At 68.9% G+C, this 115343-nt stretch carries 107 protein-coding genes, 1 tRNA gene and 2 pseudogenes (2 of these 110 only partly in view); 48 read left to right on the forward strand and 62 right to left on the reverse strand.

From position 1 onward, the window contains the following. A protein-coding gene (locus tag BS329_RS04645) for a carboxylesterase/lipase family protein (protein ID WP_076155952.1) crosses the window boundary here: on the forward strand, positions 1-650 show its end. It extends 880 nt beyond the left edge of the window; 650 of the gene's 1530 nt are visible here — the last part of the coding sequence; its start codon lies beyond the left edge, outside the window; it ends in the stop codon at positions 648-650. Between the two features lie 69 nt (positions 651-719). Here BS329_RS04645 and topA read toward each other — a convergent pair whose 3' ends face one another. Then, a complete protein-coding gene (gene topA / locus BS329_RS04650; RefSeq protein WP_208619147.1) occupies positions 720-3614 on the reverse strand; it encodes a type I DNA topoisomerase in 2895 nt (964 codons plus the stop codon). A 268-nt stretch (positions 3615-3882) separates the two neighbouring features. Between topA and BS329_RS04655 the strand changes: the two genes are divergently transcribed. Beyond that, a complete protein-coding gene (locus tag BS329_RS04655; RefSeq protein ID WP_076155953.1) occupies positions 3883-4695 on the forward strand; it encodes a S1 family peptidase in 813 nt (270 codons plus the stop codon). 84 nt (positions 4696-4779) lie between these two features. On the opposite strand, the gene BS329_RS04660 is transcribed toward BS329_RS04655, so the two are convergent. From BS329_RS04660 to BS329_RS04675, 4 genes are all read right to left on the reverse strand, one after another. Beyond that, complete coding sequence (locus BS329_RS04660) at positions 4780-5391, reverse strand: hypothetical protein (RefSeq protein WP_076155954.1); 612 nt, start codon at positions 5389-5391, stop codon at positions 4780-4782. Positions 5392-5425: 34 nt separating this feature from the next. Further along, positions 5426-6010 carry a hypothetical protein gene (locus BS329_RS04665; RefSeq protein WP_076155956.1) on the reverse strand — a complete coding sequence of 195 codons (585 nt, stop codon included), beginning with the start codon at positions 6008-6010 and terminating at the stop codon, positions 5426-5428. Positions 6011-6099: 89 nt separating this feature from the next. Next, on the reverse strand, positions 6100-6648 hold the full coding sequence (locus BS329_RS04670) for a hypothetical protein (RefSeq protein ID WP_244197034.1): 549 nt from the start codon (positions 6646-6648) through the stop codon (positions 6100-6102). 118 nt (positions 6649-6766) lie between these two features. Further along, complete coding sequence (locus BS329_RS04675; RefSeq protein WP_076155957.1) at positions 6767-9028, reverse strand: sodium-translocating pyrophosphatase; 2262 nt, start codon at positions 9026-9028, stop codon at positions 6767-6769. Between the two features lie 320 nt (positions 9029-9348). Here BS329_RS04675 and BS329_RS04680 point away from each other — a divergent pair, with 320 nt between their 5' ends. After that, positions 9349-11838 (forward strand): DEAD/DEAH box helicase, encoded by a 2490-nt coding sequence (locus BS329_RS04680; RefSeq protein WP_076155959.1) that lies wholly within the window; start codon positions 9349-9351, stop codon positions 11836-11838. Between the two features lie 23 nt (positions 11839-11861). Here BS329_RS04680 and BS329_RS04685 read toward each other — a convergent pair whose 3' ends face one another. The 8 genes from BS329_RS04685 to ssd form a co-directional block, all read right to left on the reverse strand. Beyond that, positions 11862-12488: a bifunctional DNA primase/polymerase gene (locus BS329_RS04685; RefSeq protein ID WP_076155961.1), complete on the reverse strand. Its 627-nt coding sequence runs from the start codon at positions 12486-12488 to the stop codon at positions 11862-11864. A 406-nt stretch (positions 12489-12894) separates the two neighbouring features. Continuing rightward, positions 12895-13251 carry an Rv3654c family TadE-like protein gene (locus tag BS329_RS04690; protein ID WP_076155962.1) on the reverse strand — a complete coding sequence of 119 codons (357 nt, stop codon included), beginning with the start codon at positions 13249-13251 and terminating at the stop codon, positions 12895-12897. Continuing rightward, positions 13248-13592: a TadE family type IV pilus minor pilin gene (locus BS329_RS04695; protein WP_076155964.1), complete on the reverse strand. Its 345-nt coding sequence runs from the start codon at positions 13590-13592 to the stop codon at positions 13248-13250. Before BS329_RS04695 ends, BS329_RS04690 begins: the two co-directional genes overlap by 4 nt. Next, a complete protein-coding gene (locus BS329_RS04700; protein ID WP_076155965.1) occupies positions 13592-13765 on the reverse strand; it encodes a DUF4244 domain-containing protein in 174 nt (57 codons plus the stop codon). Before BS329_RS04700 ends, BS329_RS04695 begins: the two co-directional genes overlap by 1 nt. A 15-nt stretch (positions 13766-13780) precedes the next feature. Further along, positions 13781-14407 (reverse strand): type II secretion system F family protein, encoded by a 627-nt coding sequence (locus BS329_RS04705; protein ID WP_244197035.1) that lies wholly within the window; start codon positions 14405-14407, stop codon positions 13781-13783. Further along, positions 14371-15111 carry a type II secretion system F family protein gene (locus BS329_RS04710; RefSeq protein ID WP_076155967.1) on the reverse strand — a complete coding sequence of 247 codons (741 nt, stop codon included), beginning with the start codon at positions 15109-15111 and terminating at the stop codon, positions 14371-14373. Before BS329_RS04710 ends, BS329_RS04705 begins: the two co-directional genes overlap by 37 nt. Further along, entirely contained in the window at positions 15108-16250 is a 1143-nt protein-coding gene (locus BS329_RS04715; protein WP_076155968.1) for a TadA family conjugal transfer-associated ATPase, read from the reverse strand. Before BS329_RS04715 ends, BS329_RS04710 begins: the two co-directional genes overlap by 4 nt. Continuing rightward, positions 16247-17320, reverse strand: coding sequence for a septum site-determining protein Ssd (ssd, locus tag BS329_RS04720; RefSeq protein ID WP_076155969.1), 1074 nt, complete (start codon positions 17318-17320; stop codon positions 16247-16249). Before ssd ends, BS329_RS04715 begins: the two co-directional genes overlap by 4 nt. A gap of 594 nt (positions 17321-17914) precedes the next feature. On the opposite strand from ssd, the gene BS329_RS04725 reads away from it, so the two are divergent. The 7 genes and pseudogenes from BS329_RS04725 to BS329_RS44380 form a co-directional block, all read left to right on the forward strand. After that, complete coding sequence (locus BS329_RS04725) at positions 17915-18712, forward strand: HAD family hydrolase (RefSeq protein ID WP_076155971.1); 798 nt, start codon at positions 17915-17917, stop codon at positions 18710-18712. Between the two features lie 575 nt (positions 18713-19287). Continuing rightward, positions 19288-21093: a glycoside hydrolase family 3 protein gene (locus BS329_RS04730; protein WP_076155972.1), complete on the forward strand. Its 1806-nt coding sequence runs from the start codon at positions 19288-19290 to the stop codon at positions 21091-21093. Further along, the gene (locus BS329_RS04735; protein WP_076155974.1) at positions 21090-22358 is read left to right on the forward strand and encodes an exo-beta-N-acetylmuramidase NamZ family protein; all 1269 of its coding nucleotides are present in this window, start codon (positions 21090-21092) and stop codon (positions 22356-22358) included. Before BS329_RS04730 ends, BS329_RS04735 begins: the two co-directional genes overlap by 4 nt. Positions 22359-22369: 11 nt before the next feature. Beyond that, entirely contained in the window at positions 22370-24145 is a 1776-nt protein-coding gene (locus BS329_RS04740; RefSeq protein ID WP_143252852.1) for a serine hydrolase domain-containing protein, read from the forward strand. Between the two features lie 237 nt (positions 24146-24382). Continuing rightward, positions 24383-25354 carry a MurR/RpiR family transcriptional regulator gene (locus BS329_RS04745; protein WP_244197036.1) on the forward strand — a complete coding sequence of 324 codons (972 nt, stop codon included), beginning with the start codon at positions 24383-24385 and terminating at the stop codon, positions 25352-25354. A gap of 17 nt (positions 25355-25371) precedes the next feature. Then, positions 25372-26301, forward strand: a complete 930-nt coding sequence (locus BS329_RS04750) for an N-acetylmuramic acid 6-phosphate etherase (RefSeq protein WP_076155975.1) — start codon at positions 25372-25374, stop codon at positions 26299-26301. A gap of 244 nt (positions 26302-26545) precedes the next feature. Then, positions 26546-26827, forward strand: a pseudogene (locus BS329_RS44380) (HoxN/HupN/NixA family nickel/cobalt transporter); the annotation flags it as partial. A 97-nt stretch (positions 26828-26924) separates the two neighbouring features. Here BS329_RS44380 and BS329_RS04760 read toward each other — a convergent pair. Then, the gene (locus tag BS329_RS04760; RefSeq protein WP_076155977.1) at positions 26925-28094 is read right to left on the reverse strand and encodes an MFS transporter; all 1170 of its coding nucleotides are present in this window, start codon (positions 28092-28094) and stop codon (positions 26925-26927) included. A 51-nt stretch (positions 28095-28145) separates the two neighbouring features. On the opposite strand from BS329_RS04760, the gene BS329_RS04765 reads away from it, so the two are divergent. Continuing rightward, complete coding sequence (locus BS329_RS04765; RefSeq protein ID WP_076155978.1) at positions 28146-28451, forward strand: ArsR/SmtB family transcription factor; 306 nt, start codon at positions 28146-28148, stop codon at positions 28449-28451. On the opposite strand, the pseudogene BS329_RS04770 reads toward BS329_RS04765, so the two are convergent. Further along, positions 28428-29282, reverse strand: a pseudogene (locus BS329_RS04770) (extracellular catalytic domain type 1 short-chain-length polyhydroxyalkanoate depolymerase). The gene BS329_RS04765 and the pseudogene BS329_RS04770 overlap by 24 nt on opposite strands. A gap of 118 nt (positions 29283-29400) precedes the next feature. Here BS329_RS04770 and BS329_RS04775 point away from each other — a divergent pair. Together BS329_RS04775 and BS329_RS04780 are read left to right on the forward strand one after the other, a co-directional pair. After that, positions 29401-30675 carry an alpha/beta hydrolase family protein gene (locus BS329_RS04775; protein WP_208619148.1) on the forward strand — a complete coding sequence of 425 codons (1275 nt, stop codon included), beginning with the start codon at positions 29401-29403 and terminating at the stop codon, positions 30673-30675. Positions 30676-30679: 4 nt separating this feature from the next. Then, on the forward strand, positions 30680-31264 hold the full coding sequence (locus tag BS329_RS04780; RefSeq protein WP_076155979.1) for a nitroreductase family protein: 585 nt from the start codon (positions 30680-30682) through the stop codon (positions 31262-31264). On the opposite strand, the gene BS329_RS04785 is transcribed toward BS329_RS04780, so the two are convergent. From BS329_RS04785 to BS329_RS04805, 5 genes are all read right to left on the reverse strand, one after another. After that, the gene (locus BS329_RS04785) at positions 31242-33077 is read right to left on the reverse strand and encodes a helix-turn-helix domain-containing protein (protein ID WP_076155980.1); all 1836 of its coding nucleotides are present in this window, start codon (positions 33075-33077) and stop codon (positions 31242-31244) included. The genes BS329_RS04780 and BS329_RS04785 overlap by 23 nt on opposite strands. Continuing rightward, complete coding sequence (locus BS329_RS04790; protein WP_076155982.1) at positions 33074-34390, reverse strand: MFS transporter; 1317 nt, start codon at positions 34388-34390, stop codon at positions 33074-33076. Before BS329_RS04790 ends, BS329_RS04785 begins: the two co-directional genes overlap by 4 nt. A gap of 23 nt (positions 34391-34413) precedes the next feature. Then, positions 34414-35172, reverse strand: a complete 759-nt coding sequence (locus BS329_RS04795) for a 3-hydroxybutyrate dehydrogenase (RefSeq protein ID WP_076155984.1) — start codon at positions 35170-35172, stop codon at positions 34414-34416. Positions 35173-35339: 167 nt separating this feature from the next. Next, complete coding sequence (locus BS329_RS04800) at positions 35340-36071, reverse strand: Fic family protein (RefSeq protein ID WP_076155986.1); 732 nt, start codon at positions 36069-36071, stop codon at positions 35340-35342. Beyond that, entirely contained in the window at positions 36068-36565 is a 498-nt protein-coding gene (locus BS329_RS04805) for a phosphoribosyltransferase (RefSeq protein ID WP_076155988.1), read from the reverse strand. The genes BS329_RS04800 and BS329_RS04805 overlap by 4 nt, the downstream gene beginning before the upstream one ends. Before the next feature lie 115 nt (positions 36566-36680). On the opposite strand from BS329_RS04805, the gene BS329_RS04810 reads away from it, so the two are divergent. Next, on the forward strand, positions 36681-37259 hold the full coding sequence (locus tag BS329_RS04810; RefSeq protein WP_076155989.1) for a GNAT family N-acetyltransferase: 579 nt from the start codon (positions 36681-36683) through the stop codon (positions 37257-37259). A 100-nt stretch (positions 37260-37359) separates the two neighbouring features. Beyond that, a complete protein-coding gene (acs, locus tag BS329_RS04815; protein ID WP_076155991.1) occupies positions 37360-39330 on the forward strand; it encodes an acetate--CoA ligase in 1971 nt (656 codons plus the stop codon). A 64-nt stretch (positions 39331-39394) separates the two neighbouring features. On the opposite strand, the gene BS329_RS04820 is transcribed toward acs, so the two are convergent. After that, complete coding sequence (locus BS329_RS04820; RefSeq protein WP_076155993.1) at positions 39395-40249, reverse strand: AraC family transcriptional regulator; 855 nt, start codon at positions 40247-40249, stop codon at positions 39395-39397. Positions 40250-40422: 173 nt separating this feature from the next. Between BS329_RS04820 and BS329_RS04825 the strand changes: the two genes are divergently transcribed. Next, complete coding sequence (locus tag BS329_RS04825; RefSeq protein ID WP_076155994.1) at positions 40423-40923, forward strand: DUF6319 family protein; 501 nt, start codon at positions 40423-40425, stop codon at positions 40921-40923. 56 nt (positions 40924-40979) lie between these two features. Here the strand turns inward: BS329_RS04825 and BS329_RS04830 are convergent, their stop codons facing one another. Together BS329_RS04830 and BS329_RS04835 are read right to left on the reverse strand one after the other, a co-directional pair. After that, positions 40980-41315 carry a cupin domain-containing protein gene (locus tag BS329_RS04830; protein WP_076155996.1) on the reverse strand — a complete coding sequence of 112 codons (336 nt, stop codon included), beginning with the start codon at positions 41313-41315 and terminating at the stop codon, positions 40980-40982. Further along, on the reverse strand, positions 41312-42616 hold the full coding sequence (locus BS329_RS04835; RefSeq protein ID WP_076156841.1) for an MFS transporter: 1305 nt from the start codon (positions 42614-42616) through the stop codon (positions 41312-41314). Before BS329_RS04835 ends, BS329_RS04830 begins: the two co-directional genes overlap by 4 nt. Before the next feature lie 108 nt (positions 42617-42724). On the opposite strand from BS329_RS04835, the gene BS329_RS04840 reads away from it, so the two are divergent. Next, complete coding sequence (locus BS329_RS04840; protein ID WP_076155997.1) at positions 42725-43405, forward strand: DUF2848 domain-containing protein; 681 nt, start codon at positions 42725-42727, stop codon at positions 43403-43405. An 80-nt stretch (positions 43406-43485) separates the two neighbouring features. Here the strand turns inward: BS329_RS04840 and BS329_RS04845 are convergent, their stop codons facing one another. The 9 genes from BS329_RS04845 to BS329_RS04885 all read right to left on the reverse strand — a co-directional run bounded on the left by BS329_RS04845 (position 43486) and on the right by BS329_RS04885 (position 56600). Continuing rightward, positions 43486-44943 carry a peptide MFS transporter gene (locus BS329_RS04845; protein WP_076155999.1) on the reverse strand — a complete coding sequence of 486 codons (1458 nt, stop codon included), beginning with the start codon at positions 44941-44943 and terminating at the stop codon, positions 43486-43488. A gap of 101 nt (positions 44944-45044) precedes the next feature. Beyond that, entirely contained in the window at positions 45045-46286 is a 1242-nt protein-coding gene (locus BS329_RS04850) for an MFS transporter (protein WP_076156000.1), read from the reverse strand. Positions 46287-46348: 62 nt separating this feature from the next. Next, positions 46349-47668, reverse strand: coding sequence for a preATP grasp domain-containing protein (locus tag BS329_RS04855; protein WP_076156002.1), 1320 nt, complete (start codon positions 47666-47668; stop codon positions 46349-46351). 45 nt (positions 47669-47713) lie between these two features. Then, positions 47714-48934, reverse strand: a complete 1221-nt coding sequence (locus BS329_RS04860) for a 3-deoxy-7-phosphoheptulonate synthase (protein WP_084749432.1) — start codon at positions 48932-48934, stop codon at positions 47714-47716. Between the two features lie 3 nt (positions 48935-48937). Beyond that, positions 48938-50836, reverse strand: a complete 1899-nt coding sequence (locus tag BS329_RS04865) for an anthranilate synthase family protein (protein ID WP_076156003.1) — start codon at positions 50834-50836, stop codon at positions 48938-48940. Then, on the reverse strand, positions 50824-51570 hold the full coding sequence (locus tag BS329_RS04870; RefSeq protein WP_076156005.1) for an alpha/beta fold hydrolase: 747 nt from the start codon (positions 51568-51570) through the stop codon (positions 50824-50826). Before BS329_RS04870 ends, BS329_RS04865 begins: the two co-directional genes overlap by 13 nt. Continuing rightward, positions 51567-54668 (reverse strand): non-ribosomal peptide synthetase, encoded by a 3102-nt coding sequence (locus tag BS329_RS04875; protein WP_076156006.1) that lies wholly within the window; start codon positions 54666-54668, stop codon positions 51567-51569. The genes BS329_RS04870 and BS329_RS04875 overlap by 4 nt, the downstream gene beginning before the upstream one ends. Positions 54669-54693: 25 nt before the next feature. Further along, complete coding sequence (locus BS329_RS04880; RefSeq protein WP_076156008.1) at positions 54694-56316, reverse strand: HAD-IIIC family phosphatase; 1623 nt, start codon at positions 56314-56316, stop codon at positions 54694-54696. Further along, positions 56313-56600 carry an acyl carrier protein gene (locus BS329_RS04885; protein ID WP_076156010.1) on the reverse strand — a complete coding sequence of 96 codons (288 nt, stop codon included), beginning with the start codon at positions 56598-56600 and terminating at the stop codon, positions 56313-56315. The genes BS329_RS04880 and BS329_RS04885 overlap by 4 nt, the downstream gene beginning before the upstream one ends. Positions 56601-56844: 244 nt before the next feature. On the opposite strand from BS329_RS04885, the gene BS329_RS04890 reads away from it, so the two are divergent. Together BS329_RS04890 and BS329_RS44385 are read left to right on the forward strand one after the other, a co-directional pair. Then, positions 56845-58323 carry an SDR family NAD(P)-dependent oxidoreductase gene (locus BS329_RS04890; protein WP_076156011.1) on the forward strand — a complete coding sequence of 493 codons (1479 nt, stop codon included), beginning with the start codon at positions 56845-56847 and terminating at the stop codon, positions 58321-58323. A gap of 390 nt (positions 58324-58713) precedes the next feature. Next, positions 58714-59787 (forward strand): helix-turn-helix domain-containing protein, encoded by a 1074-nt coding sequence (locus tag BS329_RS44385; protein WP_143252854.1) that lies wholly within the window; start codon positions 58714-58716, stop codon positions 59785-59787. Here BS329_RS44385 and BS329_RS04900 read toward each other — a convergent pair. After that, entirely contained in the window at positions 59765-60433 is a 669-nt protein-coding gene (locus BS329_RS04900; protein ID WP_076156014.1) for an isochorismatase family protein, read from the reverse strand. The genes BS329_RS44385 and BS329_RS04900 overlap by 23 nt on opposite strands. A 166-nt stretch (positions 60434-60599) precedes the next feature. Here BS329_RS04900 and BS329_RS04905 point away from each other — a divergent pair, with 166 nt between their 5' ends. From BS329_RS04905 to BS329_RS04940, 8 genes are all read left to right on the forward strand, one after another. After that, on the forward strand, positions 60600-61214 hold the full coding sequence (locus BS329_RS04905; RefSeq protein WP_084749436.1) for an LmbU family transcriptional regulator: 615 nt from the start codon (positions 60600-60602) through the stop codon (positions 61212-61214). 55 nt (positions 61215-61269) lie between these two features. Next, positions 61270-62610, forward strand: a complete 1341-nt coding sequence (locus BS329_RS04910; RefSeq protein WP_076156015.1) for a preATP grasp domain-containing protein — start codon at positions 61270-61272, stop codon at positions 62608-62610. Further along, positions 62607-63476 (forward strand): LLM class F420-dependent oxidoreductase, encoded by an 870-nt coding sequence (locus BS329_RS04915; protein WP_076156016.1) that lies wholly within the window; start codon positions 62607-62609, stop codon positions 63474-63476. Before BS329_RS04910 ends, BS329_RS04915 begins: the two co-directional genes overlap by 4 nt. A gap of 28 nt (positions 63477-63504) precedes the next feature. After that, entirely contained in the window at positions 63505-64278 is a 774-nt protein-coding gene (locus BS329_RS04920; RefSeq protein WP_076156017.1) for a class I SAM-dependent methyltransferase, read from the forward strand. Positions 64279-64410: 132 nt separating this feature from the next. Next, positions 64411-65607, forward strand: coding sequence for a Na+/H+ antiporter NhaA (gene nhaA / locus BS329_RS04925; RefSeq protein WP_076156018.1), 1197 nt, complete (start codon positions 64411-64413; stop codon positions 65605-65607). Positions 65608-65658: 51 nt separating this feature from the next. Continuing rightward, positions 65659-66144 carry a phage holin family protein gene (locus tag BS329_RS04930; RefSeq protein ID WP_143252855.1) on the forward strand — a complete coding sequence of 162 codons (486 nt, stop codon included), beginning with the start codon at positions 65659-65661 and terminating at the stop codon, positions 66142-66144. An 11-nt stretch (positions 66145-66155) separates the two neighbouring features. Next, positions 66156-67079 (forward strand): alpha/beta fold hydrolase, encoded by a 924-nt coding sequence (locus BS329_RS04935; RefSeq protein ID WP_076156019.1) that lies wholly within the window; start codon positions 66156-66158, stop codon positions 67077-67079. Next, entirely contained in the window at positions 67076-67492 is a 417-nt protein-coding gene (locus BS329_RS04940; RefSeq protein WP_076156020.1) for a DnaJ family domain-containing protein, read from the forward strand. Before BS329_RS04935 ends, BS329_RS04940 begins: the two co-directional genes overlap by 4 nt. Positions 67493-67579: 87 nt before the next feature. Here the strand turns inward: BS329_RS04940 and BS329_RS04945 are convergent, their stop codons facing one another. Genes BS329_RS04945 through nth form a run of 4 tightly spaced genes read right to left on the reverse strand, consistent with a single transcriptional unit; the run spans position 67580 to position 70751 of the window. Beyond that, positions 67580-68764, reverse strand: coding sequence for a MarP family serine protease (locus tag BS329_RS04945; RefSeq protein WP_076156021.1), 1185 nt, complete (start codon positions 68762-68764; stop codon positions 67580-67582). A 6-nt stretch (positions 68765-68770) separates the two neighbouring features. Beyond that, positions 68771-69478: an NUDIX hydrolase gene (locus tag BS329_RS04950; RefSeq protein WP_076156022.1), complete on the reverse strand. Its 708-nt coding sequence runs from the start codon at positions 69476-69478 to the stop codon at positions 68771-68773. Continuing rightward, on the reverse strand, positions 69475-70071 hold the full coding sequence (locus BS329_RS04955; RefSeq protein ID WP_076156023.1) for a TlpA family protein disulfide reductase: 597 nt from the start codon (positions 70069-70071) through the stop codon (positions 69475-69477). Before BS329_RS04955 ends, BS329_RS04950 begins: the two co-directional genes overlap by 4 nt. Next, positions 70068-70751 carry an endonuclease III gene (gene nth / locus BS329_RS04960; protein ID WP_076156024.1) on the reverse strand — a complete coding sequence of 228 codons (684 nt, stop codon included), beginning with the start codon at positions 70749-70751 and terminating at the stop codon, positions 70068-70070. The genes BS329_RS04955 and nth overlap by 4 nt, the downstream gene beginning before the upstream one ends. Before the next feature lie 238 nt (positions 70752-70989). Between nth and BS329_RS04965 the strand changes: the two genes are divergently transcribed. From BS329_RS04965 to dnaN, 4 genes are all read left to right on the forward strand, one after another. Continuing rightward, the gene (locus BS329_RS04965) at positions 70990-71241 is read left to right on the forward strand and encodes a hypothetical protein (protein WP_005166943.1); all 252 of its coding nucleotides are present in this window, start codon (positions 70990-70992) and stop codon (positions 71239-71241) included. A gap of 158 nt (positions 71242-71399) precedes the next feature. Beyond that, positions 71400-72074 (forward strand): Crp/Fnr family transcriptional regulator, encoded by a 675-nt coding sequence (locus tag BS329_RS04970; protein WP_003081747.1) that lies wholly within the window; start codon positions 71400-71402, stop codon positions 72072-72074. Positions 72075-72545: 471 nt separating this feature from the next. After that, complete coding sequence (locus tag BS329_RS04975; protein ID WP_076156026.1) at positions 72546-73808, forward strand: MFS transporter; 1263 nt, start codon at positions 72546-72548, stop codon at positions 73806-73808. 9 nt (positions 73809-73817) lie between these two features. Continuing rightward, complete coding sequence (gene dnaN / locus BS329_RS04980) at positions 73818-74882, forward strand: DNA polymerase III subunit beta (protein ID WP_076156028.1); 1065 nt, start codon at positions 73818-73820, stop codon at positions 74880-74882. 70 nt (positions 74883-74952) lie between these two features. Here the strand turns inward: dnaN and BS329_RS04985 are convergent, their stop codons facing one another. The 7 genes from BS329_RS04985 to sp36 all read right to left on the reverse strand — a co-directional run bounded on the left by BS329_RS04985 (position 74953) and on the right by sp36 (position 79332). Beyond that, positions 74953-75204 (reverse strand): glutaredoxin family protein, encoded by a 252-nt coding sequence (locus BS329_RS04985; protein ID WP_034314716.1) that lies wholly within the window; start codon positions 75202-75204, stop codon positions 74953-74955. Next, the gene (locus tag BS329_RS04990; protein ID WP_076156029.1) at positions 75201-75971 is read right to left on the reverse strand and encodes an MBL fold metallo-hydrolase; all 771 of its coding nucleotides are present in this window, start codon (positions 75969-75971) and stop codon (positions 75201-75203) included. The genes BS329_RS04985 and BS329_RS04990 overlap by 4 nt, the downstream gene beginning before the upstream one ends. Continuing rightward, the gene (locus BS329_RS04995) at positions 75968-76780 is read right to left on the reverse strand and encodes an NUDIX hydrolase (RefSeq protein ID WP_076156031.1); all 813 of its coding nucleotides are present in this window, start codon (positions 76778-76780) and stop codon (positions 75968-75970) included. Before BS329_RS04995 ends, BS329_RS04990 begins: the two co-directional genes overlap by 4 nt. Positions 76781-76889: 109 nt before the next feature. Then, positions 76890-78035: a hypothetical protein gene (locus BS329_RS05000; protein WP_076156033.1), complete on the reverse strand. Its 1146-nt coding sequence runs from the start codon at positions 78033-78035 to the stop codon at positions 76890-76892. A 38-nt stretch (positions 78036-78073) separates the two neighbouring features. Then, entirely contained in the window at positions 78074-78703 is a 630-nt protein-coding gene (locus BS329_RS05005) for a hypothetical protein (RefSeq protein ID WP_076156034.1), read from the reverse strand. Further along, a complete protein-coding gene (locus BS329_RS05010) occupies positions 78703-79158 on the reverse strand; it encodes a RidA family protein (protein ID WP_076156035.1) in 456 nt (151 codons plus the stop codon). Before BS329_RS05010 ends, BS329_RS05005 begins: the two co-directional genes overlap by 1 nt. Positions 79159-79170: 12 nt before the next feature. After that, entirely contained in the window at positions 79171-79332 is a 162-nt protein-coding gene (sp36, locus tag BS329_RS42360) for a Sp36 family protein (RefSeq protein ID WP_005166970.1), read from the reverse strand. Positions 79333-79560: 228 nt separating this feature from the next. Between sp36 and BS329_RS05015 the strand changes: the two genes are divergently transcribed. Genes BS329_RS05015 through bagB form a run of 4 tightly spaced genes read left to right on the forward strand, consistent with a single transcriptional unit; the run spans position 79561 to position 82866 of the window. Further along, on the forward strand, positions 79561-80406 hold the full coding sequence (locus BS329_RS05015) for an esterase/lipase family protein (RefSeq protein WP_244197037.1): 846 nt from the start codon (positions 79561-79563) through the stop codon (positions 80404-80406). A gap of 54 nt (positions 80407-80460) precedes the next feature. Beyond that, entirely contained in the window at positions 80461-80709 is a 249-nt protein-coding gene (locus tag BS329_RS05020; RefSeq protein ID WP_076156036.1) for a hypothetical protein, read from the forward strand. Between the two features lie 22 nt (positions 80710-80731). Next, positions 80732-81736, forward strand: coding sequence for an ATPase BagA (gene bagA / locus BS329_RS05025; protein WP_076156037.1), 1005 nt, complete (start codon positions 80732-80734; stop codon positions 81734-81736). Continuing rightward, on the forward strand, positions 81736-82866 hold the full coding sequence (bagB, locus tag BS329_RS05030; protein WP_076156038.1) for an ATPase BagB: 1131 nt from the start codon (positions 81736-81738) through the stop codon (positions 82864-82866). The genes bagA and bagB overlap by 1 nt, the downstream gene beginning before the upstream one ends. A gap of 63 nt (positions 82867-82929) precedes the next feature. Here the strand turns inward: bagB and BS329_RS05035 are convergent, their stop codons facing one another. Continuing rightward, on the reverse strand, positions 82930-83247 hold the full coding sequence (locus BS329_RS05035; RefSeq protein ID WP_020632155.1) for a WhiB family transcriptional regulator: 318 nt from the start codon (positions 83245-83247) through the stop codon (positions 82930-82932). A 348-nt stretch (positions 83248-83595) separates the two neighbouring features. Between BS329_RS05035 and BS329_RS05040 the strand changes: the two genes are divergently transcribed. From BS329_RS05040 to BS329_RS05050, 3 genes are all read left to right on the forward strand, one after another. Further along, the gene (locus BS329_RS05040; RefSeq protein WP_143252857.1) at positions 83596-85764 is read left to right on the forward strand and encodes a transglycosylase domain-containing protein; all 2169 of its coding nucleotides are present in this window, start codon (positions 83596-83598) and stop codon (positions 85762-85764) included. A gap of 285 nt (positions 85765-86049) precedes the next feature. Beyond that, positions 86050-86976 carry a metallophosphoesterase gene (locus tag BS329_RS05045; RefSeq protein WP_208619162.1) on the forward strand — a complete coding sequence of 309 codons (927 nt, stop codon included), beginning with the start codon at positions 86050-86052 and terminating at the stop codon, positions 86974-86976. 28 nt (positions 86977-87004) lie between these two features. After that, positions 87005-87078, forward strand: a tRNA-Pro gene (locus tag BS329_RS05050). Between the two features lie 440 nt (positions 87079-87518). On the opposite strand, the gene BS329_RS05055 is transcribed toward BS329_RS05050, so the two are convergent. Continuing rightward, positions 87519-88211, reverse strand: a complete 693-nt coding sequence (locus BS329_RS05055) for a methyltransferase domain-containing protein (RefSeq protein WP_076156041.1) — start codon at positions 88209-88211, stop codon at positions 87519-87521. Positions 88212-88250: 39 nt separating this feature from the next. Between BS329_RS05055 and BS329_RS05060 the strand changes: the two genes are divergently transcribed. Then, complete coding sequence (locus BS329_RS05060; protein ID WP_076156043.1) at positions 88251-90095, forward strand: prolyl oligopeptidase family serine peptidase; 1845 nt, start codon at positions 88251-88253, stop codon at positions 90093-90095. 69 nt (positions 90096-90164) lie between these two features. On the opposite strand, the gene BS329_RS05065 is transcribed toward BS329_RS05060, so the two are convergent. The 6 genes from BS329_RS05065 to BS329_RS05090 form a co-directional block, all read right to left on the reverse strand. After that, positions 90165-90350: a 2-hydroxymuconate tautomerase gene (locus BS329_RS05065; RefSeq protein ID WP_076156045.1), complete on the reverse strand. Its 186-nt coding sequence runs from the start codon at positions 90348-90350 to the stop codon at positions 90165-90167. 9 nt (positions 90351-90359) lie between these two features. Then, positions 90360-90986, reverse strand: a complete 627-nt coding sequence (locus BS329_RS05070; protein WP_076156046.1) for a TIGR03085 family metal-binding protein — start codon at positions 90984-90986, stop codon at positions 90360-90362. Positions 90987-91048: 62 nt separating this feature from the next. Then, on the reverse strand, positions 91049-92422 hold the full coding sequence (gad, locus tag BS329_RS05075) for a glutamate decarboxylase (RefSeq protein ID WP_076156855.1): 1374 nt from the start codon (positions 92420-92422) through the stop codon (positions 91049-91051). Positions 92423-92557: 135 nt separating this feature from the next. Continuing rightward, positions 92558-93034: a DNA starvation/stationary phase protection protein Dps gene (gene dps, locus BS329_RS05080; RefSeq protein ID WP_076156048.1), complete on the reverse strand. Its 477-nt coding sequence runs from the start codon at positions 93032-93034 to the stop codon at positions 92558-92560. Between the two features lie 58 nt (positions 93035-93092). Then, on the reverse strand, positions 93093-93515 hold the full coding sequence (locus tag BS329_RS05085; protein ID WP_076156049.1) for an organic hydroperoxide resistance protein: 423 nt from the start codon (positions 93513-93515) through the stop codon (positions 93093-93095). 137 nt (positions 93516-93652) lie between these two features. Further along, entirely contained in the window at positions 93653-94228 is a 576-nt protein-coding gene (locus BS329_RS05090; RefSeq protein ID WP_076156051.1) for an NADPH-dependent FMN reductase, read from the reverse strand. Between the two features lie 147 nt (positions 94229-94375). Between BS329_RS05090 and BS329_RS05095 the strand changes: the two genes are divergently transcribed. Continuing rightward, on the forward strand, positions 94376-95422 hold the full coding sequence (locus tag BS329_RS05095; protein WP_076156053.1) for an alpha/beta hydrolase: 1047 nt from the start codon (positions 94376-94378) through the stop codon (positions 95420-95422). 303 nt (positions 95423-95725) lie between these two features. Here the strand turns inward: BS329_RS05095 and BS329_RS05100 are convergent, their stop codons facing one another. Further along, a complete protein-coding gene (locus BS329_RS05100) occupies positions 95726-97168 on the reverse strand; it encodes a catalase (protein WP_076156054.1) in 1443 nt (480 codons plus the stop codon). Positions 97169-97393: 225 nt separating this feature from the next. On the opposite strand from BS329_RS05100, the gene BS329_RS05105 reads away from it, so the two are divergent. After that, positions 97394-98539, forward strand: a complete 1146-nt coding sequence (locus BS329_RS05105) for an MFS transporter (protein ID WP_076156056.1) — start codon at positions 97394-97396, stop codon at positions 98537-98539. Between the two features lie 71 nt (positions 98540-98610). Here BS329_RS05105 and BS329_RS05110 read toward each other — a convergent pair whose 3' ends face one another. After that, positions 98611-98982, reverse strand: a complete 372-nt coding sequence (locus tag BS329_RS05110) for a hypothetical protein (RefSeq protein ID WP_076156058.1) — start codon at positions 98980-98982, stop codon at positions 98611-98613. Positions 98983-99054: 72 nt separating this feature from the next. Beyond that, entirely contained in the window at positions 99055-100242 is a 1188-nt protein-coding gene (locus BS329_RS05115) for an RtcB family protein (protein ID WP_076156059.1), read from the reverse strand. 239 nt (positions 100243-100481) lie between these two features. On the opposite strand from BS329_RS05115, the gene BS329_RS05120 reads away from it, so the two are divergent. Next, positions 100482-101981, forward strand: coding sequence for a M48 family metallopeptidase (locus tag BS329_RS05120; RefSeq protein ID WP_076156061.1), 1500 nt, complete (start codon positions 100482-100484; stop codon positions 101979-101981). A 9-nt stretch (positions 101982-101990) separates the two neighbouring features. Beyond that, a complete protein-coding gene (locus tag BS329_RS05125; protein ID WP_076156062.1) occupies positions 101991-103097 on the forward strand; it encodes a DUF4034 domain-containing protein in 1107 nt (368 codons plus the stop codon). A gap of 193 nt (positions 103098-103290) precedes the next feature. On the opposite strand, the gene BS329_RS05130 is transcribed toward BS329_RS05125, so the two are convergent. Continuing rightward, positions 103291-104328 (reverse strand): aspartate-semialdehyde dehydrogenase, encoded by a 1038-nt coding sequence (locus BS329_RS05130; RefSeq protein ID WP_076156063.1) that lies wholly within the window; start codon positions 104326-104328, stop codon positions 103291-103293. Next, positions 104328-105593, reverse strand: coding sequence for an aspartate kinase (locus BS329_RS05135; protein ID WP_076156065.1), 1266 nt, complete (start codon positions 105591-105593; stop codon positions 104328-104330). The genes BS329_RS05130 and BS329_RS05135 overlap by 1 nt, the downstream gene beginning before the upstream one ends. A gap of 228 nt (positions 105594-105821) precedes the next feature. Here BS329_RS05135 and BS329_RS05140 point away from each other — a divergent pair, with 228 nt between their 5' ends. Then, on the forward strand, positions 105822-106418 hold the full coding sequence (locus tag BS329_RS05140) for a nitroreductase family protein (RefSeq protein ID WP_076156066.1): 597 nt from the start codon (positions 105822-105824) through the stop codon (positions 106416-106418). Here BS329_RS05140 and BS329_RS05145 read toward each other — a convergent pair. Beyond that, entirely contained in the window at positions 106379-107848 is a 1470-nt protein-coding gene (locus BS329_RS05145; protein ID WP_076156068.1) for an MFS transporter, read from the reverse strand. The genes BS329_RS05140 and BS329_RS05145 overlap by 40 nt on opposite strands. A 103-nt stretch (positions 107849-107951) precedes the next feature. Between BS329_RS05145 and BS329_RS05150 the strand changes: the two genes are divergently transcribed. Together BS329_RS05150 and BS329_RS05155 are read left to right on the forward strand one after the other, a co-directional pair. Continuing rightward, positions 107952-108791 carry a helix-turn-helix transcriptional regulator gene (locus BS329_RS05150; protein ID WP_076156858.1) on the forward strand — a complete coding sequence of 280 codons (840 nt, stop codon included), beginning with the start codon at positions 107952-107954 and terminating at the stop codon, positions 108789-108791. Between the two features lie 51 nt (positions 108792-108842). Then, on the forward strand, positions 108843-109394 hold the full coding sequence (locus tag BS329_RS05155) for a hypothetical protein (protein ID WP_076156069.1): 552 nt from the start codon (positions 108843-108845) through the stop codon (positions 109392-109394). Here the strand turns inward: BS329_RS05155 and BS329_RS05160 are convergent. Beyond that, positions 109387-110280 (reverse strand): ANTAR domain-containing protein, encoded by an 894-nt coding sequence (locus BS329_RS05160; protein WP_076156071.1) that lies wholly within the window; start codon positions 110278-110280, stop codon positions 109387-109389. The two genes, BS329_RS05155 and BS329_RS05160, sit on opposite strands and share 8 nt — an antisense overlap. 141 nt (positions 110281-110421) lie before the next feature. On the opposite strand from BS329_RS05160, the gene BS329_RS05165 reads away from it, so the two are divergent. Next, positions 110422-111183, forward strand: coding sequence for an ANTAR domain-containing protein (locus BS329_RS05165; protein ID WP_076156072.1), 762 nt, complete (start codon positions 110422-110424; stop codon positions 111181-111183). 1 nt (position 111184) lies between these two features. Here the strand turns inward: BS329_RS05165 and BS329_RS05170 are convergent, their stop codons facing one another. Genes BS329_RS05170 through BS329_RS05180 form a run of 3 tightly spaced genes read right to left on the reverse strand, consistent with a single transcriptional unit; the run spans position 111185 to position 114026 of the window. After that, the gene (locus tag BS329_RS05170; protein WP_076156074.1) at positions 111185-113035 is read right to left on the reverse strand and encodes a CheR family methyltransferase; all 1851 of its coding nucleotides are present in this window, start codon (positions 113033-113035) and stop codon (positions 111185-111187) included. After that, positions 113032-113637 carry a chemotaxis protein CheB gene (locus tag BS329_RS05175; protein WP_076156076.1) on the reverse strand — a complete coding sequence of 202 codons (606 nt, stop codon included), beginning with the start codon at positions 113635-113637 and terminating at the stop codon, positions 113032-113034. The genes BS329_RS05170 and BS329_RS05175 overlap by 4 nt, the downstream gene beginning before the upstream one ends. 23 nt (positions 113638-113660) lie before the next feature. Continuing rightward, a complete protein-coding gene (locus BS329_RS05180) occupies positions 113661-114026 on the reverse strand; it encodes a hypothetical protein (RefSeq protein WP_076156077.1) in 366 nt (121 codons plus the stop codon). 244 nt (positions 114027-114270) lie between these two features. On the opposite strand from BS329_RS05180, the gene leuA reads away from it, so the two are divergent. Further along, positions 114271-115343: the 5' portion of a 2-isopropylmalate synthase gene (gene leuA, locus BS329_RS05185; protein WP_076156079.1), read on the forward strand. The gene runs 685 nt beyond the window's last position; the window shows 1073 of its 1758 coding nt (coding positions 1-1073); its start codon is at positions 114271-114273; its stop codon lies beyond the right edge, outside the window.

The following is a 115343-nucleotide window of genomic DNA, read 5'->3' on the forward strand; positions in this document are numbered from 1 at the left end:
TGCTGCCGTCCGATCCCGCGAAAGCGTTGCGGCGAGGCACTTTCCACCGGGTCCCGATCATCTCCGGCGGCACCCGCGACGAGATGCGGGCGTTCATCGCGGGCGTCCACCTGGTCAAACCGATCACCGAAGAGCGCTACCAGGAATTCCTTCGCGCGTCCTTCGGCTCGCGCGCCGCCGAAGTCGCCGCGAAGTATCCGTCGCGGGACTACGAATCACCTGCCATGGCGTGGGCGACGGTCACCACCGACCGCTCCTGGGCGTGCCCGACGGCCGAGGGGAACCGGCTGCTTTCACGGCGGACTCCGGTGCACGCCTACGAGTTCGACGACAAGAACGCGCCCAACGTCAACGTCATCGAGGCGCCGGGCCTGCCGCATGGCGCGGCGCACGCGCTCGAACTCGGCTACCTCTTCGAACTCCACGGCAAGGAACTGCCGCTACAGCCGGAGCAGAAACGCCTGTCGGAGCAGATGATCGCGTACTGGACCGCCTTCATCCGCACGGGTGATCCGAACGCGGCCGGTTCGCCTCGGTGGGACTCTTTCGCTCACGGAGGTCCGGTGCTCTCACTGGCGCCGGACGCGATCCGGCCGATCGACCACGTCGCCGATCACCGGTGCGACTTCTGGGCGGGCCTTCGCCCCTGACTGCAATGAAGGGGCCTTTCATAGCGAATTCGCCATGAAAGGCCCCTTCATTGCGCTTGAGACAGTGCGCTACTTCGTCTTCGTGGCCGTCGAGCGCGAAGCGGGCTTCTTGGCCGCAGTCGTCTTCGCGGCTGCCGACTTGGTCGCGGTGGTCTTCTTGGCCGCGGTCGTCTTGGCGGCCGCGGGCTTCCGCGCCGGAGCCTTGCGCTTGGGCGCGGGGCCCTTCGCGCGCTTCTCCGCCAGCAGTTCGGCACCGCGCTCGGCGGTCAGCTCCTCGATGCTGTCCGACTTCCGCAGCGTCGCGTTGTACTCGCCATCGGTCACGTACGGACCGAAGCGGCCGTCCTTGACCACCATCGGCTTACCCGACACCGGGTCGTCGCCGAGTTCCTTGAGCGGCGGCTTCGCGGTCGCGGACCGGCCACGCTGCTTCGGCTCCGAATAAATCTTCAGCGCCTCTTCGAGCGTGATCGAGAAAAGCTGGTCCTCGGTCGTGAGCGAACGCGAGTCCGTGCCCTTCTTCAGGTACGGCCCGTAGCGCCCGTTCTGCGCGGTGATCTCGTCGCCGGATTCCGGGTCCTTGCCGACCACACGCGGCAGCGAAAGCAGCTTCAGCGCGTCTTCGAGGTTCATCGTCTCGATCGACATGGACTTGAACAGCGAACCCGTACGCGGCTTCGGCTGCTTCGCCTTCGCGGCCTTCTTCTGCGCGGCTGTCGCGCCTTCGGGCAGCGGCTCCGGCTCCGGCAAAAGCTCGGTGACGTACGGGCCGAAGCGGCCTTCCTTCGCCACGATCTCGTGCCCGCTGACCGGGTCCTTGCCGAGTACGCGGCCTTCCTGCGGCGTCGCGAACAGCTTCTCCGCGATCTCCTGGGTCAGCTCGTCCGGCGGGAGGTCCTCGGGCAGGTTCGCCCGCTGCGACGTCCCGTCGACCTCACGCTCGAGGTATGGGCCGTAGCGGCCGACGCGCACGACGACGGTGTGGCCGTCGGCGTCGCTGAACAGCGGGATCGAGTTGATCTCGCGGGCGTCGATGTCCTCGACACCCGAGCCGACCAATTTCTTCAAACCACCCAGCCGGCCGACGGAGCCGTCGACGCCCATGTCGCCACCGAAGTAGAACTTCGACAGCCACTGCGTCCGGTGCTCGTCACCGGCGGCGATGCGGTCGAGCTCGTCCTCCATACCGGCGGTGAAGTCGTAGTCGACCAGCCGCTCGAAGTGCCGCTCCATCAGGCCGATCACGGCGAACGCGACCCAGGAGGGCACCAGCGCGGAACCCTTCTTCCACACGTAGCCGCGGTCCTGGATGGTCTTGATGATCGACGCGTACGTCGACGGGCGGCCGATGCCCAGCTCTTCGAGCTTGCTGACCAGGCTCGGCTCCGAGTAGCGCGCCGGGGGCGACGTGGTGTGCCCGTCCGGGCTCAGGTCGGTCGCGGTCAGCGCCTGGTCCTTGACCAGCTGAGGCAGACGGCTCTGCTTGTCGTCCGCCTCGCCACCGCTCTCGGTGTCGACGGCCTCGACGTACGCCTTGAGGAACCCGGCGAAGGTGATCGTGCGGCCCGAGGAGGCGAAGGTGACCTCTTCGCCGCTGGTGGCGGTGCCGACGATGCGCACCGACATCGTGGTGCCCTTCGCGTCCGCCATCTGCGACGCGATCGTGCGCTGCCAGATCATCTCGTACAGGCGGTACTCGTCGGTGTCCAGATCCTTCGCGACCTGGCCCGGCGTGCGGAAGACCTCGCCGGAGGGACGGATCGCCTCGTGGGCTTCCTGCGCGTTCTTCACCTTGCGGGTGTACTGGCGCGGCGACGGCGAGACGTATTCCTTGCCGTACAGCTGCGTGGCCTGGCTGCGCGCCGCCGAGATCGCCGACTCCGACAGTGTCGTGGAGTCGGTACGCATATAAGTGATGTAACCGTTTTCGTACAGCTTCTGCGCGATCCGCATGGTGCGCTCGGAGGTGAACCGCAGCTTGCGGCCCGCCTCCTGCTGAAGGGTCGAGGTCATGAAGGGCGCGTACGGCTTCCGCGTGTACGGCTTCTCTTCGACGCTCGCGACCTTGAAATCACGGTTCTTCAGCGCCTCGGCCAGCCGGACCGCGTCGGCCTCGGCCAGCACGCGGATCTCGTGGTTCGAGGCCTTCAGCTGCCCGTCCGAGCCGAAGTCACGGCCGGTGGCCAGCCGTGCTCCGTCGACGGCGATCATCCTGGCCGGGAAGTTCCGCGGCTCGCCGTTCTCGGCGCCGGCGGCTGTGTTCTCCATCGTCGCCGAGATGTCCCAGTACGACGCCGAGGTGAAGCGCATGCGCTCGCGCTCCCGCTCGACCACGATCCGGGTCGCCACGGACTGTACGCGGCCCGCCGAAAGCTTCGGCATGACCTTCTTCCACAGCACGGGTGAGACCTCGTAGCCGTAGAGCCGGTCGAGGATGCGGCGGGTCTCCTGCGCGTCGACCAGGTCGCCGTCGAGTTCACGGGTGCTGTCGGCCGCGGCGCGGATCGCCTGCTCGGTGACCTCGTGGAAGACCATCCGGCGGACCGGGATCTTCGGCTTGAGGGTTTCCAGCAGATGCCACGCGATGGCCTCGCCTTCGCGGTCGGGGTCCGTCGCGAGGTAGAGCTCGTCGACGTCCTTCAGCAGGCTCTTCAGCTCGGTGACCTTGGACTTCTTGTCCGGCGTGACGACGTACAGCGCCTTGAAGTCGTTGTCGACGTCGACACCCAGCCGCGCCCACGACTCGCCCTTGTACTGGGCCGGCACGTCGGCCGCGCCACGGGGAAGGTCGCGGATGTGTCCGACGGAGGACTCCACGACGTAGTTGACGCCGAGGTACGGGGCGATCTTGCGGGCCTTGGTCGGCGACTCGACGATCACCAGCCGACGACGGCCCGCGCCGTCGTCCGACGCCGCGGTCTTCTTCGTCCGTGCTCCTGCCACGCTGTCCTGCTCTCCGCTCATCTTCGGCGCCTTCGCGCCGCCTCTCGACCCGTCAGTGTGCACGCTCGCACCACCCGGACCACGTCTAGGTGGTGCAACACGCCGCCGATCGTGTGTCCAGCGCATCGCCGCTGACCTCGCCGATGTTTCCTTTCAAGACCTAGCACGTGATGTCGGACACGTCCCCCCGGGGTACCGCGTGACGAGGTGAACACCCTCCGTTCGACGGTGGTGGCTCCCTTCCGCCAACGCTTCACTTGATATCCACGCCGAACCGAAAGGACTCCACGTGACCCGACGACTCCTCGGCACACTTTTCGCCATGCTGACCGCATCCGCCCTGGTCGGAGCCGCCCCGGCGGAAGCGGCGACGACCACTTTCGCCGGAACCGTGGCGCTGTCGAATTGCTCCGGGTCGGTGGTCAAGCCACCAGAGGCGAGCCTCGACGACCCCGCCCTCGTCCTTTCCAACGGCCATTGCCTCCAAGAAGGTTTCCCTGACCCTGGAGAAGTAATCGTCAATCAGCCTTCGTCACGGACCTTCAGCCTCCTGTCCAAGGACGGCCGTTCGTCGCTGGGCACGCTCAAGGCGAAGAAGCTGCTCTACGCGACGATGACCGACACGGACGTCTCGCTCTACCAGCTCAACACCAGCTACGCCAAGATCAAGGCGACCTACGGCATCGCCCCGCTGACGCTCTCGCCGACCCGTCCGTCGGCGGGCGTCGCGATGGACGTGGTCTCCGGCTACTGGAAGAAGATCTACTCCTGCAACATCGACGGCTTCGTCCACGAGCTGCACGAGGCGGACTGGGTCTGGAAGGACTCGATCAGGTACACCCCGGCGTGCAAGACGATCGGCGGGACCTCGGGGTCGCCGATCATCGAAACCTCGACCGGCAAGGTCGTCGGCGTCAACAACACCGGCAACGAAAGCGGTCAACGGTGCACGATGAACAACCCGTGCGAGGTCGACGCGGCCGGGAAGGTGACCGTGCGGAAGGGCATCAACTACGGGGAGCAGACCTATCAGCTGACCTCCTGCCTTTCGCGTAGTGAGCTGGACCTGGCGAACCCGAACTGCAAGGCGCCGAAGCCCTGACCGTCCGCCCCTCCCGGATGTTATGAACGGACCTTTCATAACAAATTTTGTTATGAAAGGTCCGTTCATAACACACTCGAAGCTTCACCCGGCGCGGACGACGGGCACCAGGCTCGGCCAGGCGGGTTCCGCCCCGGCGGGCGCGTCCCCGATCAGCTCCAGCACGTGCGCCAGCCGCCGGCGGCCGGTGACGCGCAGTAAGGACTCTTCACCTTTCAGTACTTTCGCCGGCACACCGAGCTGCGCCAGTGCCGCGATCAGCCGCTCATGGGTCTCCGGCGCCTCCGGATCGAGCGCGAGCAGGTAGCCGTTGCCCTGGGGGCTCCCACCTGCCAGCGCCCACATCCTCAGCATCGCCCCGTCGAGCCGGAACCCGTCCGGCAGGACCTTTTCTTCACCCTGACTCCAGCGCCGCTCCAGCGGCAGCAAATCGACCCGGAACGGCGTTCTCACGAGCGGCCGCCCGCATTCGGCGGCCGAAACCTGCGCCTCGGCACCACGCCGACGGCATTCACGGGCGAGGGCGCGGGCCCGCCACGGCTCGTCGACCAGGGCTGACAGCCGCGCGGCCGTCCGCCCGAAGCCCGTCATCCGCCCGGGCCCGCACAGCACACCGGCGAGGTCGGCGAGCCCCGGCCCGCTCGCCTCCGCCGAGAAGAGCGAGATCGTCCCGTCCACCCCGACACAATAGAACACAAGTTCGACTCATGGCCAGTGACAGTCCGGTGACTCAGCGCGGTTGCTTGACCAATTCCTGGCAGATTTGGATCCGGCTGCTCGCGGAAGCGAGCTGAGGCACGTCATTAAGGCCCCTGAGAAGGTCGAGACGGTCGAGTTCGTCGAGCGACGTCCTCGCGTCGCGAAGGGCCGTCTTCGTCGCTTCGGCGTCGGTTGAGGAGTCAAGGCGGTGGCGGACGTCGTCGGCGCGGACGCGGATGTCATCGAGTTGGGCGACGGCGGCCGCTCGCGAGGCGTCGCCGCCCGCGACCGGAGACGGACCGAGGTTCTTGAGCGCGGCCGAGGTGCGGTTCAGTCCTTCGACCACCGAGCCCATCAGTTCACCGGAGGTCCGGGATGCCTGCTGGGGCGTGCTCGGATCGACACTGGGCAGCGTCGCCAGCGTCCGTACGAGCCCGCCGGCCGCGCCGCAGTACCCCTCCGCCCAGGCGGAGGCGGGGTCGGCCTGCGACGCGCTGACCGTCGCGAGACCTTCTTGTCTGGCATGGGAAGTCACCGCGGGCTGCTGCCCGCACCCGGCGAGGCCGAGTCCGATACCTGTTGCTAGCGCGGCAAGGACGGTGAACCGCGGCCGCACGAATACACCTCCCGACCTGACGACTTCCCAGCTGGCCCTCGACGGTACCGATACCGCGGGGCATTGCAAATCAACGTGGCGGAAAGAAGTCAAGAGGGCAGCTTCTCGCAGTTGGGCGCCTGCCCGGCCAGCGCCTTCAGCGACGCGTTCGTTTCCAGCTGCTGGAACGGGTCGGGCATGTCGTTGATGTCCGACCCGATCTGGCGGAACGCGAGCCCGGCCTCCGCCGTTGCCGCTTTGTCGTTCTTCGGGGCGGCGTCCAGTTTGGTCTTCGCGGCGATGACCTTGTCGCGGATCGGCGTCAGCGCATCGACGATGCTCTTGCGCGCGGCCTCGGCTTCCGCGCTCGGCGCCTGGCCGAGTCCGTTCAGTCCGGTCACGGCGTTGTCGAAACCCGGGGCGAACACACCGAAGGCCGCGTCCATCGCGTTCCGGGCGTTCGCGGGGTCGTCCTGTTCGAAGTCGGGCATCCTGAATTCGCCGATCTTGGCGAAGTCGATCAGCGAACCGCAGAAGCCGTCCATCCACGAGCCTCCGGCGGCGGGGGTGGGAGAAGGCGGCGCGGCGGCCGTCGGCTCGGTGCCGCCGCAACCCGCCAGCAGGAAAGCGGCGGCGAACAAGGCCAGCGAACGCCTCATGGCAGGGACTCCCCGGATCGGGATTCAGTGTGACGCGCAGAGATTAGCCTGCCCCGGACGGCCGCCGGGCCCGCCACGGAAAATCCGTGACGGGCCCGGCGGGCGGTACTTTCCGGCGTTACGCCTTCGCTTCCGCGGGAGTGTCGGAGAGAACCGACTCGCGGCGCTTGGAGACGACGATCGCGGCCACGATGATCGCGACGGCGACCAGCGAGATCCCGATCCGGACGCCGACGTTGGCGTCCGGGCCGATCGAGAACTGCACGACCGCCGGGGCGATCAGCACCGACACCAGGTTCATCACCTTGATCAGCGGGTTGATCGCCGGGCCGGCGGTGTCCTTGAACGGGTCACCCACGGTGTCACCGATGATGGTGGCCTCGTGCGCGTCCGAACCCTTGCCGCCGTGGCTTCCGTCCTCCACGAGCTTCTTCGCGTTGTCCCAGGCGCCACCGGAGTTGGCGAGGAAGATCGCCATCAGGGTCCCGGTCGCGATCGCACCACCCAGGTATCCGGCGAGCGCGCCGGTGCCGAGGCCGAAGCCGACCGCGATCGGGGCGAAGACCGCGAGCAGACCGGGCGTGGTCAGCTCCCGCAGCGAGTCACGCGTGACGATGTCGACGACCCGTCCGTACTCGGGACGGGTGGTGCCCTCCATGATCCCCGGGATGTCACGGAACTGGCGGCGCACTTCGTAGACGACCGCGCCGGCGGCCCGGGACACCGCGTTGACCGCGAGACCGGAGAACAGGAACACGACCGCCGCACCGATGATCACACCGACGAGCGTCTCCGGGCCGACGATGTTCGCGATGAACTCCTTGCCATCGCCGACCGCCTTGGTGATCGCGTCCTGATAGGACCCGAACAGCGCCGTCGCCGCGAGGACCGCCGTGGCGATGGCGATGCCCTTGGTGATGGCCTTGGTGGTGTTGCCGACCGCGTCGAGCTCGGTGAGGATCTGCGCCGCGTCCTCGTCGACGTCACCCGACATCTCCGCGATACCCTGCGCGTTGTCCGAAATCGGGCCGAAGGTGTCCATCGCGACGATGACGCCGACGGTGGTCAGCAGCCCGGTACCGGCCAGCGCCACGGCGAACAGCGCGACGCCGCCACCGACCAGGAAAGCGCCGAATACGGCCGCGGCGATGACCAGCGCGGTGTACACAGCGGACTCGAACCCGACCGAAATACCGGCCAGGATCACCGTCGCCGCACCGGTTTCCGAGGACTTGCCGACCTCCTTGACCGGCTTGTACTCGGTGCCGGTGTAGTAGCCGGTGACCTTGAGGATGATCGCGGCGAGCACGATGCCGATGATCACCGAAAGGGTCGCGATCAGCGCCGGGTTACCCGACTTGCCGGCGAAGGCCTCGCCGAACTCGGAGAACGAACCGGGCAGGTAGACGAACGCCGCGATCGTCGACAGCACCGCGGAAATGGCCGCGGAGATGTAGAACGAGCGGTTGATCGTGACCAGACCGCCTTCGCCCGCCTTGGCCTTGGTGATGTAGACACCGATGACCGCGGTGATCACGCCGATGGCGGGGACGATGAGCGGGAAGATCAGGCCGTGCACGCCGAAGGCGGTGCTACCCAGGATCAGCGCCGCCACGAGCATGACCGCGTACGACTCGAAGAGGTCGGCGGCCATCCCGGCGCAGTCGCCCACGTTGTCACCGACGTTGTCGGCGATGGTGGCCGCGTTGCGCGGATCGTCCTCGGGGATGCCCTGCTCGACCTTGCCGACCAGGTCGGCGCCGACGTCGGCGGCCTTCGTGAAGATACCGCCGCCGACACGCATGAACATCGCGATCAGCGCGGCACCGAAACCGAAGCCCTCCAACACCTTCGGGGCCTGTCCGGTGTAGACGAGGACGACCACCGCGGCACCGAAGAGGCCGAGGCCGACGGTGATCATGCCGACGACGCCACCGGTGCGGAACGCCAGGCGCATCGCCTTCTCGCGACCGCCGGGCTCCCGCGACGCGGCCGCGACGCGCAGGTTCGCCTGCGTCGCCAGCCACATGCCGAGGTAGCCGATCGCGAAGGAGAATCCCGCGCCGACCAGGAAGAAGATCGACCTGCCGATCTTCTCGTTCCAGTCGTCGGCCGGCAAAGCGAAGAGCAGCACGAATACGATTCCCCCGAAGATCACGAGGGTGTTGCGCTGCCGTTTGAGATAGGCAGCCGCGCCTTCCTGCACTGCCTTCGCGATGTCCTGCATCTTGGAGGTGCCCTGGCCCGCGGCCAAGACCTCCTTGAGCAGAACGTAGCCGATGACCAGTGCGGCAAGGGCGACCACGGCGATTACACCGACAATGGTGTAACCACCTCCGGTGAGCGTGAGATCGCCCGCCGCGAGGAACTGCCGGGACATTCGTCCTCCTGGAGACGTCGCCGTTGGCCAGCGAGCGACCCGCCGATGGGACCGGCGGCTCCCGCGCTGGCATGGGGATCTGAACCGAATGTCACGCTAGTCGCACTGCAAGGTACGTCTCACATGACGCTCGCCACAGACGGTGTGGATTGCGGGAGTGTATTGGTAGTGGGATGGAGGACGGCAAGGCGTCCCCGCCACCACACGTTCCGTTACCTTGTGAGGCTGATCACTGTATCGATCATCCCGCGCCCTTTCCGGCGGCCGGCCCGTCCGGCGACGGCCGATTTCTGTCGGGGTGCTGTGCGAAGCTTCCGAAGGTGGACGGCACAGCGGAATCCGGTAAGGGGCGGCGGCTTCTCGACCGCGCGACGGCGGGAATCCCGGCTTCGCTGTACCCGGTCACCCATGTGGCCGAACTGCCCGCACGTTCGGCGGATTCGGTGGACTGGCCGGAGTGGGCGGCGGCTCCGGTCGTCGAGGCGCTGACGGCGAGCGGCGTCAGGACGCCTTGGCGGCATCAGGCCGAAGCCGCGTCCCTGGTCCACGACGGCAAGCACGTGGTGATCTCCACCGGCACCGCGTCCGGCAAGTCGCTCGCGTACCAGTTGCCCGTGCTCTCGGCGCTGGTCGAGGACGAGCGGGCCTCGGCGCTGTACCTCTCACCGACCAAAGCGCTCGGCGCCGACCAGTTACGCGCCGTGTCCTCTTTGAACATCAAGAAGGCGCGTGCCGCGTCGTTCGACGGTGACACCCCGCTGGAGGAGCGGGACTGGGTCCGCGCGCACGCGAATTGGGTGTTCACGAACCCGGACATGCTGCACCGCGGGATCCTCTCTTCGCACGCGCGCTGGTCGCGGTTCTTCCGGCGGCTCTCGTTCGTCGTCGTCGACGAATGCCACAGCTATCGTGGCGTCTTCGGTTCCCATGTGGCGCTGCTGCTACGCAGGCTGCGGCGGGTCGCGGCGTACTACGGCGCTTCGCCGGTCTTCGTTCTCGCGTCCGCGACGACGGCCGACCCGGCGGCGTTCGCCGCGAAACTGTCCGGGCAGGACTGCGTCCCGGTCACCGAGGACGGCTCGCCACGTGGCGCCCGCACGGTCGCGTTGTGGGAACCCCCGCTGCTGTCGGAGAACTCCGGCGAGAACGGGGCACCGGTACGGCGCTCGGCGGGCGCGGAGGCTTCGCGGATCCTCGCCGAGCTGGTCATCGAGGGCGCCCGCTCGCTGGCGTTCGTCCGGTCGCGGCGAGGCGCGGAACTGACGGCGCTCGGCGCACGGCGGATCCTGTCCGAAGTGGACGGTTCCTTGGCGGAGTCCGTTGCCGCGTACCGGTCCGGGTACCTGCCCGAGGAGCGGCGCGCCCTCGAAGCGGCGTTGCTCTCCGGGCGGTTGCTCGGCGTGGCGACGACGAACGCGCTCGAACTCGGCGTCGACATCGCCGGGCTGGACGCGGTGGTGCTGGCCGGTTATCCGGGCACGCTCGCGTCGTTCTGGCAGCAGGCGGGCAGGGCTGGGCGCGCGGGCGACGCGGCACTGGTCGTCTTCGTGGCCCGTGACGATCCGCTGGACACCTATCTCGTGCACCATCCGGCCGCGATCCTGGACCGGCCGGTGGAGGCCGCCGTCCTCGACCCGTCGAACCCGTATGTGCTGGCGCCGCAACTGGCCTGCGCCATCGCCGAACTCCCGCTGACCGAACCGGAGGTCGCGGCCTTCGGCGGCGACGCGGCGCGTGCCGTGCTCGCCGACCTGGTCGCGGAGAAGATCATCCGGCGCCGCACGAGCGGGTGGTACTGGACTTCACGCGACCGGCCACACGCCGACGTCGGCATCCGCGGTTCCGGCGGCGAGCAGATCGCCGTGGTGGAAGCCGATTCCGGGCGGATGCTCGGCACGGTCGATCCGGGTTCCGCCTGCTACGCGGTGCATCCCGGCGCGGTGTACCTGCACCAGGGTTCGTCCTATGTGGTCGACGAACTGGATCTGGAGACCGGGCTCGCCATGGTGCACGCGGAGGATCCGGACTGGACGACCTCACCGCGCGAGATCGTCGACATCAGCGTGCTGCGCACCGAGGAAACCCGGGTGCACGGCGGGATCACGGTGAACCTCGGCGAAGTGTCGGTGAGCTCGCAAGTGGTCGGCTACTTGCGACGACGACTGTCGGGTGAGGTGCTGGACCAGACTCCGCTGGACCTGCCGGAGCAGAGCCTGCACACCCGCGCCGTCTGGTACACGATCTCGGCGGAGCTGCTCGTCGGTTCCGATGGAACCGGCGTTGCCGATGGCGTGGCGGGGACCGGGGGCCATCGGCCGGGGGCCGGGGTTCTGGAGCCGGTGGGGACCGGAGGCTCCAAGGTGGGGACCGAGGAACTTGGCGGGACACCGGGGACGGGCGCCGTGTTGGATCCGGCGCGCGTCCCCGGTGCCCTGCATGCCGCCGAGCACGCGGCGATCGGCCTGCTACCGCTGTTCGCCACTTGCGACCGCTGGGACATTGGCGGGGTGTCTACCGCGTGGCACGAGGACACCGGGGAGGCGACGGTGTTCGTGCACGATGGCCATCCCGGGGGTGCGGGATTCGCCGATCGCGGGTTCGCCGCAATTGTCCCTTGGCTGGCAGCGACGCGGGAGGCGATCGTTTCCTGCGAGTGCCCGGCCGGCTGCCCGTCCTGCGTCCAGTCGCCGAAGTGCGGGAACGGCAACGATCCGCTGGACAAGGCGGGGGCAGTGGCCGTTCTGGACACCGTGCTCGGGGCGTTGCGTCAGCACGGGCCGCAGTCTGGCCACTTGGTGGTTCGAAAATGATGTGGCTTGAAATCGTGGGTTGATCAGGCGGCGGTGGTCAGGGTCACCACGGGGGTGGCGGCCTTGTCACCGGTCAGCGCGCGAACGAGCACGTCATGCACGTCTGCGGCCTCGGGCAACTGCCAGCCCCAGACCTCGGGCTTGACCCGCCAGTGCACGACACCGTGCTGGAACGGCGACGGGGGCAGCGGGATGTAGTCGTCCGCCCCGTGCCACTGGATCGACGCGTGGTCGGCCAGCTCCCTCGGGATGCTCGCGGCGACGGTGGTGAGGAACAGCCAGCGGCCGTTCGGCATCGCGACGATCGGGGCCGGGTGGCCGGTGGCACGCAGCAGGCGGGCGGCCGCTTTGCCGAGTTCGTCGTCGACCTCGATGGCATCCAGCACGGTGCCGGTGGCCACGAGGAGGCTGTGCGTGTCGTCGCCGAACCAGGTGGCGACCTCGTGCGGGTGGGTCGCGATCAGTTCACGCCAGTTGTCCTGTGCCGGGACGGGACGCCGCCAGGTGAGGTCGCCGCCGTCCGCGGTGATCGCGGCGGGCTCGGCACCCGGGAGCACCGGCCAGCCACGCCATGCGAGGCCGATCGCCTCCGCCCGCATCTCGATGCGGAAGGCGCCCCGCCAGCTGTCCGGCCAATTCGCGTCCAACATTACTGTCCCTGCCTCAGGTCAACTCTGTCCTGTGTGGCCACCCGGCGACCTTCTCGAAGTGGCGTACGTCTCAATAAACGGCAAGTTGCACATCGGGAGAAGACCTCACGCGACAACCGGCGGTTACTTAGCGATGAACGCGCGGTAGTCCGACTCGACGGACCGAACGCCGCACGTCCGGTTAACGGGCCGCGACGACCGGTACGACGCCGTTCGTCGCGGCTGAGCAGGGCATCCCGCCCCGGTGGCCCCGCATCCGGCGAGCGGTGCGGGACCGTTCGGCGGACCGCTGATCATGGCTTCGACCGCTCGCCGCACGCCAACGACCGCTGCTCGCGCCCAGCGGTTACTCGCACGTACTACCGGCCGGTCACCGACGAGACGACCGCTCACCGTGCGTCGCCCCTCACGGTGGCCGGTCGACCGGCCCCGCCCTGGCCCGTGCCTCCGCCCGGCCGACGGCCGCGAGGTGCCCGGACTCCGCTGACCGGACCTCGACCAGGGCGTCACCTCGCTCCCATCGGCAGGTCAGCAGCGTGACCGACATCCGGACGGCGACCTGTCGTGCCCGCTCGCAGGCGGCACCGGGACCGTCCGTCGCGTGTGAGGCCGCGGCGAGCGCCGCCAGATCGGCCGCGGCCTCGGTGTGGTGCCGGGTGGTGACGGCGGCGCCGATCCAGAAGGTGAACGCCGCCGCGCAGACCAGGACGGCGACGATCGAGGCGGTCCATACGGTCGCGACGCCGCGATCGTCCCCGCTCACGGCCCTCCTCCCGGCTCGGCGATCGCGAAGGCGCGAGAACGCAGGCGGATGCCCGGCAGCAGTCCGGCCACCGGTTCGGCCTCGACGCCGGCGGTGATGGCGTCGCCTTCGCGGACGACGTCCAGCCGGGCGCCGGACGGCGCGATCTCCCGCACCGCCTGTTCGGCGCGGGCGGGCTGGCCGCGGGCGAGGAGCCGGGCGGCCTCGCGGGCCGCGTCGGTGCAGCGGAGCTGATCGGCGGCGACCCCGATCCCGGCGAGCAGCAAGGCCGAGACGAAGGTCAGCGCGACGATGCCGAGCGCGGCCTCCACCGTGACGGATCCGCGGTCACCGCCGGGCATCAGAACTTCACCGACAAGGCCCGCTCGATGAGCGCGGTGAGCCCGGCGACGACGTCCTCGCTGGTGACGACCAGGTAGAGGACGGCTGCCAGCGCGGCGGCGGCCAAGGTGGCGATGGCGTACTCGACCGTCGCCATTCCGTCGTCGCCGCGGAAGGAGGGGAACTTGCTCATGGGATCGCCTTTCGATCAGAGGACGCCGTCGAGCCGGCCGGCAAGGCCGAGCACGACGGGCAGGACGCCGAGGCAGAGGAACGCGGGGAGGAAGCAGAGGCCGATCGGCGCGGCCAGCAGCACTCCGGCCCGTTCGGCACGTTCCTCGGCTTCGGCGGAGAGCGACTCACGCAGCCGTCGCGCGAGATCCTTCGCGTGAGCCGCGAGTGTGGTGCCCGCCCTCGCCGTGCGGACGGCGGCGACGGACAGTTCGGTCAGACCGGGCCGCTCGCGGACCGGTGCCCAGGCTTCGGCGGGCTCGACGCCCAGTGCGAGATGTGACGCCACCGAACGCAGAGCCTCCGCGGTCTTCGGTGACGCGGACGGCACGACGGCCTCGAGTGCGACGGGCACCGGCAGCCCGCTGGCCAGACACGCGGCGAGGAGGTCGAGAGTGGCCGCGGACCGGAGGAGTTCGGAGACACCGGAGACACTGGAGACACTGCTGTCCCGGGCCGCCCGTTCTCGAAGCCACGTGAGGAGTCGTCCCGGCCGCGCGGCGACCCCGGGACCGACGCGTGGCCAGCAGAAGACGGCACCGCCCAGCAGGATGAGCGCCGCTCCGGTCAGCACGGCGCCACCCGCCCGGTGAGTGCCCGGCACCAGGCCGTTCCCGCCCAGATCAGCCCGCTGCCCACGACGAGAAGCGACTGACCGGCGCCCGTCCCGGTGAGGACACCGAGCGGGCCCGCCCCCATCACCTCGCCGAGCAGCAGGCACACCAGCGGGAGGGCGGCGAGTACGGCGGCACTCGCCCGGGGGCCGGCCATCTTGGCGTTGAGACGACGCCGGAAGCCGATCTCCGCCTCGGCGTCCCGTCGCGCGGCGTCGAGCACGTCGGCCATCGGCAGTCCGAACCTGCTCGCGAGCGCCCAAGCGTTCACGAGTGCCGGTGGCGCGTCCGGATCGGCCGGCGTACTACCGAGCCGGGCGGCCGCGATCAGCCCCCGCAGCCGTCCGGACGCCGCGGGCAACGCGTCCGCCGCGGCTTCGGCCGCCGCGACAGGATGGGCGCCCGCCCGGAGTTCGCCGATCATCGTCCGCAGGACGGACACGGTGAGTTCTGCTTCGGCCAAGGCCGCTTTCGCCCGTGCCCGCCGCCGGTGCTCCTGGCGGACGGTCAAGGTGAGCACCAGCGTCGCCAGTCCCCACCCGATCCCGAGGACCGGCACGACGAGCAACGCGGGCAGCGGCCACCAACCCGCGCGAGCGGCCCGAGGAAGGCGCCAGATGTATGGAGTGCCCGTCACCGATCTCGGCCAGCAGGCCAGCCCGGCACCGCAGGAGAGGAGGATCCAAGGGCTCATGCCGCCAGCTCCTCGAACGGTGTCCCGTCGCCGATCCAGTGGCCCTTGCTCCAGACCGGGACGACTTCGGCCTCGCCGCGCAGTGACCGCAGCACGCCGACCTCGTCCAGCCGCCGGATCCCGCTCGGCAGGCGGCGCATGTGCAGGACCACCCGCACCGCCGCCGTCAGCTGGCTGTGCAACGCGTCCCGTTTCAGTCCGCCGAGCGCGGCCAGCGCCTCCATCCGCGCCGGGACCTCGGACGGCGAATTGGCGTGCAGGGTGCAGGCTCCGCCCTCGTGCCCGGTGTTCATCGCGTTGAGCAACGCGCACACCTCGGCTCCGCGCACTTCGCCGACGACCAGGCGGTCCGGACGCATGCGCAACGCCTGTCGCACCAAGTCGCCGAGCCCGATCTCACCCGCGCCCTCGACATTGGCCGGGCGGGCGATCAGGCTGACGAACTGGGGATGGTCCGGTTGCAGCTCGCCCGCGTCCTCGACGCAGACGATGCGTTCGGCCGGGGGCACCGCGCCGAGCAGCGCGGAAAGCAGGGTCGTCTTACCCGCTCCGGTCCCACCGGACACCAGGAACGCGAGCCGTCGCCTGATGACCGAATCGAGCAGGTCCGCGCCGCTGGCGCCGAACGCCCCGCGCAAACGCAACGCGGCGAGGTCGTGGGTGGCGGGCCTCAGCACGCGGAGCGAAAGGGAGGTCCCGGCGGGCGCGATCGGCGGGAGGACCGCGTGCAGCCGGATCCGGCCGTGCGGCCCCACGCCGGGAAGCCAGCAGTCGGCGAACGGCTGCGAGTCGTCCAGCCGCCGTCCGCCCGCGAGGGCGAGCCGCTGGGCCAGCCTGCGGACGGCCTCCTCGTCCGCGAAACGGACGTCTGTCTTTTCGAGGCCTTCGCCGGTGTCGGTCCAGACCTTGTCCGGAGCGGTGACGAGAACGTCGGTGACGCCGGGCTTCTCGAGCAGCCTCGCGAGCGGACCGGCACCGACGAACTCGTCGCGGGCCAGCCGGACCGCGCCGAGGACGGCGTCCTGACCGAGCGCGCCGCCCGCTTCGGCGCGGACGGCCCGCGCCACGCTCACCGGATCCGCCGGGACCGCCGATCCGGCCAGCCGCCGCCGGACCCGCTCGACCAGCTCGTCGGTCATCGCGAGGCACCGGCCAGATTCCCGCGCGCGGCCGCGAGGACCTCGGCGGCGGCCGTGGCCAGATGCCCACGATGTTTCAGGACGAACTCGCCGCGGTCGAGAGCCGCCGACAGGGACCGCTCGCGACCCATCGACGTGATGAGCGGGGCGCCGACGGCGTCGGCGATCTCCTGCGGGATCAGCCCGGCGGGCGACGGCCCCCGGACGGCGACGCCGATCCGGGTCGTGTGGGGTTCGAGCCTGGAGAGGACCTGTTTGGCCGCCGAGCAAGCACGAAGTTCCGCCGGAACGACGACCACGACCAGATCGGCCAGTCCGACGACTGCGGACGTTTCGGCGCCGAAATACCTCGGCAGATCACAGACGACCGTCCGCCCCGCCCGCCGCCCGGCGCCCAGCACGCCCTCGATCGCGTCCGGCCCGGGGCCACGCCCTTCCCTGCCGTAGGACACAAAGGACAGTGAGCCGGTGGCGCACCGTTTCCGTGGCAGGGCTTCGCTCAACGCCGTCATCGACACCCGGCCGCCGAGGTCGAGTTCCGGCCAGCGCGGTCCGCGATCGCGTTCGGCGGCGAGGAGGACGTCGACGCCGCCGCCGAGTGGATCGCAGTCGACGAGCAGGCCACCGCTCCCGGACTTCTCCGCCTGGTACGCGACGGCGGCCGCCAGCACGGAGGCCCCGGCGCCGCCCCGCCCGCCGATGATCCCGATGACGACACCGTCGTCACGCGCCGGCCCGTCCACGACGTCGGCGAAGGCGCCGATGAGGTCACCTTCCTCGTCCGGCAGCGAAAGGACCTTTTCCGAACCGGTGTTGAAAGCGCGTTCCCACGTCACCGGCGACGGCGCGCCCTTGCAGACGAGGAGGACCTTGTTCCGCCGCAGCAAACGGTTCGGCGCGCTCGCGGCCTCTTCGTCGAGCACCACGAGCGGCGCGCGAGCCCATCTCCCGCGAGCGGCGTCCAGATCGGGCGCGCGTTCGACCTCGCAGCCCGCGGCCGCGGCCACGCGCAGGATCTCATCGAGCAGGATGTCGTCTCCGGCGACGACGAGAGGGTGTTCCTCGGTCATGTCTCCCCCAGTGATTCGGTCGGACTCGGGTCTGTGACTCCACGGTCGCGCCGGATCCCGTCCGCGCACAACGCCATTCCGTCCCGCCTGTGGACAACCGGGGTGTTGTGGACAACTCCGCCGCCGGGAACCGGTTTCCCGCCGTTTCCGTCGGACCCCTCTGGCACACTTCCCGGCTTTCCCCAAACGAAAGAACCCTCTCCGTTCCGGCCGATCCTGGAACGAAAAGGGCTGAGAAACAAGAAAATTCGCCAATACCGGCCGGATCGGCGTTGTCCTGTCGAAGTTTCCGCAGCCGACAAGGTCTGAACCATTGGCGGGACGGGAAGTTTGAGGGCGGCCCCCGCCAGGGGGGAGGGACGGGGACCGCCTGGGGTTCAGCCCCGGGGGGTCGGACTGAACCTGGCCCGGTGCGACACCGGGCAATCTCACTGTAACTCCGATACCGGCCCGGCGCGGTCGGCGCCGGTACCCACAATTCGATAACGGCATGACGCGCCGAAACCGGTGTGCGGTCGTGAATTTTCCACCGTCGTATCCCGATCGTGGTCGACCAACGGGCGAGCCGCCGTCCGGCTCTCCTATCCTTGGCGGGTGGCCCAACCCAGCACGACACCGAGCCCGGTCGCGGCGTTCTTCGATCTCGACAAGACGATCATCGCGTCCTCGAGCGCGCTGGCCTTCAGCAAGCCTCTTTTGCGCGAAGGCCTCATTAATCGCCGAGCCGCGCTTCGCAGCGCGTACGCCCAGCTCGTCTTCTCACTCGCGGGTGCGGACGCGGCGAAAACGGAGCGGATGCGGGCCGAGGTTTCCGCACTGTGCACCGGATGGGACGTCGCACAGGTGTCCGCGATCGTCCGCGAAACGCTGCACGACGTGGTCGACCCACTCGTCTACGCGGAGGCCGCGGAACTGATCTCCGCGCACCGCGCGGACGGTCACGACGTCGTGGTGCTGTCGGCGACCGGCGAGGAAGTCGTCGCCCCGGTCGCCGAAATGCTCGGCGCGACGCGCAGCGTGGCCACGCGGATGCAGATCGTGGAAGGCCGGTACTCCGGCGAAGTCGATTTCTATTGCTACGGCGAGAACAAGGCCGTCGCCGCGAAGCAACTCGCGGCCACGTACGGCTACGACCTCACCCAGTGCCACGCCTACACCGACTCGAGCACCGACATCCCGCTCCTCGAGGTCGTCGGAAGGCCGCACGCGGTCAACCCCGACCGCGTCCTGCGCAAGCACGCGACCGAACAGGGCTGGGAGATCCTCACCTTCGAGCACCCGATGTCCCTGCGGACCCGGATCCCGACGAGGTCGGCCGGGCTGGTCGCGCTCAGCGCTGTCGCGGCGGGGGCGACCTGGTACGGCTACAGCCGACGCAAACGCACCCGCTGAGTACGCACCCGCACGGCGGTACCGAACCGGTTTTCGCAGGCAGGGTGGCGAATTGTCCGTCGCGGAGGGTGCCCGTGTCACTAGATCGAGCCTCTGTACCGGTGCACCCGTCTGCGTACTTGAAGTGACCCGGCTCACGGCGTAGAAAGTAGGTGCGGACGTTCGGTCGGCCAGGGAACAGGTAGAAGAGAAGCCTGTTCCACCCCGGCGAATCTCCGTGTGCGGACACCGGGTACCCACGCGCAGCGCGCCGCGGGAGGCTCGTCGTCTAGGGACTGCGTACCGGGACGCCGGACGCCGAGTCCATGAAGGTACGACCAGAGTTGCACGCTTGGTCGCCCGAGTCGCCCGCACCGACTGGCGGCGCCCGCCGGCTTCGGCCGACGGGCGCCGCCAGTGTTTTACCCTCTTTTTCCGGCGTGACCGGCCCGTTCGCGTCCCTTTGTGTATGAACGGACCGTTCGCGGGGGTGGCCGATGGACAAGCAAAGTGCTCGTGGGTAGCTTCCGGATATCAGTGCTTCCAGGTGGACTTCTTTCCACCTGAGAGTCAGGCACGAATCTGGGAGGCTTGAGGTGACGACCCGAACCGCGCACGCCCGTCATCGGAGGATCCATGCGCTCGCCCTGCCCCTCGCGGGCCTGCTCACCCTCGCCGTCACGGGCGTTCCGGCCGCAGCGCAGCCGGTGACCGCGGACGCTGAGGCACAGAAGGCGCTGCGTGGACTGAGCCTGGAGGAGAAGGTCGGTCAGCTGTTCGTCACGTGGGTGAACGGCAAGTCCGCCGACGAGGTCAACGTCAAGAACAAGGCCGACTTCGGAGTGGACACTCCCGCGCAGGTGATCGAGAAGTACCACCTGGGCGGCGTCATCTACTTCAACAACGACAGCCGCGACAACTTCGACGACCCGGTGCAGGTCGCCAAGCTGTCGAACGGGCTCCAGCGGGCGGCCGTCCGCAGCGGGGCCCGCATCCCGTTGCAGATCGCGACCGATCAGGAGGGCGGCACGGTCACCCGCATGGGTTCCCCCGCCACCGAACTGCCGAACGCGATGGCGATCTCGGCGGGCCGCGACACGAAGGCCGCGCGGGAGGCCGCCCGGATCCTGGGGCACGAACTGCGCGCCGTCGGCATCAACCAGGACTTCGCCCCCGACGCCGACGTGAACTCCAACCCGGCGAACCCGGTGATCGGCGTCCGGTCCTTCTCCGGCCGCCCGGATCTGGCGAGCCAGTTCGTCGAGGCCCAGGTCAAGGGCTTCCAGGACTCCGGAAGGCGTTCCGAGACGGTGTCCGCCGCCGCGAAGCACTTCCCCGGTCACGGCGACGCGGCCACCGACAGTCACCACGAACTGCCCAGGATCGACCGGAGCGAAGCCAGCTGGCGTGAGACCGACGTGCCGCCGTTCAAGGCCGCCATCAAGGCGGGTATCGACTCGATCATGAGCGCGCACATCCAGTTCCCCAGCCTCGACCCGTCGGGCGAGCCCGCGACGCTGTCCAAGCCGATCCTCACCGGCAAGCTGCGCGACGAACTGGGTTACCGGGGTGTCGTCGTCACCGACTCGCTTTCGATGGACGCCGTGCGCGAGCTGCACACCGACGCGGAGATCCCGGTACTGGCGCTCAAGGCGGGCATCGACCAGCTGCTCATGCCGGTGAACCTCGACCTCGCGATCAAGTCGGTGCTCGACGCGGTCCGCAAGGGCGAACTGACCGAGCGGCGCATCGACGAGAGTGTCCTGCGCGTGCTCAAGCTGAAGCTGAACCGGGGCATCCTGACCTCGCCGTTCGTCGACCCGGCCAAGGTCGCTTCGAAGGTCGGCACCCCGGCCAACCTCGCCACCGCGCAGGGCATCGCCGACCGGTCGGTCACCGCGATCCGCAACGACGACGGTCTCCTGCCGCTCAAGCAGCAGCCCGCGAAGACCCTCGTGACCGGCTGGGGCGTGAGCACGACGACGTCACTGGCCGCGAAGCTCACCGCGCACGGCACGCAGGCGACCGCGCTTCAGACCGGCCAGACCCCGACCGACGCGCAGATCGCGCAGGCCGTCGCGGCGGCGAAGAACGTCGACCTCGTCGTGGTGCTGACCAACAACGTCGGCACATATCCGTTGCAGGGCAAGCTGTTGCAGGCGCTGTCGGACACCGGGAAGCCCGTCGTCGCGGTCGCCGCGCAGATCCCCTACGACGCCGGATACGAAAACCCGGTCAAGACCTGGCTCGCGACCTACGGTTACATCACGCCGTCGGTCGAGGCGCTGGCGAAGGTGATCCTCGGCAAGGTGAAGCCGCAGGGCAAGCTGCCGGTGGACGTCCCCGCGGGCAAGGACGTGGGCACGGTGAAGTACCCCTTCGGCCACGGGCTGACCTGGTGAGCCTCAACCGCCGCCACTTCCTCGCCGCCGGCGCGCTCGCGGTCCCCGCGCTGACGGCCGGATCCTCGGTCGCGGGGGCGCAGCCGGAAAGCGAGAGCAAAGGTCCCTTGCTCACCCGCACCGGAGCGGACGTGCTCGCCGCCCGCGGCTGGGCGCCGTTGTCCGGGCGCAAACTCGGCGTGCTGTCGAATCCGACCGGTGTCGTGGCGAACGGCGACCACGTCGTCGATTCGATGGTCGCCGCCGGAGTCCGCCCGCTCGCCGTTTTCGGCCCGGAACACGGCTTCCGCGGCAGCGCGCAGGCCGGGGGCTCCGAAGGCGACTACACCGATCCGCGCACCGGCGTACCGGTGTACGACGCGTACGGCGCCGACGCGGCGAAGCTCGCGGGGATGTTCACGAAGGCGGGCGTCGACACGATCGTCTTCGACATCGCCGACGTGGGCGCGCGCTTCTACACTTACATCTGGTCGCTGTACACGGCGATGGTCGCGGCGGCGAAGGTCGGCGCGGCGGTGGTCGTGCTGGACCGGCCGAACCCGCTGGGCGGCAAGGCGGCCGGGCCGATGTTGAACCCGGCGTACGCGTCGGGTGTCGGCCGGAAGCCGATCGTGCAGCAGCACGGCATGACCGTCGGGGAACTCGCGCGGTACTTCGCCGCCGAGTTCCTGCCCGCCGAAGGGGTCACTCCTGGCAGGCTCGAGATCATCGAGGTCCGTGACTGGCGGCGTGACCAGATCTTCGACCGCACCGGGCTGACCTGGGTGCCGCCGAGCCCGAACATGCCGACGCCGGACACCGCGCTCGTCTATCCCGGCACCGGGATGTTCGAGGGCACCGTGTTTTCCGAAGGCCGTGGCACGACAAGGCCGTTCGAGATCATCGGCGCGCCGGGCCTCGACTGGCGCTGGCGCGAGAAGCTCGGCGAACTGCGGCTTCCCGGGGTGAAGTTCCGTGAGGCGTACTTCGTGCCGACGTTCGGCAAATTCGTCAACGAGCCTTGCGGCGGCGTGCAGGTGACGATCACGGACCCACGGGCGTTCGACGCCATCCGCACCGCGGTCACCATGTTCGTCACCGCGAAACAGGTGAATCCGGACGAGTTCCGGTGGCGGCCCGACAACTTCCTCGACAAACTCTCGGGTTCCGACAGGCTGCGCACGATGATCGACAAGGGCGCCGGACCGGACGAGATCGTCGGGTCCTGGCAGGCCGAACTGGCCGAGTTCGACCGGAAACGCCGTCGCCATCTCATCTATCGCTGAGGGGAACGACCTTGCGTGTTAGGAAGATCCTGATCGCGGCTGTTTCCGTCCTGGTCGCGGCGACCACGCTGTCGACGGCGGGAGCACAGGCGATTCCGGGTACCGAAAACCAGCGAGATCGCGCGGCCGGCCGGTTCGACAAGCCGCGGGAAGGCTTCGCGCCCGCGTCCACCGTCCTGCGAGACGGAACGCCCGCCGACGTCGGTCTCGACCCGGCGCCGATCAAGGCGGCCGAGCGGTTCATCGAGAGCTGGACGAAACCGGACGCCACCGGGCATCCGCACTTCTCCGGAGCGGTCGGCCTGCTGGCGCACGACGGGGTGGTCGTCGAGCGCCAGGCCGTCGGCGGCGCCGTCCGGTACGCCGACGCGAAGGGCACCGAACTGCCGCCGGAGCAGCAGGTGCCGATGCGCGCGGACACGATCTTCGACATGGCCTCGATCTCGAAGCTGTTCACCTCCATCGCGGTGATGCAACTGGCCGAGGCCGGGAAGCTGGACATCTCGGCGCCGGTGGCGCGGTACCTGCCGGAGTTCGGGGTGAACGGCAAGGAGGCCGTCACCGTCCAGCAACTGCTCACGCACGTCTCGGGTTTCGCCGCGACGCCGCTCCCGTCGCTGTGGGAGGGCTACCCGGACATCCCGTCGCGCCGGAAGGCAATCCTCGACAGCCCGCTGAAAAACCCGCCGGGCAGTACGTACCTCTACTCCGACATCAACCTGTTGACGCTCGGCTTCCTGGTCGAGAAGCTGGCCGGGGCCCCGCTGGACAAGGTGGTCCAGGACCGCATCGCGGCTCCGCTGGGCCTGGCCGACACCGGATACAACCCGCCGGTGTCGAAGCTCGCCAGGGTCGCGGCGACCGAATACGCCGCGAAGCCGCCGCGAGGGCTCGTCCGCGGGGAGGTCCACGACGAGAACGCGTGGTCGCTGGGCGGCGTCGCCGGGCACGCTGGCGTGTTCTCCACGACCCCCGACATGGCCGTGCTGGCGCAGACGATCCTCAACGGCGGCGCGTACCGCGGTCAGCGGATCCTGCGGCCGGAGACCGTGCGGGCGATGCTGACGAACTACAACCACAAGTTCCCCGACAACTCCCACGGACTCGGCTTCGAACTCGACCAGCCCTGGTACATGGGCGCGCTGTCGGCGCCCTCGACCGCCGGGCACACCGGGTTCACCGGGACCTCGCTGGTGATCGACCCGCTGTCGAGGTCGTTCGCGATCCTGCTCACCAACCGCGTGCACCCGACGCGGAGCTGGGGCTCGATCAACCTCGCCAGGGAGACGTGGGCGCGCTCGCTCGCGAAGGCGATGGCCGTCCGCCCGGCGCACGGCCGTGAAGCGTGGTTCAGCGGCGCCGGGGACGTCTCCACGGCGACGCTCACGACTCCGCCGTTACAGCCGCGCGGTGGGCCGCTGAAGGTCTCTTTCGACACCTTCGTGGACACCGAAGGCCCCTCGGATTCGCTGTTCCTGGAAATAAGTACCGACGGCGGAACAACGTGGAAAACGATTACTGTGCGTGCAAAAGGACCAGGCGCTCCCGCCGGGGACCACCCCGGTCTCAGCGGGCACGGCCATCGGGCTTGGTGGCGGGTCGCCGCCGAGGTGTCACAAAGCTCACAAATCGCCCTTCGCTGGCGTTACACGACCGATGCCCGCTACACGGGGCGCGGAATTTTCTTGGACGGTGTGAAAGTCACTGAACGCGGCCGCACACTGCTGGACAGTGAGCATAATCCCCCTACTTTCGTCGCTACCGGCTGGAAGTTGAGCACTAGGTAACCGGCCGGTTCCGATGCGCTGACCATACTGCCCCGTTGACCGGGACACAGCCGCTTGCGGCGCGACACTAAGTTGCCAAGTCGTTAGCTCGACCTCGTTAACGGCCTCGACCTGGTTAGCGACTTTCTGGTCAACGATTAATCGCAAATCGAATCCGCAGACACGGATAGGTTGCGATCTTCCCGAAGGGTGTGGGTAGCCTTGTCGCAGATGCCAACGGTTAGTAACTTTCCCACGGTGAGCGATGCCGAATCCGTGATCGCGGTCGCACCGTCCGAGGCCGTGCCGGCGCAGCCGACACGGGACGCTGACGCGAGCCCGCTGGTCCGGATCCGCTCACTGCTGCCCGGGCTCGCCCGGGCCGAACAGCGAGTCGCGAAGGTCGTCCTCGACGACCCCGCGACGGTCGCACGGCGCAGCATCACCGAGGTCGCGCTCGCGGCGAACACCAGCGAAACCACCGTCACGCGGTTCTGCAAGGCGGTCGGTGTCGGCGGATATCCGCAGCTCAGGATCGCTTTGGCGGCCGACACCGCCCGGTCCGAGGCGCGGTCGAGCCGCAATCTCGGCGGCGAGATCGGGCCGGAGGACGACCTGGCCGCGGTCATCGGCAAGGTCAGCTTCGCGGACGCTCGTGCCGTGGAGGAGACCGCCGACCAGCTCGACGTCCCGTCGCTACAGCGCGTGATCGATGTCCTGGCAGGCGCGGGCCGCGTGGACGTCTACGGCGTGGGCGCGAGCGCGTTCGTGGCCGCGGACCTGCAGCAGAAACTGCACCGCATCGGGCGAGTCAGCTTCGCCTGGTCCGACACGCACATCATGCTGACGTCGGCGGCCGTGCTGAGCCCTGGCGACGTCGCCATCGGCATCTCCCACACGGGCGCGACCACGGACACCGTGGAGGCGTTGCGGGTGGCCCGTGAGCACGGCGCGATCACCGTCGCCGTGACGAACTTCCCGCGTTCGCCGATCACCGAGGTCTCCGACCACGTGCTGACCACGGCGGCACGGGAGACGACGTTCCGCTCCGGTGCGACGGCGAGCCGCATCGCGCAGCTGACCGTCATCGACTGCCTGTTCATCGGTGTCGCCCAGCGGCACATGGACGCGTCGGTCAACGCACTCGACGCGACCAGGGACGCGGTTGGTTCGCACCGGCTGGGCGTACGGCCCGATGGCAGGCGACGGCCGCGGGAAACCGGCAAATGAGCGAAAAAGTGAGGCGCATGATGACCGTCCCACGCCAGGTGGTGCACGTCGATTCGCCAACCGAACAGCGCAATCCACGGACGACCGACATCGATCTGATGTCGACCATGGGCATCCTCGGCGCCATCAACGCCGAGGACCGCCGGGTCCCCGAAGCCGTCGCCGCGGTCCTGCCGCAGGTGGCGCGGGCGGTCGACTTCGCCGTGGAAGCGCTGCGGTCGGGGCACCGCGTGCACTATTTCGGGGCCGGTACGTCCGGCAGGCTGGCGACGTTGGACGCGGCGGAGCTCGTGCCGACGTTCAACGTGCCCTCCGACTGGTTCATCGCGCATCACGCGGGCGGCGCGCGCGCTCTGCGCCAAGCCGTCGAAGACGCCGAGGACGACGCGAAGGCCGGAGCCGCCGAAGTGGCCGAGGCCGTCGCACCCGGCGACTTCGTGCTCGGACTGACGGCTTCCGGCCGGACGCCCTACGTTCTCGGCGCGCTGGCCGCGGCGAGCCGTCGCGGTGCCCGGACCGCTTTGGTCTCGGGCAATCCGGCCACGGTGACGCCGTCAGGAGTCGATGTCCTCATCGCGGTGGACACCGGCCCCGAGGCGATCGCCGGGTCGACGCGGATGAAGGCGGGGACGGCGCAGAAGATCATCCTCACCGCGTTCTCCACGGCGACGATGATCAAACTGGGCCGGACGTACTCGAACCTGATGGTCAGCATGCGCGCGACCAACGCGAAGCTGCGCGGGCGGACCATCAGGATCCTGCGCGAGGCCACCGGGATGAGCATGGCGGACTGTTCCGACGCGCTCACCGAGGCCGAAGGCGACCTCAAGGTCGCGCTGGTCCATCTGCTGTCCGGAGAAGACGTCGCGAACGCGGCGAAGGCGCTGGCGGCCAGTGACGGCCACGTCCGCAAGGCTCTCGACTCCCTGCGGGTGCGCGCGAGCTGAATAGCATCGATTGCCCATCACCTGCTCATCTGCTGAGGCTCTCAGGTATTCGCGACTAAGAGTTCGGGTGGCCATGAGCACCGGCGGACAGCCCCGTTCATCCCGACGCCTCGCCCTCACGCGACGCGAACGGGCGTCCGTCGCCGGGATGGCGGGATGCTGCTCAACGTCGTGGGCTGGGTGGTCCTGACGCTTTTCGTGGCGCCGCGGCACTATGAGCTCGGCGCCACGGGCGTTTTCGGGTTTCGACTCCGCCGACGGCCGCTTCATGAACTACGCGTACGGCTGGGCCTTCGCGAAGCCGGTGCGGAAGATCTACCACAACCTCACCGTGACGGCGCTTTCCGTCGCGGTCGCGCTGCTCATCGGGACGATCGAGATCATGACCGCGATCGGGAAGCTGAGCCTGGACTACGTCGGCTACGCGGTCGTAGCGCTCTTCGTGCTTACGTGGGCTCTCGCGCTTCTCGTATGGCGCTTCGCGCGCATCGAGGAGCGCTGGTCGGCCCGGATCCCGATCGAGTAACCCTCTGACCTGCGGAAAGAGAGCAAGGGACCTTTGCTGTCACTTACTTAGCGTACCCACGCTAACGATAGCAAGGGTCCCTTGCTCTCACTTTTGATCAGGCAGGCTGGGGCACCGGAGTGCGCGAAGGCACCGAAAGCGCGAAGGCGAGCAGAGCGACGAAGGCGGCAACGGGACCGATCCACCAGACTCCCGCCGACGACAGGACGATGCCACCCAGCGCGGCACCGAGGGCACCACCGCCGTAGATCGCCGAACCGTTGAGTCCCAAAGCGACCGTCGGCGCGTCGGGCGCCAGCGAGAACAGCCGGTGCTGTTGCGGCACCATCAGCATCCCGCCGAATGCCCCCGAAACCAGCGCGAGGACCAGGGCACCGGGCAGGCTCAGCACGGCGACGTCCAGCAGTGCCAGCGTCGCGACCGTGCCGATGAGCGAGATCGAGCGGACACGTGTGGAGCCGAGGGTGTCGGTGGCCCTGCCCGCGAAGGCGTTGCCCGCGATCTGCCCGATCCCGAAACCGACGAGCAGCCAGGAAATCATCGCGCCCGCGGCGACCGGAGCGACCAGAACGGGCAGGTACACGAACGCCGCGAAGCCCGCCGCGGTACCGAGAACGCTCACGCCCAGCACGCGCGCGATCGGCGGCCGCACGACGATGGCGAGCCTGTCGCGCAAGGTCGCCGTCGGCATCCGGACCGCGGGCAGCAGCGGCACGAGCAACGCCACGATCACCGCCACCGCACCGATCCCCCACATCACCGCGCGCCAACCGAACCAGTTCCCGGCGAGCACGCCGATCGGCACGCCGAGCACCATCGACACGCTCATCCCGGCGGAGACCGTGGCCAGCGCCCGGCCGCGCCGTTCGTCCGACGCCAGGGCGCCGGCGAGGACGTAGGCGTTGGACTGGAACGCGGCGGCGCCCAGCGCGGCCAGCACGCGCGCGACGGCGACCACGGCGAAGGACTCGCCGATCGCCTGACCGGCCATGCCGATCGTGAAGAGCACCATCCCCGCGCCGAGCACCCAGCGGCGGTCGAGCCGTCCGGTGAAAGCCGCGATGAGTGGCGACGAGACCGCGTAGGTCACCGCGAAAACGGTGGTCAGCTGGCCCGCGACGGCCTCGGAAACGCGCAGGTCGGCGGCGATGGTGGGCAGCAGCCCGTTCAGGACGAACGCGTCGGTGCCGACGGTGAACGTCCCGACGGCGAGTACCAGCAGAGCCCCCAGAGCGAGCCGATCATTAGATGATCGTCGAATCGTCATGGGAGGTATAGTGGCCGGACTATTCGATGACTGTCAAACAGTTGGAGCGAAGTGAGCACCACGCTGCCGCAACCGGCGACCGGTGAAATCGAGATCGTGCCGGTGCTCCAGGCGCTCGCGGACCCCGTACGCCTGGAGCTGATTCGCGCCCTGCGAAGCAACCCTTCACCGCGAAGCTGCGCCGTAACCGAGTACGACGTCGAGATCAGCGCGCCGACGCTCTCCCACCACTGGAAGGTCCTGCGCGAAGCCGGCCTGACGACGACGTTCGTCGAAGGCCGGACCCGCTGGGTCGAGCTACGGACCGAGGACATCCACGAGCGGTTCCCGGGGCTACTGGACGCCGTGCTCGCCTAGCCGCCACTTCGCCGCGAGTTCCGCCGCGGCGCAGACGCCGACGTCGAGCAGGTACGGCCCGGCCTGACCGCAACCAGCACCCGGCGCTATCGGCTGGCCATGCCCCATCCCGGTGACGGCATGCGTGTCGACGGCGGCGCCGACGTCGGTCCACTGCTCGGAAAGCTCACGCGTGTTCATCGAAGCGACCGTGTGATCCGCGGTCCCGTGCCAGACGCTGACCGGCGAACGCGGACCGGTACTCGCGGCCCGGACCTTGTCACCCCACTGCTTCGGGGTCAGGTCCTTGCCGGGATTCATGCACGAGTACGCGTCGACCATCGAGGCCGCGCACCCGTAGGGAAGGCCCGCCACGACGCCGCCGCCCGCGAACAGGTCCGGATAGGCCGCCAGCATCACCGAGGTCATCGCCCCACCGGCCGACAGACCGGTCACGTAGGTCCGGCTTCCGGCCGCGTGGCGTGCCATCTGCGCGATCGATTCCGCTTCCCCCGCCCCGCGCTTGATGTCGCCCGCCTGGAACCAAGTGAAGCATTTGCTGAAGTTGTTCGCCGGAACCTGTTGTGGCAGAACGAGTTTGAACTTCAGCTAGTCCGCGAGCCCGATCCAGCCGGAGCCACGCGCGTATCCGGCGGCGTCTTGGGTGCAGCCGTGCAGCACGACGACCGCCGGACGTCCGGACGGTAGCCCGTCGGGAACGTATTCGAACATCTGCAGCGCACCGGGATTGCTCCCGAATCCGGCCACCGGGCGGATCGCCGCCGCCTGCGCCGGAGCCGGAGAGAGAAGGACCATTGCCGAAACCACCGCGCCGATGAGGAGTTTTCGCATCACCTCAGGCTAGAACCGCCGCGACCGGGTTCCCACGTGGACGACCACCACAGCGGACACGCGTTTTGTGTGGTCACCCCGGATACCGATCCTCGCCGGAGGCGCTTACCGTCGGCCGATGCGGCTCACTCTGGTCCTCGCGATGATGCTGGCCCTGATCACACCCGCCGAAGCGGCGGCGAGCGGATGCGCGAATGTGCGCGTGCCCGGGGCCGCGAAGCAACAACTGTCCTGTTTGGACGACCTGACCACCACCGGCACCCTCGCCACCGGGCACACCGTCCAGGCCGACTGGGCCGGGCTGACCTCGTCCGGTTTCCCTGTCACCGATGGCGTTCCCGGCATCCAGATCGACGGCTGTTTCCCGGACACGTCGACGGCCAACACCACGCACGGCTGGAATCACGACGCGCAGTTCGTGCTGCGGCTGCCCGATCGCTGGAACGGCGGCCTCGTGGTCGCGGGATCGCCCGGTGTGCGGCGCCAGTACGCGAACGACCGAGCCATCGGCGACCAGGTCCTCGCCGAGGGCTACGCGTTCGCCGCGACCGACAAGGGCAACACCGGTGCCGGCTTCCACACCGACGGACGGCGCCCCGGCGACGCGCTCGCGGAGTGGAATTCGCGGGTCACGCAGCTGACCATCGCCGCGAAAATCGCCGTGGCCCACCGTTACGGTCGCCTGCCGAGCCGCACGCTCGCGGCCGGGATGTCGAACGGCGGGTACCTCGTCCGCTGGCAACTCGAGAACCGGCCGTGGCTCTACGACGGCGGAATCGACTGGGAAGGCACGCTCTGGCGCGAGGACGGCCCGAACCTGTTCACCTTCCTACCGCCGGCGATCCGCGAATACCCCGCCTATGTCGCCGGTTCCGCACAAGCACATCAGCGGATTCTCGACGCGGGTTTCGCGCCGGGCTCGGAGTTCCTGTGGCCGTACCACAACAACGTCTACTGGGGGCTGACCCAGCGCATCCACCAGGCCGAGTTCGACCCGGCGTTCCCCGGGACCGACTATGACTACGCCACTCGGCCCCGGGCCGTGCACCGCGCGGTCGAACGGATCTCGCTGACCGGCCGGATCGGCAAACCGCTGATCACCCTGCACGGAACCCTCGACACACTCCTGCCGATCAGCCACGATTCCGACGTCTACCAGCGGATGATCGCCGAGCGCGGCCGCGCCGGGCTCCAGCGCTACTACCGGATCGTGGACGGCAACCACGTCGACGGGCTGTACGACGTCCATCCGGACGAACTGCGGCCCATCGGGCCTTGTTTCCGTACTGCCTTCACCGCACTCGAAGGCTGGCTGGACGGCGTCTCCCCTCCCGTGTCGGCGACGATTCCCCGCGCGAACGGCGACCTCGCGACCACTTGCGCACTAAGCTGATCGTATGGAATTCCAGGACGTCGTACGACGCCGTCGCATGGTCCGGAAGTTCACCGACGAGCCCGTCGCCGACGAGAGCCTGCGGCGCGTCCTGCGCAACGCGCTGCGCGGGCCGTCAGCCGGTTTCTCGCAGGGGCAAGGATTCCTTGTCCTCACCGGTGAAGAACTCGAGCGATTCTGGGAGTTCGGGGCCAGCTGGGCACCCGCGTCGGTGACGACGGCACCGGTCGCGATCGTGCCGCTGTCGGTCAAGAACGCCTATCTCGACCGGTATGCCAAGCCGGACAAGGGTTTCGCCGCGGGTGACGACTCGTGGTGGCGGGTTCCCTACTGGGACGTCGACACCGGGATGGCGGCGATGCTGATCCTCCAGACCGCGGTGGACGAAGGACTCGGCGCGGTCTTCTTCGGTCTGGCACCGGAAAGCGTGGAGCGCGTCCACAGCGAGTTCGGGGTACCGGAGGATCATGACCCGATTGGCGTGATCGCGCTCGGCCACGGTGACGAACCCGGCCCGACACCCGGCTCGTCGGCGACGACGATCCGGCGCCGCGACTTCTCCGAGGTCATCCGCTTCGGTCACTGGTGAGACGGTGCAGCCTGAGCGCGAGCTGGAGTTCCAGCGCGCGCTCGGGTGCCTGCCACTCCTCGCCCAGCAGCGACGCGATGCGGTCCAGCCGCTGCACGACGGTGTTGACGTGTACGTGCAGCAGGTCCTTGGCCCGCGTCAAGTTGCCGCCACAGGCGAAATACGCCCGAAGGGTGCCGATCAGATCCGTGCCACGCCGTTCATCGTAATCGAGTACCGGGCCGATCGTGGCCGTCACGTACGCGTCGAGATCGGCGTGTTCGCCGAGGAGCAGCCCGACGAATCCGAGGTCGGCCATGCTCGCGCCTTCGCCTGCCCGGCCGAGGGCCAGCAAAGACGCGACACATCGCGCCGCTTCGGCGTGTGCCTCGGCCAGCGCCCACGGGGAAGTCGCCGGTCCTGCCGCGCCCACCGTCACCGGACAGTCCATTGTGGACGTCAGCTCGGCGGCCACGGACCTGGCCAGCGCCCCGGGATCCTCGCCCGGGACCAGCAGGACGACCTCGTCGGCGTGGACTCCGACCAGAGCCGCGTGCCGAGCGGCGGCCATCGCCAGCCGCCGCCGGGAGACGTCGTCGGAATGCGCGATCAGCACCGCGTGCGATATCGACAAATCGACTCCCAGGCGCCGACCTCGTGCCAGCAACGCGGCGGGATTGCGGCCGGGCGCGGTGAGCAGGTCCGACAGCAGCTCACCGCGCACCTCGTCCTCGGCCCGCGCGACGGAACGCCGTTGCATCAGCAGCACCGCGGTGACCACTCCCGCCCGCTCGAACAGCCGCCGGTCGGCCTCACCGAGCGAACGCCCGCCGCCGAGCACCAGGCTGCCGAGGAACTCTTGCCCCGCTTGGACGGCGCACACCCAACCGTCCTCAGTGGACACAGCTCGCCCGCTGACCCGCGACGCCGAAACCGCGGACCGTGAGAGACGCAGTTCTCCGGCTGTCGAGGCCAGCGCCGCGCCGTCGGCGTCGAAAACGGCGATCCCGCCGCCCAGCACGCCCGCGACCGCGGCGGCGACCTCGGCCAGATCACCGCCGCGCAGCACGAGATCCATCAGCCGGTCGTGCGCTTCCTCGGCGCGGCGCATCGCGTCGTTGTGCGCGCTGATCGTCGCGTTGGCGGCGTTCAGTTCGGCGACCGCGCGGCGCGTCTCGTCAAGCAGATGCGCGTTGTCCAGCGCGATCGCCGCGTGGTCCGCCAGCGACGACAGCAGGGCGACCTCTTCCGGGCTGAACTCCCGCGTCGTCCGGTCCGAGGCGAACAGCACCCCGATCACCTTGCTGCCGATCGCCAGCGGCACACCGAGGATCGCGGTCAGTCCCTCGTCGAGCACCCCGGTGTCGATCGACGAAGTGTGGCGGAACCGCTTGTCGTCGAAGTAATCCGCCGTCGCGTACGGCCGCGCGGTCTGTGCGACCAGCCCGCCGAGCCCCTCACCCATCCCCAGCACGATGTCCTGGAACAACGCGGAAACCGAGCCGTCGGTCACGCGGACGTAAGTCTTGCCTTCGGGTTCGTCGTTGAGGCTGAGATAGGAGACGTCCACACCGAGCAACGCCCGCGCCCGCCGCACGATCGACCGCAGGACGGCGTCCGGATCGTCCAGCCGCGCGAGGTCGCTGGCCGTGTCGAACAGCGCGGCCAGCTCCGCCTCGCGCCGCCGGTGCTCGGCGACGGTGTCCCGGATCCGCAGCGCCAGCTCGGTGGCCTTCGGATCGACCGGGACGTGCGCCAGCTGCTCGCTGCCCGCCCCGGAGGCGAGCAGTTCGAGCAGCCGGCGCAACTGGGCGGCACTGTCCACAACGGTCATGCTGACACGTGACTGCGCTCCGTGAGAACTTCGGAGTGCAGGGATTCCCCCTTCGTCTCCCGGGCGACGAGCAGCGCGATCACGGTCAGCGCGCACATCGCGACGACATAGAGCGAGACCGGGACCGTGCTGCCGAACTCCTTGAACAGCGCGACCGCGATGAGCGGCGCCACCGCGCCCGCCGCGATCGACGACAGCTGCCCGCCGACCGAAAGGCCGGTGTAGCGGACCCGCGTCGGGAACTGCTCGGAGAAGAACGCGGCCTGCGGGCCGTACATCGCACCGTGCAACACGAGTCCGATGGTCGCGGCGAGAATGATGACACCGGAATTCCTGGTGTCGAGCATCGCGAAGAACGCGAAACTCCACGCGGCCATGCCGATCGCGCCGAACAGATAGACCGGTCGGCGTCCGATCCGGTCGGAAAGAATGCCCCACAAGGGAATGGTCACGAAATGCACGGCCGAACCGATGAGCACCGCGTTGAGTCCCGCCGATTTCGGCAGCCCAAGGCCGGTGGTGACGTAAACGAGAATGAACGCGGTGATCACGTAATACGAAACGTTCTCCGCCATGCGCGAACCGATCGTGATCAGCACCGCACGCCAGTTCTTCCGGAACACCTCGACGACCGGCGCGTGCTCGGGCTCGCTCTTCTCCCGCGCCGCGAGGAAGACCGGCGATTCGCTGACCGCGAGCCGGATCCACAGCCCGATCACCACGAGGACACCGGAAAGCAGGAACGGGATCCGCCAGCCCCAGCCGAGGAACGCCTCGTCGGATTGCGTCGCCGCGAGGATGGCGAGAACGGCCGTCGCGAGCAGGTTCCCGCCGGGCGCGCCGCACTGCGGCCACGACGCCCAGAACCCGCGGCGCCTGTCGTCACCGTGTTCGGAGACGATCAGCACCGCGCCGCCCCATTCGCCGCCGAGCGCGAAACCCTGCACCAGCCGCAGCAGCGTGAGCAGGATCGGTGCCAGGACACCGACGGTCGCGTACGTCGGGAGGATGCCCATCGCGCAGGTCGACCCGCCCATCAGCACCAGGCTCAGCACCAGCAACTTCTTACGGCCGACGCGGTCCCCGAAATGCCCGAACACCAGCCCGCCGATCGGCCGCGCGAGGAAACCGACGGCGTAGGTCAGGAACGCGAGCAGCGTGCCGGTCAGCGGATCGTTGGTGGGGAAGAACAATTTGCCGAACACCAGCGCCGCGGCGGAGGTGTAGAGGAAGAAGTCATACCACTCGATCGTCGTACCGATGAGGCTGGCGCTGACGACCTTCGCGATCGAGCCACGGTTCTGCGTGGTCACCGGGCGTTCCTTTCCTTGGGGTTTCACGCGGCGGTCCAGCCGCCGTCGAGGGGGATGGAGGTACCGGTGACATGCGCGGCGTGCTCGCCGGTGAGCCAGAGCACACACGCGGCGACGTCGGCGGGTTCGATGAGCCGCTTGATCGCCGAACGGCGCAGCAGGACCTGCTCGATGACGGCGTCGCGCTCGAGTCCGTGTTCTTCGGCCTGCGCCTGGAGCTGGCCGGTGACCAGCGGGGTCCGGACGTAACCGGGGCTGACGCAGTTGCTGGTCACGCCGTGTTCCGCGCCTTCGAGCGCGGTGACCTTGGAGAGTCCTTCGAGTGCGTGCTTCGCGGTGACGTACGCGGATTTGAACGGGCTCGCGCGCAGGCCGTGGACGCTGGACATGTTGACGACGCGCCCCCAGCCGCGGTCGTACATATGCGGCAGCACGCGGCGGACGAGCAGGAACGGCGCGGTGACCATGAGCGACTGGAGCCGGGTGAACGTCTCCGGCGGGAACTCGTGGATCGGCGCGATGTGCTGGAATCCGGCGTTGTTGACGAGGATGTCGATCTCGGCCGGAAGGGTCTCGATGGCCTGGCCGTCGGTGAGGTCCACGACGTGGGCGATGCCGCTGACCTCGGCCGCCGCCTTCTCGACGGCGTCGTCGATGTCGACGAGGTGGACCTTCGCCCCGGCCTCGGCGAGCGCTTCGGCGCAGGCCAGGCCGATGCCGCTCGCCGCCCCGGTGACCAGGGCGGACTTGCCGACCAGATCGCTGTGATAAGCACCACTCATGCCGGACGACGTTAGGTCGCTCCGCGCCCTTAGGCCATGTGGTTACGCACCACACCTACTCAAGATCCCGTATGTGCCCCCCACACCCCTCGCGTTTCGTCCTCTAGTTGCGGTAGTTGGCGCCGCGAACTACCGCAACTAGAGGACGAAACGCGACGGGGAGGGGATCAGCCGGCGGCGTCCGAGATGGATTTGGCCTCGCGGGCGCCGGATTCGAAGGCTTCGCAGGAGAAGAGCAGCCAGGACCGGACGCCTTCGGAAGTCCCGGAACTGAAGGCCGAAGCGGCTTCGAGGTACTTCGGCACACGCCGGAAGTACGCGACCTCAGGCACCGTCAGCGCCTTCGGGTCCAGGCCCGTCGCCACCGCCGAAAGCCGGGCCGCCGCCCGCGCGACGACCCCGTCCGCGGAGCCGAAAGGCCGCAGTGCCAACAGTTCCCCGTGCACGACGGCGGTCAGCACCGGCCCCGGGACCGACGTCGCGCCGGTGACCAGTTGCGCCAGCATCTCCAGCCGCGGGCCGACATCGTCCGACGACCGCGGCCGCCCCAGCGTGTCGTGATCCGTCACCAGGTCCGACGCGGCGAGGAGGTGCAAGCGCGCCAACGCTTGCAGTGGCGCACGCCGCCACGTCGGGAGCAGGCCCTCCAGCGCTTCCGCGGCACGCAGCGCGCCTGCCAGCACCGGATCGGACACCTCGCCGGATTCCGGCAGTTCGGGCGCGGCGCCTTCGATCCCGGCCGACGCCCGCGCCGACCGCACGGACGCTTCGGCGGCCGTCGCGGCGCCGCCGCGCAGGTTCGCGGGCAGCCGGTGGACGGCGAACACCGCGTCCTGCGCCGATTTCGCGGCCGCCGCGACGCCTTCGAGGTCCAGCAGCGGCTTCAGCGGGTCGGTCATGCGTCCAGCACCTGGCCCGCGCGCCGCACCACGGGTGCCTGCACCGACCACGGGAAGTTGATCCACCGATCCGTGTGCTTCCAGACGTACTCGCAGTTGACCTCGGAGCGCGGCTTCTCGTAGACGACCGCGCAGCGCACCTCGGCGACGTGGTCGGCGCAGAAGTCGCGGACCAGCTTCAGGGTCGCGCCGGTGTCCGCGACGTCGTCGGCGACGAGCACTTTCTTCTTCGTCAGGTCGACGACGTTCGGCACCGGCGGCAGCATCACCGGCAGGTCGAGACGCTGGTCGACGCCGGTGTAGAACTCGACGTTCATCACGTGCAGGTTCTTCACGTCCAGCGCGTAGCCGAGCGCGCCCGCGACGAACAGCCCGCCGCGCGCGATCGACAGGATCAGGTCCGGCTCGAAGCCGTCGTCGGCCACGGTCCGCGCCAGATCCCTGCTGGCCGTCCCGAACAACTCCCAGGTGAGCTCTTCCCGCTCCTCGGCCATGCTGCCTCGCCTTCTCGATCGTTCCCGCGAGCATAGGCAACGCCTCAGTGGCCTTCTCGAATGCTTCGAAACTGGCTATCCAGCAAGGCCAATGTCAGGACGTAGCGTCCAGATCATGATCGACTGGAACGACCACGCGACACTGGACGGCGAACGCGTCCGCCTCGAACCGCTCACCCGCGACCACGCCAAAGGACTTTTCGAGGCCGGATCCGACCCGGCGATCTGGACCTGGCTCAGCCTCCGGCGGCCGCGGGACCTCGCCGCGGCCGAAGCGATGGTGGACGACATCCTCGCCGACACCGACCGCCGCGCCTGGGCGCAGATCGACGCGCGCACCGGCGAGGTCGCGGGCACGACGTCGTTCTACGCGATGAACGCGCGCCACAAGATCCTTTCGCTCGGTTACACCTGGATCGGTTCCGCGTGGCAGCGGACCGGCCTCAACCGCGAGTCGAAACTCCTGTTGCTGCGCCACGCTTTCGACGACCTCGGCGCGCATCGTGTCGCGTGGGAGACCGACATCCGCAACCTGAAGTCACAGAAGGCGATCGAACGCCTCGGCGCGCACCGCGAAGGCGTACTGCGTGCCCATCGCGTCCGGCCCGACGGAACCGTCCGTGACACCGTTGTCTACTCCCTCACCGGACCAGAATGGCCGGCGGTCCGTACCGCTTTGTCCTCAAGCGGATGAATGCCGCGCACAACCACGATGCAACCTTTTACTTCGCGTCGTAACGTCGATAGCGTGCCAACGGGCGTGAAGACACGCGAATCACAGGAGGCATCGCACCATGACCGAGCAGTCGCCGGCGCTGGACAATTTGCTCACGGAGAGCAGGACCTTCCCCCCGAGTGAGGCTTTCAGCGCGCAAGCGAATGCCACCGCCGACTTCTACGCCGAAGCCGACGCGGACCGGGAAGCTTTCTGGGCCAAGCAGGCCGAGCGCCTCCACTGGGACACGAAGTGGTCGCAGGTACTGGACTGGACCACTGCGCCGGTCGCGAAGTGGTTCGTGGGCGGGAAGCTCAACGTCGCCTACAACTGTGTCGACCGCCACGTCGACGGCGGACACGGCGACCAGGTCGCCATCCACTGGGTCGGCGAGCCCGGCGACAGCCGTGACATCACTTACGCGCAACTGAAGGACGAGGTCTCCCGGGCGGCGAACGCCTTCGAGTCCCTCGGCCTCACCGCGGGCGACCGCGTCGCCATTCAGATGCCGATGGTGCCCGAAGCGATCTTCGCGATGCTCGCGTGCGCCCGCATCGGTGTTTTGCACAGTGTCGTCTTCGGTGGTTTTTCCCCGACAGCACTGCGATCCCGGGTGGACGACCAGGCGGCGAAGATCGTCATCACCACCGACGGCCAGTACCGCCGCGGCAAGGCCGCGCCGATGAAGGTCAACGTCGACGAAGCACTCGAAGGCGCCGAATCGGTCGAGAAGGTCATTGTCGTCCGCCGCACCGGCGACGAGGTGCCCATCACCGAAGGCCGCGACCTCTGGTGGCACGAACTGGTCGACAGCCAGTCCGCGGAGCACGCGCCGCAGGCGTTCGACTCCGAGCACCCGCTCTTCATCCTCTACACCTCCGGCACCACCGGTAAGCCGAAGGGCATCCTGCACACCTCCGGCGGATACCTGACCCAGGCGGCGTACACGCACCACAACGTCTTCGATCACAAGGCGGGCGAAGACGTCTACTGGTGCACCGCCGACATCGGCTGGATCACCGGGCACACCTACATCGTGTACGGGCCGCTGGCGAACCGGACGACGCAGGTCGTCTACGAAGGCACGCCGAACACGCCGCACGAGGGCCGCCACTGGGAGATCGTCCAGCAGCACAAGGTCTCCATCTACTACACCGCGCCCACGCTGATCCGCACGTTCATGAAGTGGGGCAACGAGATCCCGGAGAAGTACGACCTCTCCTCGCTGCGCGTGCTTGGCAGCGTCGGCGAACCGATCAACCCCGAGGCGTGGATCTGGTACCGCGAGAACGTCGGCGCGAACTCCGCGCCGATCGTCGACACCTGGTGGCAGACCGAGACCGGCGGGATCATGATCTCGCCGCTGCCGGGCGTCACCGCCACGAAACCGGGCTCCGCGCAGAAGGCGCTGCCGGGTATCTCGGCGAAGGTCGTCGACGACCAGGGCGCCGAGGTCGGCAAGGGTGGCGGCGGCTACCTGGTGCTCGACAAGCCCTGGCCGGGGATGCTGCGGGGCATCTGGGGCGACGAGCAGCGTTTCCGTGAGACGTACTGGTCGCGCTTCGCCGACCAGGGCTACTACTTCGCCGGTGACGGCGCGAAGTACGACGCCGACGGCGACATCTGGCTGCTGGGCCGGGTCGACGACGTGATGAACGTGTCCGGGCACCGCATCTCGACCACCGAGGTCGAGTCCGCGCTGGTCTCGCACCCGACGGTCGCCGAGGCCGCCGTCGTCGGCGCGGCCGACCCGACCACCGGACAGGGCATCGTCGCGTTCGTCATCCTGCGCGGCAACGCGGTCGACGGCGGCGAGCAGGCCGTGCAGGAACTGCGTAACCACGTCGCCAAGGAGATCGGGCCGATCGCGAAGCCGCGGCAGATCCTGGTCGTGCAGGAACTGCCGAAGACGCGCTCCGGCAAGATCATGCGCCGCCTGCTGCGCGACGTGGCCGAGAACCGCCAGGTCGGCGACGTCACCACGCTGGCCGACTCGTCGGTGATGGACCTGATCTCTTCGGGTCTGAAGTCGGGCAAGTCCGAGGAGTAGCCAAGCGCAGAGAAGGGGCCTTTCGTCGCGAATTTCGCGATGAAAGGCCCCTTCATCGCATCGGTCAGACGGGTTCGACGGGCAGCCAAAGCTCACAGGTGGCGGTTCCGAAATCGTCCGAGTGCTTCAGGATCGTGACGATCGACGGTCCCGGCCGCAGCCGCCACGGGTTGGACGGGAACCACTCGGTCGCCGTCGCCGCCCACACCTTCTGCAACGCCTCCGGATGAGGACCTTCGGTACGGAAGACCGCCCACCGCCCGGACGGCACTTCGATGACGTCGAGATCGGCGGGCGGTTCACCGGCGACGGCGACCCCGTGCAGATAGGTCAGCTCGGCGCCGTCCGGATCGAGGGCGTCGCTGACCTGCAGCAGGCCCGGCGGCTCGGTGTCGCTGAGCGCTTTCAGCCGGGCGTGCGCCTCCGGCGGCAACGCGGTGATGTGCCGCCGGATGTGCGGATTGACGCCCTCGTGGACGAGCGGGACGCGGGTCGCGTGCCCGACGAGGCGGAACGCGGGGCGGTCGGCGATTCGGGTTTCCATGGGGATGCTCCCTTCGACGCTCAGGCGGAACCTGAGCCGCGGTTGTGTGCGAAGGGGGCCTCCGTCGCGGCGGACGTCACCGGGACCAGCGCCGTGGACCGCGCGGAACGCCCTGCCGAACGCCTCGGTCGAGCCGTAGCCGTAGCGGACGGCGATGCTCAGCAGATCGTCCTCGCCCCGGACGACGTCGGCGACGGCGGCGGTCATACGGCGACGGCGGACGTACTCCGACAGCGGCATTCCCGCCAGCGACGAGAACATCCGGCGCAGGTGGTACTCGGTCGTGCCGAGCGCCCTGGCGTGCCCCGCGAGGTCGAGCTCGTCGGCGAGGTGCTCCTCCACCAGGTCGGCGAGCCGGTTCAGTGCCGAGATCACGAGGCCTCCCTTCCCCGCCGACTCTGACGGAACGCACCCGGACCACGCCCGATCACCGCGAACCGATCCGATCATGCGACACGCTTAGCACACCCTGCCGCGCGACAGTCGAACGCCTGTTCTAGGATGTGCCGGGTACCACCCCACACCCGGGCAAGGAGACGACACCGACGATGACCGTGGATGCCTTGACACGCACTGACGCCGTGTCCGAAGAAGCGGCTACTGAAGCGCCCGTCGACTCGAAGCCGCAGGCAGAGTCCACCGAGACGGCCGAGAACGCGACGGCCACCGAGGCCGGGGACGCCCCGGCCGAGGACAAGACGGAAAGCCCCGCCGAAGCCACGGCGGAGTCTCCCAAGCCCAAGCGTGGCCGCCCGAAGGTCGCCACGACGGCGAAGAAGACCCGCACCGTCGAGCTGATCCTCACGGTCACCGGCACCGCCGACGGCGAGTGGCAGGCCGAACTCAAGAACGGCAGCAAGTGGGTGGCGAAGGGTCTCGAGATCCCGGCCGCCGCCGTGTCCCGTGCCGCCAAGGAGCTGCACTCGGACCTGTCGGGTCCGATCGACGAGGTCATCAACGCGGCCCGCGAGCTTCAGGCCGCGAAGGTCGCCCAGCTCGAAGCCGAGCTGGAGAAGGCGAAGCTGGCTCTGGCCGAGCTGGACGCGTAAGACTTTCCTCCCGACCGGGGCGGACGCTGGAACTTCAGTGTCCGCCCCGGTTTCTTTCACCCGCCGATCGGCGGCCGTCCCGGCAGTGGTGTCTTGAACTCGACCCACTGACTGTCCACAAGGGCCTCAACGCTGTGCGGGACACCGCGTGGATGGACGATCGTCTCGCCTGCTTCCAGCGTCACGTCCCGTCCGTCGAGTGTGCCGCGCAGCGAACCCGAGACCAGGTACACGATGCTGTCGTGATCGTGGCTGTGCACAGGGGACGCGACACCGGCCGGATAGAAGATCTCGTACGCCAGACCACCTTCGGCCGTGGCGAGCGTCCGGAACCGGCCCTGTCCGCCGATCAGCGACTGACCCTCCACTGTGGACATCGGCTGCCAGCTCATCGCACGGGCTCCAGCGCCGCTTCCTCCTCGCGATCCGGGTCACGGGCGAGGACGACGCCGACGATGCTGACGACCGCCGTCGCGAGCAGGTACACGCCGATCGCGACCCAGGTGTCATAACCGGCGAGCAACGCGGTGAACAGCAGCGGCGCCGGCGCCCCGCCGATGACCCCGGCGAGGGTGTAGGCGAGTGAGCTGCCGGTGTAGCGCAGGCGCGGCGAGAACTGCTCGGTGACGAGCGCGGCCTGCGGCCCGTACAACGCGGCGTGGATGACCAGCGCGAGCACGATACCGGTCACCAGCATGAAGAACGAACCGCCGCTGACCATCGGGAAGAACACGAACGGCCAGATCCCGGCGGCGATGGTCGCGACCAGGTACATCTTGCGCCGCGAGACCCGGTCCGAGAGCGCGCCGAACAGCGGCATCAAGAACAGCTGGAACGCCGAACCGATCATCACCGCGGCCAGCCCGGCGCCGCGCGAGAGGTCGGTGTGCGTGGTGACGTAGGTGAGGACGAAGACGGTGAACAGCGCGTACAGCACGTCCGGGCAGACGCGGATCAGCACGGCCGCGACCAGTGCGCGGCGTTCCGTCCGGAAGACCTCGGAGATCGGCGCCGACGAACGTTCGCCGCGCTCCTGGATCTGTTTGAAGACCGGCGTTTCCTCCAGTTTGAGCCGGATCCACAGGCCAAAACCGACCAGCGCGCCCGACAGCAGGAACGCGATCCGCCAGCCCCAGCTGTTGAACTGGTCTTCGGTGAGCAGCGCGGCGAGGACGGCGAGAACACCGTTGGCGAGCAGGTTTCCCGCGGGCGGGCCGATCTGCGCGGCCGACGCCCAGAACCCGCGTTTACCCGGATCCCCGAACTCACTCGACAGCAGGACGGCGCCACCCCATTCGCCGCCGATGCCGACACCCTGCGCGAACCGCAGCAACACGAGCAGGACGGCCGCGAAGCCGCCGATGGTCTCGTACGTCGGCAGGACACCGATGAGGAACGTCGCGACGCCGGTGAGCACGAGCGTCATGACCAGGATCCGTTTGCGGCCGAGCACGTCGCCGAGGCGGCCGAAGAGGAACCCGCCGAGCGGCCGCGCGAGGTAGCCGACGGCGTAGGTGGAGAACGCCGCCATCGTGCTCGCGAGCTGGTCTTCCGAGGGGAAGAAGAGGTGCCCGAAGATCGTCGCGGCCGCCACCGAGTAAGCCGCGAAGTCGTACCACTCGAGCGCTGTTCCCGAGAGGCTGGCCGCGAAGGCCTTGTGCAGCGAGCGCCGGTCACCGGCTGGTGAGGTCATGTCCACATCCCGTCAGTTCGAGGTCCTCAACCCCGCCGGGAGGGGTTGAATTGCGGATATACTCCTTGTATACAAGCTGTATGCGCAACCCCCAATCTCGGAGGAAAGATGCCTGAGCTGCGTTTCACCCTTCCCGACGGCCAGGAGCGGCGGACCGAGGTCCACACGCTGCTGAACGCCGGATACGCCGGTCGCAGCCAGGAAGACGTCGCCGCCCACGTGGCCGAACTGGCCGAACTCGGCGTCCCCGCGCCTTCGGTGATCCCGGCGCTCTACCCGGTCGCGCCATACCTGGCGAGCCAGACGGGCGAGGTCCCCGTGCAGCACGGGCGGACCTCCGGCGAGGCCGAATGGGCCATCGTCATCACCGGCCCCGCGCCCGAGGACGTCCTCCTGACCGCCGCCTGCGACCACACCGACCGGGCGCTGGAAGCGCACGGCGTCGCGTGGAGCAAGAACGCCGGCCCCGACGTCCTCGCCGCCAAAGCCTGGCGTCTCGTCGACGTCCAAGACCGGCTCGACGACCTCACGCTGTCCGCTTGGGCCGGGGAAACCCTTATTCAGCAAGGAAAACTGGTCGAACTGCTGCCGCCGTCATACTGGCTGGACGTACTGCGCGAGCGCGGCCTGCACGCTCCGGGCACCGTGCTGATCTCGGGGACCATCCCGATGGTGCACGGCGTCGACCAGTTCGCCGACTCCTGGCGCGTGGAACTGGGCGACCCGGCGACCGGCGAGACCATCGACCTCGCCTACAGCGTGCGGCGACTGCCCGAACCGATCGGCTGAGGTGCAGCGAAAGGGCCCTTCACCGCGTCCTATGCGGTGAAGGGCCCTTTCGCTGCACCTCCGAGGGTCGCTCCTCAGCGTCAGTGAACACCCTTCATCAGCTTGCGGATCAAGGGCGTGCCGAAGAACAACAGGACGCCGATGGCGATCGCGACCCCGCCGATGACCCCGAAATACGGCACCTCGTCCTGCGTGTCGTAGTACTCCGCGAGTTTGCCGGACATCGCCGTACCGAACGAGATGGACAGGAAGTTCAGGGCGACCATCTGCGTGCGGAAGGCCGTCGGCGCCAGCTTCGTGGACAGCGAAAGCCCCACCGGGGAAAGGAACAGCTCGGCGGCGGTGAACACGAAGAGAATGCCGACCAGCGCGATCAGCGGGCTGCCGTTCGCCCCTGTCCCCGCCATCGGCAGGAACAGCAGGAACGCCGCGCCCATCAGCACCGTGCCGAAGACGAACTTCATCGGCGAGGACGGCTGGCGGGGGCCGAGTTTCGTCCAGATCGCGGCGAAGATCGGGGCGAAGACGATGACGAACACCGCGACGATGGAGTTGACCCAGGCCACCGGCATCTGCCAGCCGAACAGGTCCCGGTCGAGCCGCTGGTCGGTGTAGGCCTGCACGACGGTGAACTGCTGCTGGTACAGCGAAAAGAACGCCGCGCTGGCGATGAACATCGGGATGAACGAGTACACCCGGCTGCGTTCGTCCGCGGTGATCTTCTTGCTGCTCAGGATCACGACGAAGTAGATCACCGAAATGAGGCCGACCAGCCACACCACGATGTTCGCGAGGTTTTCCGCCCGGATCACACCGGTGAGCACCAGCACGACGACCAGCACGGCCGCCACGAGCACCGCGCCGCCGACGAGCACGCGCTGCGAGGCGGGCAGCGGATTGGGGATCTCCCGCGCCTTCTCGCCGAGGTTCCTACGGCCGATCGTGTACTGGATCAGGCCCAGCGCCATCCCGATCGCCGCCAGGCCGAAGCCGATGTGGAAACCGAATTCCTTCTGGGCGAGCCCGGTCAGCAACGGCCCGACGAAAGCACCGATGTTGATGCCCATGTAGAAGAGGGTGAACCCGCCGTCACGTCGCTCGTCGTCGGCGGCGTAGAGCGTCCCGACGATCGCCGTGGCGTTGGACTTCAGCCCGCCACTGCCGATGGCCACGCAAGCGAGACCGACGCCGATCCCGACGAAGCCCGGCAACAACGCCAGACTGATATGCCCGATCATGATCAGGACCGCGCTGTAGAACAGCGTCCGTTCCGAACCGAACAACCGGTCGGCCACCCAAGCACCGACGACCGCCGACAGGTAGACGAGACCGCCGTAGGCACCCACGATGCCCAGCGCGGTTTCCTGCGCCATGCCGAGACCGCCACGGGAGGCCTCGTAATACAGGTAGATCGCGAGGATCCCCTGCATACCGTAGAAGGAGAAGCGTTCCCACATCTCCACGCCGAACAGGTTCGCGAGCCCTCGTGGGTGCCCGAAGAACCTGGTGTCACGCTGGACCTCGGTAGAGGTACTCACCACACTCGTCCTTGTCTAGACAGCGTTGTCAAATGGCATGGTAGAAGGCCGATGCGTGATCACTCCACCGGCCTCGGAACGCCATCCGCCGGAAGACCGGATCAGGCCTTTTCGCCGTCTTCGCAGGCCCCGGCCCCCGCAGTGGCCAATTCGGCTTCCGGTGCGCTTCGATCGCCGCGGCGGGGTCGCAATTCGGCGAGCGCGCTGGCCACGGTCAGCAGCAGTGTCAGCACCGCCGCGCCGATCATGGCGGTGACCGGCGTGAACGAGGCGAGCACCAGCGCCGTGAGCGTCGCGGTGAGCGTGTATCCGATGCCCTGGACCGCGTACATGACCGAGTAACCGGCGGTCTGTGCCGACTCGGGCAGGCTTTCACGCAGGGTGAGGTTGCGGGTCACGGCCACCGCCGCCTGGCACAGGCCACCGACGACCAGCACGACCGCGATCCCGGCCAGTCCCGGCATGACGGCGATCAGCGCCACGCAGCCGGACATGGCGACCAACAGCACCAGGCTCTGCGCGCGCAAGCTGCCCGGCCACTTCCGGAGGCCGTAGACGAACGCGCCGACGGCGCTGGCCACCGAGAAGACCGTCAGCAGCACACCCGCCCAGCCTGCCTGGAACTGCCGGAACTCCAGCAACGGCGTCAGGATCAGCTCCGCCGACGACAGCAACGCCATGGACGCCGCACTGGTCAGGTAGATCGGCCAGGCTGCGAACAGTTCCCTGGCGTGTCCGGAAACCCGCGCCGACGGCTTGGCCGCCGTCGCGGGCGCCGTGCCGTCGCCGCGGAGCAGCAGGAGGGTCAAGGCGGCGATCGCCATGCACACCGCCGCCACCGCCATCGGGGCGCTCGCGCCGGTCCACAACGCCAGCGACACCGCCAGCCCCGGCGCGACCGCCCAGATCGCCTGGGTCAACGTCGATTCGGCGCTCAACGCGCTCGCCACCGCCGCTTCGTCGACAAGGCGGGTCAGCATCGTCCGCATCCCGCCCGGGCTGGCCGCGGGCGCCGCGCCGGCGAGTCCCGCCAGCACGACCAAGAGCGGATTGGGCGCCGAGGGCGCCAGCGCGAGCATCCCGAAGGACACCGCCCCCACGCCCAGCCCGAGTGAGATCGCGCCGCGGCGGCGGCTGAACGGACGCGTTCCGATGACCAGCGCGCCGACGACCTCGCCGACCACATAGGCGGCGGCGAGTGTCGCGCCGAGCGAATAGCCGCCCGGGCGATCCCGCACCAGGAAGACCAACCCGAGCGGTGCCATCGCGATGGGCAGCCGCGCCACTATCGCGACGAGCGCCCAAGCGACAATCGACTTCTTCGCGAGCCCCCGATACCCCATTGCCGTCCGCTCCTCCCCGCCGAAGCAATACCTCAGCGACCCTAGCTTCCAGTAGTCGGTTGTCAACCGAACGTGAGTCGGTTGATCCGTTCCTCGATTTCCGTCGCGTGCTCGAAACTCTCACCGATCAGGCAGTATTCGACCGTTCCGCCGGTCACGTCGTCGGAGGTGATGACGACGCCGGTGCGCCGGTCACGATCGAAGGCGAGATCGTGCTCCCGCAACGCCGCCAGCGCGTGGTCGAACGAGGGAACCGGCCAGAAATGCCGTTGCATCACCACACGTTCGGTGAGGAAGCGGGGCCCCACCAGGTGCTGGGTCAGCCGCGTGACGTGGGTCGAGCCGCCGACCCTGCCGTTCACCTCGTTGAGCAGGATCTCCCCGCCGGGGGAGACGATCCCGTCGATACTGATCAGCCCGCGGTACCCCATGCCGTGAATGGCCTGGCACAGATTCTCGGCGGCTCCGAGGAATCCCGGCCACGCCGGATGGGAAGCGGACTGCGCGGGAATGACGAGGCCGTTGAAAATCGGCTTGGTCAGCATTTCGCCGTGCCCGAACTGCGCCACTCCTTCGTCGGTGATGCTCATTTCGACGTAAACCGGCGTGCAGTCCGGGAGATAGTGCTCGATCACGACCCGGCGCCGGTCCTCGCCCGAGTACCACGGCCAGCGACGGGTGACCAGTTCGTGCAGTGCCTCCCGGTCGGCGGCGATCAGCACCTGCGGCGCGCCGATCGGGTCGACCCCCTCACGCGGGCTGATGATCTCGTTGCCGAAGCCGCCGACGTGCTGGTCCTGTTTGACGATGGCGCAGCGCCCGTCCGAGAGCAGCTCCCACAGATACTCCTCGGCCGCCTCGCGATCCCGCACCACCCTGCCTTCGGCGATCGGGCAGCCTGTTCCGCCCGCCAGCGCCCGGAACACCGACTTGCTGTTCAGCAGATCGCTGCCACCCTGTCCGACGAAACCGAATCCGGGCGTGCACCGCTGAAGCCCCAGTCTCCGGGTGAGCCGGGTCATGACCTCGTCGAAGATGATCGGGACCACCCGGACGGCCCCCGTCTTCTCGACGTGCGCGGCCAGATCGCGGTGGAACTCGGCGTTCTCGAGCCGGTCCGAGGAGAGGACGTCGACCCCGTACCGCCCGGGTGGCGGGGCGAGGATGTGCACGGTGGCGAGATCGACGTCCATCAGCTCGGTGAGATACCGGCTGAACGGCTCGCTGGGCGCGTGCGGGACGACGAGGATGTCTCCTTCGCCGACGTACCAGAGCATGCGCTGAGCCGTGTAGCCGGCGAACCGCCGTTGCTCGGGGGTCATCGCCCCGAGATCACCGACCATCTGCTCGGTGCGGTTGTTGGCGACGAATACGGTGGACATGTCGATTTCACTCCTTTGTCGGTAGAGGGGCGGCCGCGCGCTGCGTCAGCCCGGCCACGCGGTCGCCACCAGCCGCGCCTGGTCGGTGTTGAGCCGCGGGTCGCACAGTGGCTCGGTGCCGTCGGGCAGTTCGGCCAGTTCCGTCTCGTCGAGCACGCATTCGACGACGTCTTCGGGGGTGGCCTCCAGATGCAGCCCGCCCGCCACCCCCTGCTCCCCCCGGACCGCCGCGTGGAACCCGAGCACCTCACGGATCAGCGAACCGACCAATCGGCTCTTCCGTCCTCGCGCACCGCGAAAGGTGTTGCCGTGCATGGGATCGCACAACCAGATGACCGGATGTCCGGCACGCCGGACCGCGGTGACCAGTTCGGGGAGCCGGGTGCTGACCAGGCTCGCTCCCAGCCGGATGATCAGGGTGAGCCTGCCGGGCTCCCGTCGCGGGTCGAGCCGTTCGCACAGCGCGACCAGCTCGTTCGCGGTCATGGCGGGCCCGACCTTGCACGCCACCGGATTCCTGATGCGGGACAGCAGGTGGACATGGGCGCCGTCGAGCCGCCGGGTCCGTTCACCGACCCACGGCCAGTGCGTCGAGGTCAGGATCAGATCGTCGTCCTGCCGCCGCAGCAGCGGCAGTTCGTAGTCGAGGACGAGCGCTTCGTGGCTGGTCCAGACCCGCGGTGAGTTCAACTCCCCGGCCGCGGGACGGCCACGGCGGAGTGCCTCGACGACGTCGGCCGCCGCGCGGTAGCCGGCCAGCAGGCGGCGTGGGTCCGGGACCCGCGTGCGCGCGTCGAACTCGGGACCGTTCACCAGATGGCCGCGAAAGGCCGGGAGTTCACATCCGTCCCGTACCTCGGTGGGCTGTGACCGGGGCTTGGCGAACTGCCCTCCGAGCCGGCCGGCCAGCACGACGGGGCGGCCCGAACGTTCGCTCATGACGTCACCGAGCGAGGCCAGCATCTCAGCCCGGCGAGCCACGTGCTCGGCGGTGGCGTGCGCGGGATCCTCGGCGCAATCGCCGGCCTGCAGCACCCGCAGCCTGCCCTCGGCGACACCCGCGAGCATGCCTCGCAGTTCGTCGATCTCCGCACCGGTGACCAGGTCGGGGGCGGCGCCTAGCTCCTCCCGCACCGCCGCGAGCGCCGTGTGGTCGGGCCAGGACGGTTGTTGCTCGGCCGGACGGGCTCGCAATGCCCGGAGCTCGGTGTCGGGCGCGGGGGCCGAGTGCCCGACGCCGAGGAGGCTGGTGGGTACGACAGACATCACTCATTCCTTCGCACTGGAGACTCGGTTGATCCGGTCGGCGATGCGCACGCCCGGCCACAGAACGGTGGTGACGAGATTGCGGAGCAGCGTGGGGCCGTGTTCGGTGAGCAGTGACTCCGGGTGGAACTGCACCGAGGTGAATCCGGGACCGCTCAGCGCGTGCACCTCGCCGGTGGGCTCGTCCCGGCAGATCCGCACCGGCTCCGCGCATCGAGCGCTGAGCAGGTGCGAGGTGTCCGCGTGCGCGGCGAAGGTGTTGTAGAACCCGGCGTCGACCGGTTCGCCGAACAGGTCGATGTGGTGCCGAACGCCTTGATTCGGTTCCGGCCTGCGGTGGATCTCGAGGCCGAGCAGCCTGCTCAGCACCTGATGCGAAAGGCAGACCGCCACGAACGGCTTGCGCGCGTCGAGCAGATCCTCTATCAAGGCGTGCAGGCGGGCGATCTTCGGCTCATCGACGTCGCCCGGGTCACCCGGCCCCGGTCCGGGTATCACGACATGGAACCCGTGGCGGGCGGGGACGTCACGCCAATGTGCGACGGTCACGCCCAGCCCGAGCGCGCGCAGCTGGCAAGCCAGCATCGCGGTGAACGTGTCCTCGTTGTCCACCACCAATGCGCGGAGCCCGGCGAGTTCCGGCGCCAGCCAGTCCTGCTCCCTGTCCCGGTGCAGCCAGAACCGCGCCAGCCCGGCGTTGCGGGCGGTCAGCAGACGGCGTACCTCGGGATGCTCGGTCGATCCGGCGGGCGCGGCGGCCGTGGCTCGCTTCTCCCCGCGCAGCGCCGACAGGAAACCCGCGGCCTTCGCGCGGGTCTCGGCGACTTCGCTCACCGGATCGGAGTGACGGACCAGTGTCGCGCCGACACCGAGGCTCAGTTCGCCGGCCGCGGACAGCTCGGCCGTGCGGATCAGGATCGCCGAGTCCACTGTGGACCGACCGGAGGCGTCGCGTTCGAGTAGCGCCGCCACCCCGCTGTAATAGCCGCGCCCGGTGCGTTCGTGTCTGCGCACCACCGCGCAGGCGTTCTCGACCGGGCTGCCGGTCACCGTGGGCGCCAGCAGGGTCTGCCGCAGGATCTCACCCGGCGGCTGTCGAGTGCGCCCGCGGACGAAGTACTCGGTATGCGTCAAATGCCTCATCTGGCGCAAATATGGGCCGTCCACCTCGACACCGTCGGGACAAAGGCCCGCCATCATCTTCAGCTCCTCGTCGACGACCATGTAGAGCTCCTCGACCTCTTTGCGGTCGGCGAGGAACTCGAGCACACCGTCGAGGGTCGGCCCGGTGCCGGAGTGCCGGAGTGTGCCGCTGATCGGGTTCATGGTGGCCACGCCGTCTTCGAGGCTCACGTGCCGTTCGGGGCTGGCGCCGACGAACGTTCGCTGTCCGGTGTGGATGAGGAACGTCCAGTGGGCCCCCTCCTCTCCGAGCAGGAGACGCCGGAAGAGCGCCAGCTCGGTCGCCACCGAGAAATCGCGCAGCCGTGCCGAGTACGACCGTTTAATCACGAAGTTCGCCCCGGCACCGGTGCCGATCTCCTCGGCCAGCACGTTCCGGACCAGCTCGGCGTAGGTATCGTCGTCGAGGTCGAACCCGGCCGCCTCGAAGCGCACGTCTTGATCCGGGGTGGTCGCGACGAAGTCCTCGACGGACAGCGAAACACGGTTCTCGACGCGCATCGCCAGCAGCGGTGTGCCGTCGTCGTGGCACGCGTACCCGCGTTCGGCGACCTGCCGGAACGGGATGAGGGCCAGTGTCGGCCGCCCGTCGGTGTCCTCCAGCCCGGCGAGTTCCGCCACCTCGGCCACCGGCCCCCGGAACACTTCGAGGATTCCCGCCCCGGTGACCGAGGGCCGGTACAGCAGCGCGAACGGCTCGCCGTCGTTCAGGTCGTCCATGTCTTCCCCCCGATCGGTTCTCCACCATTCGCGAACACCTGCCGCAGGAAGTCCTCGACGTGCCCGGCAGTCGCCGGCAGCCGGGCCGGTCCGAGAACCTCGAAATGGCCCCCCTCGATCACCCGGGTGGTCAGCCGCGCCGACAACCGCGTCCAGTCGGCACGCTGCCGGGACTCCGGGCCGTCGGCGCAGGCGAGCAACAGCGCGGGTCCGTCGTAGTGGACGGTCACCGCGTGCTTCGCCGCGGCGTGGACGTGCGCCTCCGCGGTTCGACGGAACCGAGCTCGTTCCGCTTCCGACGCCGTCCTCGGCAGCGTGTCCTCGATCGCCTCGGTGAAGGCCTCGAGACCGGAGCCGGACGGCAGTGCCACGAAACTGTCGATCAGGACGACCGCGGCGGCGTGCCCGCTCCGCTCGGCCAGCCGCGCGGCGACCTCCCAGGCCAGCACGCCGCCGAGGGACCAGCCGACGAGCGCGTCGGGCGGCGACGGCAAGGCGAGGATCGCGTCCAGGCAGCGTGCGACCATGGCCGGGACGTCGGTGTCCGGTTCCTCGCCGTCGGCCAGACCGGCCGCGCGCAGGGCGTGGACGTCGCCATGGCGGACCAGTGACCCGGCCAGGCCGAGGTAGGGCAGGATGCCGCCGCCCGCGGGCGGGAGCGCCACCAGTCCGCGTCCGGTTCCCCCGGAGCCGAGCTTGTGCACGAGGGGCGGGCGGACGCCTGCCGCGGTCACGGCCTGCCCCGTTCCACCTCGACATGGGCCGCCAGCGCGCGAACGGTCGGCTCGCGGAAGAAGTCGAGTACCGGCACGGAAACGCCGTACTCGTCCGCCACCTGGCTCAGCACGGTGACGACGTTCAGCGAGTGCGCCCCGGCTTCGACGAGCGAGCCGCCGAGCGGGACCGGCACGCGCAGCACGTCTTCCCACAGCGCGCGAAGTTCGGCTTCGAGCGGCGTGGGCGGCGCCTCCGTGCCGTCCACCACCGGTTCACCGGCGGCCGCGTCGCCCGCCTTGCGCACCAGGGCGGCGCGATCGAGTTTCCCGGTGAATCCAGTCGGTACCGAATCGATCGGGAAGACCTTCGCGGGCACCATGTACCCCGGCAGCCGCCTGGCCAGCGCGGCCCGCACTTCCCCGGGCTCGGCCGGGTCCTCCGCCGGGACGAAGAACAGCAGCAGGCGCCTGCCCGGTTCCGGTCCGACGGCGGCGACGGCACGCCGCACGCCGTCGAGGGCGTTCGCGGCCGCCTCGATCTCGCCGAGCTCCACCCGGTACCCGCGGATCTTCACCTGGCCGTCCTCGCGGCCGAGGTAGACGAGCGTCCCGGAGTCGTCGACGAGCGCCTGGTCGCCGGTCCGGTACTCGCCGTCGACGAACCGCTCCGCGGTGCGTTCCGGGTCGTTCACGTAACCCAGCGCCGGTGCGACACCGCCGAGCATCAGCTCACCGGCGACGCCGCACGGCGCCAGGTGCCCGGTCACGTCGACGACCCTCGCCGACACCGCGGGCAGCGGGCGGCCGATCGGCGCGTGCACCGGCCACGGCTGGGCGGAGGCCTCGAAGATCGCGGCGGTGGTTACGTGTGTTTCGGTCGGCCCGTACATGTTCACCAGCGCGATATGCGGCCGTTCGGCGAAGAACCGCTGCACCCCTTCGTCCGCCACCACCTGTTCGCCCGCGACGCACAGGAAACGCAGGTCCGGCAGCCTGTCCCCGGCCGTCCGCACGGACCGGGTGAACGCCCCGAGCGCGGCGGACGGCAGATAGACGTGGGTCACGCCGGTCACCGCCACCCGGCGGGCCAGCGCCGGGAGGTCCTGTCGGTCGACAGGACGCCGCGACACGAGCGTCCCCCCGGCCAGCAACGTCGGCATGATCTCCTGGAACGAGACGTCGAAACCGAGCGGCGCGTACTGCAGGAACCGGGTGTCCGCGTCCATCCGCAGCGCGCCGATCTGCCAGGTCGTGAGGTTCGCCAGCGGCGCGTTGGCCATGAGCACGCCCTTGGGCCGTCCGGTGGACCCGGAGGTGAACATCGCGTATACGCCGTACTCGCGATGGTCGGCCTCGCTCGGTTCCGTCGGGGTGCCCAGGAGTTCCCCGACGCCGAACACACGCGCGCCGGGCACCTCGCCTGTCCCGACGACCGTCCGGCAGCGAGCCCGCCCGACCATCTCCGCCACCCGTCCGGCGGGGAGCTCGAGGTCGAGCGGGAGATAGCCGGCGCGGCGCGCGAGCACGGCGAGTACCGCGATCACGCTGTCGGGCAGGTTGTCGGCCGTGACGCCGACGATGTCGCCGGGGCCGACACCCCGCTCGGCGAGCCCGCCGGTGACGGCGCGGACCCGCGCGGCGAGTTCGCCGTAGCTGACCCGGGTCCGGCCTTCCTCGATGGCGAGAGCGGCCGGGTCGGCGTCCGCGACTTCGAGCACACGCCGGGCGAAGTCGCAGTCGAATCGAGGGGTCCCTTCGAGCGCGGGGACCACCGGGCCGTCGGAAAACAACTCGCGCAGGGTGACGCCGCGGCCGGTGTACGCCGTCCCGGCGATCGCCGACCGCAACGAATCGACGTAACCGGAGACGACGGGGCCGGGCAGCAGCCGGAGATCGTGTTCGACCTCCAGTATCCAGCCTTCGCGGCTCGGCCTGACCCACAGCAACAGATCGAACTTCGCGGTCCCGTTGCCGTGCTGGCGCATCGACCGGACCGGCGCGTCCGCCGCGGTGGTAACTGGTTCCTGCATGGTGACGAGCGTGGTGAAGATCGGATTGCGGTTGCCCGCGCGTTCCGGCATCACGTGCCGCGCCACCTTGCTCAGCGGGACGACCGAATCCATGAGAACCCGTTCCACCTCCGGAAGCACCACATCACAGGCGAAATCGGCGAACGACTGTCCCCAGTGGACATTCACGGCCAGCGGCACGGTGTTGACGAAGTACCCGCACAGGTCGTATGCCCGCGGGGTCCGCCGGGTCATCACGGTGGCCCCGAATACGACGGACTCGACGTCGGCGTGCCGCGCCAGCGTCACCGAGTGCAACGCGGAGAAGTAGGTGAAGGGACTGATCTCCAGCTCCCGGCACACCCGGTCGACCACGCCGGACTCCTCGGCGGTGAGCCGGATCTCCCGGCGTTCACCGGTGAACCCGGTCTCCACCGGACGGGCCGGTACCGGGTACAGCACGGTCGCCGGTGCCCGGCGGAGACGTTCGGCCAGCGCGGCCGCCGCCGTGTCGGCCCGCTCGGTCCCGGCCTCGGACAACTGTCTTCCGAGTTCCTCGTCGAGCGCCGCTTCCCGCTCGGCGATCAGGGTTTCCCTGTCGAGCCCTCCCCGCAGCGCGGTGTTCAGCTCGCTCAGCAGGACGCCGACCGAATACCCGTCGAACACCGAATGGTGCACCGCCAGCACCAGCACGGCCCGGGTGCCGTCGTCGGCGCGGACGTGCACGGCGCGGACGAGCGGCGGCCGGTCGACCTGGAACACCGTGGCACCCAGCTCGGCGAGCGTGGCGGCGCGGCAGGCGTCGAACTCCGCCGCCGGGACGGCCCACTCGCCGAACGCCCCGGCGGTTTCCCGGCCCGCCGCGACGAGCAAGCCCCCGCCGTCCTGGCCGTCGACGAGCCCCATCCGCAACGCGGGCTGCACGTCGAGGACCGCGGCGAACGCGGCGGCGAGCGTGTCCGGCGGCAGAGCCGGGTCCAGTTCCGCCTCGACGACGATGTTGTACAGATGCGGGACCGCGACGATGCGGTCGAGAGCGAGCAGCTCTCGCTGTGCGTCGGTGAGCGGCAGGACGATCGGTCCCGCGCTCCTCAGTTCGCTTGACATCGCGATTTCTCCCCTCGATTCGGGTTCAGCGCCGGGTGAGCTGCGGAACCCAGTCGCGCACCGGCACGGAGACGGTCGACGGGGCGTCTTTCGCACCGGGCAGCGCCCCGGTCAGCTGCTCGACGAACATGCGCGCGGGCGCGTTGCGCGCGGTGGGGCGCAACGGAAGCAGCAGTGTCCTGGCGCCCAGCCGATCCGCGTGACCGGCGACGAAGCGGAGCACCTCGTCCTCGACCCGCCGGTTCAACACGCGGCAGCTCATTAAGAAGACCGGCAGCTCGACGACGTCGCCCCGCTGCCCGGCGACGACCAGCCCGACCGTCCCGTAGTCGCCGAAGCGGTCACGGACCCGGACCGTCCAGCCCTGGCCGTCCCCGGTCAGCAGCGCACGCAACCGGGGTACCGAGTAGACCTCGCCCGCGAGATTGAACTGGGTGGTCCGCGCGGTGAGCTGTGCCGCGCGGTCGAGCCCGTCGTCGGTGAGCTCGGTGAAGGACACCTCGATCGCGCAGCGGTCGAGGAAGTCCTGGTAGTCGGTGCTCGTCTCGCGGAGCGCGACCCGCTCGCGGCGGGTCGAGTACCAATCGGCCCGCAACCGGTCCTCTTCGGTCACCGACAGCTGGTCGAAGGCCCAGGTGTGCTCGATCTGCCCGCGGATCCGTTCCTCCGCACGGGAAAGCTCCACGACCGTGACCTCGGGCAGCTGGGCGCGGACGGACGCGCATTCGACCGGGTCGTCGTCGACGAAGACGAACGAACTGAGCGCGAGGTCCAGTTCGACCGCCAGTTCGGCGAGGGACAGGGCCTTCGGGTTCCAGCCGATCCGGTGCGCGGTGACATCGCCCCACGCCAGAACCATGCCGGAGTTGCGCGCGAAGACCTCTTCGACGTCTTCCTGATTGTTCCGGCTGCAAAGGCACAACAGTTTCCCGTCGGCACGCTGCGCCAGCATGAACTCCTGCAACCAGCGGCGCGCTTCGCCGACCTTCACGCCTGTCGGGCCGTCCTCGCCGCAGATCCCGGTCCACAGCGTGTTGTCGCAGTCGAGCACGATGACCTTCTTCGGCTTCCCCCAGCTGCTCACGGCCTGACGGACGAGCCAGGTGGCCACCGCTTCGCAGTATTCGTCGCTGTAGGGCAGATGCCCGATCCGGTCGGCGTACTCGTCGTGGATCTCGGCCACCTCGTACCGCTCCGCCACCCCGTCGAGGGCGATCGGGTACATCCCCGGTGTCGCCTCGGCCGTCGCGGTGATCCGCTCGGCCGCCCGCCGCGTCCACCGGGCGAGCTCGGCGTCTTCCGCGGTGGCGGGCGAACTCGGCGTGACGGCGACGAACCAGGTGGCGGCCGAACGATCGGGAACGCCGCCGAGCGCGGCGACGAGTTCGTCGACCATCGCGTCGGCACGGTCGCCGAGCCCTTCGCCGCGAGCGAAGTCCTCCGGCCGCAGCAGCAGGACGTTCACTCCGGTGCCGGCAAGCAGCACGCCGCCGGGATCGTGGAGGGCTTCGAGGACCTGGCCGTAGGGAGCGACGGTCACCGACCGGCCGGGCGCTGCCTCGCCGAGGACGGTCACCATCGAGGCGGCGACCACGTCGAGGGTGAACGTCCCCGCCGCCGCGATCCCGGGCTTCGCCGCCGTGTTCATGCGCGCGCCGCCTCGACGTGCTCGCGGACCACATCGGTGAAGTCCGCAACGGTCGTGTGCGGAGAAAGCGCGTGCACGGGGATTTCGACACCGAGTTCGCGCCACAGCCGGGAGAGGACGCGGACGGCGCGCACCGAATCGCCGCCGAGCACCCCGAATCGGCTTTCCGAAGGCACTTCGGACGCGCCCAGCACCGTCTGCAGGGCCGTCAGTACAGCTTTCCCTACGAGGTCCGGACCACCGTCGGAGTCCACGACCACACCGGAATTCCGGCTCTGTTCCATGGGGCCACACTCCATTAAGTCCTCTGAGGACATTGATTGATCCGTGCCGTCTTCGCGGCGGCGGAAATCGCTCGGCCGCGCTTCAGGCAACGGCAAAATTGCGAACGAGGACGAGGCTACGACAGGATTCCCCTGCGCCGCAAGCACGTTCATCGGGTAAGCGGCGATGCCATCGACCGACTTTCCCTGTCAATAGAAAGTGACATTCCCGCCCCTCCGGGCGGCCTTTCGAGACGGAGCTTCGATGCTATTGACCACAGCGGATCTCGCCCTGTTCGCCGAGGCCAGCGGTGACCGAAATCCATTGCACACCTCGGCGGAATACGCCCGGCGGACCCCTTTCGGCGGTCCGGTCGCCCACGGCGTGCTCGCCGCCGTGGCCGCACTCGACGAGATCGCGACCACGGTCACCGTCGGCGGGATTCACGGCGTCGAGGTCGAATTCCGGCAGGCGACGCAGCCCGGCATCACCTACGAAACGGCATTTTCCCGGGAAGCGGGCGATCGAACACGGGTCACCGTCTCCGATGGCGGGGCATTATGCCTGACCATCACCATCTCGCATGGTGCCGCGGAAGATGTTCCATACCGTCCGCGGGCAACTCGCCGGGAGCCGCGTGTGGTGACCGCCGATGAACTGATCCCCGGATTCTCGGTCACCGGCGCCTACGGGCCGGGAAGCGCGCTCGACGCATTGTGCGAGCGCTGGCCCGCCGCGGCCCGATCACTCGGCCGGTTTCCCCTGACCTGCCTGCTCTGGTGCAGTTTCCTCGCGGGCATGGAACTTCCCGGCCGCGACTGCCTGCTGAACGGTTTCTCACTGCGCCTCCGCCCGGCCGCGACCATGGGACCACTGGAACTGGGCTACACGGCGGAGGTGGCCGAGTTCGATCCCCGGTTCGGGTTGCTGACCGTCGAGGGACGCTTGCACGGCGACGCCGCGGCAGGCCCGACGGTGGCCGAAACCACGATCGAGACCCTGGTCCGGCGTCCGATGCCGGGACCTTCGACCGAACGGCTCCTCGAATTCCTGCCGCGTTCCGAGCGGCTTCGGGGGCACACCTCCGCCGTCGTCGGCGGCAGCCGCGGCCTCGGCGCGGCACTGGTGCTCGCGCTCGCGAGTCAGGGCGGCAGGGTGCTGGTCGGCCACCGCGGTACCCACGCCGACCTCGCCGACCTCGCCGACCTCGGCTCGTCACTGGGCGGTGAGGTCGTGTCCTGCGCCGGCGACGCGACCGGCGCGCGGTGGTCACGGGAGATCGCGCACGCCGCGGACCACGCGCTCGATCTCCTGATCTGCAGCGCCGCGCCGCCCATCCGGCCGCTCCGGCTCGACCCGGCGGGGCTCGACCGCGTCCAGGAATTCGTGGCCACCGCGTTCGCCTTGGTCAGCGCGCCGATGGCGGGCTTGCTCGGCGCGGTGAGCAAGGCGAGCGGGCGCTGCCTCGTCGTCTCCTCGTCCGCGATCACCGCGCCGCCGTCGGACTGGCCGCATTACGTCGCCGCGAAACACGCCGTCGAAGGCCTGACCGGCTGGGCCGCGGCGCACCACCCGGACACGGAGTTCTTCGTGGCACGGCCGGGAATGCTGCTCACCGAGCAGATGAACACCCCGGCCGGACGGGACAGCGCGGCGGAAGTCGAACCGGTCGCCGCCGCCATGGTGCGCAGGGTCACCGACGCCACGCCCGCGACCGGACGACCCGAGTTGCTGACCTGGTAGACGTCCCGCTCGCCGTGTCCCGCCGCGCGGGACGCGGCGAGCCGGCGCGACAAGACACCTGCCCCCTTAAGCCGACGAAAGGGGCGAAGGAACTAGCCCATTGGCGTGAAGTTCCGGACCTTACCCCGTAGTCGATGGCGAAGAAATATAGCTATTCGGTAACTTTGCCATGATCACTGCCGAAGCAATTGCCCGAAGCTCGACCGAGCATTGACGGGCACGAGGGGGCTTGGGGGCGTGTCAAGGAATGTCCGACTGCATGGGCGCGCGAAAGAATGCCGCGAAGTCGAGCGACTTCTCTCCGGTGTCGACGAGGTTACCGGCCAGATAATACTCATCGAAGGATCGCCGGGTCTCGGCAAGTCAAGCTTCCTGCAGAAAATCCGTATCATGGGAATCGAAATGGGATTCCGGCTCGCCCCGCGTACGCTGAATCTCTTCGGTTCCGCGCAGGGGCACTGCGCGGCGCGCTCCTGGTTCGACGAGCAGCCGAAGAAACAGCCGCTCCTGTTGCTCGTCGACGACGCGCAGCTCGCGGCACCGGACACCATCCGGCAGCTGAACTGGCTGAATTCGGAACTCGTCACCCGTCCGCTGGTGATCGCGCTCGCCCGTATTCCCGGGATGGGCGGGCCGGAAATGAACCGTCTGCTCGCCAGGAACAGTCCGCACGTGGAACGGCTGGCACTCGGACCGCTCGACCGGGCGGCGGTGCGGTCGCTGCTGGACGATCTGCTCGACGCCGCTCCCGACGCGCGGCTCCTGGCCTTGGCCGACGACCTCGGTGGCAACCCGCGCCTGATCGTCGACCTGGTCACCGGGCTGCGGGCGGAGCGCCGACTGGAAGTCTCCGGCGGCTGCGCGCGGCTGTCGTCGAACGCGGTTCCCCGACGGCTCCGGACCACGCTCATCCACATGGTGCGCAGCCTCACCCCGGCCACGCGCCAGCTCGTCCAGGTCGGTGCCGCGCTCGGGCCGAGTTTCCGGCTCGCCGACGCGGCGAAGCTGCTGCGTGCGACCCCCGGCGACCTCTTGCTGGGCGTCGACGAAGCCGTCGCGGGCGGGCTTCTCGTGGAAGACGGCGGACGGCTCGCCTTCCCCGGCAGGCTCCTCTGGCACGGCGCCACGGAATCCGTGCCCAACAGCGTGCTCACGGCCATCAAAGCGGAACTGCCGTCGCTGCCCGCGACCGGCGCGGGCACCGTGCCCGGCCAGGACGAAGCGGGTGAAGCGGAAGAACCGGCACGCACCGCGGCCACCGAGATGCCGGGGTGGGCGGACCTGACCGACACCGAACGGCAGGTCGCCAGGCTGGTCGGCGCCGGGATGACCAACCGCCAGGTGGCACGCGACGCACGGATGTCCAGCCATACCGTGAACTACCACCTTCGCGGCATCTACCGAAAGCTCCAGATCCGCTCCCGCGTCGACCTTGCCAGGCTCATCTACCAGAACGGGCCGTGATCGCGGATTCGTCCACTTCGGACAGAACCCGCGCCGTCGTCGGGGTCGCGGCGCACCGCTCCGCCGCGTACCGCAAGGCGAGCCGGTGGTAGTCGAGGGAGAAGTCCGCGACGGCGTCGGCGACCAGGAAGGGCTGGACGTCGTGGGAAAACGCCTCGCACGCCGTCATGAGACAGCCGACGTGGGCGTAGACCCCGCAGATGATGAGCTGGTCGCGGTCCTCATCACGCAGGAACTCCAGTAGTCCCGTGCGGTGGAAGGCGCTGTACCGCCACTTGGTGAACACCACGTCGTTCAACCCTGGCGTCAGTTCGTCGACGATTCTGCGCTCTTCCGGGGCCACCGTCATCCCGGCACCCCAGAAATCCTTGAGCAGTCCGCGTTCGCCGTCGCTCATGCCACCGGGCTGCGCCGTGTACGTCACCGGGATTCCCAGTTTCGCGCACGCGGTGCGCAAAGCCGCGCAATTGCGCACCAGGTCGTCCCTCGGCCCGGCTCCTCCTTCGGGGAACGCGGAGACGAAATAACGCTGCATGTCGTGCACCAGCAGCACGGCGCGACGCGGATCGATCCGCCAGGTGACGGTGTTGTCCGGAACGTCGCTTTCGCTGGGCATCGCGTACGCGGCGATGGCTGGCAATCCCACGGGTTCACCCTTCCGGTAAGCCGAAAATGCTTCCTTCACGGTAGTGCGGGGATTCGACGACCACAGCTACTCATTTGTGCGGCGCGGTTACCTACAAGAGTAATTGCCCGCGACGCCGTGGTTGCCGGAGTCTTGGCTCGTCACGCCGAAGGAAGTGGAGGACATCATGGTGCGGGAGACGCCCGTGCGCAGCCCGAACGCGGGTGGGGTCGTCACCAGGTCGAAAGTATTCCCCGGAGTGTCACTGCCCGGCCTCGGCATTTCCGCGAGCCCTGTCGGTCTCAGCTTCGGGACGGAGATCGAACTGCCCGCCTGGTGCCGGCTCGGTACCCACGTGTCGATGCTGGGCATGGCCTCGGCGTGGTGGATCGGCGACTGGCTCGTCTACGGACAGGACCGGCACAAGGATCGCTACCGGCGCGGCATGTCCGAGCATTCCCTCGACTACCAGACGTTGCGCAATTACGCCTGGGTCGCCCGCAGGGTGGAACACCGCCGCAGGCGTCGTTCGCTGAGTTTCCAGCACCACGCCGAGGTCGCCCGGCTGCCCGGTGAACAGCAGACCCGGTGGCTGGCCATGGCGGAGGAACGCGCGTGGTCCCGGAACACCCTGCGCCATCAGCTGCGTGGGCTGCCCGAGACGAAAGGGCGTACGGCGAGCCCCCTTCGCCTCGACGTCCCGGCCGAGCACCGGGGCCGCTGGCAACAGGCCGCGGACGAGGCCGGGATGAGCCTCACCGCCTGGGCGATCAACCGCCTCGACGACGCCGCGCACGGGTGAACCACGCACGCTGCTTCGTCCATTGTAGACAGTGCGCGACAGTGAGGGGACAGGCGTGAGCACGCTGCTGATCAACAATCTCGGCCGGCTCATCACCGGTACCCGCGGCGCGAGCGCGCTACTGGGGCACGCCAACATGCTGGATCCACCGTATGACAGGTATCTGCGGGCGCAGTCCCACCGGACGGTGTGGCTGGCGGACCCCGGTGACGTCGTGGTCGTCCCCACCCCGATCGACCCGCAGTTCCTCGAGTACGCCACCGGCATCCGTGGATTCGGACCTCAGGACCTCACCGTGCTGGACCCGGCGGCCGTCCGCGCGACCGGTTTCACCGAAACCATCCTGCGGGCGATCACCGACAGGCGGGCCGAGCGGGCGTGGCCCTATTACTTCGACCGCACGGCGGCCGCGCTGGTCCGTTCCCTGGACCTGCCGGTACCCGGCTTCACCGGCCAGGGCGGCGCGGAACTGCTCAACAGCAAGGTGCTGTTCCGGGCGCTCGCGGCGGGGATCGGGGTGCCGATCGCGGAGGGCGTGGTGCCCGCGTCGGCCACCGAAGCCGAGGAATACCTATGGGCGGCCCTTTCGCTCGGCCGGTGCGTGATCGTCAAACAGGATTTCCATGTGGGCGGGCTCGGCAACGAGATCGCGAGCCCCGGCGTGCGGATCCGGCCGATCGGCGCCCGTCAGGTGCACCACTGCACCGACCGGGAAGGGGTCGCGCGGTTCGTCGCACGGCACTGGCGAGCCGAGCACGAACACCGCGTCGTCGTGGAGCACTACACGCCGGATTCGCGATCCATCTACGTGGGCTACCACCTGACCGACGACGGCGTCGAGGCGTACGGCCACGGCGAAATGCGGATGACACCCATCATCAACGGCCTGATCACCCCCAGCCCGGCCGTGTCGTCCCCCGCGTTCGCCGAGTTCCTCGGCCACGCCGGGCGGCTGGCGGGCGCGGTCAGGGAGATGGGCTACCGCGGCCAGTTGAGCGTCGACGGCGTGCTGACGCCCGATAACGGCGTATTCCTCACGGAGTTCAACGCTCGTTCGGGCGGCGCCACACACAATCACTGCATTATGAGCCGGCTCGCGCAACCGCGCGGCGAAGCCGACCGGATCATGCTGGACCGGCGCCGCTGCACCCTGCCCCCGTTGAAATCGCTGCTCACCGCGCTGGAGCGCGCAGGGCTCGGCTTCGACGCCGCGAGCCGGTCCGGCGTGATCGTCACGGTGCACGACGGCGACACCTGCCGCGAGACCGGCGAGTTCTGCACCATCGCGGAGAACCTCGAAGCCGCCGATCAGCTGGAAAACAGGGCTGTCGCGGCCATCCGAGGCTTGGGTGGCGCGGTGGCCGAAGCGGAGACCGAGACGAGGGAGCAGGTATGAAGATCGGGGTGTCCACTTTCGTCACCGACGAAGGAATCGGCCCGATCGACCTCGGGCGCGCGTTGGAGGAACGCGGTTTCGAGTCGTTGTTCGTGGCCGAGCACACCCATATCCCGGTGAAGCGGGAAACGCCGTACATCCCGAACCGGGAGATGTACTGGCCCGCCTACGGCGAACTGCCGAGGATCTACTACCGGACGATCGACCCGTTCGTCACGCTCACCGCCGTCGCGGCGGTGACAAGGCGGCTGCTGCTCGCCACCGGCGTGGCACTGGTGGTGGAACGGGAGCCGATCAACCTCGCGAAGCAGTTCGCCTCGCTCGACCTGCTTTCCGGCGGGCGCGTGCTGGCAGGCGTCGGCGCCGGTTGGAACCGGGAGGAGATGCGCAATCTCGGCACCGACCCCACGACACGGATGGCGCTGGTACGCGAGCGGGTGCTGGCGATGAAGGAGATCTGGAGCAAGGAGTCCTCGGAATTCCACGGGAAGTTCGTGGACTTCGACCCCATCCGCTCCTGGCCCAAACCCGTGCAACGGCCGCATCCGCCCGTCCTGGTCGGCGGCGACGGTCCCGGAGTGCTCGACCGGGTACTGGAGTACGGCGACGGCTGGGCGCCGATCCTCGCCAAGTCGGTGCCGGTGCTGGCCGGTCGCATCACCGAACTCCAGGACCGGGCGGCCGCTGCGGGCCGCGGGCGCCTTCCCGTGACGGTCTACGGCGTGCCACCGGACGCCGAGGTCATCGGCGAACTGGAAGCGGCGGGAGCGGATCGTGCGCTGCTGCAGCTTCCGACGACACCGCGGGACGAGTCGCTCGCCGAACTCGACCGGTTCGTCCCGCTGTTGGAGAAGTACGGCGATTAGGCCACCGAGCCGGAACGGAGACGGACCGATGCTTCCCCCTGTCGACTACGACGACCGCCTGCACGAGGGTTATGCCGGAGGGCGTGCCTTGACCGCGGCGACGGCCGAGGTCTGGCGCTCGGCCTTCGACCGCAACGCGCGACCGCAGCGCCCGCTCACCGTTCTCGACCTCGGGTGCGGGGTCGGCCGGTTCAGCCCGGTGCTGGCCGACCTGTTCGACGGACCCGTGTACGGCGTCGAGCCCGCCGGACAGATGCGCGCGGTCGCGGAAACCGAGAACGGCCACCCGGCGGTGAGCTACCTGGCGGGCGACGCCGCGCACATCCCGCTCGACGACGAAAGCTGCGACCTCGCGTTGCTGTTCCTCATGTTCCACCACGTGCCCGACCGGGCCGCCGCGACGGCGGAACTGGCCAGAGTGCTCCGGCCCGGCGGCCGGGTGCTGCTCCAGAGCAGTTTCTCCGGCGAACTCGAGGACCGTCACTGGTTCCGCTACTTCCCGAGGGCGCGCCGGATCGAGGACCGGATGTTCCCTTCGTTCGACGAGGTCGTCACCGCTTTCGGCGAGGCGGGCCTCGTCCACCTCGGCACTGATCACGTCGAGTGCGAGGTCGCGCCATCGCCGTCGGCCTACGCGGCCAAGCTGCGCCACCGAGCGATCCCGACCTTCGAATACCTGGAGGAGGACGAGATAGCGGCCGGGTTCGCGGCGCTCGACGCCGCGGTGGCTGCCGACGAGAGCCCGGCCCCGATCATCGAACCCGCACGCCTGCTCCGGTTCGGCGCCGCTTCGACAACGTGAACGGGCGCCCGGGTGTGGTGACAGTCATGAACGGGCTGTGACCAGGCGCCCCGGACGTTAAAATCCCGTCAAGGTGCGCCGGGAAGTCTGGTCGGCAACAGTATTCGTCGTTGCCGAAAACCGGAGGATGCCTTGTCCGGCCACAACCGCCCCGCGAAAGCCGTCGCGGATTTCGCCCGCTACCTGCGCACGGAGACGACCGGTGGGTTGATCCTGCTCGGCGCCACCGCGATCGCCCTGCTTTGGGCCAATTCGCCCATCGACGACGTTTACCGCGCGATCCGCGATTTCCGGCTCGGCCCCGAATTACTCCACCTGAATCTCACTATCGGCGACTGGGCGAAGGACGGCCTGCTCGCGCTGTTCTTCTTCGTCGCGGGACTCGAACTCAAACGCGAACTCGTGGTCGGCGAACTGTCCCGGTTCAAACAGGCCGTGCTGCCGGTGGTGGCCGCGATCGGCGGCATGATCGTCCCCGCCGTGGTCGCGCTCGCCGTCGGCTGGGGGACGCCGGGGATCGACCGCGCGTGGGCCATCCCGGTCGCCACGGACATCGCCTTCGCGCTGGGCGTGCTCGCCATCACGGCGTCCAACCTGCCGAGCAGCGCGCGGGTCTTCCTGCTCTCCCTGGCGGTGGTCGACGACCTCGGCGCGATCCTCATCATCGCGATCCTGTTCACCGCGAAGTTCGACCTCGTCGCCGCGGGCGTCGCCGTCGCCGCTCTCGCGCTGTACGCCTACCTGCAGAAACGCCGCGTCCGCAGTGCCTGGATCTACGTGCCGCTGGCCCTGATCACCTGGGTCGCGGTGCATTCGGCGGGTATCCACGCCACCATCGCCGGCGTCGCGCTCGGGCTGCTCACCCGCGTCCGCGCCGACGAGGGCGAGGAGCACGCGCCGGCGATCCGGCTCGAACACCGGTTGCAGCCGTGGTCGGCCGCGGTCGCGGTGCCGCTGTTCGCGCTGTTCGCGGCCGGGATCAAGGTGACCGGTGAATCGCTCGGCGCGGTGTTCACCACGGCGTTGCCGCTGGCCGTGCTGATCGGACTGGTCGGCGGGAAGCTGATCGGGATCTTCGGCGCCAGCCTGCTCGCGGTGAAGTTCAAGCTCGCGGAGAAACCCAGGGGGATGGGCTGGCGGGACATCGGCGCGCTGTCGATGCTCGGCGGTGTCGGGTTCACCGTGAGCCTGCTGATCGCGGACCTCGCGCTCGACGGGGAATCCGTCGAACTGGCCAAGGCGGCGGTGCTGATCGCGTCGGCCATCGCCTCGCTTTCGGCCGCCGCGATGCTCGTGCACCGCAGCCGCGTGCACGCACGGGAAGATTGAGAAGGCGACACTCGCCGGTCCGCCGCGCCCGGGATGAGGGCACGTGGCACGATGACCGGTGTGAGCAGCCCCAAGCACGAACGCACCGGCCCCGACGGCGTGGGGGCCGTGCCCTACCTCCCCCTGTCGAGCGATGACGACGTGGTAGCGAGCGAGCAGTCCCTCGGGAAGCTCGTCGGCGACGCCACACAACACGTTTCGACGCTGATCCGCGCCGAGGTCGAACTGGCGAAGTCCGAGGTCGTCGCGGAGGCGAAGAAGGGCGTCAAGGGCGCCATCTTCTTCCTTGTCGCGCTGGTCATCGGGCTGTACAGCTCGTTCTTCTTCTTTTTCTTCCTCGGCGAACTGCTGTCGGAGTTCCTGCAGCGCTGGGCGGCGTTCCTGATCGTGTTCGGGCTGATGCTCGTCTCGACCGCGGTCGCGGGCTTCCTCGGCTACCTCAAGGTGAAGAAGATCCGGGCGCCGGAGCGCACGATCAACAGCTTCAAGGACACCGCGGCCGCGTTCAAGCGGCACGACGCCGAAGACCAAGACTGAGTTTTCGAGCGGTGCAGGCGACACCGGACCCGTCGATCGTCCGGATCGACGGCCCGTGGACCCATCGTGACGTCTCGGCGAACGGCATCCGGCTGCACGTCGCCGAACTCGGCGAAGGGCCGACGGTGCTGCTGCTGCACGGGTTCGCCGAGTTCTGGTGGACCTGGCACCATCAGCTGACCGCGCTCGCCGACGCCGGTTTCCGCGCGGTCGCGGTGGACCTGCGCGGATACGGCGATTCGGACAAACCCCCGCGCGGCTACGACGCCTGGACACTCGCGGGCGACGTCGGCGGGCTGATCAAGTCGCTCGGCGTCCGCAGGGCCCACCTCGTCGGACACGCTTGGGGCGGCATGCTCGCGTGGACGGTGGGCGCGCTGCACCCCCGGCTGGTCTCCTCGGTGAGCGTGCTGGGCGGCGCGCATCCGCTGGCGTTGCGCCGGGCCGTCCGGGGGCCGGGACAGCTGCGGGCTTCCGGACATCTGTTCCGCTTCCAGGTGCCGATGGCGCCGGAGAAATGGCTGGTCAAGGACGACGCGCTCGCCGTCGAGGAGCTGTTCCGCGCCTGGTCCGGTCCACAATGGACGGATACGCCGGGCTTCGCCGAAACCGTGCGGACGTTCCGGCAGGCGATGCTCGTGCCGGGGGTTCCGCACAGCGCGCTCGAGTACTACCGATGGGCCTTCCGCGCACAGTTCCGCGGCGAAGGCCGCCGGTTCGGCGAAGCACTGCGAGGCCGCTACGCCGCCCGAGTGCTGCAACTGCACGGCGAGGACGATCGGTGCGTCCTGCCGGACACCGCGGCCGCGTCACGCCGCTGGGCCCCGGACGCGCGACTCCAGCGCTGGCCCGGCATCGGGCACTTCCCGCAGCTGGAGGCCCCGGAGCGCACTTCGGCCGCGCTGGTGGACTTCCTCCGTATCTTGGAAGCATGACCGAGCGCAAACCGACGGGCGTCTCGTTCGAGTCCTGGGTGGACCGGCAGATCAGGGCCGCGCAGGCGAAGGGCGACTTCGACGACCTTCCCGGCGCGGGGAAACCGCTGCCGAAGACCGACGGCAAGGACACGGCGCTGGCCTGGGTGGTGAACAAGGTCCGCGACGAAGGGCACGACGTTTCCGCGCTGCTGCCGCCGTCCTTGGCGATCGCCAAGGAACTCGACGACCTGCCGGACACGCTCGCCCGCGTGCGCCGGGAGGCGCGGGTGCGGGAGATCGTCGAGGACCTGAACGAACGGATCCGCACCGAGCACCGGCGGCCGGCGGGCGGGCCGGTGCTGCGGGCGCGGCCTTTGGACGTCGAGGAGACCGTGGCTTCCTGGCGGAAAGGCCTCTCACCGGACCGGTGATCCCCCCTTGCGTGCTATGAAGGACGCTTTCCTTGCGATTTTCGCTGTGAAAGGCCCCTTCATTGCCGCGACGCGGCAGGGAAAGGGCTAGTTGGCGCAGGGTCCGGTCGACGTGTTCGCGCTCAGCGACGAAGCCGTGTCCACCACCGGCCGCACCTGCTCCGAGGTCAGCGTGAAGCCCGTCTCGGGATCCTCGACGGCCGCGCCGAACACGACCCCGATGACCTCGCCGTCGGGGTTGATCATCGGCCCGCCCGAGTTCCCGCTGCGGACCTGCCCGCGCACGGTGAACACGTCCCGCTGCACGGTGTTGGACTCGTAGATGTCCGGTCCCCGCAGGTTGATCCGGCCGCGCACTCTGGCGGACGTCGCGGTGTACGGGCCGTCGAGCGGGTAGCCGAGCACGATCGCGTCGTCACCCGCCCGCGCGACCTGCTGTTTGAAGGGGAGCACCGGCGCCTGCAACCGCGGCACCGCGAGCACGGCGACGTCGGCCTCCGGGTCGAAGTAGACGACGCGTGCCGCGAACTTGCCCGAAGTCGACTCGATGGCGACCTCGTCGGTGCCCGCGACGACGTGCGCGTTCGTCATCACCCGCTGCGGCGCGATGACGAAACCGCTGCCCTCCAGCGCCCGCGAGCACGAGGTCGCGTTGCCGCGGATCTTCACCACACTGCCGTGCACCTGCTTGACGATCTGCGTCGCCTGCAACGCGGTGTCCGGCGGGCCGGTGTCCTGGACGTTCGGCTTCTGGAACGGGTCCACAATGGACGGGAAGCCGGACGCGTCGAGCAGTTTCCGCAGTTCGCTCGGGAAGCCTTGGGCCGCCTCCGGCATGACGTCGTTGACGCCGCCGAGCACGACCGAGCTGTTGATCGACTTCGCCAGTCCCGGCACTCCGGAGACCGCCGTGAGCGGCGTCGCGATCAGCCACGCGACCACGAACACGACGGCGGCCTGCACCACCGCGCCGAGGGTCTTGTCGACACCGGAAAGCTTGTCCGGGTTGATTTTCTGCCGCAGTCTCCGCCCGGTCCAGACGCCGAAGGTCTCGCCGAGCGCGACCAGGAACACCACGGTCGCCACCGCGAAGGCGACCTTCGCCGCCGGGTGTTCGAAGAGTTCGACGACCAGCGGCGCGATCTTGATCCCCGCGAGCGCGCCCAGCACCACCCCGACCAGCGAAGGCAGGGCGATGATCACCCCCTGGAACGCGCCGGACACGCCCGCCAGCAGCGCGAGCAGGAGCACCAGTACGTCAACCCAGTTCACCGGCGCCTACTCCTTCTCCGGCACTTGCCGCCCGTCGACCCGCGCCTGATGTTCGGCCAACGCTACGTCAAGCTCCCGGACGTCGCCGTGGTCCCAGTCGCGTTCCCAGCCGCCGAGCGACAGCGTCATCGCCAGGAGACCGGCCGTGAAGCCCCAGACGAACAGCCCGCCGACGTCGAACGCGGGCCCCTTCCAGTCGAAACCCTCGCGCCTGACCTGGAACCGGTTGGCCGGGTCGGTCAGTTCGGCGACCGGCACCCGCGCCACCGCCGCCGTCTCGCCGGGGTCGACCGCGTGCACCGGGGACGGCGTCCGCCAGTAGGCGAGCACCGGCGTCACGGCGAAGGCGGAAACCGGCACGAACAGTTCGGGAAAGACGGCGACCGGCAGCACGCCGGAAGGCTCGACGCCGGTCTCCTCCTCTGCCTCGCGCAGCGCGGTGCCGACCGGCCCGTCGTCACCGGGCTCGGCGCCGCCGCCGGGGAAGGAGACCTGGCCCGCGTGCGAGCCGAGCGTGTCGGCGCGGCGCTGGAGCAGGACGTCCGGCCCCTGCGGGCCCTCGCCGAAGAGCATCAGGACGGACGCGGACCGGTAGCTCGCGTCCGGTGGCACGCTGAACCGGCTGAAGGCGGCCGCGTCGACGTCCCCGCTGATCTTGACGAGCGGTTGCAGCCAGGCGGGCACGGCCTCCGGGTCCACGAGAGGGCCGGTCATGGTGTCCCTTCCACTGCGGCGCGCACCTGTTCAGTGTTCAGGAAGACGCGTGGGTTCTCGATGAGCCGGACGTCTCCCCCCTTCGTGACCAGGTACGTCGCCGGAAGAGAGGGAGGGACCTTTAGTGCCGTCCGCGCAGGCCCCGACTGTCCGTCTCCGTCGAACACGGACGGCAGCCGGACACCCAGTCCGGCCAGCATCGCCAGCCCGTCGGCGCCGGAGCTCGCGACCTGGACGAGGAGCACGCGCGCGGCACCGGGCTGCGCGGCGTACTCCTGGAGCAGTGGCAGTTCGGCGCGGCACGGCTGGCACCACGACGCCCACAGGTTGACCAGCACGGGGCCGCCGGAAAGCACCTTGGCGAGGTCGACCCGGGAGCCGTCGCCGAGGCATTCGACGTCGACCCCGCGCAGCTTCGCTACCTCACCCGGTCCGGGCGGCGGACACGCGCTGAGAGCGGCCTTCGCACGGGCGGCCGTGAGATCCCCGGAAGTCTTGACCGGCCCGTCGCCGTCACGGGTCGTGAGCAACGCGACGATCAAGGCCACCACCAGCACGGCGGCACCGAGAGCCAGCTTGGTGACTCTGGTCACCGGCGCGCCGCCAGGTCCAGGATGTGCTCGCGTTCCTCGCCCTTGACCAGTTTCGCGGCCTCTTCGAACCCTGTCGGGCCGATTCCGTACGAGGGGCACATCTTGGCCAGCGGACAGGCGCCGCAGGCGGGTTTGCGGGCGTGGCAGACGCGGCGGCCGTGGAAGATCGTCCGGTGCGAGAGAAGCGTCCACTCCTTGCGCGGGATCAGCTCGCCGACGGCGTGCTCGACCTTGACCGGATCCTCATCCTCGGTCCAGCCCCAGCGGCGGACCAGGCGGCCGAAATGGGTGTCGACGGTGATCCCGGGGACCCCGAAGGCGTCACCGAGCACGACGTTGGCCGTCTTCCGGCCGACACCGGGCAGCGTGACGAGGTCCTTCAGCTTGCCGGGCACCTCGCCGCCGTAGCGCTCCACCAGCGCGGCACCGAGGCCCATCACCGAGTTCGCCTTGGCACGGAAGAATCCCGTCGACCGGAGGTACTCCTCGAGTTCGGCACGATCGGCACCGGCGTAGTCGGCGGCGGTTCGATAGCGCGCGAAAAGCGCGGGCGTGACCTGATTCACGCGGACGTCGGTGGTCTGCGCCGAAAGCACGACCGCGACCAGCAGTTCGAGCGGAGTGGTGAAGTCAAGCTCGCAGTGCGCGTCCGGGAACTCGTCGTCGAGGCAACGCTTCATCCGCCTGGCGCGTCTCACCAATGCGAGCCGGCTTTCACCCTTGCCCCCCGCTTGGGGGGCATTGGTGAGGGCAGGAGGCACCCCGATAGCCTACGGGCGCCATCGGACGAGCCAGTGGGGAGCACCCGCCGGTCGACGGCCGACACGCCAGAGCACCACCTCGGCGCTTCGATCGAGGACGCCATGAGCGAGGATCTGGAGTAATGCACAATTTTTCGGAATTCCCGGGGCAGGGCGCATGACCGTCTGGTTCGTCATCCTCGTTCCCTTGGTGATCATGTTCTTCGCGCTGTTCATGGAACGCGTGGAGACCAGGCTCAAGCACGTCGCGGTGCAGGAGAACGAAGTCGAGGAGTTCCTCGAGCAGGCGCAGCCCAACGAGGTCCGGGCCCTGTACGGGCACGGAATCGGGCGCGCGCTCGAACTGTTCCGGCTGCGCAGGCTGGGCGGGAAGGCAGCCAGGCTACGCGCGCGACGCGTGCGGAGTTAGGCTCCACGTTCGAGCGAGATCGTTCCCGGCACGGACGCGCCTGCGGCGTGCCGACGAGCGATCTCGCGCGCACGACCTAGACTGACGCAAAAGTGAGCGGCGACACGGTCCCCGGCAGTGGGGGGTCGACGTCGTATCTCGATGAGGAGGCACCCGAGGTGGACGAAACCCTGGCCCGAGCGGGCATTTTCCAGGGTGTTGAGCCGGCAGCCGCCGAGGCGCTGGCACAGACCTTGGAATCCGTGGAGTTCCCTCGCGGGCATGTCATCTTCAACGAGGGTGAACCCGGCGACAAGCTTTACATCATCCAGTCCGGCAAGGTGAAGATCGGCCGCAAGTCACCGGACGGCCGCGAGAACCTGCTGGGCATCTTCGGCCCGTCCGACATGTTCGGTGAACTGTCCATTTTCGACCCCGGCCCGCGGACGTCCAGCGCGACGACCGTGACCGAGGTCCGCGCGGTGACGATGGACCGCCCGGCGCTGCGGCAGTGGATCTCCACCCGCCCGGAGATCGCCGAGCAGTTACTGCGCGTGGTCGCCCGCAGGTTGCGCCGGACGAACAACATGGTCGCCGAGCTGATCTTCACCGACGTCCCCGGCCGTGTGGCGCGCGCGCTGCTGCAGCTCGCGCAGCGGTTCGGCAGCCAGGAGGCCGGTCTGCTGCGGGTCACCCACGACCTGACGCAGGAAGAGATCGCCCAGTACGTCGGCGCTTCGCGCGAGACCGTCAACAAGGCTCTCGCCGACTTCGCGCACCGTGGTTGGCTGCGGCTCGAGGGCAAGAGCGTCCTGATCCTGGACCCGGAGCGCCTGGCCCGCCGCGCCCGGTAGGTAACCGACAGCGCACCTCAGCTGCCGCGAGTAGTCCTCTACTTGCGGTAGTTGTGCGTTCAAGTACCGCAACTAGAGGACTACTCGCGGAGAGACAACGAAGAGCCGGGCGCCACCCCCGACGTGGCGCACCGGCTCTTCGCTGTGCGCGGACCATCCCCCGACGATCCGCGCTCCCCGCCCTCCGGATTCAGGCCCCGACCGTATGCCGGAGGGAGTTGGAGATTGCGTGCTGTCGTACAACCATCCACGGCCGTCGGCCGTGAACTCAAGTTCTTTCACTCTCAAGGACGCCATCTGCGTCGATTTGTTGCCCCGAATGACTCAGATTTGACCGACTGTTACCCAATCGAGACGAACGAGGGGACTCCAGGGCTCGTGGTGCCCGAATTCGGTGGTGACCAAACTTACCGGCCAAGATCTGGTACTCGCGTACCAAAGTAGTTCATACTGGTACGCGTGTCCCAGTCTGTGTCCGCTTCCGCCGAGAACCACCGCACCTCCCTCGCCGACTACCGGGCCGCGCTGACCGCGCCCGGCTCCCGCGGGGCGGTCATCGCGTCCCTGCTCGCGCGCCTGCCGATCGCCATGATCGGCATTTCCGCGCTGCTCTACGTCCAGCGCGAGACGGGCTCGTTCGCCTCGGCCGGACTGGTGTCGGCCGGGTCGCTGGTCGGCGTCTCCGTCGGCGCGGTCGTGCAAGGGCGGCTCATCGACCGCTTCGGGCCGACGCGACCACTGTTGACGACGACGGTGCTCTTCGCGCTGGCGATGACCGCGCTGGTGTTCGCGATCGAGGCGCACGCGCCGACACTCGTGCTGGTCCCGCTCGCCTTCGGCACCGGGATCACCGAGCCGATGGTCGGCTCGGCGTCGCGGGCGCTGTGGACACGGCTCCTGCCGGCCGGGCCGACGCGGAACGCCGCGTTCTCGTACGAAGCCATCAGCATGGAGGTCTTCTTCATCCTCGGCCCGGGGTTCGCCGGGCTGCTGATCGCCGCGCCGTGGGCGGGCACCGGCATCGTGGCCGGCGCGGTGACCATGGTCGCGGGCGCGGTCCTGTTCGCGCTGAACCCGACCGTGCGGGCCTGGGGACCGGCGCCGTCGTCGGGCGGCAAACTGCTCGGCGCGCTGGCCAGCCCCGGGATGCGCACCCTCGCGATCGCCGCGCTGGGCTTCGGCGCCGTGATCGGGTTCGTCGAGGTCGCGGTCCCGGCGGCCGCCGCGGAGGCCGGGAACACCTCGATCGGCGGGCTGCTGCTTTCGGCGTGGTCGGTCAGTTCGGTCGCGTTCGGCGTCGCGTACAGCCTGCGCCCGTGGCCGCGGCAGATGGGCCTGCGGCTGCCGGTGCTGCTGGCCGGATTCGGCGCGCTGGTGGCGCTGCTCGCGCTGCCGGGGTCGCTTTGGGGCCTCGCGCTCGCCATGCTCGCCGCGGGCGCGCTCATCACACCGCAGTCGACGACGCACTCGGCGGCCATCGAGATCGCCGCGCCGAAGGGCACGGCGGCCGAGGCGTTCGGCTGGGTCCTCACCTCGGTGACCCTCGGCCTCGCGTTCGGCCAGTCGATCAGCGGCTACCTCGTCGAGCACGCCGGGTACGAAGCGGCGTTCCTCGCCGCCGGCGCCGTCGGGTTCGCGCTCGCCGGGGTGGTCTGGCTGCTGCGCGGCACCTTCCGCCCTCGGCCGTCCGGAGCCGTCACCGAAGCCCCCGAACTTGTCGGTGCCGCCCGCTAGCTTGCGGGCATGGACCTGACTGCCGCCACCCGCTCCCTCTCGTCCGCCGTTTCCGCCGCCGCACGGCTGCTCTCGCCCCGCTCCGGCCTGCTCCTGCGCGCCGGGCGGGACGGCCTGACCGTCGGCGGCAACGACAGCGAACGAGCGGTCCGCCTGACCAGTGACGCCGTCGTCCACACCGACGGTGAGGTCCTGGTCCCGGCGGGGCCGCTCGCGGAAACGCTGCGCATGCTCGACGACGATCTGGTGCGCCTGGTCGTCGAAGGTTCGAGGCTGGCCGTACGGGTTGAAGGCGGCCGGTTCGCGCTGCCGTTGCTGAGCCGTGAACTCCAGCTCTCGGAGATGCCACCCAAGGTGTCCGAAGTGGACGGTGCCGCGCTGGTGACGGCGTTGCGCACCGTCGCGGGCACGGCGGCCAAGGACGACGCGCTGCCGATGTTCACCGGTGTCCGCGTGCAGAGCTTCAGCCGCGAGCTGCGGCTGACCGCGTCCGACCGGTACCGGATGGCCGTGGCCACCTTGCCGCTGCGCTCCGAAGGCGAGCCGATCGACGCGCTGGTCCCGGCGGGCCTGCTGGCCGAGACGGCGAAGCAGGCGCGCGGCATCGTCGGCCTGCACGGCGATCGCACCCGGTTCGGGCTGAGCTGGGCAGGCGTCACCGTCACCACGGCCGTACTCGACGCGGGGTTCCTGTCGGAGAAGCTGATCGAATCGTCCACTGTGGACACAACGGTCGAGGTCTCCGCCGACGCGCTGGCCGCCGCCGTGCGCCGGGTCGGCGTCTACGCGGACGAGCGCCGGGTGCTGACGCTGGAGGTCGGCGACTCGCACCTGCGGCTGGCCAGCTCCAAGCAGGACACCGGCGAAGCCGAGGAGACGTTGAAGGCCGAGGTTTCCGGCGGCCGGACGTCACCCTCGTTCCAGGCGCGGTATCTCTTGGACGCGCTGCAAGGGTTCCCCGGGGAGCGGGTGCGGCTCGGCGTCCAGCCCGGGATGCGGGCCTGCGTCATCCGCGCGGTCGAGCCCGGGGATGTGGACCTGACCTACTACGTGATGCCGATGCTGCCCCGCTGACCCGTGTTATGAACGGACCGTTCATAACAAAATTCGTTATGAACGGTCCGTTCATAACACGCAGGCAGGCCTAAGCCGAGGCGGCCTTCACCGCGGCCTCGATCTCACCGAACGAAGGGTTCACCATCGCCTTCGAGCCCACGAAGACCGTCGGCACGACCTCGTTCCCGTTCGCCACCGAGCGCACCCGCGCGGCCGCGTCCGGGTCCTCCCAGATGTTGACCCGCTTCACCTTGAAGCCGCTCTTCGACAGCGGCCGCTCCAGCGCGGCACAGAACCCGCATCCGGGGCGCCAGTAGAACTCGACCTCGACGTCACTCATTCGCCGTCCTCCGACCTCAGGTAGTCCAACTGCGCCCGCACACTCCACTCGGCGGGCGCCCACAAAGCCTTGTCGACGTCGGCGTAGACGACCTCGACCACTTGGCGCGGAGTGGCGTCCGCGCCGAGCACCTTCAGTGCCGAACGTACCTGGTCCAGCCGTTCTTCCCGGTGCGCCAGGTATTCGCGCGCCGTGGTGGCCAGATCGGGCAGTTCGGGGCCGTGTCCCGGCAGACCGATGGTGCCGCCGGGCAGCTCGATGAGTTTCCGCAACGAGCGCAGATAGTCGCCGAGGTCGTGCAGCACGGTCGTCCCGCGGCCGAGGATGGTGTCACCGGTCAGGAGCTGCCCGTCGGACACCAGGCAGATCGAGTCGCCGGTGTGCCCGGGCGTGTGCAGCACCGACAGCCGAACGCCGCCGGCCTCGATCACCTCACCGTCCACAAGGGACTTACCGCCGATGCACAGCGACTCGTCGAAGGCCCGCACAGGAGCGCCGACGCGCTCGGCGAACCAGGGTGCGCCCTCGGCGTGGTCGGGGTGGTGGTGGGTCAGGACGATCAGCTCGACGGCGCCGGTTTTCGCCAGCAGCGTCAGGTGTTCGACGTCCTCGTGGCCGGGGTCGACGACCACGGAACCGGCCGCGCCGGATCCGCGCAGCACCCAGGAATTGGTGCCCTCCAACGTCATCGACGACGGATTGCGCTCCAGCAGCACCGAAGCCGTCGGCGTGACCCGGCGCAGCACGCCGTACGCGGGGCCGCTCACGCCGGGTCCAGCACGACGCGGACCTTGTCACCGTCGCGCACCAGCGTCGGCATGATCTTCACGATCTCGCGTTCGACGGCCTTGGCCGCGGCCGCCGTGTCGAAATCGCCCAGTTCCGCGAGCGTGATCCAGGTCGGTGGCATGAGCATGCGGCGCCCTTCCTTGGCGTCGGCGATGGCTTCCTCCGGCCGCTGCCAGCCGGAACTGACGGCCTCGGAGGTGGCACTGTCCGCCTGTTGCCCCTCCGGCAGCACGGCGACGAAGAAGCAAGTGTCGTAGCGGCGCGGTTCCTGGGGCGGGGTCACCCAGTTCGCCCACGGGCGCAGGAGATCCGCGCGCAGGGTCAGGCCGTTCACTTGGAGGAACGCGGCGAGCGAGAGTTCGCGGGAGACCAGCTTTTCGCGGGCGTCGTGGTACGGCGTCGTATCGGTGACGACGGTGTCCCCGAGGCTCGCGAGCAACACGCCCGACTCCTCGAAAGTCTCCCGCACGGCCGCGCACACCAGGGCGCGGGCCAGCGATTGGTCACATCCGAAGCGTTCCGCCCACCAAGCGGGCTCCGGGCCCGCCCAGCTGACCGAGGCGTCGACATCCCGGGAATCCACGCCACCACCGGGAAAGACGGTCATGCCGCCCGCGAACGGCATGCCCTTCACCCGATGTTGCAGGAAGACCTCGACCCCGTGGGAGCCGTCGCGGAGGAGGATCACGGTCGCCGCGTCCTTGGGCGTCACCGGCTCGCCGTCGGCGTTGGCGCGGGTGCCCACCCCGGCCCCCACCGGGATGTCGAATGTCAGTTCTTCAGCCACCCACGCAACCTAACATCGCGTTTCGCCTTCTGGGGGCATCGCGTTTCGTCCTCTGGTTGCGATAGTTGCGCGTGCAACCACCGCAACCAGAGGACGAAACGCGTAGGGCTTACGAAGACCAGCTTGAGCCGCTGCTGCGCGAAGCACCGTTCAGCCGGATCTTCGCCGCTTCGGCGCGCTCCCGTTCCGCGAGCTCGGCGTGCAGCTCGCGCAGGAGCGCGCGGTCACGCTCGCTCAGGCTGGGATCGTCGAGGTCGAGAGCGGGCAGCTCGACGACCTCGTGCATGCTCGGCTTGCCCGAGGCGATCTCGCGGCCCTTTTCGGGGTCCTCTTTGAGCGCCTGGCGCAGCTGCGCCACCTCCGCCGGGGTCAGGTCCGCCGTGCGCTCGGCGCGGGTCTCCGCCCGCGACTTGCGCGGCGGCGCCTGCTCCGGGGCAGACGGCGGTGCCGGTGCGGGTGCCTGCTGCACGATCGGCACCACCGGTGCGATCGGCTCGATCGGTTCGTGGCCGCCGCTGCCGACCGGCCGGAGGCCGTGCCTGCTCGGCTGCTCCTTGACCGGCTCGGGAGCCGGGACCGGAACGGGCGGCGGAGTCACCGGATCGGACCGAAAGTCACTGGAATGGGTACTCCCGGTGACCCAGACAGGACTCGCGGCCGACGACGCGGCCTGGTGGTACGCGGACCGCGCGACGCCGGGTCCCGCGACCTCGACGACCGAGCGGATACCCGCGCGGCGAAGCGCGGTATCCACGCGGAACGCGACCGCGGGCGGGTTGCCCTCCGGCCCGATCTCGACCAGGACGACCCGCTGCGGCAGCGCGCCGGGCACGCTGCCGGCGGGCGTGTTCCGCCACACCGCGTGCACCGAACGGACGTCCGGCAGCACTTGGAGGGTGCGGTCGAGCGCCTCGGCGAGGCCGAATTCGGGCTGGTTCTCCCCGGTGAACCGGTGGGTGAGCACCGACTCGTCCTCTTCCACGAGCAGGTCGTTCGCCAGGGTGGCGTCGGACCGGCTCATCTCGAGGACGAGCGCGAGTTCACGCTGTTCGGACGAGCTCACCGGGATCTTCCCCGCGATCAGGGTGCCGGTGGTGAGCTCCACCGCTTCATCGATGTGCGCACGCGCGATCAGCTCACGCGCTTCGGTCAAAGCACTGTCGTCGATTCGGCCGGCCAAGGCCAGTAACAGGTTGTGCAGGCGCAGGGGCACCGAGAACCCGTCCATGGGCGGGCCGTCGTGGACCTCCACCATTGCTCTGCTCCCTCCCGGCTCGCCTGGTGGTGCGAGCGTTAAGCGGCGACCAGCCGACTTCCGGTGTCCACCGCGCCCACACAGACCAGCTCGGAGTTGGCGAGTGCGGCGCGGTGATAGCCGGTGAGGTCGATGCTCGGCGGGAGAACCTCGACGCCGGGCTCCTCGTCACCCAGCACGCGCAGGACGCGTTGCAGTTCGCCGGTCAGCCTCGGCAGTCCGTTGAGCGCCGTGACCAGGAGGACTCGTTTCGCCCCACCCTCGCCGACCACACCGAGGTGTCGCCAGCTTTGCCGCACTTCACCCACATCCGGCCGTCCCCGCAGCGTTGCGTGGATCAATACGGACACTGAGTCGACGGAGTTCACCCATTCGGGCGCACTCTGCGTGAATGTGTACCTGGTCTCGGTGACGTCGTCTACCCCCAGGGTGGAACTCACCTGATGCCAGTCGGCCCCGTGAGGAATGAGCCCGGCGACTAGCAGGCGATACTCGGTTTGGTCCAGGTCGATCCTGTGCTTAAGCAAAGACCTGGGCAGGGTCCGCGCGAGCGTGCCCATCGCGCCTTCGCCCAGCCAGTCGCGGAACCGCCACAGGAGCTGGTCCGGCAGCCGTCCGGCCAGCCGGAGCAGCAGCTCGTGCGAGGACTTCTCGATGTCCGGGTCCATCACTTCACCTCCACGATCAGTTCGATCTCGACCGGCGCCCCGATCGGCAGCTCGGCGACCCCGACGGCCGAGCGGGCGTGGATGCCCGCCTCGCCGAAGATCTCGCCGAGCAGCTCGGACGCCCCGTTGATCACCGCGGGCTGACCGGTGAAGCCCTCCGCGGACGCCACGAACCCGACGACCTTGACCACGCGCGCGACGTTGTCGATCCCGACGATCGAGTCGACCGCGGCGAGCGCGTTGAGGATCGAAGTCCTGGCGTACTGCTTCGCCTCCTCGGGGCTGACCTCGGCGCCGACCTTGCCGGTCGCTTCGAGCTCACCCTCGACGAAGGGCAGTTGCCCGGACGTGTAGACGTACGAGCCGGTGCGGACGGCGGGCACGTATGCCGCCAGCGGGGCGGCGACGCCGGGCAGTTCGATACCGAGCTCGGCGAGCCGATCGCTCCAGGTCATGGCTTCAATCCCCTAGTTCTTGGCTCGTTTGAGGTAGGCGACGTGCTGCTCGCCGGTCGGGTTCGGGAGCACGGTGACGAGCTCCCAGCCGTCCTCGCCCCACTGGTCGAGGATCTGCTTGGTGGCGTGGATCAACAGGGGGACGGTCGCGTACTCCCACTTGGTGGCGCTCATGTCCGGGAGCGTAGCCAAACCGGCAACCCCGCCCGACACACCTGCGGCGAAACCCTCTCGCGACCGGTTCGCCGATTTCCCGCCGATGTGGTTCACTTCACACCTACTTGTGAGTAGATAGGACGTTGACATGCGGACAACGAAGTCCCTCGCCGCCGCCTGCCTGGCCGCGGTCCTGGTCCTGACAGGTACCTCCCCGGCGAGCGCGGACGAAAAGCTTCCCGTTCCGTGGACACTCGCGGCGGCCCTGCCCGCGCAGGCGGCGAATCCCGCGGCCCGCCCCCGGGCTCGAACGACTTCGGCTGCCGCCCGAGCGCGTCCCATCCGAATCCGGTCGTGCTCGCCCACGGCCTCGGCGCCAACCAGACGGTGAACTGGCAGACGTTCGGCCCGCTGCTCAAGAACAACGGGTACTGCGTCTTCTCCCTGACGTACGGCCTACCCGGGAAACCGCTGCCGGTCTACCAACCCGGCGGACTGCTGCCGATGGAACAGAGCGCGAAGGAACTGTCGGCGTTCGTCGACAAGGTGCTCGGCGCGACCGGAGCGTCCAAGGTGGACATCCTCGGGCACTCCGAGGGAACGCTGATGCCTTCTCATTACGTGAAGTTCCTCGGCGGGGCGTCCAAAGTGGACAAATACGTCAGCCTGACCCCGCTGTGGGACGGCACGACGCTGGTGGGCGCCTCGCATCTGTACGCGCTCGCCGTCGCACTGGGCCTCAGCCCGGGCTTCAACGGCATCCTCGACCCGGTGTGCGGATCGTGCCGCCAGTTCCTGCGCGGCTCGGAGTTCCTCACGAACCTGCGCGCGGGCAACGGCGTCTTCCAGCCGGGTGTGACGTACACGAACATCCTGACCCGCTACGACGAAGCCGTCATCCCGTACACGAGCGGGCTGGGGAAGGGAAAGAACGTGAAGAACATCGTTCTTCAGGACGGCTGCCTGCTGGACCTGGCCGAGCACGCCGGGGTCGCCGCCGACCGCAACGCCGCGGGGCACGTCCTCAACGCCCTCGACCCGGCGCACGCGAAGCCGGTCCCGTGCGTGCCCGCGACCCCCATCGGGAGCTGATGGCGATCACGCGTGATCGCCGTCTGAATCACACCGGACAGTTACGGTGGGCCGGTGGAGACCTGGCGCATCGTCGCGACCGTCCTGCTCGCCGTGGCCGGGCTGCCGCTGGTGCTGGTCGTGATGGCGAAGGCACGGGACCGCACGGACAGCTCGGGGACGGTCGCCGTCACCGGCGCGGTGGCCTTCGCGGCGCTCCTGCTGCTCGGTGTGGTGATGCTCACGGTCCTGCCCGGGGCTTTGACCTGGACTCTTCTGGGATTGGTCGTGGCCGCGCTCGGCGTCATGATGCTGGCGAGCTGAGGGCTCAATTAGGGTGGGACCGGTGAGCACTCCCCTTGCCGGCTGGACCGACGAACTCGCGAGAGCACGGCTGCATTTCGTCACCGGCAAGGGCGGGACGGGCAAGACCACGCTCGCCGCCTCGCTGGGCCTCGCGCTCGCCAAGGGCGGGCGCCGCGTGCTGCTGATCGAGGTCGAAGGCCGCCAGGGCATCGCCCAGCTCTTCGACACCGAGCCGCTGCCGTACGCCGAGCAGCGCATCGCGGCCGTTCCCGGCGGCGGTGAGCTGCGCGCGCTGCACATCGACGTCGAAGCCGCGCTCCTCGAATACTTCGAGATGTTCTACAACCTCGGTTTCGCCGGGCGGACGCTGCGGCGGATGGGCGCGATCGAGTTCGCGACCACGCTCGCGCCGGGACTGCGCGATGTCCTGCTCACCGGGAAGATCAAGGAATGCGTCGGCCGGACCGAATCCGACGGCCGCCACACCTATGACGCCGTCGTCGTCGACTCGCCGCCCACCGGCCGGGTCGTGAAGTTCCTCGACGTCACCAAGGCACTCACCGACCTCGCCAAGACCGGCCCGATCCGCGGCCAGGCCGACGGCGTCGTCCGGCTGCTGCATTCCGGCGAGACCGCCATCCACCTGGTGACGCTGCTCGAAGAGATGCCGGTGCGGGAAACCGTCGAAGCGGTCGCCGAACTCGACGGCGCGGATCTGCGCCCCGGCGCCGTGCTGGTCAACCGGGTCCGGCCACCGCGGCTGCCCGCGCGCTCGGTGACCGCCGCCGCCGACGGCCGTGTCGACGCCTCGCGCGTCCGCGCCGGGCTCGCGTCGGCCGGGCTGAACCTGCCCGAGGGCACCCTCGACGCGCTGGTCGAAGAGACCGTCGAGCACGCCGTCCGGGTCGCCGCCGAGCAACGCGCCCGCGAGCAGCTGGCCGAAGCGGACCTGCCTGGACTGGAGCTGCCGGACCTGACCGACGGTGTCGACGTCGCGGCGCTCTACGACCTCGCCGAAGCGCTGACCGAGCAGGGGGTGCGCTGATGTCGGACATCCTGGAGATCGACAAGCTGATCGACGATCCGGAGAGCCGGGTCATCGTCTGCTGCGGGTCCGGCGGGGTCGGCAAGACGACCACCGCGGCGGCGCTGGCGTTGCGCGCGGCCGAACGCGGACGGCAGACGGTGGTGCTCACCATCGACCCGGCGCGGCGGCTGGCGCAGGCGCTCGGCCTGCGCGAGCTGGGCAATCACCCGAAACAGGTGCGGGTCGAAGGCTTCGAGCCCAAGGGCGAACTCTGGGCGATGATGCTCGACATGCGCCGCACGTTCGACGACATGGTGCGGGTGCACGCCGGCCCGGAACGCGCCGAACAGCTGTTGCAGAACCCCTTCTACCAGACCATTTCCACGTCGTTCTCCGGTACGCAGGAGTACATGGCGATGGAGAAGCTCGGGCAGCTCGCCGCCACCGACGAGTGGGACCTGATCATCGTCGACACGCCGCCGAGCCGGTCGGCGCTGGACTTCCTCGACGCGCCGACGCGGCTCTCCAGCGCGCTCGACGGCCGGATGATCCGGCTGCTCACCGGGCCCGCGAAGGCGAGCGGATGGGGCCTGCGCAAGGTCGTCAACGCCGGGTTCTCGATGTTCGCGAAGGCTGTCTCGACGATCATCGGCGGCCAGCTGCTGACCGACGCTTCGGCGTTCATGCAGGCCTTCGACAGCATGTTCGGCGGTTTCCGCGAACGCGCGCGCAAGACTTCCGAGCTGCTGCGGTCCGGCGGCACCTCTTTTCTCGTGGTGGCCGCGCCGGAGCCGGACGCGCTGCGCGAGGCATCCTACTTCGTGGAGCGGCTTTCGGCGGAGAGCATGCCGCTGGCCGGGCTGGTCGCGAACCGGACGCATCCGGTGCTCGCGGCGTTGACCGGCGCGGAGGCCGTCGCGGCCGCCGAGCAGCTGGCGAAGGGCGAGACCAGCGCACCGCTGGCCGAAGCCGTCCTCCGCCTGCACGCGGACCGGGTCGCGCTGGCCGAACGAGAGACGCGGCTGCTCGCCAGGTTCACGCGGGCTCATCCCGAGGTCCCGCTGGTGCGGGTGCCCGCGCTCCCCAGTGACGTGCACGATCTCGGAGGCCTGCGCGACATCGGAACCAGGTTGGCCACCCAGTCCTGAAAGTCCGTGAAGGACTCCTTCCCTACCTTGGACTCAGGGAAGGGGTCCTCCACGGATTCCTGATCACGAGACTCGGACGCGTACGTCTTCTTCTTCGTCGATCCCGGTGAAACTGCGCTTCGCCGCTTCAAGCAGGTCTGCCCAGCTGGTCACGTCCGGCCGCCGCCTCAGCAGCGCCCGCCGTTCCCGTTCGGTCATACCTCCCCAGATGCCGAAGTTGATCCGGCCATCGAGCGCTTCGGCGAGACATTCCGTCCTGACCGGGCAGCCAAGACAGACCGCCTTGGCCCGATTCTGCTCGGCCCCCCGGACGAACAAACCGTCCGGATCGGTGTCGCGGCACGACGCGTTGACCCGCCAGCTCGACTGGTTGGTTTCCATACCCCCAGCTCCCTACCCTGGTGTTCGACACACCACGGGGGGACGAAAAGCCTGCGCTCCTGCCCCCATGAGCGTGTCTCCCTTGTGCTCACGTCGGTTCGGCCGGCACCTCCCCGGTGCCGGTGCCTCCGTTCGGTCGAATGCGACTGCCGCTCGCACTCACCCGTCTGTCGGCTTTTTCATACGTGAGACGTTGACGGACTGTAGGGGCCCTCGGTTCCCCCCGCCAAGCCCTAGAATGCCTCCCATTACCATCCGTCACCGAATGGGGTCGATTTCGTGATCGATCCGCACTGTCAGCCAGGTGACGTCACGGTGGGCTAACGGGTTCCGCGTACCCTGGTCCGCGTGCGCAAAACGGACGGTCTGCTGAAGCTCATTGGCCTGTGTGTACTCGCGGGGGTGCTGGTCGCGGGGATGTTGTTCCCGGTGGCGGGTGCCGCGGGTGTGATCTCCAACCAGGCGAGCGAGACCGTCGACAAGACATCTTCGGACCTCGCGGACATTCCGCCGCCCCTGGTGACGACGATCACCGACAACACCGGCAAACAGATCGCGACGCTGTACAAGCAGTTCCGCATCCCCACCGCCGAGACGCAGATCAACGACGCCATGAAGTGGGCACTGATCTCGGTCGAGGACAAGCGCTTCTACGAGCACAACGGGGTGGACTGGAAGGGCACGCTGCGCGCCGCGGTCAGCAACACCACCGGCGGGGACACCCAAGGCGCGTCGACGCTGACCCAGCAGTACGTCAAGAACTACCTGATCAACGTCGTCTACCGGGACGACAAGCCGGGACAGAAGCGCGCACAGGAACAGTCGATCGCCCGGAAGCTGAAGGAAGCCCGGATCGCGATCCAGCTGGAAACCAAGCTGAACAAGATGCAGATCCTGACCGGCTACCTGAACGTCGTGGAGTTCTCGCGCGAGATCTACGGCGTCGGCGCGGCCGCGAACGCGTACTTCAACACGCCCGTCGAGAAGCTCACGGTGCCGCAAGCGGCGTTGCTGGCCGGTCTGGTGAACAACCCGAGCTTCAATGACCCTTGGAAGAACGCGGCGAGGGCGACCGAACGCCGCAACCTGGTGCTGGACCGCATGGTCGACAACCAGAAGCTCGCGAAGGCGGACGCGGAACGGTTCAAGGCCGAGCCACTCGGCGTCGTCGAAGGCGGCCCGCAGAAACCGGCGCCGAACTGCACCGGCGCCGGAACGGAAAACGGTTTCTTCTGTCAGTACGTCGAGGACTATCTCCTCAGGAACGGCATGACGAAGGACGACCTCTACACCGGCGGCTACCAGATCAAGACCACTTTGGACGAACGGGCGAACCACGAGGCCAAGGTGTCGGCCGAGGCACAGGTCAAGAAGACGCAGGACAACGTCGCGAACACGCTGTCGCTGGTGAAGCCCGGCAAGCAGCGGCACGAAGTCGTGGCGCTGGCGGCGAACCGTGACTACGGGCTGCACGAAGACCAAGGCCAGACGACTTTCGCGTTGCCTTCCGGTGTCTACAACACCGCCGGCGCGGGCTCGTCGTACAAGGTCTTCACCGCCGCCGCGGCTTTGGAAACGGGCGCGGCAGGGATCAACAGTTCCCTTCCCGTGCCTGACTTCTACACCTCCCACGTGTTCGCCGGGGGTGGCAACAAATGCGCCCAGACCGGGCCGCCGCTGCGCTCCCGCTGGTACTGCCTCGGCAACGCGACCGACTACAACCCGGCGGGCGGGGCGATGTCCCTGCAGCAGGCCCTGGCGACCTCACCGAACACCGCGTTCGTGATCCTCGAGGAGAAGATCGGGAACACCGGGCCGGTCGTGGAGATGGCACGCAAGCTGGGTATGCGCGACACCATGGCCAGCAACCTCGGCGGGGGCACCGTCGACCCGAAATCCGACAATCCCGGGGTCAACGCCAGTCAGCTCCAGGCCTACGGCCCGAAGCCCGGCTGGGCGGGCACGGGTGCGTTCACCCTCGGCGTGAGCCCGCTCAGCGGCCTCGAACTGGCGAACGTCGGCGCCACGATCATGAGCGGCGGTGTCTGGTGCCCGCCGACACCGCTGGCAGGCGTCACCGATCGAGACGGGAAACCAGTGCCCATCAAGGAAGCCGCCTGCGAGCAGGCGGTGCCCGAAGGTCTCGCCAACACCCTCGCGGTCGGCATGAGCCGGGACAGCCAGCCCGGGGGCACCTCCTTCAACGCGGCGAACGGCGTCAGGTGGAACCGGCCGGTGATAGGCAAGACCGGGACCTCGCAGAACAACGGCGCGGGGACATACCTCGGGGCCACGCCGCAGCTCTCGGGCGCGGCGATGGTGTTCCGTCCGAAGGGTGGCAGCGGCGGTCTTTGCTACCTCGGCCCGGGTAACGTGAGCGCTCGCGGCTGCGAAAACATGTTCGGCGGGAAGACACCGGCGCAGACCTGGTTCGGGGCGATGTCGAAGATCCTCGAAGGCCAGGAATCGTTGCCGTTGCCGCAAGCGGACCCGAAGTACATGGGCGGCGGACGCTGACCTTCGCGGGCCATGTTCACCAGCGCAAATCACGATGAGTCACACGAATCTAACTTTGAGTGAGCAGTCGGCGGCCTTAGAGGGAACAGCGGTCGACGGAATCGTGTCGATTGATCACCACGCCCGTCCCCGCCCACGGAAAGTGAAGAAAAGAGGCCATTCCAGCGATTTTTCACCGTCGCCGGAATGGGGGCGGACGATCACCCCGGATGAGCACGTAAACTGAACATTGTGAACACGCTCAGTAACAGCAGCAGTTCGGGGGCGAGGGTACGGCGCTTGGCCGTGGGAACCGTCGCCCTGGGAGCCGCGACCCTCGGTTACGCGGTCGGCATCGAAAGGCGCCGGTGGACGCTTCGCACCGCGGAGCTCCCGGTGCTCGCGGCAGGGGCGAAGCCCTTCACGATCCTCCACATCTCGGACCTGCACATGCTCCCCGGTCACGTGAGCAAGCAACGCTGGGTAGCCGCGCTCGACGAGCTGGAACCGGACCTCGTCGTCAACACCGGTGACAACCTGTCACATCAGCAGGCCGTCCCGTCGGTGCTGCGCGCGCTCGGCCCCCTGCTCGACCGGCCGGGGGTGTTCATCTTCGGCAGCAACGACTATTACGCGCCGAAACCGAAGAACCCCGCGCGCTACCTCATGCCGAAGGGCAAGAAGAAGCGGATCCACGGCGAGCACCTGCCTTGGCGCGACCTCCGCGCGGCCTTCGTCGAACACGGCTGGGACGATCTCACCCACGTCCGGCGCACCATCGAGGTCGCCGACCAGTACGTCTTCACCGCCGGCGTCGACGACGCCCACCTCCGCCGCGACCGCTACGCCGACATCGCCGGCCCGGCCGACACCGGCGCGGCGGTCCGCATCGGCGTCACCCACTCCCCGGAACCCCGCGTCCTCGACGAGTTCGCCGGCGACGGCTACGACCTCGTCCTCGCGGGCCACACGCACGGCGGGCAACTCCGTGTCCCCGGCTACGGCGCGCTCGTCACCAACTGCGAACTCGACCGCACCCGCGCCCGCGGCGCGTCCCGCTGGGGCGCCCAGATGTGGTTGCACGTCTCGGCCGGTTTGGGCACCTCGCCGTACGCCCCGGCCCGCTTTGCGTGCCCGCCGGAGGCGAGCCTGCTGACGCTGGTCCCACGGGGTACGACCAGCGCCGATCACCGGAAAGCATCCCCCCGCAAGGCCCGAAACCCCGTCCGCTAAACTTCTCCTCGACCCGCTAAGAAGTATCCGGGGTGTGGCGCAGCTTGGTAGCGTGCCTCGTTCGGGTCGAGGAGGTCGTGGGTTCGAATCCCGCCACCCCGACGTTGGATCGAAAGAGCCTTGCTCGCTTTGGCGAGCGAGGCTCTTTCGCGTTGCGAGGCTCAGCGCGGGCGCTCGCCGACCACAAAGCTGATGCCCCCAATGCGGCATCGGGTGCGCTCAACGCAACCAATGTGACATTGGGGGCATCAGCCCTGGGGCCGCGTGAGGCATTGGGGACGCCGAGGCCCGGCGTGCTCTCCCCCGCGCTTCGGCGCCTGTTGTCCACAGCCACCCGCCGTTGTGGACAACCAGCCCCGTCGCCGCCTCTTTCGCCCGGTCCCGACGCCCCTCGCCGATACGCTGGGTCTGGGGTCGCCCCCCGGGAGCGGTGGGGGCTGCCCGCGCGCGTTCGGTGAGGCGGGCTGCGTGTCTTGAAGGTGGCCTTCAAGACACGCAGACCTTGTGAGGCATTGGGGGCACTCCGGCGGCGCAAGCGAGCCTCACCGGGTCGCGAGGAGTTCGGTCCAGCACTGGGCGAAGTCACCATCGCCGGATCTCGCCCACGACCAGGCCGAACGGGCGGCCGAGGCGAGCTGGTCGCGGTCCGGGGTCGTCGCGGTTTCCAGCGCCGTCACCAGCCGCGCCTCCACGTAGGTCGCCAGCGCCCGGTACGTCGCGTCCGTGCGGTAGCGGGTTTTCGTTCGCACGTCGGTGAAACCGGCGGCGGTGACCGCGGCGGGGATCCCGCGCCCGGCGAACGGGTCGCCACCCGCGCGGCGGCACAGCAGATAGTGCCCGCGGAGGGCGGCGTCGACGTTCGCCGTCTTCGGCCGGAGCCGCGCCCGGCTCCAGTCCGAAGTGGACAGTGCGAGCGAGCCGCCCGGTTTGAGAATCCGGCGGATCTCCGCCAGGGCGGCGCCCGGCTCCCTCAGGTGCTCGAAGACGGCGTGTGCGAAGACCACGTCCACCGAAGCCTCGGAGAACGGCAACGCGCACACGTCCGCGACAAGAAAGTCCACTGTGGACTTTCTGTGCCCGTCACCGATACCGAGGGTGATCGAACCCGGTCCGCAGCCGACGTCGACGACCCCCATCCCCGGCCCGAACAGCGGTTGCGCGAACACGGCCCGTTCGACCGCCTGGCGCGCTGACCGCGCGGACACCGCGGCGCGCGGCGCGTTTCCCTCCAGCACCCCGCACACAGTACGGCTCCGGAGTGGCAGGATCGAGGGGTGAGCACGCAGCCAGGCAACAAATATCCGTCCGCGGCGGTCCCGGACCGCCTGTTCGACGACGCCGAAGCCGAGGCCAGGTGGCGGGCCCGCTTCCACGCGCCGCGTATCTCGGTCCCCGAGTGGGCCATCGACGCCCCGGACATGAACGTATACGTCTCGAACGCCAGCGGTGTCTGGGAGGTGTACTCCTGGAACCGCGCGACCGGCGAGCACCGCCGCGTCACCGACCGGCCCGCCGGCACCATGCACGCGACACCGTCCCCCGACGGCCGCTGGATCTGGTGGTTCAACGACACCGACGGCGACGAATTCGGTTCTTGGGTCCGCGAACCGTTCGCCCCGGGGGCCGCCGCCGAACGCGCGGTGCCGGACATCCACGACGGCTACCCCGCCGGACTCGAGATCGGCACCCGCGTGATCGCCGTCGGTGTCTCGACCGACGACGGCAGCGAACTCTTCGCGCATATCGACGGCGAAACCACGAGCTTCTACCGGCACGATGACGACGCCGGGATCGCGTCACTCTCCCGCGACGAATCGCTGCTCGCGATCTCCCATTCCGAGCACGGTGATTCGCGACACCCCGCGCTGCGCGTCCTGTCCACCGACGGCTTCACCGCGGTTGCCGACAAATGGGACGGCGAGGGCAAGGGCCTCGGCGCGCTGGAGTTCTCGCCGGTCGCGGGCGACCAGCGGTTGCTGGTGCTGCACGAGCGGCGCGGGCGCGAGGAGATCCTGATCTGGGACGTCGCCGCCGACACCGAGCGGGAGATCGAACTCGGCCTGCCCGGCGAAGTGGTCGCGGGCTGGTACCCGGACGCGCAAGCGCTGCTGGTCGTCCACTTCCACCAAGGCCGCAGTTCCCTGCTCCGGTACGACCTCTCGAGCGGGGAGTTGTCCTCTTTGGACACTCCGCCGGGCCGGATCGGCGGCGCCGGGGTGCGGCCCGACGGTACCGTCGAGTACTCGTGGTCCAGTGCCGCGCAGCCGACGGCGGTGCGCGCGCGGACCGCCGACGGCGCCGACTCGGTGCTCCTCGAACCGCCGGGTGAACGAGCGCCGGAATCCGCGCCGGTCACCGACTCCTTCGTCGAAGGGATCGGCGGGCAGATCCACGCACTGGTCTCCCGTCCGGCCGACGCGCCGGAAGGCCCGCTCCCGACGGTCTTCTCCTTGCACGGCGGGCCGCATTCCGCCGACGAGGACCGGTTCTCCGCGTACCGTGCCGTCTGGCTCGACGCCGGTTTCGCCGTCGTCGAGGTCAACTACCGCGGCTCGACCGGCTACGGCTCGGCCTGGCGTGACGCCATCGAGGGCCGTCCCGGCCTGACCGAACTCGAAGACGTCGCCGCGGTGCACGACTGGGCCGTCCAAAGTGGACTCGCGGATCCGGAGAAGTGCGTGGTGAACGGTGCTTCCTGGGGCGGCTACCTGACCCTGCTGGCGCTGGGCACCCAGCCTGCTCGCTGGGCGGCCGGGGTCGCCGGAGTGCCTGTCGCGGACTACGTCGCCGCGTATGAAGACGAGATGGAGCAGCTTCGCTCGTTCGACAGGGCGCTGTTCGGCGGTTCGCCGGAGACGGTGCCGGCGGTGTACCGGGAATGCTCGCCGATCACCTACGTCGAGGCCGTGGCGGCACCGGTGCTGGTACTCGCCGGGGACAACGACCCGCGCTGCCCGATCCGGCAGGTCGAGAACTACCTCGACAGGCTCGCGAAACGGGAGCTCCCGTTCGAGTTCTACCGGTTCGACGCGGGCCACGGGTCGCTGGTGATCGCCGAGACGATCAAGCAGACGGCGATCGAGGTGTTCTTCGCGTTGCGGGCCGTCGGGCTTCGCTGACGTGTTATGAACGGACCTTTCATAACAAATCTTGTTATGAAAGGTCCGTTCATAACATCGGCGAGCGGGTCAGCGCTCGGAGAAGAGAGTCCCGCCGGCCGCCCAGTGTTCGGCGGGGATCTCGTTGATCGTCACCCAGACACCTTCGGCCTTGCCGCCGCAGGTGCGGACGAAGGCATCGGTCACCTCGCGCACGAGGGCCTGCTTCTGCTCGGCCGTGCGGCCGGGGAACATCGAAACACTGATCATCGGCATGACCGAACTCTAAAGCCCCCGGTCGTGCTTCCTGAGCCTGTCCACCGCGTACGCGTCACCCTCGAAGGTGAGCCGGGCGGCGTCGCGGCCGAAGACGAACAGCAGCAGCTCGATCGGCGCGCCGATCACGGTCACCGTGTCCGGGCCTTCCTTCACCCGCGCCTCGCGGCCTTCGGGGGTCTTCAGGCTCACGCCGACCGGTGATTTCCGCAGGTTCAGCCTGGACGCCTGCTTCGCCGATTTCCACGCCGCCGCGTCCCGCGAGGACTCCGCCGGACGCGGCTCCCAGCCGGGCTGCCCTCGGCGGACGTCCTCGTGGTGCACCAGGAACTCAGCGCTGTTCGTCAGCTCGTCGAGCGTGCCGATCGACGTCGGCCAGAACCAGGCGGGGCCGGACCGCACCTTGCCGACGACGTCGGCCCACGGCCGCGCGGCGTAGGAGTCTTGCACCCGCTGCGTGTACGACGCCAGCGCGGGCACCAGGATCCCGGGCATCGCGTCCGGTCGCCGCTCACGCACCAGCAGGTGCGCCGCGAGATCCCGCGTCTTCCAGCCCGCGCACAGGGTCGGCGCGTCCGGGCCGACCTCTTCGAAAAGCTCGCTCAACGCACGACGTTCGTCTCCGGCGACTCCCATACCCCCCGACGTTACGCGCCGGTAGGGCGCCGGGAAATCCGGCGTGACGCAGGGCACCCGGCTCAGTGATGGAACGCGGTCCGCGGTCGCGGGCGGTGATCGAGCTCGGGCAGCAGCCGCCGGAGGTCGGCGAGCAGCAGATCCGCGAGGTCGTGCGTGAAACCGTTGCGCACCACGATCCTCAGCACCGCGAGATCCGTCCGGTTCGCCGGGAACGTGTATGCCGGGACCAGCCAGCCACGCTCGCGAAGCCGCCGTGACACGTCGAAGACGTCGAAGCCCTCGACGTCCGCCTTCGTCGTGAAGGCGAACACGGGCAGCTGATCGCCGCGCGTCAGCAGTTCGAACGGGCCCAGCTCCGCGATCCCGTCGGCCAACTGCGTCGCCACGTCACGCGAAGCCTGTTGCACGGCGCGGAAACCTTCGCGCCCGAGCCGGACGAACGTGTAGTACTGCGCGGCCACCTCGGCGCCGGGACGCGAGAAGTTCAACGCGAAAGTCGGCATGTCGCCACCGAGGTAGTTGACGTTGAAGACGAGTTCCTCCGGCAACGCCGCCTTGTCGCGCCACACCACCCAGCCGACACCGGGGTAGACCAGGCCGTACTTGTGCCCGGAGGTGTTGATCGACGCCACCCTCGGCAGGCGGAAGTCCCACGCGAGATCCGGATCGAGGAACGGCGCGATCATCGCGCCCGAAGCGCCGTCGACGTGCACCGGGATGTCCCAGCCGGACCGCTCCTGGAGCCCGTCGAGCGCGGCGGTGATCTCGGCGACCGGCTCGTAACTGCCGTCGAAAGTGGACCCGAGGATCGCGACGACGCCGATGGTGTTCTCGTCGCATCGGGCGATCGCCTCGTCCGCGGTGAGGTGGAAGCGGTCGCCGTCCATCGGCACCTGCCGCGGCTCGACCTCCCAGTACTCGCAGAACTTCTCCCAGCAGACCTGGACGTTCGCGCCCATCACCAGGTTCGGCTTCCCGGCGCGGCCGAGCTTCGACCAGCGGCGCTTCAACGCCATCCCGGCGAGCATGCAGGCTTCCGACGAACCGGTGGTGGAGCAGCCCATGATCGCGCTCGGATCGGGCGCGTGCCACAGATCGGCGAGGATGTTCACGCAGCGGCGCTCGAGTTCCGCGGTCTGCGGGTACTCGTCCTTGTCGATCATGTTCTTGTCGACACATTCGGCCATCAGCTCGCGGGCCTGCGGCTCCATCCACGTCGTGACGAACGTGGCGAGGTTGAGCCGGGCGTTACCGTCGAGCATCAGCTCGTCGCGCACCAGCTGGAGCGCGGTGTCGGGCGGGAGCGGCTCTTCGCGGAGGGTGTCGTGCGGCAGGCGGATACTCGCGGCGAGCGCCGGGTACACGCCGGCGTGCAGCGGGTTGGCCCCGCCCTTTCGGTCCGGATCGGTCGGCTTCCCCTTGTGCAGCACCATGGACCGAACGTAGCCCAGCAGCGTGAAACCGGCACGTGGACTCACCCCCCGGCTGGTGCGATGAAGGACGCTTTCCTGGCGAAATTCGCCAGGAAAGCGTCCTTCATCGCACGCGAGGTGGTGTGAGAGGGAGGGTCAGGCCTGCTGCGCCTGCCACATCCAGTGCGCCTTCTCGAGTTCCTGGGTGATCTCGATGAGCAGATCCTGGGTGACCAGGTCGCTCTTGTCGGTCTCGTCGATGCGCTTGCGCAGCCGTTCGGTCAGCGCCGCGAGGATGTCGACGATCGCGGCGACGGTGGACTCGACGGACTGCCAGTTGTCGGGGTAGTCCGGCAGGCCGGAACTCTCGACGACGACCTTGGCCTGGCCGTTCGGGGAGATGCCGATGGCGTTGGCGCGCTCGGCGACCTCGTCGACGTACTGGCGCGCGGTGGCGACCAGCTCGTCGAGCTGAAGGTGCGCGCTACGGAAGTTCGCGCCGACGACGTTCCAGTGGGCCTGCTTCGCGATCAGCGACAGGTCCACGAGGTCGACCAGCGTGGCCTGCAAGGCGTTACCGGTGATCTCCTTGTCGGCTTCGCTCAGCGGACTCTGGATCGGGGACTTGCCCATTTTTCGGTCTTCCTTTCAGAAATCAACCGGTTCGGGAAGGGACCTGCCGCGTACGGGATCAGACCGACGCGGACAGCGCGACCTCGATGTTGCCCCGGGTCGCGTTCGAGTAGGGGCACACCTGGTGCGCCTGCTCGACGAGTTGATCGGCCTGCGCCTGCTCCAGACCGGGCAGCGAAACGTTGAGTGCGACGCCGAGACCGAAGCCCTCGCCCTGCTTGAGCACGCTGACCTCGGCGGTGACGGTCGAGCCGTCCAGCTTCACCTTGGCCTGGCGTGCGACGAGCTGGAGCGCGGAGTGGAAGCAGGCCGAATAGCCCGCGGCGAAGAGTTGCTCAGGGTTGGTCTTGTCGCCGCCCGGTCCGCCCATCTCCTTCGGGATCGCCAGCGACTCGTCGATGACGCCGTCGGAGGACGTGACCTCACCGTTGCGGCCGTCGCCGCGAGCGGTGGCCACCGCGGTGTACAGAGCCTCAGCCATTCTTCGCCTACCTCCTGGTCTCAAGACACGCCCGTTGAGCGTCTCTTCAGTGCCAACGTCCCGCAACCGCGAAACCTTGCCACCCCATGGCAGGCATCACTTCCGCGAATTACCCGGAAGTCGGCCGGAACAAACGACTAGTGACCGGCGCGACTCAGCGCGAACTCGGCGACCTGGGTCCCCATCAGGCGAAGTGTGCGGACGCTCTTCTCGTCCGAGGCGCCGCCGGCTTCGTCGAACTTCGTCTCCGCGGTGTTGATCGAACCACCCAATGGGGTGGCCCAGCCGCGCAGCGCGTGCGTGATCGTGCGCAGCTGCTCCAGTGTGGTGACCGCGGCCTGCCAGCCGAACGCGACGGCGGCGAGGCCGACCGCACGGCCGTCGAGGTACGGCCTGGCATCGTCACGCAGGTCCTCGACGTAGTCCAGGGCGTTCTTGACCAGCCCGGACAACGCGCCGTGGTAGCCGGGCGAGACCACGATGATCCCGTCGGCGCGGCGGATCGCCTCGACCAGCCGGACGGCGCGCTCGTGCCGCTCCTCCAGCGAGGTGTCGTAGAACGGCAGCACCAGCTCGGGACCGGCGATCAGCTCGGTGGTGACCCCGGCCCCGGCCGCGCCGTCCAGTGCGATGCGCAGCGCGCGCTCGGATTGGGAGCCCGCCCGCAGGGAGCCGCCGATACCGAGGACATGAACCGCGTTCGTCGAAGTCACGCCTTCGAGGCTAACCCCTCTACTTAAGTGGAGGACCAGGATCTGGAACGGAGGCTTGCGTCACACCCGTTCGCCGCAAAGGCGAGGTTCCCGCTGGACGGCATACCTACTCGTAAGTAACCTGTCGGGAAGCCCTCAGGAGGAAGCATGGCGATACCGCTCCAGATCCGTGCCGAGGCCGCGATTTCGCAGCTGGCGTTCTGGCTTCCGAGGCCGGTCAGGAGAGCTGTCGCCGGACCGCCGCTCCGCCTGGACGGACAGGAACTCGCCCTCGACGCCCAGCTTCTGCTTCGCCTGCAGAAGCTGGCGAAGGCATCGCTGGTGCGGGGAAGCGTCGAAGAGTCACGCAGCCTGCTCATGGCGAGCAGGCATTTGGTCAGCGGGCCGACCATCGAACCGGTCGCCACCAGGGAGCTGCTCATACCGACGGGTGACGGCGACGTACCCGCCACGCTCTACACCCCGGCCGGGCTGCCGGATCCGTCCGGACTGCTGGTGTTCTTCCACGGTGGCGGCTGGGTGGTCGGCAGCCGCGTCTCGCACGACAACACGGTCCGCTACCTGGCGAAACAGGCAGGCGTACGGGTTCTTTCAGTGGAGTACCGGCTCGCGCCGGAGACGCAGTTCCCCGGCGCCACCGAAGACGCGATCGCGGCCTTCGAGTACGCCTTCGCGAAGGCGCGGGACCTGGGCGCGGACCCGGCCCGCATCGCCGTCGGCGGCGACAGCGCGGGCGGGAACCTCGCGGCGGTGACCGCGCAGCAGACGATGAAACGCGGCGGCGGTGTCCCGGCGTTCCAGTTGCTGTTCTACCCGGCGACCGATTTCACCGTGCGCCGCCGGTCCCGGGAATTGTTCGCGGAGGACCTGTTCCTCACCGATTCCGACATGACCTGGTTCGAAGGACATTACGTGCCGAAGGGCACCGATCTGTACAACCCGAAACTTTCCCCACTGCACGGCGACGTTTCCGGATTGCCGCCCGCGTATATCGCGACGGCCGGTTTCGATCCGCTGCGCGACGAGGGTGAGGCTTACGCGGAGAAATTGCGGAAAGCCGGGGTTCCGGTGGCGCTCAGCCGCCAGCCGGACCTGATCCACGGGTACATCAACTTCCTCGGCGTCGGTCAGCGGTTCCGCGAGGCGACGGCTGAAGCGGCGGGAGCCCTGCGGCTCGGTCTCGCACCGAAGTGACGGCCAAAGCCCCCATATCGTGGCCCGCCGCCTGCACGGCGAATCAGACGATTCTCCAACTCCCCACGACTGTCTCTCGGAAGCGCGTCAGCGCGACTTCATCCCGCGCATCTCTTTCGGCCGAAGGCCACGGGGCAATAGCACGGCATGGGAAGCGGACCAGACGGGAGCGGCAGCGGCGGGTCCCGCCACCTTCTGGTTCAACCCGCTTGTGGGGACAGGGAAACGCACCCGGGGCGCGGGGGATGACGCGCGCCGGGTGCGTTCCGGTGGGGGAAGCAGCCTCTCGGCAGAGAGGTCGTTCTACTCGCGGAAGGCGTCCGCGACCTTGTCGCCGAGATCCTTGTCGACGTTCCGCCAGTACTCGAAGACGCGCTCCAGCACCGGCTGCGAGACGTCGTTCGAAGCGTGTCCGATGATGTTGTTCGCGAGCCGCTCGCGCTGCTCGTCGTCCATCACCTCGCGCACGAGGGTGCCCGGCTGGCCGAAATCGTCGTCCTCGGCGTGGAGCTTGTACGCCGACCGGATGACCTCGTCCTCGACGCCGTAGCTCGACGCGGTCTCGGCGGCGTTCTGCGCGCCGGCGTGCGGGCCGCCGTAGGAGTTCGGCGCGTACACCGGGTCGCCCGGGTTGTTGTAGCGCATCGCGCCGTCACGCGAGTAGCTGTTCACCGGGGACTTCGGCGCGTTGACCGGCAGCTGCGTGTAATTCGCGCCGATCCGGTAGCGGTGCGCGTCCGGATACGCGAACAGGCGGCCTTGCAGCATCTTGTCCGGCGACGGGCCGATACCCGGCACCAGGTTGGACGGCTCGAACGCGGCCTGCTCGATCTGTGCGAAGTAGTTCTCCGGGTTGCGGTCGAGCACCCAGCGGCCGACCTTGATCAGCGGGTAGTCGCCCTTCGGCCACACCTTGGTCAGGTCGAACGGGTTGAAGCGGTAGTCCGCGGCGTCGATGTACGGCATCACCTGGACGTACACCGTCCAGCTCGGGTGATTGCCTTGCTTGATGTTCTTGAACAGGTCGCGGATGTAGTAGTCCGAGTCCTCGCCCGCGATGCGGTCCGCGTCGGCCTGCGGCAGGTAGCCGATGCCCTGGTCGGTCTTGAAGTGGTACTTGACCCAGAACTTCTCGCCGCCGGCGTTCTCCCACAGGTAGGTGTGCGAGCCGAAGCCGTCCATCTCGCGCCAGTTCGACGGGATGCCGCGGTCGCCCATCAGCCAGGTGACCTGATGCGCCGACTCGGTCCGGAGCGTCCAGAAGTCCCACTGGATGTCGTGGTCGCGCAGGTGGTTGTCGGCGCGGCGCTTCTGCGAGTGGATGAAGTCCGGGAACTTGATCGGGTCGCGGATGAAGAACACCGGCGTGTTGTTGCCGACGAGGTCGTAGTTGCCCTCGGAGGTGTAGAACTTCAGCGCGAAACCCCGCGGATCGCGCCAGGTGTCGGGCGAGCCGTTCTCCCCCGCGACCGACGAGAACCGGGCGACGCTCTCGGTGCGCACTCCCGGCTGGAACAGCGCGGCCTTCGTGAACTGGCTGACGTCCTCGGTGACCTCGAGGAAGCCGAAGGCGCCACCGCCCTTGGCGTGCACGACGCGCTCGGGGACCCGCTCGCGGTTGAACTGGGCGCTCTTCTCGATCAGATAGTGGTCCTGGAGCAGGATCGGGCCGTTGGCGCCCAGCGTCAGCGAGTCGTTGTCGCTCGCGACGGGGATGCCCACATTGTTCGTGGTCGGCAAGGTCACGCCGGTGCCTCCTGGTTCTTGGTGGTGTGCGGCCGGTCGGGGCGTTGAGTCCACCCTCTCGCTTAATCTGGAGTCAGTCAAGAAAACACTGGGGCCGAGTGACGACCGCGACGTCCGCCCTGCTCGAAATAAACTTGCACGCGCGTACCAAGTTACGTTCTCATCGACCGTATGGCCCTCGCTCCGTACCGTCGCGTGTTAGCCGTGCCCGGAGTTCCCAGCTCGATGCTGTTGATGTTCCTGGCCCGGCTCCCGATGACGGCCATGGGCGTGACGATGACGCTGTACGTGGTCAACGACCTCGGCCGCGGCTACGGCGCGGCCGGGCTGATCGGCGCGGCCACCACGCTCGGCAGCGCGATCGGGGCGCCGCTCGTCGGCCGGTACGTCGACCGCTACGGGCTGCGGCCGGTGGTCGCGATCTGCGGGCTGGCCTCGACGACGTTCTGGATCAGCGCGCCGCATCTGCCGTATCAGGTGCTGCTGGCGGTCGCGCTCCCCGCCGGCGTGCTGTCGGTGCCCGCCGGGACGCTCGCGCGGCTGGTGCTCACCGCGCTCGTGCCGCTGGAGCAGCGGCGGGCGGCCTACTCGCTGGACACGATCTTCGTCGAAGCGTCGTTCATGATCGGACCGTCGGCCGGGATCATGGCGATCACACAGCTGCCCGCGTTCTACGCGCTCACCGGCATCGGCATCTGCTTCGCGCTTTCGGCGACGCTGATCTACCGGATGAACCCGCCGATCCGCGCCGAGGCCGACGCCGAGGTGTTCACCGGCGAACGGCCGACCGTGCGGAGCTGGCTCACCGGACGGCTCGTGATGGCGATGTTCATCGCCGCCGGCGCGCTGTTCTGCCTGGTCGGCATGGAGCTGGCCGCGCTGGCGACGGTACGCGCGAGTGGCGACATCGCCTGGTCCGGGCTGCTGATCACGGTGATGTGCGTCGCTTCCGTCCTCGGCGGGGCGATACACGGGGCGGTCCGGCGGTCGCTTTCACAGGGCACGCTGATGGTGCTGCTCGCGGTGCTCACGCTGCCGGTCGGGCTGATCACCGAGCCGTGGTGGCTGCTGGCGATCGTGCTTTTCCCGAGCAACGTGCTGTGCGCGCCGACGCTGGCGGCGAGCACGGAGACGGTCAGCGCCGCGGCGCCGCCCCGGGTGCGCGGCGAGGCGATGGGCCTGCTCGACGCGGCCAGCCGGATCGGGCTGGCGATCGGGAGCCCGATCATCGGGTTCGTGATCGACCACTCCAGCCCTGGCTGGGGGTTCGCGGCGTCGGCGGTGGGCGCGCTGGCGATCGCGTCGCTCGGCCTCTTCTGGCGACGCTCCCGCACCCCGGCCGCCCCGGTGCCCGCGCTCACTTCCCCCTGACGCGATTCGTCCTCTGGTTGCGGTAGTTCGCTCTCGAACCACCGCGACCAGAGGACGAAACGCGGGTTTTGTCAGGCGCAGACCTTGCGGAGGGCGTCGAGCCGGTCGATGTTGCGCTTGGTCCAGTCCGCGATCTTGCCCGCGTCGGTGATGTTCTCCTTCTGGACCTGCAAGTACGAGTCGGCCATGCCGGTGAGCGCGCCCGCCACGTCCTGCTCGCCGACGCTGGCCGCCAGCTCACGCAGGCGCTTCTCCTTGTCCGCGGCCCGCTCCTTGATCGTCGCCGGGTCCGGATTGAGGTCGGCGAGGCTCAGCGCCTCGGCACAGGCACTGACCTTCGTCGCGGCCTTGTTCGTCTGATCGACCGCGTTCGTGACCTCGCTACAGCCCGCCAGCGCGAGTCCGGCGGCCGCCATGAGCGCCGCGATTCCCAACCTCTTCATGAAATCCAGCGTAGCGATTTCGTGGGTGGTATGTCGGGTTCCCTGACCACCACCCACGAACCGCCCGGTGATTCAGCCCTTCACGCAGACGACCTGCTTCAGGTGCGCGACCACCTCGACGAGGTCGGTCTGCGCCTTGATGACCGTTTCGATGTCCTTGTACGCGGCCGGGATCTCGTCCACCACACCGGAGTCCTTGCGGCATTCCACCCCGGCGGTCTGCGCGGCGAGGTCTTCGGCGGTGTACAGCTTCTTGGCCTTGTTCCGCGACATCCGGCGGCCGGCCCCGTGCGACGCGGACTGGAAGGACGACGCGTTCCCGAGGCCGCGCACGATGTACGAACCGGTGCCCATGCTGCCCGGGATGATCCCGAGGTCGCCCGAACCCGCGCGGATCGCGCCCTTGCGGGTCACCAGCAGTTCGACGCCGTCGTAGGTCTCTTCGGCGACGTAATTGTGGTGGCACGAGATCGCGTCGTCGAACGTCGTCCGCGGGACGACGTCCTTCAGCGCCTGCTTGACGAGGGCGACCATGGTGGCGCGGTTGCGTGCCGCGTAGTCCTGCGCCCAGAACAGGTCGCGCCGGTACGCCCGCATCTCCGGCGTGCCCGCGACGAACACCGCGAGGTCCGGATCCGGCAGGTCCGCGTTGTGCGGCAGCTTCCGCGCGACGGCCATATGGCGTTCCGCGAGTTCCTTGCCGATGTTGCGCGAACCCGAGTGCAGCATCAGCCACACGCGGCCTTCGTCGTCGCCCTGTTCGAGGCAGACCTCGATGAAGTGGTTGCCGCCGCCGAGGCTCCCGATCTGGCGGGCCGCGCGGTCGTGCAGGTCCTGGACGCCGCCGTGCAGGTCACCGAAGGACTTCCAGAACGCGTCCCAGCCACCGACACCGTGCACCTTCGCCGGGTTCACCGGGGTCTTGTGCAGGCCGAAGCCGACCGGGACGGCGGATTCGATCCGGCGGCGCAGCTTCAGCAGGTCGTCGGGCAGATCCGCGGCGGTGAGCGAGGTCCGCACCGCGCTCATCCCGCAGCCGATGTCCACGCCGACGGCGGCCGGGGACACGGCGTCGCGCATCGCGATCACGCTGCCGACGGTCGCCCCCTTGCCGTAGTGGACGTCGGGCATGACCGCGACGCCGTGCACCCACGGCAGGTTGGCGACGTTGTGCAGCTGTCGCATGGCTTGGTCCTCGACCGACGTGGGGTCTGCCCACATCCGGATCGGAACCCGCGAGCCTTCGACCGCCGTGTACATGACTTTCCCTTCGTGGAAAACGTTTTGTCGCCTTCGAGGATGCACGGGCCGGGCGAACCGGACAAGGCAATTACCGTGCTCCACAGTGGACTGTCCACACGCGACTACCATCGAAGAGGTGATGTTCATCGCGAAGTCTTCGATCGTATTCGAAAAGTGATCGGCCGCGGGTGGCGCTTCGGGCACAATGAGCGCTCGGTGTCGGGGGTACACCAACTCTGGGGAAGGTCCGTTTCACAGTGAAGTCTTTTCGTGGGCTGCTCGCTGCCGTCCTGCTGGCGGGATTCCCGCTGCTCGTGCTGGCGTTCGTCGGCGGGATCGTGACGCTGGAAGCAGTCGCGCTGCGACACAACGTTTTCACGGCGGTGAAGCTCGGCATCATCACCGTCCCGGTCGGCTGGATCCTGCTCAAGACGCTGCTCACGGTCGAGCGGGCTACCGGCGACGACATACCCGGCGTCGAGGTGACGCCGGAGTCCCAGCCCGCCCTCTGGGCGCTGGTCCGGGAGCTGGCGGCGGAGGCGGGCACCCGGCCGCCGGACGAGATCTATCTCGATCCCGAGGTCAACGCCGCGGTCACCGAGCGCACGTCGTGGCTGGGGCTGCGGGTGCTGCGCCGCCGGATGATCATCGGTGTCCCGCTGATCATGGGCCTGCGCCAGGACCAGTTCCGCGCGGTGCTCGCGCACGAATTGGGGCACTACAGCAACAAGGACACCCGGTTCTCCGCGCTGACCTATCGTGGGCGCAAGTCCATCGCGCGGGTGGTCAACGGTCTCGGCCGCGAAGGCTACTTCGAACGCTTCGTCGGCTGGCTGTTCAAGCAGTACGCGAAGCTGTACTTCGTCGTCTCGATGAGTGTCTGCCGGGCTCAGGAACTCGCGGCCGACGCCGTCTCAGCGCGGCTCGCCGGTACCGAAGCGGCCGCCTCGGCCCTACGCGAGATCGAAGCGCTGGCTGTCACATGGCGGTTCTTCATGAACAACTACGCGGCGATCGGCTGGGACGCGGGCTATCTTCCCGACCGGTTCGGCGAGGGCTACCGCGCGCTGCTCACCGACCCGACACGGGCGGAGCAGCTGGAGGAGATGCGGCAGAACCCGTCGGAGGACGAAACCTCGCGGTGGGACACGCATCCGGCGACCCGGGAACGCGTCGCGAAACTCGAAGCCGGCGCGCGGATCCCGGTCCGGCCCGGTGGCGAACGTCCGGCGAGCGACCTGGTGACCGGCGCCGAAAAGATGCTCGACGAGGCGCTGTTCACGGTCTTCTCCGACGAGGCGCTCGCGATGCGGCGGACGGACTGGCCGTCGCTGGTCGCCATCGGCCGCCGTCACGCCGCCGCCGAGGCGGCCGCCGAGATCCTGGGCGAACGGACCCTGGACATGGCGCTGGACCTGCTCGACGCGGGCAGGCACGAGGAACTCGCCGACCCGGACGAGAAGCCGCCCGCCGGCGCCGGAGCCCGTGCCCGCCGGGAGTTCGCCGCCGTCTCCGTCCGCAGGCGGCTGGGTGTCGTGGTCTCCGCGGCGTTGACCGACGTCGGCGTGGCGCGATGGTCGCTGTCGTGGTCCGGCCCGGCTCCGTTCACCTTGGACGAGCCGCTAGAGGAGCTGCTGCCGTCCGCGCTCGACAAGGCCACCGCGGCCGAATCCGACACCGCGCCGCTGCGCGCGCTGCTGACGGCCGCCGGTGTGTCCGCCGGCTACCGGCCGTCCGTCACCCTTGTTCGTTCTTGAGGAGATTCCATGCTGTGGCTGCTCAAATCCCGTGAACGCAAGGCCGTCTTCGCGATGATGAAGGAGGCGAAACGACGCGGCGTCGAGATAGACGAACTCAAGAACGTGCTGACGCCGGAAGAGTTCGCCGCGCTTTTGCCGCCGGAGAAGCCCAAGTTCAAGGGCAAGATCCCGGACGTCACCCGCTGGGGTCTTCCGGCTGACACCGAGGTGTCGGCCAAGGAGTACTGGACCGACGAAGAGATCCTCGCCGTCCAGGCGTCGACCGCGCGTGGCGAATGGGAAGGCGCGGCGGCGCTGCTGGCGTCGACCTGGGGGAACTGGGATCGCCGGAACCTGGTGAACGGCGCGCTCGGCGAGGCCGCCGCGGCGGACGACGGGTGGCTACGGGCGTGGCGCGAGGCCCGCCCCGGTGACCCGGGCGCGGCGCTCGTCGACGCGGAGTCGCTGGTGCACGTGGCTTGGGAGGTGCGCAGCGGATTGCAGGCGAAGCACGTCACCGAGGACCAGTTCGCCGCGTTCTTCCGGGTACTGGAGCAGGCGGAAGAGGCCGTGCACGAGGCGGCCGCGCTCGCTCCCGACGACCCGACGCCGTGGGTGACCGCGCTCGCGATCGCGATGGGGCGGCAATACGAGAACGACCAGTACCGCGCGGTCTGGGCGGAACTCGTCGCGCGCGACCCGCACCATCGCGGGGCACACTCGCGGGCACTGCAGTACTGGTGCCCGAAGTGGTTCGGCTCGGACGAACTGATGTGGGAGTTCGCCATGACCGCCGCGGCGAAGTCGCCGAAGCTGGCCCCGCTGCTGCTGGTCGCCGCGCATGAATCCGAGTTCCGGGACGTGCCCGCGTGGCGTGACCCGCGGGTCTCCGGCGCGCTCGACGGCATCGTGGCGTGGATCGACGGCGAAGGCCGCGATCACCCGGCGACGCGGGGAGACCGGGCGTACGCGGCGAAGGCGCTCGTGGAGAACGGGCGCTTCGACGAGGCCGTCGAGCAGTTCCGGCAGCTGGGGACGCGGGCCGACGGCGGGATGTGGGCCTACAGCGGAGACGCGCGAGGCGAGTTCCTCGCTACGCGGTACGCGGCCTGCTTCGGTGCCACGAGGCCCTGACTTGGCGCGATTCGTCCTCTAGTTGCGGTGGGCCTTGGCTCGTGACTCGTGAGATGAAGGACGCTTTGATAGCAATTTCGCTATCAAAGCGTCCTTCATCGCGCCCTTCTCATCTTGGGTGGGGGCCCTCACGGGAACCTCGACGCAAGTAGTCCTCTAGTTGCGGTGGGCCCGCGTGAGCCGATCGGGGCCGTCAGGCGTTCGCGGCGACCAGTTCGGCGATCTGGACGGCGTTCAGCGCCGCGCCCTTCCGCAGGTTGTCGTTCGACAGGAACAACGCCAGACCGCGACCGCCGTCGACGCCCGGGTCCGTCCGCAGCCGCCCGACGTACGACGGGTCCTGGCCCGCGGCCTGCAGCGGGGTCGGGATCTCCGACAGTTCGACGCCGGGAGCACCGGTCAGCAGCTCGGTCGCGCGGGCGACCGAAAGCGCCTGCGAGAACTCTGCGTTGATCGAGATCGAGTGCCCCGAGAACACCGGCACCCGCACGCAGGTGCAAGACACCCGCAATTGCGGGATGCTCAGGATCTTGCGGCTCTCGTTGCGGAACTTCTTCTCCTCGTCCGTCTCGAACTCGCCATCGTCCACAATGGACCCGGCGAGCGGGAGGACGTTGTGCGCGATGGCCCGCGCGTACTTCTTCGGCTCGGGGAAGGTCACCGCCGCACCGTCGTGGGTCAGCGCGCCCGCGTTCGGGGCCGCCGCGGCGAGCTGGCCTTCCAGCTCCTCGACGCCGGCGAGCCCGCTGCCCGACACCGCCTGGTAGGTGCTGGCGACGAGCCGCACCAGGCCCGCTTCGGCGTGCAGTGGCTTGAGCACCGGCATCGCGGCCATCGTGGTGCAGTTGGGGTTCGCGATGATCCCCTTGCGCGCTTCCTTGATCGCCTCCGGGTTGACCTCGCTGACGACCAGCGGGACGTCCGGGTCCATCCGCCAGGCGGACGAGTTGTCGATCACCGTGGCGCCTGCCGCGGCGAACCGCTCGGCCTGCGCCTTGGAGGTCGAGCCACCGGCGGAGAACAGCGCGATGTCCAAACCGGACGGATCCGCGGTCGTCGCGTCCTCGATGACGATTTCCTCGTCCTGCCAGGAAAGCTTCGAACCCGCGGACCGCGCCGAAGCGAAGTACCGCATTTCGGCGACCGGGAAACCCCGTTCGGCCAGCAGACGGCGCATCACGCCGCCGACCTGACCTGTCGCCCCGACGACTCCTACCCGCAACCCCGCCATCAGCGACCACTCCCCGCGTAGACGACGGCTTCTTCGTCGCCGCCCAGTTCGAACGCCTCGTGGATCGCGCGCACCGCGTCGTCGAGCTGCGCGTCCCGGATCAGCACCGAGATCCGGATCTCCGAGGTGTTGATGATTTCGATGTTGACGCCCGACCGCGCCAGCGCCTCGCAGAACGTCGCCGTGACACCGGGGTGCGAACGCATCCCCGCGCCGACGAGCGACACCTTGCCGACGTGGTCGTCGTAGAGGACCGACTCGAAGCCGATCTCGTCCTTGATCTTCTCCAGCGACTGCACGGCCTTGGCGCCGTTGGCCTTCGACAGCGTGAAGGTGATGTCGGTGCGGCCGGACGACGTGCTGGACACGTTCTGCAGCACCATGTCGATGTCGATCTCGTAGTCGGCGATCACGCGGAAGATCCTGGCCGCGGCACCGGCCGTGTCGGGCACGCCAGTCACCGTGATCTTGGCTTCGGAGCGGTCGTGCGCCACACCGGTGATCAACGCTTGTTCCACGGGGATCTCCTCGATAGAACCGGTCACCGTGGTGCCCGGCTTGTCACTGTAGGAAGAACGGACTCGGATCGGGACGCCGTACCGGCGCGCGTACTCCACCGAGCGCAGGTGCAGGATCTTCGAACCGCTCGCGGCGAGTTCGAGCATCTCCTCGTAGGCGATGGTGTCGAGTTTGCGGGCGTCGGGCACGACCCGCGGATCCGCGGTGTACACACCGTCCACATCGGAATAGATCTCGCAGACGTCGGCGTTCAGCGCCGCGGCCAGCGCGACGGCGGTGGTGTCCGAACCACCGCGGCCGAGGGTGGTGATGTCCTTGGTGTCCTGCGACACGCCCTGGAACCCCGCCACCAGCGCGATGTAGCCCTGGTCGAGGGCTTCCGTCACCCGGCTGGGGCTGACGTCGATGATCCGCGCGTTGCCGTGCACCGACGTCGTCACCACACCGGCCTGCGAACCGGTGAACGACCACGCCTCCGCGCCCTGCGCCGAAATCGCCATGGCGACGAGCGAGTTCGAGATCCGCTCACCCGCGGTGAGCAGCATGTCCATCTCACGTTCCGGCGGCGCCGGGTTGACCCGCTGAGCCAGATCGAGCAGCTCGTCCGTCGTGTCCCCCATGGCGGAGCAGACGACGACCACGTCGTTGCCCGCCTTCTTGGTGGCGACGATGCGTTCCGCGACGCGTTTGATCCGGTCGGCACTTTCCAGCGACGAACCGCCGTACTTCTGGACCACGAGGGCCACGCCCGAACCTCCTCGACGGGCCGGGCGTGCTCCTGGTGGGCACCGAGGAGCCCCCGCGTCCCTTATTTGGGCGAAAGCCTACCGGGGTCACGCGCGCCCGCCACCCTCGTAAGTGGTCCTGACCACTACTTCGAGGACTACTGGAAGTAAATCTTCCTTAACACCAGCGAAATGCTGGGAGGGCTTTCACTTTAGTGACGGAGAGCACCCCCTTGTTAGGGTCCGCGAATGCGCAAACCCGCCGACACGAGTACCCCGATCGCGTCGATCCTGGCCCATCGCTGGAGTCCTCGCGCCTACGACGAGGCCGCCGTCGTCACCGAAGACCAGCTCCGCGCGCTGCTCGAGGCGGCCCGCTGGGCACCGTCCTTCGGCAACACCCAGCCCGCCCGCTACCTGGTCGGCCCGAGGGGCACGCCGTCGTTCGACCGCATCCTGTCGACGCTCAACTCCGGCAACCGCGCTTGGGCGCATCGCGCCGGTCTGCTGCTGATCGGCGTGATGGTGACCACGAACGAGAAGGGCGAGGTCCCGTACGCCGAGTACGGGCTGGGGCTGGCGAGTGAGAACCTCGTGCTCCAGGCCGTCGAACTCGGGCTGATCGCGCACCAGATGGCGGGCTTCTCCGCCGAAGCGGCGAAGGACTTCTTCGGTCTTCCGGACGACGTCGTCCCGAAGGTCGCCATCGCCGTCGGTTCGCCGGCCGACCCGTCGGTGCTCGAAGAGGACTGGCGGATCGAGCGCGAGAAGGCGCCACGGGAGCGCCTCTCGCTGGCGGAGTTCGCCTACTCGGACGCCTGGGGCACGAGCGCCTTCGCCGAGTGAGGGAGCCAGCGCAGAGCCAGCACCCCCAGAGCGACGTGCAGCAGGCTCAGCACCACGACGGCCGTGTGCAGGCCGGCGACGAAGGCTGACTTCGCGTCAGCGGTGGCAGCGGGCGCGATTCCGGATAGCTGGAGGGTTTCGTCGAGCGTCGGCGCGAGATCCGGTCCGGCCAGGCGGAACACCAGCGCGGCGAGCGAGCCCATGAGCGCGATCCCCAGCGCGTTGCCGATCTCGTTGCTCGTCTCGGCGATCGCGCCCGCCGCCCCCGCCCGCTCGGCGGGCACCGCGGCGACGGCGGTGTCGGCCACCACGCTGAACGAGATCCCGTAGCCGACGCCGGCGACCACCGTCGAGGCGACGTACCAGCCGACGCCGCCCGAAACGCCGGTCATGAGCAACAGCGACAGCCCGATGGCGATGGCGAAGTGGCAGCCGATCAGCGCCGCCCGCTTCCCGACGCGTTCGACCAGTGCCGAGGTGACGACGCACATGATCGTCAGCACGGCCGCCCCCGGCAGCGCCAGCAGCGCCGCGTGCAGGACGGGCAGCCCCAGCACGGACTGAAGGTGGATCCCCGCCAGATACGCGGCCGCCGACCAGGCGGCGAGGGGCAGCAACCCGGTGACGATCGCGATCGTGAAGACTCGGTCGCGGAACAGGGCGAAGTCGATCAGCGGCTGGTCGAGCGTCCGCTGGCGGCGGGCGAACCACCCCAGCAGGGCGGCCCCGGCGATCCCCGCCGAGACCGCGGCGAAGGACAGGCCGTCCGCGGCCACGTGCTTGATGCCGTAGATCGCCAGGAGCAGCCCCGCGGCGGAGAGCACCACGCTCACCGTGTCGACGCGACCCGGCCTCGTGGCCCGCACCTCGCGCAGCAGAACCGGTGCGAGCAGCAGGAACACCGCGATCACCGGCAGGTTGACCAGGAAGACCGAACCCCACTCGAACCGCTCCAGCAGGACACCGCCGACAACCGGGCCGATCGCGAAACCGGCGGCGAACGCGGCCGCGAAGACGCCGATGGCCCGCGCGCGTCGTCGCGGATCGGTGAAGAGTTCGCTCAGCACCGCCAGCGCCGACGGCAGCAGCGTCGCGCCGGCCAGCCCCATGAGCGCCCGGAACGTGATGAGCAGTTCCGGTGTCGGGGCGAACGCCGCACCCGCCGACCCCAGGCCGAACACGGTGGCGCCGATCATCAGCAGCTTCAGCCGTCCGTACCGGTCGCCGAGGTTGCCGAACGCGATCAGCAGCGATCCGACCGCGAAGCCGTAGACGTCGAGGATCCACAGGGCCTGGTCAGCGCTCGGGGACAGTGCCTGGCTGATGCGCGGCATCGCGAGGAACAGGATCGACCCGTCCATCGAGACCAGCAGTACCGGGCAAAGGATCACGAGAAGGCCGAACCAGGCTCGCGTGCTCTGTCGTGTCATGACGTCGACGCTGTACCGGCTTCGGGAGAGCAACCATCCCCGTGCCGTGGGTACACCCAGCGGGTACACCCACGGCGTCGCGCGGGAACTTAAGCTCGGAGTCATGGAAAGCCTCGGCGTGTACCTCAAAAGCCGTCGTGACCGGGTGACCCCCGCCGAGATCGGCCTGCGCACCTACGGCACTTCCCGCCGCGTGCCCGGCCTGCGCCGCGAAGAACTCGCCCAGCTCGCCGGGGTGAGCGCCGGGTACTACACGCGGCTCGAACAGGGACTGGCCGAGACCGCTTCACGGCAGGTGCTCGACGCGCTCGCCCGCGCGCTCCGGCTCGATGACGTCGAAACCGGCCACCTGCACAACCTCGCCCAGCGGTCCGCGCTTCCCCGGCTGGCCGACCCCGGCCCCGAAAACCCGCACCCCCGGGTCCTCGCGCTGCTGGAGAACCTCGGCGAGGCCGTGCCCGCCCTGGTCTTCGGCCGTCGCGGCGACGTCCTCGCGTGGAACCACGCCGGGAACGCGCTCATGGCCGAACACGTGGCGTTCGACGCGCCGCGGGATCCGGAGCGGCGCCCGTCCCTGCCCCGGATGTTCTTCCTCGACCCGCTCACCCGCGACCTGTACCGGAACCGGGCCGAACTCGCCCGCGTCCACGTCGCCTACCTGCGGTTGACGGCGGGCCGCTATCCCACCGACGCGCGCCTCGCCGGGCTCATCGGCGAACTGACCATGCGCAGCGACGATTTCGCGGCGCTCTGGGCGACCGGCGACGTCGCCGACTGCACCGTCGGCGCCCTGCGTCTCCAGCACCCCACGGTCGGTGAGGTGGACGTCGACTACCAGGTGTGGGTCCAGCCCGACAGCCCCGATCACCGGCTGGAGATCTACACCCCGCGGGACGCCGCTTCGGCCGACGCTGTGCGCCTTCTGCTCCAGTTCGTTCGCTAACCTGGGGATATGGGGGCTGTACGCAGTCATTTCCGAAACGAAGCACGCACCATGGCGGGCCTCTGGCTGTATTTGAGACGCCGCGTGGACGGCGTCGCCGATGACGCCGTGGCCGTGCCCTACGGCTCGAACGGCAAGACGATCTTCATCGTCTTCGCCGTGGTGAGCCTCGTCGAGGCGGGCCTGCTCTGGCTGATCGACTTCGGCCTGGTCGCCGATCTCCTGCTGCTCGTACTCGGCGTGTACTCGGTGTTGCTGATCTTCGGGATCTACGCGGGCACCGTTGTCCGGCCGCACGTGATCTCTTCGCGAGAGCTGCGGGTGCGCTACAGCTCGTTCTACGACGTGCGGATCCCGCGGGAGAACGTCGTCAGCCTGCGAAATCTGAAGGAGAGCCACGAGCCCGCCAAGACGCGGGCCTTCCGTGACGGGACTTGGCTCAGCCACGACAACTACTACGAGACGAACCTGGTCGCCGAACTGCGTGAACCGATCACGGTGACCAGGCCACTGGGCAGGACCGAGTCCGTCCGCGTCGTGAAGTTCACCGCCGACGACCCGGAAGCCGCCGTCGAGGCGTACGAACGTCTCGCGGTCAGCTGAGCCGATAGGTCCTGGCCACGATGGCACGCGCGAGGTCGGTGACGCTCTCGTTCCGCGCGAAGGCGTGGGCGCGGATGAGCGCCAGCGCGTCCGAGGCCGTGCAGTCGCGGCCGGCCATCACCACTCCTGTGGCCTGGTGCACCAGGACGCGGCGGTCGATGTCGCCGAACAGCGGATGCACGGGCAGGCCGTCGTCACCGTCGAGGCGCACTTCCGGGTTCAGGGCGGTGGTGGTCAGCACTTCGGCGAGCACCCCCACCGCCCGGGCCACCTCGGCGTCCGGCGTGGGCTCGGACCGGTACGCGGTGAGGCTGCCCATCGGCGCTCCGTCCAGGCCCAGCCGAGCCGAAACCACCGCCCGGACCCCGATTTCCCGCACCGCGGGCCCGAACTGGGGCCACCGGCTCACGAGTTCCGGCTCGCCGCACACCCCCGGTCGCAGAGGCGTGCTCTGGGAAGGCCCCTCACCGAGGACGTATTCGAGGTCGTGCGCCCTTGCCGCGATGGGATCGGACACCGCGACCGAAGCCTCGCGCCCGTCCGTGGTGAACAAGGCCACCGCCAGACTCCGGATGCCGGACGATTCGGCGGCCGCCGTCATGAACGCCGGGGCCACGCCTGCCTGCTCCTCCGGCCGGTCCGCCCAGCGCCCCACGGCGTCGAGGTAGCCGGCGTGCAGGTCCGCCGCGGCCCGGTGTTTGCGCTCGGTGGCGCGATGCAGTTGCGCCATCCGCCGGTGGAAGGACCGCATCGACGCGGACGCCGTCTCCATCAGTCCTTCGTGCCGCAGGGCCACGCTCTCCGCGCGTTCTGCCCGCCCGCGCTCGGTTTCGACCAGCCTGCGCAGGGCCGGCGGGTCGTAACGACCACCGGTACCGTCCCACATGGGGGTGAGCCTACGCCCGCGAGGGGCACGCAGAAGTGACCCGAACGGCTGAGCCCCCGCGGGTTCCCCGTCCCCGGATGGAGGACTAGCGTTGAATTCCCAGCGCCCTCGAACTGCACTCCGCGGGAAGGCCGGATTCTGATGCGGAATCGCGAAAGATGGGTCGCCGACACGTTGGTGGAACTGTCCGACACTTTGGCACCCGCGCTCGACCCGAAGAATTATTGGCTCCGCGTGGCGAATCGCTACGCGCAACTGGTCACCTCGTCCTCGGTCCGGCTGACCGCGGTCGGCGACCGCGCCGACCGGCCGATCGTGGTGCACACCGACGAACGGCTCGAATATCCGCCACTCGGCGACGTCCTCGCCGAGGAAGGCCCCGGTATCGACTGCCATGACGACGACGCGCCGGTCGTCAACGTGGCCCTCGACGAGGCGGAAACGCGGTGGGAACGACTGGTCCCGGCCGCCCTCGCGCTCGGCTTCCGGACAGCGCACGCGTTCCCGTTCAGCCGCCGCGAAGACGTCATCGGCGAAGTCACGATCCTGACCACGGAAGCCGCGCCTTTGCCGGTGGCCGATCTACGGATGGCGATCGCCTTCGCCGACGCGGCCACGATCGGCATGCTCAACCACCGCGCGATCGCCGGACTGACCAGGACCTCCGAGCAACTGCAAGGGGCGCTGGACAGCCGGGTGATCATCGAGCAGGCGAAGGGCCTGGTCTCCGCCCGGCTGGAGATCGACCCGGCCGATGCGTTCCTCGTACTGCGCCACTTCGCGCGCAGTCACAACCGGCGGCTCAGCGAGGTTTGCGACCTGCTGGTCAGCCGCCGGATGACGGCGTCCGATCTCGTGGGGTCACTCCCTCACCGTGCGACGCGACCGGATCGGCGGCGCTGACTCAGGTACTCGGCCGCTTCTCCGTCATCAAGACGACTCCGCCGCCCGGTCCGCTCAACGGCGAGCAGCTGACCGAGGCGACCAGAGGCCTGCCTTTGCGGTCCACCGCGTCGACCTCGACCTGGCCGGCCCGCTGCCCGGTCTCGTTGCAGAGTTCGACGATGTCGCGGAACCCGGTGGTCGGCAGGCCGAAGTCGAGGATGAAGAACTCCTCCAGGTAGACCTCTCCGGCCCGCATGCCCCAGAGTTCCTCCGCACCGCGGTTCCAGCTGCGCACCCGGAGATCGCCGTCCAGTACGACCACCCCGGCTTCGACGCTGGACAGCACTCCTTCGAAGAACATGCGCGTCTCGTCGAGTTCCGCGGTGCGGATGCGCATCTCCTCGTTCATCGTCTCGAGCTCTTCGTTGCCGGACTGGAGTTCCTCGTTCGTGGTCTCGAGCTCCTCGTTCGTGGACTGGAGTTCCTCGTTCGTCGTTTCGAGTTCCTCGATGCTCGACTGGAGTTCCTCGTTGACCGTCTCCAGTTCGGCGTTGGTCGACTGGAGTTCGGCGTAAGCCGTGGCCAGGTCTTCCTGCACGCGTTTCACCTCATGCTGGAGCCTGGTCGCCTCGGTGGTGTCGATGAACGTGATCGCGGCACCGATGTCCTCGCCGTCGATGGTGAGCAGGGGCCGGACGACGATGTCGAGGTACTGCGTCTCTTCGGTGGTCTTCTGCCGTCGCACGGAATCGACCCGGATGCTGCGGCGCTCGCTGTGCGCCTGGTCGACGACGGAGCGCAGTTCGATCGGCCGGTAGGAGATCTCCAGGTCGTGGAACGGCCTGCCCACGTCGTGCGACGACAGCCCGAAATGCAACCTCGCCGAGCCGTTGATCAGGGCGACCGTGCCGTCACGATCGATGCCCAGCACCGAATCGGGTGAGGACGCCAAGGCGAGTTCGCTCACGTGACGCCTTCGGTTGGCGTCCCGCACCCCCGCGCCCGCCCGGACGTCGAAACGCGCGGGCCGCACGCTGGTACCGCCCCTCCGCAGTTTGAACACCCGGTTCCGGATGTTCGCGACGTCGAACCGGACGCTGTCGGAAAGCAGCATCTCGGCCTTTCCGAGGAACAGGTGGCCGCCTTCGCCGAGCGCGAAATGGAAGCGTTCGATGATCTTCTCCTGCGCTTCGACGTTGAAATACATCAAGGTGTTACGGCAGGCGAGCAGGTCGACCCGGGAAATGGGGGCGTCACGCGTGATGTCGTGCCTGCCGAAGATCACCCGGCGGCGGAGGTCGCGGCGGAAAGCGAACAGGTTCCCGCTCGGCTCGAAATACTTCTTCCTCATCTCTTCGGGCAGCCGCTCCAGCGACTTCGGGGAATACAGGCCCGTCCTCGCTTCGCGCAAGGCTTCTTCGTCGACGTCGGTCCCGTAGATCTTGACCCGCCGGGTGGTCTCTTCGATGCCGAGGTGTTCGGCGAAGATCATCGCGAGGGAATAGGCCTCCTCGCCACTCGAACAACCGGCACTCCAGATCCGGATCTCCTCGGCCGGGGACACCTTCGCGACCAGTTCGGGCACGACGGTCTTCTGCAGGAAGGTCCAGGCTTCGGGATCCCGGAAGAAGCTGGTCACGTTGATCAGAATGGTGTTGAAGAGTTCCAGGAACTCCTCGGCGTTGATCTCCAGGAAATCCCGGTACTCGGCGTATCCGTCGATCTTCACGGTCTGCATCCGCTTTCGGATCCGGCGGGCGAGCGAAGTCCGTTTGTAGCCGGTGAAATCGAATCCGCGGGAATCCTTGATGAAGGTCAGCAGGGATTCGAGTTCCTCGCCGTGGTCGATTTCGCCGTCCGGCGTGCTCATAACGTCCTCGTTCCCTCGACCAGACCGACGAGCGCATCGGCGATGTCGTCCAGGGGAAGCACCAGATCGACCGACACGGCTTTCGCCACGGCCTGGGGCATGCCCTTGAATTCGGCGGTCTCCGGATCTTCGGCGACAACGGTACCGCCCCGCGACTTCACCACTCCGGCGCCCGTCGCGCCATCGGAACCCGTCCCGGTCAGCACACAGGCAAGCGCGGACGGGCCATATACGACGGCGACGGATTCGAAGAGCAGGTCGGCCGACGGCCGGACGAATTTCACCCTGTCCACCGTCGACAGGCTGAGCTTTCCCCCGGGGTTCGCCAGCAGATGGTGATCCGGCGGCGCGAGGTAGACACCGCCGGGCGCGATGACGTCGCCGGCTTCGGCCAGCTTGATCCGGAGCCTGGACCGCCGATCGAGGATGTCCGCGAGGATGGTGTCGTGCCGGGGGTCGAGGTGCTGGACGACGACCAAGGGCACGGGAAAGTCGGCCGGCAGAGCGCCAAGCACCGCGAGCAGTGCCTTGACTCCGCCCGCCGAGGAGCCGATGGCGACGATCTCGTATGCCGCCGCCTGGAAGCGGCTGGGGCCGAGCATCTTCCGAGCGTAGTGCTCAGAAGCTAGGCGGAACCGCCCAGACGCCGGATGATCTTGGTGAGAATGCCGGTGACCACCATCCAGAAGATCGCCGCGATGCCGTAGTTGATCAGCACGCGAAGTTTGGCGTCGGCGGGCATGAAGAGGTCCTTGAAGCCCAGCAGCAGCCCGTCGGCCCAGCCGCGGGCGAACGACACGATGCCGTTGTCCGGGTTCGCCTCGCCGATCACGAAGACGACATGCAGCACCAGGATCGCGGCGAAGATCAGGCCCGCCCAGCGGACGACACTCGCCAGCACCCCGGCCGCGCGGCCACCGCCCGCGCGCCAGTCGACCTTGCGCCTGGTCGCCTGATCAGCGGTTTCCTTCTCTTCAGCGTGCTCGCCCATGCCGGGCAGTGTGGCACGCTCCCTGGTCCGATTGCTACCCACGAGTAACCCGAATGGGCGCCACTCTGATCACGGTTCGATCGCGGCCCGGGTTTCCTTTCGAGAGATCTCGCGGTTAAGGTGGCGTCGTGGCTCGAGCTCTCCTGCTTCGCTGCCGCGACGGGGCCTGATCTGACCGGCTCCCCGTCGCGGGGCTTCGTGGTGCCGGTCGTCGCACCCGATTCTTCAGGAGAACCGTCCCCTCATGAGCATTCGCAAGCCCACGCGCCAGGCTCCGTCCGAGCAGGCCGCTTGGAACGCCCAGCGCGGCACTTCGATGCCCGTCCATCGCTATCGCCCCTGGTACGACCTGGTCGAGAACATCGAGCTGCCCGACCGCACCTGGCCGGACAAGCGCATCGACACCGCCCCGCTGTGGTGCGCGGTCGACCTGCGTGACGGCAACCAGGCCCTGATCGACCCGATGTCGCCCGCGCGCAAGCGCAAGTTCTTCGACCTGCTGGTACGCATGGGGTACAAGGAGATCGAGGTCGGCTTCCCGGCGGCGTCGCAGACCGATTTCGACTTCGTCCGCGAGATCATCGACGAAGGCGCCATCCCGGAGGACGTCAGCATCCAGGTGCTGACCCAGTGCCGTCCCGAGCTGATCGAGCGCACCTTCAAAGCCCTCGAAGGGGCGCCGCGCGCGATCGTCCACATCTACAACTCGACGTCGATCCTGCAGCGTCGCGTGGTGTTCCGCGAAGAGCGCATCGGCATCACGAAGATCGCTTCGCAGGCGGCCGAGCTGGTCGTCGAGTACGCGGCGAAGCAGCCGGACACCGACTTCCGCTTCCAGTACTCGCCGGAGTCCTACACCGGCACCGAGCTGTCCTACGCGCTCGAGGTCTGCAACACGGTCACCGAGATCTGGCAGCCGACGCCCGAGAAGCCTGCCATCCTGAACCTGCCGGCCACCGTCGAGATGGCGTCGCCGAACATCTACGCCGACTCGATCGAGTGGATGCACCGCAACCTGGAGCGCCGCGACTCGGTGATCCTGTCGCTGCACCCGCACAACGACCGCGGCACCGGCATCGCCGCCGCCGAACTCGGCTACCAGGCCGGCGCGGACCGCATCGAAGGCTGCCTGTTCGGCAACGGCGAGCGCACCGGCAACGTCGACCTGGTCGCACTGGGCATGAACCTCTACAGCCAGGGCGTCGACCCGCAGATCGACTTCTCCGACATGGACGAGATCAAGCGGACCGTCGAATACTGCAACCAGCTGCCGGTGCACGAACGCAGCCCGTGGGCAGGCGACCTGGTGTTCACCGC

The sequence above is a fragment of the Amycolatopsis coloradensis genome, assembly GCF_001953865.1.
Lineage (GTDB): Bacteria > Actinomycetota > Actinomycetes > Mycobacteriales > Pseudonocardiaceae > Amycolatopsis > Amycolatopsis coloradensis.

Excerpts from the sequence above, each read along its gene's own strand:
- topA (WP_208619147.1), bottom strand. The coding sequence starts at position 3,614 with ATGAGCGGAGAGCAGGACAGCGTGGCAGGAGCACGGACGAAGAAGACC.
- BS329_RS04670 (WP_244197034.1), bottom strand. The coding sequence starts at position 6,648 with ATGAGGCGTTCGCTGGCCTTGTTCGCCGCCGCTTTCCTGCTGGCGGGT.
- BS329_RS04675 (WP_076155957.1), bottom strand. The coding sequence starts at position 9,028 with ATGTCCCGGCAGTTCCTCGCGGCGGGCGATCTCACGCTCACCGGAGGT.
- BS329_RS04685 (WP_076155961.1), bottom strand. The coding sequence starts at position 12,488 with ATGTTGGACGCGAATTGGCCGGACAGCTGGCGGGGCGCCTTCCGCATC.
- BS329_RS04695 (WP_076155964.1), bottom strand. The coding sequence starts at position 13,592 with ATGCCCGGCGGTGACCGCGGATCCGTCACGGTGGAGGCCGCGCTCGGC.
- BS329_RS04700 (WP_076155965.1), bottom strand. The coding sequence starts at position 13,765 with ATGAGCAAGTTCCCCTCCTTCCGCGGCGACGACGGAATGGCGACGGTC.
- BS329_RS04710 (WP_076155967.1), bottom strand. The coding sequence starts at position 15,111 with ATGAGCCCTTGGATCCTCCTCTCCTGCGGTGCCGGGCTGGCCTGCTGG.
- BS329_RS04715 (WP_076155968.1), bottom strand. The coding sequence starts at position 16,250 with ATGACCGACGAGCTGGTCGAGCGGGTCCGGCGGCGGCTGGCCGGATCG.
- ssd (WP_076155969.1), bottom strand. The coding sequence starts at position 17,320 with ATGACCGAGGAACACCCTCTCGTCGTCGCCGGAGACGACATCCTGCTC.
- BS329_RS04750 (WP_076155975.1), top strand. The coding sequence starts at position 25,372 with ATGATGACCGTCCCACGCCAGGTGGTGCACGTCGATTCGCCAACCGAA.
- BS329_RS04760 (WP_076155977.1), bottom strand. The coding sequence starts at position 28,094 with ATGACGATTCGACGATCATCTAATGATCGGCTCGCTCTGGGGGCTCTG.
- BS329_RS04775 (WP_208619148.1), top strand. The coding sequence starts at position 29,401 with ATGCGGCTCACTCTGGTCCTCGCGATGATGCTGGCCCTGATCACACCC.
- BS329_RS04780 (WP_076155979.1), top strand. The coding sequence starts at position 30,680 with ATGGAATTCCAGGACGTCGTACGACGCCGTCGCATGGTCCGGAAGTTC.
- BS329_RS04785 (WP_076155980.1), bottom strand. The coding sequence starts at position 33,077 with ATGACCGTTGTGGACAGTGCCGCCCAGTTGCGCCGGCTGCTCGAACTG.
- BS329_RS04795 (WP_076155984.1), bottom strand. The coding sequence starts at position 35,172 with ATGAGTGGTGCTTATCACAGCGATCTGGTCGGCAAGTCCGCCCTGGTC.
- BS329_RS04800 (WP_076155986.1), bottom strand. The coding sequence starts at position 36,071 with ATGACCGACCCGCTGAAGCCGCTGCTGGACCTCGAAGGCGTCGCGGCG.
- BS329_RS04805 (WP_076155988.1), bottom strand. The coding sequence starts at position 36,565 with ATGGCCGAGGAGCGGGAAGAGCTCACCTGGGAGTTGTTCGGGACGGCC.
- BS329_RS04810 (WP_076155989.1), top strand. The coding sequence starts at position 36,681 with ATGATCGACTGGAACGACCACGCGACACTGGACGGCGAACGCGTCCGC.
- acs (WP_076155991.1), top strand. The coding sequence starts at position 37,360 with ATGACCGAGCAGTCGCCGGCGCTGGACAATTTGCTCACGGAGAGCAGG.
- BS329_RS04825 (WP_076155994.1), top strand. The coding sequence starts at position 40,423 with ATGACCGTGGATGCCTTGACACGCACTGACGCCGTGTCCGAAGAAGCG.
- BS329_RS04830 (WP_076155996.1), bottom strand. The coding sequence starts at position 41,315 with ATGAGCTGGCAGCCGATGTCCACAGTGGAGGGTCAGTCGCTGATCGGC.
- BS329_RS04835 (WP_076156841.1), bottom strand. The coding sequence starts at position 42,616 with ATGACCTCACCAGCCGGTGACCGGCGCTCGCTGCACAAGGCCTTCGCG.
- BS329_RS04840 (WP_076155997.1), top strand. The coding sequence starts at position 42,725 with ATGCCTGAGCTGCGTTTCACCCTTCCCGACGGCCAGGAGCGGCGGACC.
- BS329_RS04850 (WP_076156000.1), bottom strand. The coding sequence starts at position 46,286 with ATGGGGTATCGGGGGCTCGCGAAGAAGTCGATTGTCGCTTGGGCGCTC.
- BS329_RS04855 (WP_076156002.1), bottom strand. The coding sequence starts at position 47,668 with ATGTCCACCGTATTCGTCGCCAACAACCGCACCGAGCAGATGGTCGGT.
- BS329_RS04860 (WP_084749432.1), bottom strand. The coding sequence starts at position 48,934 with ATGTCTGTCGTACCCACCAGCCTCCTCGGCGTCGGGCACTCGGCCCCC.
- BS329_RS04865 (WP_076156003.1), bottom strand. The coding sequence starts at position 50,836 with ATGGACGACCTGAACGACGGCGAGCCGTTCGCGCTGCTGTACCGGCCC.
- BS329_RS04875 (WP_076156006.1), bottom strand. The coding sequence starts at position 54,668 with ATGTCAAGCGAACTGAGGAGCGCGGGACCGATCGTCCTGCCGCTCACC.
- BS329_RS04880 (WP_076156008.1), bottom strand. The coding sequence starts at position 56,316 with ATGAACACGGCGGCGAAGCCCGGGATCGCGGCGGCGGGGACGTTCACC.
- BS329_RS04885 (WP_076156010.1), bottom strand. The coding sequence starts at position 56,600 with ATGGAACAGAGCCGGAATTCCGGTGTGGTCGTGGACTCCGACGGTGGT.
- BS329_RS04890 (WP_076156011.1), top strand. The coding sequence starts at position 56,845 with ATGCTATTGACCACAGCGGATCTCGCCCTGTTCGCCGAGGCCAGCGGT.
- BS329_RS44385 (WP_143252854.1), top strand. The coding sequence starts at position 58,714 with ATGGGAATCGAAATGGGATTCCGGCTCGCCCCGCGTACGCTGAATCTC.
- BS329_RS04905 (WP_084749436.1), top strand. The coding sequence starts at position 60,600 with ATGGTGCGGGAGACGCCCGTGCGCAGCCCGAACGCGGGTGGGGTCGTC.
- BS329_RS04915 (WP_076156016.1), top strand. The coding sequence starts at position 62,607 with ATGAAGATCGGGGTGTCCACTTTCGTCACCGACGAAGGAATCGGCCCG.
- BS329_RS04920 (WP_076156017.1), top strand. The coding sequence starts at position 63,505 with ATGCTTCCCCCTGTCGACTACGACGACCGCCTGCACGAGGGTTATGCC.
- BS329_RS04930 (WP_143252855.1), top strand. The coding sequence starts at position 65,659 with ATGACCGGTGTGAGCAGCCCCAAGCACGAACGCACCGGCCCCGACGGC.
- BS329_RS04940 (WP_076156020.1), top strand. The coding sequence starts at position 67,076 with ATGACCGAGCGCAAACCGACGGGCGTCTCGTTCGAGTCCTGGGTGGAC.
- BS329_RS04950 (WP_076156022.1), bottom strand. The coding sequence starts at position 69,478 with ATGACCGGCCCTCTCGTGGACCCGGAGGCCGTGCCCGCCTGGCTGCAA.
- nth (WP_076156024.1), bottom strand. The coding sequence starts at position 70,751 with ATGAAGCGTTGCCTCGACGACGAGTTCCCGGACGCGCACTGCGAGCTT.
- BS329_RS04965 (WP_005166943.1), top strand. The coding sequence starts at position 70,990 with ATGACCGTCTGGTTCGTCATCCTCGTTCCCTTGGTGATCATGTTCTTC.
- dnaN (WP_076156028.1), top strand. The coding sequence starts at position 73,818 with ATGGACCTGACTGCCGCCACCCGCTCCCTCTCGTCCGCCGTTTCCGCC.
- BS329_RS04985 (WP_034314716.1), bottom strand. The coding sequence starts at position 75,204 with ATGAGTGACGTCGAGGTCGAGTTCTACTGGCGCCCCGGATGCGGGTTC.
- BS329_RS05000 (WP_076156033.1), bottom strand. The coding sequence starts at position 78,035 with ATGGTGGAGGTCCACGACGGCCCGCCCATGGACGGGTTCTCGGTGCCC.
- BS329_RS05005 (WP_076156034.1), bottom strand. The coding sequence starts at position 78,703 with ATGGACCCGGACATCGAGAAGTCCTCGCACGAGCTGCTGCTCCGGCTG.
- BS329_RS05010 (WP_076156035.1), bottom strand. The coding sequence starts at position 79,158 with ATGACCTGGAGCGATCGGCTCGCCGAGCTCGGTATCGAACTGCCCGGC.
- sp36 (WP_005166970.1), bottom strand. The coding sequence starts at position 79,332 with ATGAGCGCCACCAAGTGGGAGTACGCGACCGTCCCCCTGTTGATCCAC.
- bagB (WP_076156038.1), top strand. The coding sequence starts at position 81,736 with ATGTCGGACATCCTGGAGATCGACAAGCTGATCGACGATCCGGAGAGC.
- BS329_RS05035 (WP_020632155.1), bottom strand. The coding sequence starts at position 83,247 with ATGGAAACCAACCAGTCGAGCTGGCGGGTCAACGCGTCGTGCCGCGAC.
- BS329_RS05065 (WP_076156045.1), bottom strand. The coding sequence starts at position 90,350 with ATGCCGATGATCAGTGTTTCGATGTTCCCCGGCCGCACGGCCGAGCAG.
- BS329_RS05070 (WP_076156046.1), bottom strand. The coding sequence starts at position 90,986 with ATGGGAGTCGCCGGAGACGAACGTCGTGCGTTGAGCGAGCTTTTCGAA.
- gad (WP_076156855.1), bottom strand. The coding sequence starts at position 92,422 with ATGGTGCTGCACAAGGGGAAGCCGACCGATCCGGACCGAAAGGGCGGG.
- dps (WP_076156048.1), bottom strand. The coding sequence starts at position 93,034 with ATGGGCAAGTCCCCGATCCAGAGTCCGCTGAGCGAAGCCGACAAGGAG.
- BS329_RS05085 (WP_076156049.1), bottom strand. The coding sequence starts at position 93,515 with ATGGCTGAGGCTCTGTACACCGCGGTGGCCACCGCTCGCGGCGACGGC.
- BS329_RS05095 (WP_076156053.1), top strand. The coding sequence starts at position 94,376 with ATGGCGATACCGCTCCAGATCCGTGCCGAGGCCGCGATTTCGCAGCTG.
- BS329_RS05105 (WP_076156056.1), top strand. The coding sequence starts at position 97,394 with ATGCTGTTGATGTTCCTGGCCCGGCTCCCGATGACGGCCATGGGCGTG.
- BS329_RS05110 (WP_076156058.1), bottom strand. The coding sequence starts at position 98,982 with ATGAAGAGGTTGGGAATCGCGGCGCTCATGGCGGCCGCCGGACTCGCG.
- BS329_RS05115 (WP_076156059.1), bottom strand. The coding sequence starts at position 100,242 with ATGTACACGGCGGTCGAAGGCTCGCGGGTTCCGATCCGGATGTGGGCA.
- BS329_RS05125 (WP_076156062.1), top strand. The coding sequence starts at position 101,991 with ATGCTGTGGCTGCTCAAATCCCGTGAACGCAAGGCCGTCTTCGCGATG.
- BS329_RS05130 (WP_076156063.1), bottom strand. The coding sequence starts at position 104,328 with ATGGCGGGGTTGCGGGTAGGAGTCGTCGGGGCGACAGGTCAGGTCGGC.
- BS329_RS05140 (WP_076156066.1), top strand. The coding sequence starts at position 105,822 with ATGCGCAAACCCGCCGACACGAGTACCCCGATCGCGTCGATCCTGGCC.
- BS329_RS05145 (WP_076156068.1), bottom strand. The coding sequence starts at position 107,848 with ATGACACGACAGAGCACGCGAGCCTGGTTCGGCCTTCTCGTGATCCTT.
- BS329_RS05150 (WP_076156858.1), top strand. The coding sequence starts at position 107,952 with ATGGAAAGCCTCGGCGTGTACCTCAAAAGCCGTCGTGACCGGGTGACC.
- BS329_RS05155 (WP_076156069.1), top strand. The coding sequence starts at position 108,843 with ATGGCGGGCCTCTGGCTGTATTTGAGACGCCGCGTGGACGGCGTCGCC.
- BS329_RS05160 (WP_076156071.1), bottom strand. The coding sequence starts at position 110,280 with ATGTGGGACGGTACCGGTGGTCGTTACGACCCGCCGGCCCTGCGCAGG.
- BS329_RS05165 (WP_076156072.1), top strand. The coding sequence starts at position 110,422 with ATGCGGAATCGCGAAAGATGGGTCGCCGACACGTTGGTGGAACTGTCC.
- BS329_RS05170 (WP_076156074.1), bottom strand. The coding sequence starts at position 113,035 with ATGAGCACGCCGGACGGCGAAATCGACCACGGCGAGGAACTCGAATCC.
- BS329_RS05175 (WP_076156076.1), bottom strand. The coding sequence starts at position 113,637 with ATGCTCGGCCCCAGCCGCTTCCAGGCGGCGGCATACGAGATCGTCGCC.
- BS329_RS05180 (WP_076156077.1), bottom strand. The coding sequence starts at position 114,026 with ATGGGCGAGCACGCTGAAGAGAAGGAAACCGCTGATCAGGCGACCAGG.